81 protein-coding genes, 2 pseudogenes and 1 riboswitch (1 of these 84 only partly in view) are annotated in these 84,920 nt (G+C 47.0%); of the genes and pseudogenes, 61 read left to right on the plus strand and 22 right to left on the minus strand.

The genetic code is table 11. From position 1 onward, the window contains the following. Both E0698_RS15140 and E0698_RS15145 read left to right on the plus strand, forming a co-directional pair. Positions 1-761: the 3' portion of an MATE family efflux transporter gene (locus tag E0698_RS15140; RefSeq protein ID WP_192512093.1), read on the plus strand. The gene continues 649 nt to the left of window position 1, outside the view; only the last 761 of its 1,410 coding nucleotides appear in the window; its start codon lies beyond the left edge, outside the window; the stop codon is at positions 759-761. Between the two features lie 204 nt (positions 762-965). Beyond that, positions 966-1,979 carry a LacI family DNA-binding transcriptional regulator gene (locus E0698_RS15145; RefSeq protein WP_134912029.1) on the plus strand — a complete coding sequence of 338 codons (1,014 nt, stop codon included), beginning with the start codon at positions 966-968 and terminating at the stop codon, positions 1,977-1,979. 185 nt (positions 1,980-2,164) lie between these two features. Here E0698_RS15145 and E0698_RS15150 read toward each other — a convergent pair whose 3' ends face one another. Continuing rightward, positions 2,165-3,121, minus strand: coding sequence for a sugar kinase (locus tag E0698_RS15150; protein ID WP_192512094.1), 957 nt, complete (start codon positions 3,119-3,121; stop codon positions 2,165-2,167). 340 nt (positions 3,122-3,461) lie between these two features. Here E0698_RS15150 and kduI point away from each other — a divergent pair, with 340 nt between their 5' ends. From kduI to E0698_RS15190, 8 genes are all read left to right on the plus strand, one after another. Further along, entirely contained in the window at positions 3,462-4,292 is an 831-nt protein-coding gene (gene kduI, locus E0698_RS15155) for a 5-dehydro-4-deoxy-D-glucuronate isomerase (protein ID WP_044644318.1), read from the plus strand. Between the two features lie 75 nt (positions 4,293-4,367). Then, a complete protein-coding gene (locus E0698_RS15160; protein WP_192512095.1) occupies positions 4,368-5,012 on the plus strand; it encodes a bifunctional 2-keto-4-hydroxyglutarate aldolase/2-keto-3-deoxy-6-phosphogluconate aldolase in 645 nt (214 codons plus the stop codon). Between the two features lie 50 nt (positions 5,013-5,062). Next, positions 5,063-5,839: a 2-dehydro-3-deoxy-D-gluconate 5-dehydrogenase KduD gene (kduD, locus tag E0698_RS15165; RefSeq protein ID WP_192512096.1), complete on the plus strand. Its 777-nt coding sequence runs from the start codon at positions 5,063-5,065 to the stop codon at positions 5,837-5,839. Positions 5,840-6,092: 253 nt separating this feature from the next. After that, the gene (locus E0698_RS15170) at positions 6,093-7,331 is read left to right on the plus strand and encodes a CynX/NimT family MFS transporter (RefSeq protein ID WP_192512097.1); all 1,239 of its coding nucleotides are present in this window, start codon (positions 6,093-6,095) and stop codon (positions 7,329-7,331) included. Next, entirely contained in the window at positions 7,312-8,463 is a 1,152-nt protein-coding gene (locus E0698_RS15175) for a winged helix-turn-helix domain-containing protein (RefSeq protein WP_192512098.1), read from the plus strand. Before E0698_RS15170 ends, E0698_RS15175 begins: the two co-directional genes overlap by 20 nt. Positions 8,464-8,554: 91 nt before the next feature. Continuing rightward, on the plus strand, positions 8,555-9,919 hold the full coding sequence (locus E0698_RS15180) for an MFS transporter (RefSeq protein WP_192512099.1): 1,365 nt from the start codon (positions 8,555-8,557) through the stop codon (positions 9,917-9,919). Positions 9,920-9,968: 49 nt separating this feature from the next. Then, a complete protein-coding gene (locus tag E0698_RS15185; RefSeq protein ID WP_192512100.1) occupies positions 9,969-10,556 on the plus strand; it encodes a GNAT family N-acetyltransferase in 588 nt (195 codons plus the stop codon). Between the two features lie 275 nt (positions 10,557-10,831). After that, entirely contained in the window at positions 10,832-12,007 is a 1,176-nt protein-coding gene (locus E0698_RS15190; RefSeq protein ID WP_192512101.1) for a cation:proton antiporter, read from the plus strand. A 158-nt stretch (positions 12,008-12,165) separates the two neighbouring features. On the opposite strand, the gene E0698_RS15195 is transcribed toward E0698_RS15190, so the two are convergent. Further along, positions 12,166-12,801 carry an NAD(P)-dependent oxidoreductase gene (locus E0698_RS15195; RefSeq protein WP_044644324.1) on the minus strand — a complete coding sequence of 212 codons (636 nt, stop codon included), beginning with the start codon at positions 12,799-12,801 and terminating at the stop codon, positions 12,166-12,168. A gap of 256 nt (positions 12,802-13,057) precedes the next feature. Between E0698_RS15195 and E0698_RS15200 the strand changes: the two genes are divergently transcribed. The 3 genes from E0698_RS15200 (at position 13,058) to E0698_RS15210 (ending at position 16,674) form a co-directional block, all read left to right on the plus strand. Next, positions 13,058-14,011 carry an alpha/beta hydrolase gene (locus E0698_RS15200; protein ID WP_192512102.1) on the plus strand — a complete coding sequence of 318 codons (954 nt, stop codon included), beginning with the start codon at positions 13,058-13,060 and terminating at the stop codon, positions 14,009-14,011. A gap of 211 nt (positions 14,012-14,222) precedes the next feature. Beyond that, the gene (locus E0698_RS15205; protein ID WP_134912039.1) at positions 14,223-14,780 is read left to right on the plus strand and encodes a glycerol-3-phosphate responsive antiterminator; all 558 of its coding nucleotides are present in this window, start codon (positions 14,223-14,225) and stop codon (positions 14,778-14,780) included. Positions 14,781-14,970: 190 nt separating this feature from the next. Continuing rightward, complete coding sequence (locus tag E0698_RS15210; RefSeq protein ID WP_192512103.1) at positions 14,971-16,674, plus strand: glycerol-3-phosphate dehydrogenase/oxidase; 1,704 nt, start codon at positions 14,971-14,973, stop codon at positions 16,672-16,674. A gap of 99 nt (positions 16,675-16,773) precedes the next feature. On the opposite strand, the gene E0698_RS15215 is transcribed toward E0698_RS15210, so the two are convergent. Beyond that, the gene (locus tag E0698_RS15215) at positions 16,774-17,451 is read right to left on the minus strand and encodes a CidB/LrgB family autolysis modulator (protein ID WP_149094243.1); all 678 of its coding nucleotides are present in this window, start codon (positions 17,449-17,451) and stop codon (positions 16,774-16,776) included. Continuing rightward, positions 17,448-17,819: a CidA/LrgA family protein gene (locus tag E0698_RS15220; RefSeq protein ID WP_025683925.1), complete on the minus strand. Its 372-nt coding sequence runs from the start codon at positions 17,817-17,819 to the stop codon at positions 17,448-17,450. The genes E0698_RS15215 and E0698_RS15220 overlap by 4 nt, the downstream gene beginning before the upstream one ends. Before the next feature lie 131 nt (positions 17,820-17,950). Between E0698_RS15220 and cidR the strand changes: the two genes are divergently transcribed. After that, entirely contained in the window at positions 17,951-18,850 is a 900-nt protein-coding gene (gene cidR, locus E0698_RS15225; RefSeq protein ID WP_149094241.1) for a cidABC operon transcriptional activator CidR, read from the plus strand. 95 nt (positions 18,851-18,945) lie between these two features. On the opposite strand, the gene E0698_RS15230 is transcribed toward cidR, so the two are convergent. Beyond that, positions 18,946-19,128, minus strand: a complete 183-nt coding sequence (locus E0698_RS15230; protein ID WP_134912041.1) for an aspartyl-phosphate phosphatase Spo0E family protein — start codon at positions 19,126-19,128, stop codon at positions 18,946-18,948. 134 nt (positions 19,129-19,262) lie between these two features. After that, positions 19,263-20,252, minus strand: coding sequence for a diguanylate cyclase (locus E0698_RS15235; protein WP_238354008.1), 990 nt, complete (start codon positions 20,250-20,252; stop codon positions 19,263-19,265). 259 nt (positions 20,253-20,511) lie between these two features. Here E0698_RS15235 and E0698_RS15240 point away from each other — a divergent pair, with 259 nt between their 5' ends. The 3 genes from E0698_RS15240 to E0698_RS15250 are packed head-to-tail and all read left to right on the plus strand — an operon-like array spanning position 20,512 to position 24,022. Further along, a complete protein-coding gene (locus E0698_RS15240) occupies positions 20,512-22,878 on the plus strand; it encodes an ATP-dependent DNA helicase (protein ID WP_192512104.1) in 2,367 nt (788 codons plus the stop codon). Further along, entirely contained in the window at positions 22,868-23,377 is a 510-nt protein-coding gene (locus E0698_RS15245) for a MarR family winged helix-turn-helix transcriptional regulator (protein ID WP_134912044.1), read from the plus strand. Before E0698_RS15240 ends, E0698_RS15245 begins: the two co-directional genes overlap by 11 nt. Before the next feature lie 36 nt (positions 23,378-23,413). Further along, a complete protein-coding gene (locus E0698_RS15250) occupies positions 23,414-24,022 on the plus strand; it encodes a pentapeptide repeat-containing protein (RefSeq protein WP_192512105.1) in 609 nt (202 codons plus the stop codon). Positions 24,023-24,107: 85 nt separating this feature from the next. Here E0698_RS15250 and E0698_RS15255 read toward each other — a convergent pair whose 3' ends face one another. Next, the gene (locus E0698_RS15255) at positions 24,108-24,716 is read right to left on the minus strand and encodes a hypothetical protein (protein WP_134912046.1); all 609 of its coding nucleotides are present in this window, start codon (positions 24,714-24,716) and stop codon (positions 24,108-24,110) included. A gap of 215 nt (positions 24,717-24,931) precedes the next feature. Continuing rightward, positions 24,932-25,108, minus strand: coding sequence for an aspartyl-phosphate phosphatase Spo0E family protein (locus E0698_RS15260; protein WP_134914548.1), 177 nt, complete (start codon positions 25,106-25,108; stop codon positions 24,932-24,934). Between the two features lie 206 nt (positions 25,109-25,314). Here E0698_RS15260 and E0698_RS15265 point away from each other — a divergent pair, with 206 nt between their 5' ends. The 11 genes and pseudogenes from E0698_RS15265 (at position 25,315) to E0698_RS15315 (ending at position 39,486) form a co-directional block, all read left to right on the plus strand. Continuing rightward, positions 25,315-26,271, plus strand: a complete 957-nt coding sequence (locus tag E0698_RS15265) for a nucleoside hydrolase (RefSeq protein WP_192512106.1) — start codon at positions 25,315-25,317, stop codon at positions 26,269-26,271. Between the two features lie 415 nt (positions 26,272-26,686). After that, entirely contained in the window at positions 26,687-26,956 is a 270-nt protein-coding gene (locus E0698_RS26900; RefSeq protein WP_238354009.1) for a hypothetical protein, read from the plus strand. A gap of 102 nt (positions 26,957-27,058) precedes the next feature. Beyond that, on the plus strand, positions 27,059-27,292 hold the full coding sequence (locus E0698_RS26905; RefSeq protein WP_238354010.1) for a hypothetical protein: 234 nt from the start codon (positions 27,059-27,061) through the stop codon (positions 27,290-27,292). After that, positions 27,264-28,166, plus strand: a complete 903-nt coding sequence (locus tag E0698_RS26910; protein WP_238354011.1) for a DUF4280 domain-containing protein — start codon at positions 27,264-27,266, stop codon at positions 28,164-28,166. The genes E0698_RS26905 and E0698_RS26910 overlap by 29 nt, the downstream gene beginning before the upstream one ends. Positions 28,167-28,216: 50 nt before the next feature. Then, positions 28,217-31,062 (plus strand): annotated as a pseudogene (locus E0698_RS27495) (contractile injection system protein, VgrG/Pvc8 family). A 2-nt stretch (positions 31,063-31,064) separates the two neighbouring features. Further along, positions 31,065-32,507: a discoidin domain-containing protein gene (locus E0698_RS15290; RefSeq protein WP_202894923.1), complete on the plus strand. Its 1,443-nt coding sequence runs from the start codon at positions 31,065-31,067 to the stop codon at positions 32,505-32,507. A 25-nt stretch (positions 32,508-32,532) separates the two neighbouring features. Further along, entirely contained in the window at positions 32,533-33,717 is a 1,185-nt protein-coding gene (locus E0698_RS15295; RefSeq protein WP_192512108.1) for a hypothetical protein, read from the plus strand. 24 nt (positions 33,718-33,741) lie between these two features. Continuing rightward, complete coding sequence (locus E0698_RS15300) at positions 33,742-34,887, plus strand: hypothetical protein (protein WP_192512109.1); 1,146 nt, start codon at positions 33,742-33,744, stop codon at positions 34,885-34,887. Continuing rightward, a complete protein-coding gene (locus E0698_RS15305) occupies positions 34,884-36,026 on the plus strand; it encodes a hypothetical protein (RefSeq protein ID WP_238354014.1) in 1,143 nt (380 codons plus the stop codon). Before E0698_RS15300 ends, E0698_RS15305 begins: the two co-directional genes overlap by 4 nt. Before the next feature lie 17 nt (positions 36,027-36,043). Continuing rightward, complete coding sequence (locus E0698_RS15310) at positions 36,044-38,071, plus strand: DUF4163 domain-containing protein (RefSeq protein WP_192512110.1); 2,028 nt, start codon at positions 36,044-36,046, stop codon at positions 38,069-38,071. Between the two features lie 20 nt (positions 38,072-38,091). Continuing rightward, a complete protein-coding gene (locus tag E0698_RS15315; RefSeq protein ID WP_192512111.1) occupies positions 38,092-39,486 on the plus strand; it encodes a hypothetical protein in 1,395 nt (464 codons plus the stop codon). Positions 39,487-40,039: 553 nt separating this feature from the next. Here E0698_RS15315 and E0698_RS15320 read toward each other — a convergent pair. Further along, positions 40,040-40,387, minus strand: coding sequence for a hypothetical protein (locus tag E0698_RS15320; RefSeq protein ID WP_149094231.1), 348 nt, complete (start codon positions 40,385-40,387; stop codon positions 40,040-40,042). A 79-nt stretch (positions 40,388-40,466) separates the two neighbouring features. Here E0698_RS15320 and E0698_RS15325 point away from each other — a divergent pair, with 79 nt between their 5' ends. The 10 genes from E0698_RS15325 (at position 40,467) to E0698_RS15370 (ending at position 49,990) form a co-directional block, all read left to right on the plus strand. After that, positions 40,467-41,927: a lipase family protein gene (locus E0698_RS15325; RefSeq protein WP_192512112.1), complete on the plus strand. Its 1,461-nt coding sequence runs from the start codon at positions 40,467-40,469 to the stop codon at positions 41,925-41,927. Positions 41,928-41,965: 38 nt separating this feature from the next. Further along, entirely contained in the window at positions 41,966-42,262 is a 297-nt protein-coding gene (locus E0698_RS15330; RefSeq protein WP_014278615.1) for a WXG100 family type VII secretion target, read from the plus strand. Positions 42,263-42,294: 32 nt separating this feature from the next. Further along, positions 42,295-42,606, plus strand: coding sequence for a hypothetical protein (locus tag E0698_RS15335; RefSeq protein ID WP_028540768.1), 312 nt, complete (start codon positions 42,295-42,297; stop codon positions 42,604-42,606). Between the two features lie 386 nt (positions 42,607-42,992). Continuing rightward, the gene (locus E0698_RS15340; RefSeq protein WP_014278613.1) at positions 42,993-43,337 is read left to right on the plus strand and encodes a hypothetical protein; all 345 of its coding nucleotides are present in this window, start codon (positions 42,993-42,995) and stop codon (positions 43,335-43,337) included. A 175-nt stretch (positions 43,338-43,512) separates the two neighbouring features. After that, positions 43,513-44,586, plus strand: a complete 1,074-nt coding sequence (locus tag E0698_RS15345; RefSeq protein WP_134912050.1) for an ABC transporter substrate-binding protein — start codon at positions 43,513-43,515, stop codon at positions 44,584-44,586. Continuing rightward, positions 44,586-45,515 carry a nucleoside hydrolase gene (locus E0698_RS15350; RefSeq protein WP_192512113.1) on the plus strand — a complete coding sequence of 310 codons (930 nt, stop codon included), beginning with the start codon at positions 44,586-44,588 and terminating at the stop codon, positions 45,513-45,515. The genes E0698_RS15345 and E0698_RS15350 overlap by 1 nt, the downstream gene beginning before the upstream one ends. 27 nt (positions 45,516-45,542) lie before the next feature. After that, positions 45,543-46,364, plus strand: coding sequence for an ABC transporter permease (locus E0698_RS15355; protein WP_192512114.1), 822 nt, complete (start codon positions 45,543-45,545; stop codon positions 46,362-46,364). A 6-nt stretch (positions 46,365-46,370) separates the two neighbouring features. Further along, complete coding sequence (locus E0698_RS15360) at positions 46,371-47,159, plus strand: ABC transporter permease (RefSeq protein WP_192512115.1); 789 nt, start codon at positions 46,371-46,373, stop codon at positions 47,157-47,159. A gap of 16 nt (positions 47,160-47,175) precedes the next feature. Beyond that, entirely contained in the window at positions 47,176-48,234 is a 1,059-nt protein-coding gene (locus E0698_RS15365) for an ABC transporter ATP-binding protein (protein WP_192512116.1), read from the plus strand. A gap of 28 nt (positions 48,235-48,262) precedes the next feature. Then, the gene (locus E0698_RS15370) at positions 48,263-49,990 is read left to right on the plus strand and encodes an adenine deaminase C-terminal domain-containing protein (protein WP_192512117.1); all 1,728 of its coding nucleotides are present in this window, start codon (positions 48,263-48,265) and stop codon (positions 49,988-49,990) included. A 49-nt stretch (positions 49,991-50,039) separates the two neighbouring features. On the opposite strand, the gene E0698_RS15375 is transcribed toward E0698_RS15370, so the two are convergent. Then, complete coding sequence (locus E0698_RS15375; RefSeq protein WP_192512118.1) at positions 50,040-50,909, minus strand: Rpn family recombination-promoting nuclease/putative transposase; 870 nt, start codon at positions 50,907-50,909, stop codon at positions 50,040-50,042. A 274-nt stretch (positions 50,910-51,183) separates the two neighbouring features. On the opposite strand from E0698_RS15375, the gene E0698_RS15380 reads away from it, so the two are divergent. From E0698_RS15380 to E0698_RS15395, 4 genes are all read left to right on the plus strand, one after another. Then, a complete protein-coding gene (locus E0698_RS15380; protein ID WP_192512119.1) occupies positions 51,184-52,413 on the plus strand; it encodes a M20 metallopeptidase family protein in 1,230 nt (409 codons plus the stop codon). Positions 52,414-52,647: 234 nt separating this feature from the next. Beyond that, on the plus strand, positions 52,648-53,127 hold the full coding sequence (locus E0698_RS15385; protein WP_192512120.1) for a Dps family protein: 480 nt from the start codon (positions 52,648-52,650) through the stop codon (positions 53,125-53,127). Between the two features lie 149 nt (positions 53,128-53,276). Further along, positions 53,277-54,401, plus strand: coding sequence for a nitric oxide synthase oxygenase (locus E0698_RS15390; protein ID WP_192512137.1), 1,125 nt, complete (start codon positions 53,277-53,279; stop codon positions 54,399-54,401). A gap of 174 nt (positions 54,402-54,575) precedes the next feature. Then, on the plus strand, positions 54,576-55,034 hold the full coding sequence (locus E0698_RS15395) for a hypothetical protein (protein WP_192512121.1): 459 nt from the start codon (positions 54,576-54,578) through the stop codon (positions 55,032-55,034). Positions 55,035-55,102: 68 nt separating this feature from the next. Here E0698_RS15395 and E0698_RS15400 read toward each other — a convergent pair whose 3' ends face one another. From E0698_RS15400 to E0698_RS15420, 5 genes are all read right to left on the minus strand, one after another. After that, positions 55,103-55,540, minus strand: a complete 438-nt coding sequence (locus tag E0698_RS15400; RefSeq protein ID WP_149094223.1) for an AbrB/MazE/SpoVT family DNA-binding domain-containing protein — start codon at positions 55,538-55,540, stop codon at positions 55,103-55,105. A 192-nt stretch (positions 55,541-55,732) separates the two neighbouring features. Continuing rightward, entirely contained in the window at positions 55,733-56,452 is a 720-nt protein-coding gene (locus E0698_RS15405) for a 3-ketoacyl-ACP reductase (RefSeq protein ID WP_149094222.1), read from the minus strand. Positions 56,453-56,613: 161 nt separating this feature from the next. Next, complete coding sequence (locus E0698_RS15410; RefSeq protein WP_192512122.1) at positions 56,614-57,465, minus strand: DUF4097 family beta strand repeat-containing protein; 852 nt, start codon at positions 57,463-57,465, stop codon at positions 56,614-56,616. Between the two features lies 1 nt (position 57,466). Beyond that, positions 57,467-58,024, minus strand: a complete 558-nt coding sequence (locus E0698_RS15415) for a DUF1700 domain-containing protein (RefSeq protein ID WP_149094220.1) — start codon at positions 58,022-58,024, stop codon at positions 57,467-57,469. Next, a complete protein-coding gene (locus E0698_RS15420) occupies positions 58,017-58,346 on the minus strand; it encodes a PadR family transcriptional regulator (RefSeq protein ID WP_014278596.1) in 330 nt (109 codons plus the stop codon). Before E0698_RS15420 ends, E0698_RS15415 begins: the two co-directional genes overlap by 8 nt. 390 nt (positions 58,347-58,736) lie before the next feature. Between E0698_RS15420 and E0698_RS15425 the strand changes: the two genes are divergently transcribed. Further along, positions 58,737-59,270: a DUF6985 domain-containing protein gene (locus E0698_RS15425; RefSeq protein WP_192512123.1), complete on the plus strand. Its 534-nt coding sequence runs from the start codon at positions 58,737-58,739 to the stop codon at positions 59,268-59,270. A 56-nt stretch (positions 59,271-59,326) separates the two neighbouring features. Here E0698_RS15425 and metE read toward each other — a convergent pair whose 3' ends face one another. The 4 genes from metE to E0698_RS15445 all read right to left on the minus strand — a co-directional run bounded on the left by metE (position 59,327) and on the right by E0698_RS15445 (position 65,477). Continuing rightward, entirely contained in the window at positions 59,327-61,645 is a 2,319-nt protein-coding gene (metE, locus tag E0698_RS15430) for a 5-methyltetrahydropteroyltriglutamate--homocysteine S-methyltransferase (protein WP_192512124.1), read from the minus strand. Between the two features lie 158 nt (positions 61,646-61,803). Further along, positions 61,804-61,999: riboswitch (cobalamin riboswitch) on the minus strand. 268 nt (positions 62,000-62,267) lie between these two features. Further along, positions 62,268-62,765, minus strand: coding sequence for an anaerobic ribonucleoside-triphosphate reductase activating protein (gene nrdG / locus E0698_RS15435; protein ID WP_192512125.1), 498 nt, complete (start codon positions 62,763-62,765; stop codon positions 62,268-62,270). Further along, entirely contained in the window at positions 62,762-64,711 is a 1,950-nt protein-coding gene (locus E0698_RS15440) for an anaerobic ribonucleoside triphosphate reductase (protein ID WP_192512126.1), read from the minus strand. The genes nrdG and E0698_RS15440 overlap by 4 nt, the downstream gene beginning before the upstream one ends. Positions 64,712-65,006: 295 nt before the next feature. Beyond that, positions 65,007-65,477 (minus strand): AbrB/MazE/SpoVT family DNA-binding domain-containing protein, encoded by a 471-nt coding sequence (locus E0698_RS15445; RefSeq protein ID WP_134912066.1) that lies wholly within the window; start codon positions 65,475-65,477, stop codon positions 65,007-65,009. Positions 65,478-65,765: 288 nt separating this feature from the next. Here E0698_RS15445 and E0698_RS15450 point away from each other — a divergent pair, with 288 nt between their 5' ends. The 3 genes from E0698_RS15450 to E0698_RS15460 all read left to right on the plus strand — a co-directional run bounded on the left by E0698_RS15450 (position 65,766) and on the right by E0698_RS15460 (position 70,464). Beyond that, entirely contained in the window at positions 65,766-66,776 is a 1,011-nt protein-coding gene (locus tag E0698_RS15450; RefSeq protein WP_134912067.1) for a LacI family DNA-binding transcriptional regulator, read from the plus strand. 145 nt (positions 66,777-66,921) lie between these two features. Beyond that, the gene (locus tag E0698_RS15455; protein WP_192512127.1) at positions 66,922-69,903 is read left to right on the plus strand and encodes a glycoside hydrolase family 3 C-terminal domain-containing protein; all 2,982 of its coding nucleotides are present in this window, start codon (positions 66,922-66,924) and stop codon (positions 69,901-69,903) included. A 66-nt stretch (positions 69,904-69,969) separates the two neighbouring features. Continuing rightward, the gene (locus E0698_RS15460; protein WP_134912069.1) at positions 69,970-70,464 is read left to right on the plus strand and encodes an Rrf2 family transcriptional regulator; all 495 of its coding nucleotides are present in this window, start codon (positions 69,970-69,972) and stop codon (positions 70,462-70,464) included. Positions 70,465-70,539: 75 nt separating this feature from the next. Here the strand turns inward: E0698_RS15460 and E0698_RS15465 are convergent, their stop codons facing one another. Further along, positions 70,540-71,631 (minus strand): diguanylate cyclase, encoded by a 1,092-nt coding sequence (locus E0698_RS15465; RefSeq protein ID WP_192512128.1) that lies wholly within the window; start codon positions 71,629-71,631, stop codon positions 70,540-70,542. Positions 71,632-72,019: 388 nt separating this feature from the next. Here E0698_RS15465 and E0698_RS26925 point away from each other — a divergent pair. Together E0698_RS26925 and E0698_RS26930 are read left to right on the plus strand one after the other, a co-directional pair. After that, positions 72,020-72,586 (plus strand): annotated as a pseudogene (locus E0698_RS26925) (spore germination protein); the annotation flags it as partial. 100 nt (positions 72,587-72,686) lie between these two features. Continuing rightward, on the plus strand, positions 72,687-73,016 hold the full coding sequence (locus tag E0698_RS26930) for a GerAB/ArcD/ProY family transporter (protein WP_337916290.1): 330 nt from the start codon (positions 72,687-72,689) through the stop codon (positions 73,014-73,016). Between the two features lie 178 nt (positions 73,017-73,194). On the opposite strand, the gene E0698_RS15480 is transcribed toward E0698_RS26930, so the two are convergent. Beyond that, complete coding sequence (locus tag E0698_RS15480; protein ID WP_238354015.1) at positions 73,195-73,494, minus strand: hypothetical protein; 300 nt, start codon at positions 73,492-73,494, stop codon at positions 73,195-73,197. A 185-nt stretch (positions 73,495-73,679) separates the two neighbouring features. On the opposite strand from E0698_RS15480, the gene E0698_RS15485 reads away from it, so the two are divergent. The 6 genes from E0698_RS15485 to E0698_RS15510 all read left to right on the plus strand — a co-directional run bounded on the left by E0698_RS15485 (position 73,680) and on the right by E0698_RS15510 (position 78,988). Beyond that, positions 73,680-74,075 (plus strand): Fur family transcriptional regulator, encoded by a 396-nt coding sequence (locus E0698_RS15485; RefSeq protein ID WP_149094214.1) that lies wholly within the window; start codon positions 73,680-73,682, stop codon positions 74,073-74,075. After that, complete coding sequence (locus E0698_RS15490; protein ID WP_192512131.1) at positions 74,051-74,890, plus strand: winged helix-turn-helix transcriptional regulator; 840 nt, start codon at positions 74,051-74,053, stop codon at positions 74,888-74,890. The genes E0698_RS15485 and E0698_RS15490 overlap by 25 nt, the downstream gene beginning before the upstream one ends. A 145-nt stretch (positions 74,891-75,035) precedes the next feature. Beyond that, entirely contained in the window at positions 75,036-75,449 is a 414-nt protein-coding gene (locus E0698_RS15495; RefSeq protein ID WP_014278583.1) for a BlaI/MecI/CopY family transcriptional regulator, read from the plus strand. Positions 75,450-75,452: 3 nt separating this feature from the next. Beyond that, entirely contained in the window at positions 75,453-76,313 is an 861-nt protein-coding gene (locus tag E0698_RS15500; protein WP_192512132.1) for a M56 family metallopeptidase, read from the plus strand. Between the two features lie 119 nt (positions 76,314-76,432). Continuing rightward, positions 76,433-76,840, plus strand: coding sequence for a DoxX family protein (locus E0698_RS15505; RefSeq protein WP_149094211.1), 408 nt, complete (start codon positions 76,433-76,435; stop codon positions 76,838-76,840). A gap of 156 nt (positions 76,841-76,996) precedes the next feature. After that, a complete protein-coding gene (locus tag E0698_RS15510; RefSeq protein ID WP_134912078.1) occupies positions 76,997-78,988 on the plus strand; it encodes a methyl-accepting chemotaxis protein in 1,992 nt (663 codons plus the stop codon). A 95-nt stretch (positions 78,989-79,083) separates the two neighbouring features. Here the strand turns inward: E0698_RS15510 and E0698_RS15515 are convergent, their stop codons facing one another. Then, positions 79,084-80,064 carry a DMT family transporter gene (locus E0698_RS15515; protein WP_189338160.1) on the minus strand — a complete coding sequence of 327 codons (981 nt, stop codon included), beginning with the start codon at positions 80,062-80,064 and terminating at the stop codon, positions 79,084-79,086. 179 nt (positions 80,065-80,243) lie between these two features. On the opposite strand from E0698_RS15515, the gene E0698_RS15520 reads away from it, so the two are divergent. From E0698_RS15520 to E0698_RS15545, 7 genes are all read left to right on the plus strand, one after another. Continuing rightward, positions 80,244-81,101 carry a LysR family transcriptional regulator gene (locus E0698_RS15520; RefSeq protein WP_134912080.1) on the plus strand — a complete coding sequence of 286 codons (858 nt, stop codon included), beginning with the start codon at positions 80,244-80,246 and terminating at the stop codon, positions 81,099-81,101. 69 nt (positions 81,102-81,170) lie between these two features. Beyond that, positions 81,171-81,884 carry a pirin family protein gene (locus E0698_RS15525; RefSeq protein WP_192512133.1) on the plus strand — a complete coding sequence of 238 codons (714 nt, stop codon included), beginning with the start codon at positions 81,171-81,173 and terminating at the stop codon, positions 81,882-81,884. 15 nt (positions 81,885-81,899) lie between these two features. Beyond that, positions 81,900-82,235, plus strand: a complete 336-nt coding sequence (locus E0698_RS15530; RefSeq protein ID WP_134912082.1) for a hypothetical protein — start codon at positions 81,900-81,902, stop codon at positions 82,233-82,235. Between the two features lie 936 nt (positions 82,236-83,171). Continuing rightward, entirely contained in the window at positions 83,172-83,537 is a 366-nt protein-coding gene (locus tag E0698_RS27690; RefSeq protein WP_443146914.1) for a hypothetical protein, read from the plus strand. After that, positions 83,537-83,881, plus strand: coding sequence for a transposase (locus tag E0698_RS27695; RefSeq protein ID WP_443146915.1), 345 nt, complete (start codon positions 83,537-83,539; stop codon positions 83,879-83,881). Before E0698_RS27690 ends, E0698_RS27695 begins: the two co-directional genes overlap by 1 nt. Positions 83,882-84,115: 234 nt before the next feature. Beyond that, a complete protein-coding gene (locus E0698_RS15540; RefSeq protein ID WP_134912083.1) occupies positions 84,116-84,556 on the plus strand; it encodes a hypothetical protein in 441 nt (146 codons plus the stop codon). A gap of 24 nt (positions 84,557-84,580) precedes the next feature. Continuing rightward, a complete protein-coding gene (locus tag E0698_RS15545; RefSeq protein ID WP_134912084.1) occupies positions 84,581-84,760 on the plus strand; it encodes a hypothetical protein in 180 nt (59 codons plus the stop codon). The last annotated feature ends 160 nt before the right edge of the window (positions 84,761-84,920 follow it).

An 84,920-nucleotide genomic window follows, 5' to 3' on the forward strand; every position in this document is an offset into this window, starting at 1 on the left:
TCTTCTGGCTGATGTACCGCGTAACCGAGGTGCGTGTCGAGTGGAAATATTATGTTCAATTGTCCAAAAAGTTTATCGCTAAAATTTTGCGGATTGGTGTACCCTCCGCGCTGGAGTCCATCATGTATCAATCGTGTCAGCTCATTTTCACACTGTACGTGACCTATCTGGGCGCAGAAGCGATGGCAACCCGTCAATATGCCAATAACATTTCGAGCTATATCTACTTGTTCAGTATGGCGGTCGGCATGGGTACGGCCATCGTGGTCGGAAGACTGGTCGGAGCGAGACAGAAGGATACAGCCTACAAACGTGTAATGAGTAGTGTAAAATGGGCGCTCCTCGTGACCGTTGTTATTGATGTGGTGGTTATCTTTTTCCGTGTGCCTTTGCTTGGTCTGTTCACCGAAAACCCTGAAATTATCCGTTTGGGAGCACAAGTCATTTTACTTAGCATCCTGTTGGAAACCGGCCGGACGACGAATATCGTCATTATTAACTCCTTGCGTGCCGCAGGAGATGCCAAGTTCCCGGTCTTCATGGGATTGATCTCCATGGTCTGCATGAGCTTGCCACTCGGTTATCTGCTCGTGTTCAAGCTGGATATGGGGCTGGCAGGTGTGTGGCTGGCGATTGCTGCTGATGAATGGACACGTGCAGTCATTATGTATGTCCGCTGGAAAAGCCGTTTGTGGGAAAAACATGCGCTGATTGAGCACGATGCACCAGATCAGCCTGCAACCCCGATTCCGGTACACTGATTCGAGGATCATTTATGATTATGTAGAGGTAGTTCAAGAGAGCATCTTGATCTGCCTCTTTTTGCTGTGCGGAGGGAAAATAGTAGTTAATCATGGTATTCATAAATAGAAGTATGGTAAATTTACTAAAAAAAAGATATACTTTTGTTGCACTAATGCAGTGCATGCAGTGCATGCAGTACATGAAGGACAAGGAGCGTATCCATGAAGAAACCGACGATTGAAGATGTTGCCCAGAAGGCGGGAGTGTCTAAAAGCACAGTCTCGCAGTTTCTGAACAAACGATATAAATACATGAGTGACCAGACCAGAGACCGGATTTCCGAGGTCATTCAAGAACTAAATTATCAACCTAACGGACTGGCTCGCAGCTTGAAGCAGAACCGGACGTTTATGGTGGGTGTCATTGTAGCCAACATTGATTACACGCTGTCGATCCAGTCCATTCGGGCTATTGAGGAGGAATTGCAGCGTTTTGGCATTCAGGTCATCATCTGTAACGCCGACGAGAACCCGGACAAGGAGAGTCAGTATATTGAAATGCTTAAGGCCCGTCAGGTGGACGGCTTGATTATTTTCCCGACAGGCAAGCATGCGGATATTTATAACCAGCTCATCCGTGAAAAGTATCCGCTGGTGTTTTTGGATCGTCTGGTAGATGGTGTGAACACGCGCAGTCTGCTGCTGGATAACGAAATGGCGGTCAAGCTGGCGATTCAGGAGCTGGTGGCCCATAAGCATGAACGGATCGCGCTGATTACCCTGCCGCTTGGACTGAACCGGATTACTCCGAGGGTAGAGCGGTTGAGCGGGTACAAAAAGGCGCTGGAGGAGCGTGGCCTCCCTTTCCGTGAAGAGTACATGCGCAGCGTGCCGAAGGAGGATATCCAGCAGACGCTGGAGGAGCTGTTTCAGTTGCCGGAGTCGCCGACTGCGCTGCTGGCCGGGAACGATATCGTGCTGGCAGAGGTGCTGAAATATGTGAATGCCCGCCGTATACGCATTCCGGCCGAGCTGTCCATTATCGGAATTGACGATGCGGAGTTTGCCCATATTTACAATCCGCCGATTACGACCATTACGCAGCCGATTGCGGATATGGGGAAGCAGGCGGCAAAAACGTTGCTGTCCAGCATCGAGGAGGGCGGCGAATCGGTTCCGATCATTTACCGCTTTGTACCTGATTTAAATCGGGGCGAATCCGTCAAAACGTTGTAGAGCATCATCAGGCATCACGTTATAAAAGTAGCCCGTATTCCTTTCTGCGTCCCAAGCCTGTACGTACTGCTTGGCCGCGCATAAGTGACTACGGGCTATTTGAGTTATCTTCGAAGATTCCTGATTCATCCTTGCGGAGCTTGCGAATCCGGCCGTGAAGAAAAAGGCAGGGGAATAAACCCTGCCTAATTCGTGCTGGCGCTGAGTAAAAAAGACTCCAGCTCGGATCGCGTAGGATAGCCGTCCATGTCCCCGGCTGACATGACAGCCAGTGCGCCGAGGGCGTTGCCGCGTTTGACCGCTTCGGCCAGGGACAAGCCCTCCAGCAGCGCGCTGATGACGCCTGCGGCAAAGCCGTCACCCGCCCCGACGGTATCGACGACATGCTCCACGCGGAAACGTTTGACATATCCTTCTGCATCGGCGGATTTATAATACGCGCCTTCCGTTCCCAGCTTGATGATGACTAGCGAAGTACCACGGTCAAGGTAGAAGGAAGCGATATCCTCTGGTGAGGTGTAGCCTGTCAATATTTTACCTTCATGAATGCCCGGCAGAAGCCAGTCGCAACCCTCAGATGCCTCGTTAATTGCCTCCACCATCGTTTGCGTATCAGGCCATAACTTGGGTCTGAGGTTCGGATCAAAGGATACGGTTTTCCCTGCCTTTTTCATAAACTGCCGCGCATGTCGGGCGAAGTCACGACACTCAGGGGAAAGGGCGACAGAAATACCTGTAAAGTGCAGATGGCGTGCCCCGGCAAAGTATGCCTCGTTAAAATCGGCGATGCTTAATGTGGAAGCGGCAGAGTGTCTGCGAAAATATTCGACCTCCGGGTCTCCGCTTGTGACTTTGGATTTAATCAGCATCCCGGTGGAGTGGTTTTTGGTAAACATGACGTTCTGGGTGTCGATCCCCTCTTGACGCAGCGCCCCGGCAATGAACCTGCCGAATGCATCCTCGCCTAGTTTGGTCACGAGTCCCGCCCGCAGTCCCAACCGCGCCAAACCGGACGAAACATTCGTCTCTGCCCCGGCCAGCGCTTTGGTGAACGAACGCACCTCATCCAGAGAGCCTGCCTCATTGGCATAAAACATGGCCATCGGTTCTCCGAAGGTAACAGCATCCAATGTTGCGGTCATTCTAAATTCCTCCTTTGTTTAGTAAACTAAATCTGTAAGCGTATGCACCAACTGAATAAATTGAAATTATCACATAAATCGGTTTTTCACAATGAGGAAGTTGATATATTTGTTAAAAACTTTTTGGATAATGTAGATAAAAAAATATGATTTTGTTTATCAAAAGGTAAAAAGAGTGTAAAAGTTCGTGAATATTAAGGATTTTTCAAGGAATAGTGAAGATTTGGGTTGACACCCTCTTAGATAATAATTACAATTCTAGCTAAGAAGTAGAGTTAGAAATCGCTTTTATAACGATTCCGTTGATAAAAAAGTTTACCTAAACAGGAGGAATGTTTTTATGGAAATGCGTTATTCAACTCATCCCGAACATGCCAAACATTTTACGACTGAAGAACTGCGTCAGCACTATTTGATACAGGAACTGTTTGTGCCTGAGGAAGTTAAGCTGGTTTATACGCATGAAGATCGTGTCATTATCGGGGGCATTCATCCCGTGAATAAATCCGTTGCGCTGGAAGGCAGCGATCAAATCAAGGCGGAAACCTTTTTGGAGCGCCGGGAACTGGGTATTTTTAATGTTGGCGGCAGCGGTACTGTAAAGGTAGACGGTGAAACCTACGAGTTGAACACGAAAGACTGTCTCTACGTAGGCAGAGGGGGCAAGGAGTTGATCTTTGAAAGCGATTCCAGCTCGAAACCTGCAAAATTTTACATTGTGTCGGCGCTGGCTCATACCACGTATCCGACAACGAAGCAGTCTTTTGCCGATGTGCCGTCTGAAAGTCTGGGCGCGCAGGAAACAGCCAATAACCGCACCTTGCGCCGTTTTATCCATGATGAAGGCATTCAGAGCTGTCAGCTGGTTATGGGGATGACGACACTGGAAAACGGAAGCGTATGGAACTCCATGCCGACACATGTCCATGATCGTCGTATGGAAGTGTATTTCTACTTTGAGCTGGATGAGAACGCCAGAATGTTCCACATGATGGGTGAGCCGAACGAGACGCGCCATCTGGTGATGAAGAATGATGAAGCGGTTATTTCGCCACCTTGGTCTATTCACTGTGGTGCGGCTACTGGCAGCTACACCTTCATTTGGGGCATGGCCGGTGAAAATAAAACGTACAAAGACATGGATCAGGTAGCCATGAGTGAGTTGCGTTAATCCGGCATATTGGAGCGGGGTACTTGCAAGCGGCTACTGGAACATAGCCATCCCATCGTGGAAAGGATCAGGAAAATGACGAAAAAGAAAGTTTTGGAGCATATCACTTCGGTTGGGGTTGTCGCGGTCATTCGGGGAAACACAGCGGAGGAAGCATACCAAATGTCCAAAGCCTGTATTGAAGGCGGTTTGGACAATATTGAGCTTACGTTTACCACGCCGGATGCGGATCAGGTGATTCGCAGATTGAGAGATGAATTTAAGGACCGGGCAGTGATTGGTGCAGGAACCGTACTAGAAGCGCTGACAGCCAGAATTGCTATTTTGGCTGGAGCGGAGTTCGTGGTGAGCCCTTCTTTTGAAGAAGAAACGGCGAAACTGTGTAATTTGTACGCGATTCCCTATATGCCAGGTTGCATGACGCTGAATGAGATCAAGGAAGCGATGAAGCTGGGCAGTGATATTGTGAAGCTGTTCCCCGGCAGTGCAATGGGTGCGGATTTTGTTAAGGCGGTCAAAGGGCCAATGCCTCATGTGCAGATTATGCCAACGGGCGGCGTGGATCTGGATAATATGGAAACATGGCTGCGCAACGGAAGTGTCGCGGTGGGTATCGGGGGCAACCTGACGGCTCCGGCCAAGGATGGCCGCTACGATCTGATCACAGAGAACGCTGCGCGTTATGTGGCTAAATATAAGGAAGTTCGTGCAGCGCTGTAGGATTCAGTAGAGGTATATATTTTAAACTAAAATATGATGGAGGCGTAAGTATGGGTCTGGATACTTTTTCATTGGATTTTTTCAGCCTGAAAGGCAAAACAGCGATTGTAACGGGTGGCAACAGCGGCTTGGGTCAGGGATATTCAGTAGCTTTGGCTAAAGCGGGCGCGGATCTGTTCATTGTAGCCAACAATGATGATTATGAAGAAACAAGACGTTTGCTTGAACCTACAGGTGTGAAGGTTGTCTTTCATGAGGCGGATCTGACGCAAAGAGAATCTATTACAAAGATTGTAGAAGAAGGCGTCAAGGCATTCGGTAAAATCGATATTCTCGTAAATAACGCAGGTACGATTCGTCGCGCTCCTTTGCTGGAGTACAAAGATGAGGATTGGGACGCTGTAATGGAAATCAACTTGAATGCCGTCTATCACCTGAGTCAGGAAGTGGCAAAGGTGATGGTTGAGCAAAAAAGTGGGAAAATTATCAATGTTGCTTCCATGCTTGCTTTTCAGGGTGGAAAGTTCGTTCCGCCGTATACAGCAAGTAAGCACGCAGTCGCTGGCTTGACCAAGGCGTTTGCCAACGAGCTGGCGGTTCATAACGTTCAGATTAATGCGATTGCCCCTGGTTATATTGCTACGGCGAACACAGCTCCAATCCGTGCGGATGAGAGCCGCAATCAGGAAATCTTGTCGCGTATTCCTGCGGGACGCTGGGGTGATCCGTCCGATTTGATGGGAGTAGTTGTTTTCCTCGCAAGTCAGGGCTCCGATTATATGAACGGTCATATTTTGGCAGTGGATGGCGGCTGGCTGGTACGTTAAGCAGCACTGAATGCATCTAAGTCATGGACCGAAAGCTGCCTCAAAAGGAAAGCATCCTTTTGGGCAGCTTTTGTTTGTTTGGCTGTAGCTGTGGTTATACGCTGAATTGAAGATTTGGAGTGCTACGCTTATCCGTCCTATGCATATGGCATAAATGCCATTATAATTTAATGAGATAGAAATTGCTCAGGCTCCAGCCGTACACTCGGTTGGAGCCTTTGAGCATAACACAGATAGATTGGAGAATGGAGAGATGAGTTCACAGCAACACCAACGAGCTTTGGTATACAAATCCTTGTGGCATGCCGGTCCTTGGGTGCTTGCCGCAGGGATCATTCTGGTAGGTGCCAATCTGCGCGCCTCGATTACCTCGGTAGGACCTCTTATCGGTTTGATTAAGGATTCTTTGCATATTTCGAATACACTGAGTGGTCTATTAACGACATTGCCGCTGCTGGCTTTTGCTCTGTTGTCGCCTTTTGTAGCCAAACTGTCGCGCCGCTTCGGGTCGCCTCTTATTATTTTTGCAGCCTTGCTGCTGTTGACCGCAGGTATTGTGGTGCGCTCAACGCTGGGGGTGACCGCATTATTTGCTGGGACAGCCATGCTGGGACTGGCTATTGCCGTGTGTAATGTTTTGCTGCCCAGTTTGATCAAAGAGGAGTTTCCTCGCAACAGTGGACTGATGACCGGTGTATATTCAGTATCCATGAATGTAGTCGCTGCAACAGCATCCGGTCTGAGTATACCGCTGGCTCTGAACGGAGGTCTGGGCTGGCGCGGTTCTTTGGGGATATGGAGTATTGTGGGTGTAGTAGGTATTCTACTGTGGGTTCCCCAGCTTCTCAAGACGCGCAAAACAGTCAATAAGGCGGCGGTGTCCGCCCGAACCGTGAATGTGTATACATCGTCTTTGGCCTGGAAGGTGACGCTGTTTATGGGGTTGCAATCTGCCCTGTTCTACGTCCCTGCCGCATGGTTTCCCGAGATGATGGTTGGACAGGGTATGGATTCGGAGACTGCGGGATGGATGCTGTCCGTTATGCAATTTTCGCAAATGCCGTTTACTTTTATTGTGCCTATTTTGGCTGCACGGGTGAAAGATCAGCGGGTATTGGTTCTGATTATGGCTGCGCTGTATTTTATCGGTCTGGGTGGATTTCTGCTGGGGGCTACGCAGTGGAGTGTGATTTGGGTCATTTGTATCGGTATAGCGGGTGGTTTTGCTTTCCCGTTGGTGATGATGTTCTTTAATTTGCGGACGCGGACACCGCAGCAGGCAGCAGAGTTGTCCGGTATGGCCCAGTCCTTTGGCTACTTGCTGGCGGCGACAGGGCCGACGCTGTTCGGCTATTTGCATGATGCTACACAGGGCTGGACCATTCCGCTGCTGCTGCTGTTGTGCCTGAGTGTATTGCTTCTGTTTACAGGGCTGGGAGCGGCGAAGAAACGATATGTCGGAGGCGAAGTGGATGATCAGGCTGCAATTTGATGCAGACGGCTATAGTGTAATCTGTGGCACGGATCGTGTCATACTGCTGGCTAAGGAGTATGCGCTATTGCGATTTTTGTACGATAACCGCAATCAGGTGTTTACCCGGGAACAACTGCTGGATCGTGTGTGGCCGCTGGAATATCCGGTGGAGCGCACGGTGGACGATCATATCTATAGATTGCGCAAAAAGCTCAAGCCATGGAATGCTCTTCTTATTCATACGGTCCGGGGGTATGGCTACAGCTTGACCCTTACTGGCGTGCAACGACAGAATCATCCGTCCCTGCGCGATCAGGAGGTACAAGACGCTGTCAACGGACTGTTACGGAAATACCAATTGCTGGGACAGGGGAATTCCATCGTGGCGCTGGCTGCTCAGCAGGAGCAGATGGGGTTCGAACTGTCTCCTTTTTATCAGATGTATACCCGGTTTGTGCAGGCCGATATATTGTGGTTTTTGGAACGGGAGGACTTTGCTCCTAAAGATCGACTGTACTGGATGTTACTGCTATATATAGGTACAGCAGGGGTGACGGATCAGAAGCTTGCTCTATGTGAGCGGGCGCTTTCCAGTGGATTACTATCCGCCGAGCAGGAGCGGGAATTGCGTATTCTCAACATCCTGGAGGCTTATGTGGAGAATGGACAACCTGAACGCGCACTGGAGAGACTTCCGCTGGCTTTTGCAGTGATGGAGCGGGATGAGCTGGACAAATTTGTGATGCCTGTTGCGCTGATGGAGATGTACATGCATCTGACCGCCAACCGTATGGAGGAGGCTAGGGTACTATCCGTTCGATTGGAAGAGATGCTATCTGAGGCTCCGTATTTGCGGGAGTTGGGGCGTTATCGGATGATGCAGGGATTCATGCTCCTGCTTACCGGGGGAGTGAACGAGGCCGAGCGGTTACTGGATGAGGGGCTGAACACGCTTGATATGGCTAAACAGGAGCTGCTTAAAATCAAGGCAGTCTGTCAAATCCGCGGCTTTTTGAAGCGTTATGGTGCTTTTCCTGCGTTGGAAGAGAAATATGCTACTCAATATGAACGACTTGATCGGGACAATGGCTTAACGATGCATCGTTTGGCACTAAGGCGTTGGTTGGAGCAAACACTTTCTGCGATCTGATGTTTTTCGCTGTCTGATTTTCCTCTGATATAGGCCCGCTAGAATGTTTTTATTGCTACTAATGTAGAAAATGAAAGCAGGGTGAATAGAAATGAAGGAAAAGAAAGAATCAGAATCCACGCCTAGCATTTGGCGCAACGGCCGTTTTCGGCGGATGTTTGCGGCGCACACGGCTGCTTCCTTTGGCGATTGGTTTGATGCCATCGCCATTCAGGTGCTCGTCGCTTACCGCTGGGAAGCCGATCCCATGCTAATTGCGCTGATTCCGGTAGTGATGGCGCTGCCGGGTCTGCTGCTCGGCTCTATCGCAGGCACGTTAGCCGACCGGGTGCATAAGGCCCGGCTGATGATCGTCTGCGATGCAGCTATTGCCTTGCTGACGCTGGCGATTCTCGCTGTTCCGGGCCCGGCGTGGCTGTTGCCTCTGCTGGGTTTGCGCGCGGCGGCTGGCGTATTCCAAATGCCCTCACAGCAGGGCTTGACCCGCACTGTAGTCGCCAGCGGCGACCTGTTTCAGGCGACCTCGCTGAATGGGCTGGTCAATCAGGCTTCCAAAGTGGCAGGGCCATTATTGGGCGCCATGACCTTGGCTGTGCTGTCGCCCCAAGCCTGCATTATCCTCAATGCGCTGCTGCGCCTGTGCTCAGGCCTGGTTCTGTGGCCGCTACGAGGAATCGGCCCCGCCCTCGACAGCGTAGAGCAGCATGCGACTACTGCTGTGAAACAAGGAAAGCTGGATTCGCCAAGCGAGGCTGAGGCTGATGAAGCCGAGCATCGGAAGGGACGCGTCGGCGCATCCCGTTTTTTCAGCCAATGGCGCGAGGGCTGGGCGTTTCTGTGGCGCAGCCGGATGCTTTTGCATACGCTTGTGTTCGGACTTTTCGGCATGATCGCCATTCTCATGATTGACTACCAGTTTCCGACGTTGCTGCGAGTGCTCGCTCCGGGTAACGAATCGCTGCTCGGCTGGCTGGTTTCAGCCATAGGCGCTGGTGCCGTCGGATGCATGCTTGTGCTTAATCGCTTGAATCGCATAAGCGCAGGCTGGGGGCTTGGTGGAGGTTATGTGCTGGTTGGTGGAGCTATTGCTGCTTTAGGCTGGGCGCAACCGGGGACAGGATTACCCGTACTGCTTATGATTGGGGCCATGCTAGGCGTGGGAAACGGCCTGTACATCATCACCCAGAATTACATATTGCAAGCCGGAACACCGGCCGATATGGTGGGGCGCGTCTTCGGTATCCAAAGTACCGTGACCGGAGCGATCATGATCGTCTCACCGCTTATCGGGGGTGTAATGATTCGTATGGCCGGACCAGGCACTACCTTTGTCTGGATTGGAGTGACGATTGGGGCTTTGGGTTTAGTCGGACTCATGCTTCAATCCGTCATTTGGCGCGAGTCACTTGCTGATTTCAACAATTCTGCTGTGAAAAATGCCGACCCTGCACAGTAGTTGGTTTCCAAATTTCGTAACTGAACATTTTTAGAATAGGAGGATGATTATGACTCAAAAATCTTCGTCCACAACGTCTGTGGCGCGGTTACTGGAGGGATCGCGGGTGTATCTGCGTCCGATTCACGTGGAGGACACCGAACTGTACTATAATACGTTGTTTGATCAGGACGTGAGGAGGATGACGGGTACGCAGCGCAGCTTTACCAAGGATCAAATTGGGCGTTATATTGAATCCAAAGGGCAGGATACCTCCAGCCTCCTGCTACTCATTGCCCTTCAGGAAGATGATCGTATCATCGGTGACATTGCTCTTCAGGATATGGACAGCCTGAACCGCAGTGCCAACATCCGCATTGCCATTAATGAACAGGAGAATCAGGGAAAAGGCTACGGCACTGAGGCGCTTGTGCTAATGCTGGATCACGGATTCGGTATCTGTAATCTGCATCGAATTGAGCTGAACGTGTATGATTTTAATGAACGGGCTATCCGTTGCTATGAAAAAATAGGCTTCCAACGTGAAGGCGTGCAACGGGATGCTTTATTTTATAATCATCAATACCATGACTCCATTCTGATGAGTATGCTGTCCTCTGAATACCGTGTCCGCTATGTAGAAAAAGCAGAGAACTGATTCAAAACGTTTACAGCGGTTTAATGAAAAGGTATAATAAAGGCATATATGCGCGAACCTATGTAGGTTACTGAATGACAACATAAAATGACAATGAATTACCGGAGGAGCCTGTCACCAAGGCTCCTCTTTGTCTTTTTTAAGGGGATCTGTAGCTGCACAGGTTCCTTTTTTTGTTGTGTTCAGGGCACGTCAGCACATATTTTGCGCAAAGTTTTAGCATTTTATCAATACTAGATGTCTACCATTTGATGATTAAAGGAGGTATATGAGCCATGCAATTTATATTGTATCTTTTGCTGATTCTGCTGTTTACTAAAGTGGCTGGTGATCTGTCGGTAAGGCTTGGTCAGCCTTCGGTGCTAGGGAAGCTGATTGCTGGTATTGTACTCGGTCCGGCGGTATTGGGGTGGGTTCAGAACAACACACTTATTCATGATATGTCTGAAATCGGAGTGCTGCTGCTGATGTTCATTGCCGGGTTGGAGACGGATCTGGATCAGCTTCGGCGTAACTGGAAACCTGCGGTAGCCGTAGCAGTTGGGGGGATTATTCTTCCGTTGATCTGCGGTTTTGGAGTCGGGGAAGCCTTCGGATTTTCCGTGCATGAAGGATGGTTTCTCGGTGTTGTCCTGAGCGCCACTTCCGTCAGTATTACGGTCCAGGTGCTAAAGGATATGAACAAGCTTAACACCCGGGAAGGCTCGACGATTTTGGGTGCGGCCGTGCTGGATGATGTGCTGGTGGTGGTGTTGCTTGCAGTGATGATGAGTGTATTCGGGGTAGGAGGGGGAACATCTCTGGGACTTCTCGTCGGCAAAAAGCTTCTTTTCTTTGTCGTCGCTATATTCGGAGGTTGGTTTGTGGTTCCCTGGATTATGAAAATACTGGCTCCGCTCAAGGTGACAGAGGCCACCATTACCGCTGCTTTGATCATCTGCTTCGGGTTTGCGTATTTTGCAGATATGTTGGGTATGGCGGGCATTATCGGAGCCTTTGCTGCCGGGATTGCCATTTCGCAAACGAGCTTTAAGCATGTCGTAGAAGAAAAAGTGGAGCCTATCGCTTATTCCATCTTTGTCCCTGTGTTTTTTGTCAGCATTGGATTAAATGTTTCTTTCGAGGGAGTAGGGCAGCAGATCGGATTTGTCGTTGCGTTAACACTGGTTGCAATGGTGACAAAGTTGATCGGTGGCGGAATCGGGGCACGTCTGACAGGCTTTAATAACCGTTCTTCGCTCGCGATTGGCTCCGGTATGATATCTCGCGGCGAAGTCGCGCTTATTATTGCAGCAACCGGGCTGCAAACGGGTCTGCTGGCACAGCAATATTTTACATCCGTCATTATTGCTGTCATTCTGACGACTTTGGCTGCACCTCCGATCCTCAAGCTATGCTTTAGCGAAAAGAAGTCTCCCGGCCGTGAGCAGAAGAAGGAAGCTGAGGCCTGACAAGCATAGCTAAGTCATATCTAAAAGACCCTCCGGGTTCATATTCTCACAGTGTGTATGGAAAGTCCGATTTGTAGCAAAACCGGACTTTCGATGACATATGGGACATGACCGAAGGGTCTTTTTATCATACGTATATGTCGGATTAAGTGCAGGAATTAGGACTCGGATACCACGGTGAAGCGTTGGTTCAGATGCTGTGGTTTCTCGATTTCGTCAATTACAGCCACCGCATAATCTTCATAGCTGACATAGCTTGCGCCTTTGGAATTGACTTGCAGCACATCTTTGCCAATTTTATAAGAGCCGGTGCGTTTGCCAAGAGCAAATTCAGCAGAAGGACTAATGAAAGTCCAGTTCAGATCGCTGGTTCCACGCAAAATTTCCAGGTTCTTTCCTTGATTATTAGCCGTTGGGTATACGAAATCCGGGAAACCAGGCGTGTCTTTTACCAACAAGGTTTGGGACTCATCTGTGAACAGGCTGCCTGCGCCGCCCACAACAATCAGGCGAGTACCGGACACATTACGCAGTGCTTCAATCAGAACGTTACCTGCATCTACATGCAGATGCTCTTGACCGAGTGGAGCAGCAAAAGCGTTAACGACAACGTCAAAGCCTTTCAGATCGTCTGTTTTCAGATCGAAAACGTCTTTTTGTACCACAGTCGCACGGCTGTCTGTTACTTTGGCAGAGTCGCGAACGATCGCCGTTACCTCATGCCCTCTGTCCAATGCCTCTTTAACAATATTGCCTCCTGCTTTACCACCTGCACCAATAACTGCAATTTTCATAATGAATAACCTCCTATAAATGTTATTTAGATTACTAGTTTGATCATGGGTTTGCCACGTTCATTCACGAACTCGGATATGTAACTATTATAGTTACAAAATATAATGAAAGTCAAGCCCTTGTGTTGGGCATCCTAAAGCCATCCGATTAAAAAGAAATGATCTCGTTTAAGTATATAAGGTGAAGCTGAATGAGCCTAGATAAGCAACTTTGGATAGATAAAAACAACAGACAGGAAAGGAAGAGTGAACCGATATGAGTAAAAAGGTACAGCTTGAACCCACAGCGCAGAAGTTCGCAGACGATAACGCCAAGCCTCCGTTTCTGTACGATTTGGGCCCTGAAAAGGGACGTGAAACGGTCAATGAGGTCCAATCCGGTCCAGCAGACAAGCCTGCCGCAGACGTGGAAGACTTGTCTATTTCCGGCGGCCCAAGCGGGGAGGTCAAGGTCCGGATTGTTCGTCCACAACAGGTGACAGGGAACCTCCCGGTTATTGTATACATCCACGGGGCAGGATGGGTATTCGGTAATGCCCATACGCATGATCGTCTGATCCGTGAACTGGCCGTGGGTGCGCAGGCAGCGGTTGTATTCCCGGAATACAGCTTGTCACCTGAAGCCAAATATCCAACGGCAATTGAGGAAATCTACGCGGTCGTTCAGTGGGTGGCTCAGCATGGACGCGAGCATGGGCTGAAGCATGATACGCTGACGGTAGCTGGAGACAGCGTCGGTGGTAACATGACCGCAGCCGTAACGCTGCTTGCCAAGGAACGCAGCGGCCCTGCTATCCGACAGCAGTTGTTGTTCTATCCGGTGACAGACGCTTCTTTTGACACGGAATCGTATCATGAATTCGCCACAGGGTATTTCCTGAGCCGAGAAGGGATGCAATGGTTCTGGGATCAATACACGACAGATCCCAATGAACGGGCACAGATTACGGCATCTCCGCTGCGGGCAACGACCGAACAGCTCAAGGGGCTGCCGCCAGCATTGGTCATCACAGGCGAGGCTGACGTGCTGCGGGATGAAGGGGAAGCTTACGCGAACAAGCTGCGTGAGGCTGGGGTGGATGTGACCGCAGCCCGCTTTCAGGGCATCATTCACGATTTCGTAATGCTGAACCCGTTATCGGAAACCGCAGCTAAGCGCGGGGCGATTGCGCTGGCTACCTCATGGCTGCGCCAAGGGTTTGAGGGCTAGTGCAATATAAAGCTTTTCAAAGGCACTGACATATGATGTGGTCTATTTCTGTTAAGGACTGAGGCTGTTTTCCCGAAGGATTTACTTTCGGGAGGACAGCTTTTTATATATGCCTAAAATGAAACCGCTTCACGTTCGTTGAACAGAGTGATAATATAAAATTTGAAAGATTTGACCGACATTTTAGCCTAGGGATTTAAGGGGGATATCCATGCCATTTCAGGGACAACGCATTTTGCCTGCTGCCAAGCACATGAAGCAATTGGAGGGCATTTTGGACAGCTCCTATGAGTACGCGGTTTTTCTGGATACGCATGTAGCGCAGCTACGCAGCCTGTATCAGTTGGCACGGAGCCGCAACAAGCAGATGCTTTTGCATGCCGATCTGGTACAGGGCTTGAAGAATGATGAATATGCCGCTGAATATTTGTGTCAGGAGATTAAGCCGTTCGGTATTATTTCGACTCGATCCGGCGTGATTGCGACCGCCAAAAAGAAGGGGATTCTCGCTGTGCAACGGGTATTTATGCTGGATACGATTGCGCTGGAGAAAAGCTACGCACTGGTGGAAAAAACGCGACCCGATTATATCGAGGTGCTGCCTGGCGTTGTTCCCCCCATGATTACAGAGGTCAGTGAACGCACGGGTATTCCCATTTTGGCAGGAGGGCTGATTCGTACCCCGGAGGATGTGGAAGCGGCTCTCGCCGCGGGAGCTACAGCAGTTACAACATCCAATAAACAGCTTTTTGAGCATTATAGGCAATAGCTAATAACCCCTTTTCATCGTGTACGGTGTGTGCTACGATATGGATAAGTTAATACTCGTCAGGAGATTTGGAGAGACCATGAACCGCTCGGCATACGCCGCAGCGATGTTCGTGGTCTTTTTTTGTATCTTTTGATGACTGGGTTGGCAGATCGCATCGTGAATATATACAAAGCTGGAGGGATAGATGATGGGAGAACAAGGATTTGCTGCGCAGGAGAGAACGGCTGTTTTGGAACGTATGGAGAGAGAGCATTTTGATATTTTAATTATTGGCGGCGGCATTACTGGAGCCGGAATTGCACTGGATGCCGCGGATCGCGGTTTGAAGACGGCGCTGGTGGAAATGCAGGATTTTGCAGCAGGCACGTCCAGTCGCTCTACCAAGCTGGTGCATGGTGGTCTTCGATATTTGAAGCAGTTTGAGGTTAAGATGGTAGCCGAGGTCGGGAAGGAGCGAGCGATTGTATTCGAAAACGGCCCGCATGTGACCACGCCGGAACGTATGCTGCTTCCATTTCACAAGGGGGGCACGTTCAACGCGTTTACCACTTCTGTCGGACTGCTGGTGTATGATTTTCTCGCCGGGGTTAAGCATAGCGAACGCCGCCGAATGCTGGATATTCGGGCTACGCTGGAGCGGGAGCCTTTGTTGAAGAGGGAAGGACTGAAGGGGAGCGGCAGCTATGTGGAGTACCGTACGGATGATGCTCGCCTGACGATTGAGGTCATGAAGGAGGCTGTTGCACGAGGGGCTATAGCTGTAAACTACGCCAAGGCTGACAAGCTGCTGTATGAAGACGGACGAATCAGCGGCACAAGCGTAACGGATCGGGTAACGGGGCAGTCTCACGAAATCCGGGCTTCGCTGGTTATTAACGCCGCCGGACCGTGGGTGGATACGCTGCGGGAGATGGATCGGTCCAAAGAAGGCAAGGTGCTTCGCCTGACCAAAGGTGTCCATCTGGTGTTCGATGCCAAGCGGTTCCCGCTCAGACAGGCCGTTTATTTTGATACGCCGGATGGACGGATGGTATTCGCCATTCCCCGTGACGGGAAAACATACGCAGGTACGACCGACACGGTATATGAAGGGGATACAGCTCATCCCCGAATGACCACCGATGACCGGACCTATGTACTTCAAGCGATCAACGGCATGTTCCCTGAGGTGAAGCTGTCCGTCAAGGATGTGGAATCGAGCTGGGCTGGTGTGCGGCCACTCATTTATGAGGATGGCAAAAGCCCTTCGGAAATTTCACGCAAGGATGAAATTTGGGAATCCCGATCGGGCCTGATCACGATTGCGGGCGGCAAGCTGACAGGCTACCGGAAAATGTCCGAGCTGGTTGTAGACCGCGCGGTACGGGAGCTGGGCCGCTTGCATGGACAGAGCTTCCGGGCATGCCGCACCAGGCACATCCCGATCTCGGGCGGCAACGTAGGCGGCTCCGCCGATTGGGAAGCCTTCGTGAGCGGGCAAGCGGTAGCGGGTGCTGCGCTCGGGTTGCCGCCAGAAACCGCAAGGGCGTGGGCCACCCGATACGGCTCCAATGCGGAGCGGCTGTTTGCCATAGCGGCACGCGGCATGAAGGAGGCCAGCGAGACGGAAGCCGCGCTGCCCGTGGAAGTGCGTGTCCCGCTCCTGTATGCCATGGAGCAGGAAATGACGGTGACACCGTCTGATTTTTTCATACGCCGAACCGGGGCGTTGTTCTTTCAGATTGACGGGGTGAAGCGCTGGAAGCAGCCTGTCATTGCGCTAATGTCTGAGCAAGCAGGCTGGAGCGCCGCGCAAGAGCGCCAATATGCAGCAGAGCTGGACGCTTATTTACGTGAAGCTGTGACACCTGTTGAGGCAGATGAGAAATCCGGCGCTGTTAAAGCGATTTGATTGCATGAAAGATGAGGGGGCCTTGCTCCCGAATAGGCGAAGAACCCCCGTCCCACTACAGCTAGTGGAACGGAGGTTCTTTGTTTGTATATGAAGAACTCACAGCATCAAGTGGAACAGGAACGGCGCAGCCGCCAAGGTAAAGAGAGCGGCGAGCACCATAGAGATGCTGGAAATAGTGCCCGTCAGCGAACTGAACTCGAACGCTTTGGAAGTACCCGTACCATGAGCCCCGGTACCGAGCAAGACACCGCGCGAAACTTCATTTTCGATACGGAACAGCTTAACGATCATCGGACCGATAATGAGACCGCTTAATCCGGTCAAAATAACGAACACAGCCGTGACTGTCGGATTACCGCCAATCGTTTGTGAAACATTCATGGCAATCGGTGTCGTAATGGAGCGAGGAATCAGGCTGCTCATCAGCGAGGAATCCAGATGCATCCATTTGGCGAGTACCATGGAGGATACTACTGCTACGACTGAACCGGACAGCACGCTAAGCACGATTTGGGTCGCATGTTTTTTCAGCACAGGGAAATATCGATATAAAGGGACGGCAAATGCAATCGTCGCTGGTTGGAGCAGCATGGAGAGCAAATGGGCACCCGAGTTATAGGAACGGTAATTTACACCCGAAAGCGTTAAAATTAAAATAATAATGATCGGTGTAATGAGTAGTGGAGACATATACACCTTGGGCAGTGTGCGGTACATGCGTTTGGCCATCCAGTAAATAGCGAGCGTCAACACAATACATAGAAGACCGGTCATGATGATTTGTGCTCCTTTCGTTTGCCGAGCAGACTGGCGATCATGCCCGTACAGGCCATCACGAGAAAGGTACCGAGCAGTACGACCAGCATAATGCTCATACCATCGTGCTCCAGCATCGGCCAATAATTCATAACGCCGACAGCGGAGGGAATAAAGAATAATAGCAGCTCGGCCAGCAGCCAGTTTGCGCCGATCTCAATCCAGCTTAGGCGGATCACGCCCGTTTGCAGCAGAATAAAGAGAATCAGCATGCCGATAATGCTACCGGGTACAGGCAGGTGGAGCCAGGAGACCATCGCGTTCAGGATGAGCGAAAAGGCCATCAGGACGGCGATCTGGAGGACACCGCGTATGAAGCTTTTCATATATAATGGCTCCTATCTATGAGTTTCGTTATTTTCAAACTGTAATGAAATTTTACATCACATGCTTTCATGAGTAAAATGCATATAAAGAATAAGATGTATTCCGTTTATCTATGGAAGAAGGTGATAGGATGGATATTCGACATTTGCAGTATTTTTTGGAGGTCGCGCGCTTGCGCAGCTTTACGAAGGCGGCCCAGAGCCTGTTTATTACACAGCCGACGATCAGCAAAACGATTAAAAGTCTGGAGGATGAATTGGGTGTCGCTTTGTTTGACCGGATCGGCAAAAGAATCGAGCTGACGGACGCGGGCAAGGTAATTGAGCTTCAGGCGCAAGCGATTGTGAAGTCCTTCCAGAGCTTGTCCTCCGAGCTGAGTGACTTGATGAACCTGAAAAAAGGGCACATCCGTATCGGTCTGCCCCCCATGGTCGGATCGAGCTTTTTTCCGCGTGTCATTGGGGAATTTCACAAGGCATATCCCGATGTGACCATTCAGCTATTTGAGGATGGGGCGAAAAAAGTAGAGCAGGACGTAGGCGCGGGTGCATTGGATATCGGCGTAATTGTGTTGCCGCCGAGTGGGGACATATTCGAGACGTTTCTGTTCGTGGAGGAAAAGCTGAATTTGCTGGTTCACCCTACGCATGTACTGGCAGAGCGTACAGAGGTACCGCTGGCAGCGCTGGCGGAGGAATCGTTTGTGCTATTCCGCGAGGATTTTACACTGCATGACCGTATTATTGCAGAGTGTGTCCGGGCTGGCTTCCAGCCGCGAGTCGTCTATGAAAGCTCACAATGGGATCTGATCAGCGAAATGGTTGCTGCGAACCTGGGGATAGCGCTGCTGCCGGAAGCGATTTGCCGTGACCTTGATTCCGAACGATTGCGTGTTATTCCACTCGTTGATCCCGTCATTCCCTGGCATCTAGGGATGATCTGGCGAAAGGATCGGTATCTGTCCTTTGCCGCCAGAGAATGGATTACGTTTACGCAGGAACTACTGCGGACGCAGTACGGAAGAAAGTAGTGTCCTACCGGAAAGTTAACGTGTACAGGTATGGGAATGGGATACGACGCTATGTACAAAAAAGCTGCCCTTACGGGCAGCGGTGTAGCTTTCTTCTATGAATGTGCCTGATTGCTACCATTTACCGCACGCTTGGTGTGGAGATACTTGTCCATAATTCGGTCAAGCCGAGAGGACTTGTCCAATACACGTTCATCCCTTAATCCATGTAAGGTTGCCATACGATTTAGTTCGCGGCGTTCTTTTTCCATGAGTTTTTCCAATTGTTCGAGGTTCAAAAAGCCCACCCCCCATGTAGATTGTAAGGCATGTCTCCTCTAGCGGCAGAAGGTTTTCTAATACGATTCTTATTTCCATTTTACCACTTTTTATTAACAATAATCCAGCTTTCCTGACATTTAGCGACTTATAATTATCGTTTTGCTATTTCTACCCGATTGCGTCCTGAATGTTTAGCTTCATAAAGAGCGTCGTCCACCTTCTCCAATAATTTATCCGCTGCAATGGTAGGAAAGCTGCCTGCTCCGATAGATACCGTCAGAGGAACGATGGTTCCGTCATTTAGTTGAAAGGGACCGTTTTCCACAGCCTTTCGAATCTTTTCGGCAAAGCTTGCTGCTTTCTGGCTGTCGCAATCTCCAATCAGAATGGCAAATTCTTCTCCACCTTTACGGGAGGGGTATGTCCTCCTTGTAGACTCCCGGTTTAACAAAATTCCCAATTGGTTTAAGACGGTGTCACCGTTCAAATGACCATACGTATCATTAATATTTTTAAAGTGGTCAATATCCAGCATCACGACCCCAAAAGGTTGCTTTGTAGCCTTGGAAGTATGAAAGACCTCTTCAAATAGCGCATCAAAAGCACGCGGACTGTATAATCCGGTTAAATGGTCCCGATTCGCAGCCTCTTCGAGTAGATGAATGGCCCGTTCTGTTTTTTTGATATGGGACACCATAAAATAAGTGAACAGGCCGCCAAGCAACTTAACGGTTGTGACTATTATAATAGTTTCATTATTAGGAGGATTAACCACATAGAAAGTAGATAACAGCGACACAACAGCAGCTCCAAGCACGGCTGACATCCATTTGCGGAGGGTTAGGCTTTTTTCTCGAATGAAGGTAAGTGAAATGCCTAGTGTCATGAAGCAATTGACAGTAGCAGTCAGAGAAACATCTGTCCAACCACCGGTGATGTAAATACGGTACAGGCTTATGATCAGGGTGGTCAACAGACCGGATATCGTTCCTCCCATATAAACAGATATGATAATAGCCAATTGGCGCAGATCGACCACAAAATGCCCGCGGACCCATACACCTGTCATCATCAACAGAATACCGAACATCCCCAGCATCAAACCGTTTAGCACCCGATAAAGCCATACATGCTTTTCCATATAACGCTCGTATTTTCGGAAAAATAAGTTCCCAAAGAATAAGAAACTCGTTAATAACGCAAAATTGTTGATTAGTTCTTTTAACATATCCCTATCCCTTATGATTGTAATGTGAGTTGTAGTATCGTTAAGAAGTGAAAGCTAAAAGCCCTATTTCTATATTTCGGAAAAAAGAGGTCATGAGTGAATACCAGTTAGATGACAAACAATCCTTTTGCCTCTTACGTTTCGTCTGTCTACGTGGTACAGTGAAAGGACTATGACCGGAACGGGTGATCGTATGAAGGAACCAATTAACATATCGGTGCGACCCCTTGTGGAATATGTGCATCGGAGCGGCAGCATTCACGGTGGTTTCCGCACGAACAGCAGCATGCTGGAAGGAACACGCGTGCATCAGCTTATCCAAAAAAGCTATAAGGAGCATGACCGCAAAGAGGTACATCTGCGCACAGAAATTTTATATGAGGATGCCCTATTTATCGTTGAGGGCCGCTGTGATGGACTGATTGAGCTGGACGGCATATGGACGGTTGATGAAATCAAATCGGTTTCCATTCCTCTCGAAGATATTCCGGGGGATGGTCAACCTGTGCATTGGGCGCAAGCATTTCTGTACGCCTATATGATTGCCCGCGAAGAGCAGCGCAATTCCATGCAGGCCCAGCTTACTTATGTACAGGCACACAGCGGAGAAATTCAGCGATTCAGACGGGAGTTATCCTTTGCAGAGCTGGAGACCTTTGCGCTGAGGATGGTCGAGGGTTATGCGCCGTATGCTTTCCTGTTAAGAGCGCATGCGGAGAAACGGGATGCCAGTATTGCAACACTGGCCTTTCCCTTTGACACATATCGTTCAGGCCAGCGGCCTCTGGCGGGTTCGGTATACAAGACAATTGCAGAAGGTGTCAATCTGTTTGCGAAAGCGCCTACGGGTATCGGTAAAACGGTATCCACCCTGTTTCCTGCGATCAAGGCCATCGGTGAAGGGCTGGCTAGCCGTGTGTATTATGTGACTGCCCGCACCACGACCCGCGCAGCAGCAGAAGAAGCGTATGCCAAGATGCAGGCCCAAGGGCTGCATATGCATGTAGTAACCTTGACGGCGAAGGATAAAATCTGCTTCAAGGATGAAAATGATTGCGATGCCGGATCATGCAGCATGTGCGAGGGATATTACGACCGGATCAACGGCGCGGTGTCCGATATTTTGGCGAACGAGACGTTAATGACCCGAGCGGTGATCGAGTATTATGCACGTAAGCACAGGGTATGTCCCTTTGAATTTTCGCTGGATGTGGCGTATGCCTCGGATGGTATAATCAGTGATTATAATTATGTTTTTGATCCGCGTATTTCCTTGAAAAGACTCTTGGAGGAGCACAAGCGAAAAGGTGTTGTGCTGGTGGATGAAGCGCATAATCTGGTGGAACGCGGCCGAGATATGTTTTCGGCGGAAATGTTGAAATCGTCTTTTTTGGAATTGAAAAAAGAGTTCAAGCTGCTAAGCCCGGAGATTGCCGGGGCGGCCAGTGCAGTTAACGCGCATATGATTGCGTTGCGCAAGCTGTACGCGGATACGGGAAAAGCAGTGAATACGGAGGCGCCGCATGAGGTGCTGGGGCTGCTGGCACCTTTTGTAGAGGCAGCCGAACGTGAGCTGTTAACTGGCGCCGGTAGTACGAGCAGCTCAGGAGCGGCCTATACATTGCTGTTGGATACGTATTTTGCCGCTCAAAATATGCTGCGGATTGCAGCTTTGTACGATGAACGCTACGTTACCTATATCGAGGCGGGACGCAGTGAAGTGCGGGTCAAGCTGTTCTGCCTGGATCCTTCGCATTTGCTGGGTCAGGCTGTGAAGGGCTATCGCTCGGCCATTTATTTTTCTGCGACGTTGACGCCGCTTGCGTATTACCGGGACATGCTGGGAGCGAGGGAAGAAGATTACACGTTGCAGGTTCCTTCCCCTTTTCATCAGGAGCAATGGGATGTACGCCTGCTGCCGCTCTCTATTCGTTATCGGGATCGTGAACGCTCGAAGGGGGCGATTGCAGATATGCTGGCGGGATTGGCTGAGGAGCGTAAAGGGAATATGCTCGTGTTTTTCCCTTCCTATCCGTATCTGCGAGAGGTTTATGAGGAATTTACGGCCCGGGGCGTGTCTGCAGATACGCTGGTACAAAGTCCAGGCATGACCGAACCGGAGCGGGATCACTTTCTGGAGGCTTTTCAGCCGGGGCAAGAGCGTACCCTGCTTGGTTTTGCCGTACTGGGGGGCGTGTTTGCCGAAGGAGTTGATCTGCCGGGTGATCGCTTAAATGGGGTAGTGGTCGTCGGCGTTGGCTTGCCGCAAATTGGAGCAGAGCGGGATGTGCTGCGGGATTATTTTTCGGAGCAGGGACGGAATGGCTTCAACTATGCGTATGTATATCCGGGGATGAACAAGGTTCTTCAGGCAGGTGGCAGACTCATTCGCACAGAGCACGACGAAGGCTTGCTGGTCCTGGTAGATGATCGTTTTGCCAAGGAACCGTATGCATCTTTGCTGCCAGAAGAATGGAGAAGCTACCGTTTGACGGAACAAGCGGGATTAAGGAAGGAATGGATAGACTATGAATTTTAATTTTCATAATGACTCCATACGCGGGGTGCTGCGTAGCTTTGGACATGAGGATGCCGAAGTGGAAAATATAGAGACTTTTGTGACATTTGCGCGCTTGGCTAACGGTATTTTCAGAGAAATGGATACGGATCTAACCAAGTTGGGGGCTTCTCAGGGCCGGATCATCGTCCTTAGCCTGTTGCATTGCCATGCGCCGCATCGCATGACACCATCAGAGTTGGCGGAAAAAGCCGATGTCACGCGTGGAACCATGACTGGGCTGATCGACGGGTTAGAGCGAGAAGGCATGATTGAACGTGTGGCTCACGAGAGTGACGGACGGATGGTGACCGTGGGATTAAAGGAGGCAGGAGGAGAACTGTTAAGCAAGATAGTCCCTTATTACACGAAGCTGATCCGATCGTGTATGTCTGAGTTTACGGCACAGGATCATAAGATGATGAAGGGTTTGCTGGGGAAAATGAAAAGCGGTTTTGAGCATTCCTTGCCGAAAAGCTGAGTTCCTGATCTTAGGGATAAGGGATAGGGGGAGAACATGTTTTTTTATACAGATGAGGTCTATGAAGCCCGTGATTTTGGTTCGATGGATGCCCGGGAAGGTGAGTGGAGAAATTGTGAGTTTATCCGCTGTCGCTTTCGGGGTATGGAGATGAATGAATCTCTTGTTGAAGACTGTACTTTTGTAGATTGTGATTTTACGGGGGCCACGCTGAATGCATCACATTACAAGGAGTCTGCTTTTACCAATTGCCTGTTTACCAGCGCAAATCTGTTTGTGGCCCGGTTCGATAACTGCAAGCTGGTAGGCTCAGATTTCGCAGGGGCGAATATGGATGGTATCACGATTACAGGCGGAGATTGGTCTTATACGAACTTGCGTCATGCAGATTTAAGAAAACAGGATTTGCGAAAAATACGATTCAAGGAAGCTGACTTATCCGAATGTAATCTGGAAAAGACAGATTTGCGGGAAGCGGATCTTACCCGGGTAAGGCTGCACCGGGCGCAGCTTCAAGGAACGGATCTGCGTGGTGCGAAGATGGATGGTGTGAATTTCAAAGATTTGAATATCACCGGAGCCAGGCTCGATATCCAGCAGGCGGTAGCCGTGGCCCGATCCTATCGAGCCAAGGTGGAAGAGTAAAAAGCACGGAGATTCGCAGGAGCTGGCGGCTTGCCCCGGGATATCCCCATGCTGGTTTAGGTTGAAAGTGATGTAGCTGTCGGGACTAGGATTTGGGTTCCTGATCTTTATCGGAAGCGGGCAGCAGTGGGATCGCTGCTTCCAGGTTCCGGCCGGGCAATAGTTCAATTCCCGCAGGGTCTAAAGGCTGCTGCGGTACGGTCCAATTGCGGGCAATATCCGCCGAAGCCTGCTGCTCCAGCAAACGCTTGGCTACTTCATAGCACTGTTCGACATGCCGATTGCCAATGGTGCGCATCGCGGTAAAGCCAATCGCGGCAGCCAGTCCTTGCCCCAGTAAGGGCACAAATTTGCTAACCTGCTTGGTGGCGATGCGAACGCCCATCTTTTGCAAAATTTGCACGATCACCTCGCGGGTAATGATTCGACCGATCAGCTTGCTACCGATCGAGGTGATAAAGCCATACACCATGGATTTTGTTTCCGCATCCAGACCGTTTAACTGTTTTTCGGATAATCCGAATTTCCCGTTAATGGCAGGCAGCAACTGCATCAGAATGCCAACATCGGCCAGAACGTCAGCCCCTGGAACTGGAACCAATACTGCTCCGCCCGAAGCCGCAGCCCTTTTCGTCACCATGGATCTGCACTCCTTGCGAATTTGCTCCAACTCTTCTATTGTTCGGGCTGTCATATGCATCTCTCCTTAGTACGCTTCCGAATAAACTCATGCTTCTACTCTGTTATTACACACATTTGTACCTTTCTTAAGCACGAAGTAAACAAAAAAATCCCTGCTCCAGCGGCAGAACCTGAGGATCAGGACCGGGACCGGACAGGGAAATGGGTACTTTATATGTTGAACTGACCCGAGAGGGGAAGGATTGTATGGTGGGGACCAAGGGGGCATTAGTTTCTCTTCTTTCTTTGCTGGGCAAGGACTACATAATGATCCAGACGCTGACTTAGCTCTACTATGGAGGGGTCGGTAAAGGCGGCATGCTGTGCCTTTGTAATAAGCTCTCTGCGCAATTCTTCAATGATGGCAAGCAAACCATCCCCGGATGCATTCAGATTGGATACCATAGGCTGCACCTACTTCCCTGCTGCTCGTAAGAGTATAAAAGCAATTGCATAAAAATTGAATTATACATTAATGGTAAATATAGGGCTTTTTTTCTTGATGTAAAGTAGTATAGCACATTTACTCCCGTGAAGCGATCAGTCATAATGAAAGATGATTGCCGATGAGAACATGCCTGTTACGCGGGGATAGAGGAAGGAAGAGACAGATGAGTCAGACAAACGTTTATTTTAATCATGATGGTGGAGTGGATGATCTGGTATCCCTGTTTATGCTGCTTCAGATGGAGCAAGTTCATTTGACGGGAGTATCAGTTATTCCAGCAGACGGTTACCTGGAGCCTGCGACGGATGCCAGCCGTAAAATTATTGATCGTTTTGGTAAAAATAAAGGATCTGTGGAAGTTGCGAAGTCTAATTCACGCGGTAAAAATCCATTTCCTGCTGCTTGGCGTTTACATTCCTTCTATGTAGATGCACTACCTGTACTGAATGAATCGGGACAAATGGAAGCGCCGCTTTCCGCTCTGCCGGCTCATCAGCATCTGATCGAAAAGGTACGTGGAGCCGAAGGCAAAACACTGCTCCTGTTCACTGGACCGCTGACCGATCTGGCACGCGCGCTGGATGAAGCACCGGATATTGAAGCGAAAATTGACAAGCTGGTATGGATGGGCGGTACCTTTGAAAAAGGTAATGTAGAGGAGCCTGAGCATGACGGCACAGCAGAATGGAATGTGTTCTGGGACCCGGAAGCAGCATATCGGGTATGGCAAAGCGGCATTACCATTGATCTGGTGGCACTGGAAAGCACAAGCAAAGTGCCATTAACGCCAGCCGTACGCAATCGTTGGGCTGCCGAGCGCTGCTATGAGGGCGTGGATTTCCTGGGCAACTGCTACGCAGGGTGTCCGCCGCTCGTCTACAGCGAGACGAACTCGACCTACTACCTGTGGGATGTGCTGACCACCGCATCGGTGGGACGTCCGGATATTGTAAAGAAAAAGACGGTACATTGCAGCGTCATCGCAGATGGTCCAAGTCAGGGCAGAACCGTGGAACAGGCGGAAGGCCGCCCTGTTAATCTGGTATATGACACGGATCCGGAAGCCTTTTTTACGTACATGGCGGATTTGGCCAAGCTGGCTGCTCCCAAGCGTTATTAGGTGACATGACTACCTATTAGCAAACATCCATGACATGAAAACCCGCGACGATATTCGTCACGGGTTTTTGTTACCCTTTTTAGGCCATGTATGAGTAGAATCCAGCCTCTGCTTTAAGCAAATTCCTGATATGTTTTTCAATGTCAGATGGAGCGTAATCTCAGTCCCGCTACCGGGCTTTCTACTCCAATTTACCTATTCGCTTGCGCAAACCTTCATTAAATAGGTCTGATACGGTCGTTTCTTCGAGAGTATTTGGCTAATTATTACGCATTTATGAAGTGAAATAATTATTTTCATTCATTTTCATAAATCCATATGTATTCTCACGATATGAAAATAGTGTAATAAAATAGGAGAATAGAACCAGTAATATCATGTAAATATTCTATATAGTAGGTTCAGAGGTGGGATTATGAATAGACTGGAAGCCCTAGAACACTTCCATAAGACCTATGTGAAAGATGTGCTGAGCCAGAAATTACACCAAGTAGCGTCTTTGTATGAGCAAAGAAAACAAGAGTTAATGTTATCCTTCATTCAATCCTTTCAGCGGACTTGCCTGCAAGCCAGTCATATAGACACGGCAAAAGCAAGGATCGGATACATTACCTATTCAATGAGGCGTACATACCTGGTGGATCGCAACTATAACTATGTCATCGAAGCCTACGACAAAAGCTGATTCTTCGATCCCCAGCCATGTCAGGGATTCTATGATGCAGGATGGGCCTTTAGCTTTCTGGGAGAACTGGAGGATGAATTGAACCAACTTCGAAAACCCTATATGAATAAAATTATTGAGCCTGATGTCGAGCGTTTCGTACTTCAAGCTGCGGAACAATTCCATGCTTACATTGTGAAGCTGGCTAAGGATGCTATTCCATTGGCTATACAAACACCGGAATTCAGGGCTTTGAGGTGCGAAGATGATTTGGAAGTAAGAATAGGGGAGTATAAAGGAATCAGTGAGGCGGTGTATTCAGCAGCATATGGAATATTACATGATTCAACAGGATAACCGTATTACAGAGTATATGCATTCCGAAGAGATGAATCGTAGGCAGCTCTTGGAGTGGGCAGCCAGCGCGGAGGATTCCATTTTACAATTTTATGTTTCAGGTGATGCAGACTATATCGATTTTATTGAGCATCCGGTATCCATAGTTTCAGAGCAGTTAAAGGAAATCTTTGATATATATCAAGCCGGATTAAGCTGGAAGTTGGTAGTTTTTGCCGATATTCAGCGGATGCAGCAAACGAGGTATTGGCTGGCTAGTCCGCCTAGCCTTACGTGTTTATCATCACGTAGTGAATATCATAGAGACGGTACACTGAGGAAAATCATTTTAGATGAATATGCAGTGGAGAATCATAAGATATTCAGGATTCAGAATGCCAATCATCATATCATTGTGGATCTTGATGTGGCTGAATGTATTTTAAAGTTCAACTTGGCAGGCTTGAAATTACAAAAGGTCGATACAGAGGGGCCATCTACAAAGGAGAGTCCAAGAATGAGTGAGAGCTATGTAGTGGATGGAGCACAGATACAGTGTAACTATGGAAGTCATTCAGGAAGATTTAGTGTTTCAGCTAACAGGGGGATTAGCATTGGTGATAAATTACAGGGGAATATTCAAGATTTTCACCCACAGACTCATATCCCTTCATTCGGAGTGTGCCGCAGTATGCATAATCCTGCAGTTTCTTCTGCTAACAAAGGTAATTCCGGAAAAATCATTCCGCAGCCCTGCAAACCGAGCGTATCTATGCCTTGGTTGAATGGAAAGAAGGATGTATACGTAGATCAATCTCCGGCTCTTATGAGCTGCTCCACAAATTTATGCATGTGGTGTGGAAAAATTTCATTCACGACAGACGGGCAGGAATAGCTACAGATTGCAGGAAGCTACATCATGGAAAGACAAATGGAGGGAGTAAGATGGGACTGGCAGGAACTGTGCTGACGTATGGAAATATTAGAGTGAATGCACCGTATGAAATTGTCCGGCTGCTGGACTTTGAATTGACGCAGAAGGTGAATGAGCACGGCAAGGTGTACATCACTGCTCTCATACCGGATGAGGATCATGCTAAGTATGATGGTTTAGCACATGATGAGGATGTGCTGGAGGTATATGAGACGGATGAAGATCGAGGGACGGTTAGTATTTTTAAAGGAATAGTCACCAATATTAGCATTGGATTCAAAAATGGCGTATATCACATGTACATAGAGGCTGCCTCTTTTACATATTTGATGGATCAACAACGAAAAAATCGTTCGTTTCAAAACAGCAGCTTGACGTATTACCAATTGTTCCGCGAACTCATAGATGCTTATCCACACGGGGATTTTATTGACATGACTGACAGCGATAAAAAGCTGGACGGCTTTACTATTCAGTATGGGGAGAGTGATTGGGAGTTTCTAAAAAGAATGGCCTCTCATCTGCAAACTGGACTGATTGCCGAGATTACATCCATGTTCCCGAGACTATGGTTAGGCACCTCAAAAGAACAGGTGAAAGGTGAACTGCGTAGCATTAACTTTTCCCTCCAAAAAACAAAGTCAGGTCCCCAGTATACATATGCTGAAGTGGAGGATACGAAACGTTTTGAACTTGGAGATGTCGTCGTGTTTCAACGAAAGCATTGGGTTATCGATCAAATTCATGCAGAGATGAAGCAAGGTATCATGACATACGACTATACTCTCGTTCCGGAAGCAGGCATTCCGAGGGAGGTTATATATAATCACCTCATACAAGGTGCCTCCATTGAAGGGAAAGTAATTGATTTAGATGGTGAAGGAGAGTCGGTTAAACTTCACTTGTCCGTGGATTCTTTGCAGTCCAAAGCTGGGGGTTGCTGGTTTTCTTACCCCACCTTGTATACCGGTGGTGGAATCGGTTGGCACTGCATGCCCGAGCTTGGGGATCATGTCCATTTATATTTTCCGTCCAACAAAGAGCAGGAAGCTCGCGTGGTTCAATCTCTCCGTAAGAGAGACTACAAAGGAGATGAAATCAGCAAGCCAGCAAGAAAGCTGTTCCATACCAAAACTCAAAAAGTGGCGAGATTCGATGATAAAGAAGTAGCTCTCTCCACCCAGAAAGAAAAGATACTTGTACGCTTAAATCCTGCATCCGGTATTCACGTGTATAGTCATCATGACATTACCTTTCAAGCAGATACAGACTTGGTGCTTCACGGCAAAAAGGTACAGATGACTGCTACTCGCGAAATATCTCTGACTTGCAAGACCAGCTACATCAGAACCGATGGAACGCTTCATATCAAGGCTGGTAAGTTCATGAAAAATCAGGTGCCTGATGCGGAACTGAAGGCCTATAAATCCCTGATTCATGAATTGAAGGGCAAGGGATATCCGCAATGGGTGCAAGATTTGCTGCTTCAATTTAAAAAGGACTATTACAAAGCCGTGGCAGCAGGTGACAAAAAGGTGCTAAGGAAGCAGCAGCCAAGGCCAAGCAATTGCGCCAGCAGGTGGCAGAAATAGATCGTATGCCTGCCTGGGCAAGAGCGCAAATGCATGAATACACGTCCCAGTGGTGGGAAGCGTACGGCGCAAATGACAAGGCCAAGCAAAAGCAGATGCATCTTTTCGCGAACCAACTGCGTGACAATGTGCTAATCAACGAGCTGATTCGTGGGCATTCTGCCAACTCCTATCTCGATGCGAACCGGTTGGAGGAGCTGTCTGGACAGTACGCAGATGCGGCTCATAAGCTGACCGTTGCTGATCAAAAGGCCATAGCCAAGGAAGCAGCCGCTCTGCGGAGTAAGTATGGCGTGAACAGCCTGCTTGCCAGAGAGAATTTGAACAAGCTTGCCAAGAAGTATCCAGACAGCTTCTCGTACAGGCTGCCAACTACAGGCGATTGGGATAAGGAGCTTAACGCGGCACTGCATGATTTTGCGAAAAAGTACGGTCTGGACAATAAGGGCTATGGTCGTGATGTGCTCGCCGTATACCTGCATCAAGTAGCCAACGGCATTCTTCCATGGCCTAAGGTTAATAAGGCTGCAACGCCGACTGTTCCAACAACGAAAACGGAACCGGGCAAGAAGACGCCGACTACCCCTGAAAAGCCAACGAAAGAAGAAACGAAGCCATTAAATCCTGAGGATTATAAAGATGGATTGGTAGCGGTGAAAAAGATTGAAAATTATATAAGTAATAAAGGAATAAAAGGTAATCAAGCTCAAGCTCTGTATAGAATAAATGATTACACCAATAACAGTATTATTCAAAAGAAACTGTCTTCGAACCGTAAAGCACCACTCGTGTTTTTCTTTGAAGGAGACGGCTCATATAGTTATAAACAAGAAGATCACCCGGAAGGTCGATATGGAGCTATGGCAATTGTGGTGATAGACGGCGAAATTAAGTATACAAGCAAAAACGCCAGCACACTTCCTGATTATGAGAGCAAGGATAAAACTGTTAAAGATGGAGTGTATGAGTTTGTAGGGGGGTTGCATCGGGGCTCTTATCCTGCTTTGCGTATTCGGGATGGTGCAGCAGTTCCAGCAACCAAAGGAAGCCAAAAAAAGGATACCACAGCAGAAGGCGTAAATATACACAAGGGCTACAATAATGATACTAAAGGTAGGCCGACTTCAACAGCTTGTATTACAGTCCATAAAGACGAGTATGTAAGATTTTTGAGTTCAGTAGGTGTGGTGAAGAATTCATTGGATGAAAGACCTAATCCTGTAAAAGGGCTAGCTATTCTTGATCGGAAGGATAGATCAAAGTGAAGATGATCAGAAACATATTAATCATTCTTTTTTTAATCGTGTTGTCAGCATGTAATGCTTCTCAAAAAGCCCCTACTTCCTTTTCTTCGAAAACGGTGGATATGGCTTCAGAAGTGGTGGAATCATCTAATAAAAATAATAAAACGGAGCTTGTTAAAGAGAATAGCAAGAAAGAATGGGCTTTAACAGTAGAAGAAGGCACAGAAGATCCAGCAGAATTTTTGGTTCAGCTGGAAGGGTCAAAAGTTGAACGGTTCTTAAGTGCCGAGAAACTGATTAGTCTCCTACAGTCGAAGGAGGATAAAGAGAAATATCGAGATTCTTATGTAGATGTAGGGAGAATCCAAGAAGATGGGAGTCAAATCGCATTCGTATTAGATTTATTTAAAGAAGCGAGATTAATAATACAAATTTATGATTTGGATTCGGGTAAAAAAGTAAATGAATTTATGCTGCCTTATAACCACCCAGTAATTTCTTCTGATTTAACGAAGTATTTATATGAGGATAAAGATAAAGCGTATATATATGACCCGTCAACTAATCAATCAACAGCTATTCAATTAGATGGAGATTCTATAGATGTAGATGACATTCATCAAGGAAAATTTTCTCCAGACAGTACCCAGTTTTGTTTTACTGACAGCCAGCAGAATATTGTCGTATTTGATGTATCAACTCATAAAATCATTAAGAAAATCCATATAGATTCTGGTATGGCGATAGTCAACCAATGGATTCAGAAAGATAAAATAATCTATTCTATTGACTCCATGTCTGTAAATAAAACGTACTTGTTAAATTTAAATAATGGAGAGGAGCACCTTTTAGGCAAAGGGATGGAACGACCTTTAATGTCTCGTGATGGGTCGGAGTTATGGTTTGAGAAGTTAGACTCACCGTCTAATTATAAACTAAATATAAATACAGGTTTGGAAAGTAAAGCCGCATCTATCACTACAATTAATGGGAATACGGCAACACCTGTGCAGTGGTTTTATACTGCTAATGATTTTTCTAAATATGATAGTGAAATAAAAGTGCATCAAATTAAAGCTTCATCCACTCTGCCAAGTAAAGGCACGCAGACTTATGATGCCAAAAATCTGGTGGATGGAGATACATCTACTGCATGGTGTGAAGGTGTGAAAGGCAACGGGGAAGGGGAAACTATACTGTTAGATCTGGGATCATCACAGAAGGTAAAGGGTATCGAAGTGATTAACGGATATGCTAAATCTGAAAAAAGTTATCGGGAGAACAACAGAGTTCAAAAACTAAAACTGGAATTCTCAGATGGTTCCTCTCTAGAAATGAATGATTTTAACACACGTAAGAAATTTAAAGAGCCTATTAATACCTCATTTATTAAACTTACTATTTTATCAGTTGAACGTGGAACGAAATATCAGGATACATGTATATCCGATGTACGGCTTTTCTAGCATTTTTAAAAGAAGGAGATAGCCTATGAAGTGGAAAGAGCCAACGTTTGGTGCAACACCTATGTTGAAAGCTTTAACAACAGCTAATGCGCACAGGAAGGCGAAGGCATTTGATTTGGTGGCAGAACAGAAAAAACAAAAACTGAATTATCCTGACTGGGCCCAGTCGTGGATGCGTAAATACAAAGAGGATTGGTATATCGCTCAAGCAAACGGTGACGAGGTCGGCATGCGTAAAGCACAAAAGCTGGCGGAAGGACTTCGAAGCAAGCTCCGAGAAATGGCGACATTCCCCAAGTGGGCCCAAGAGCAAATGCAAAAAGAAACAATCCGCTGGATGGCTGCTGAGGCAAGCGGGAATATCAGGGAAAAGTTAGCTGCTGAGAAAGCGGGGCGAGCCATTCGCGAGAAGCTGGGTCTGATCGATACGAGCACTAAAGAACCACCAAAAGAACCAGTTACCAACGAATCGAAGGATGAACCTACAAAAAATGTAAAGACCCCGGCTGGAAAATGGATACCTGCTGAATTCCAGTATAATGGTAACTCTAAAGCAGAGAAACTTTTCAAAAAGTATTCATTAAAATTCACAAAATTAAAATGGAATCAGGAAAAGCTGCATAGTTTGTGGGAAGCTACAAAAAAGATACAAGAAGCATATGATATTCAGATTGATCCACGGCTTTTGTTAGCTATTATTATTCAGGAAGGAACAGGAAGCTTCAATACTAGCAGTTCAAATCGAGCAGCAGATGGACAGCATGGTGCTGAAACTGATTATGCCAAAGATTTAATGAAAGCCAACAGTTTAATATTCGGAAAACTACTGGGATATATTTACTATGGCGAGGATTTTAGAAAAGCCGTAGCTAAAAATAATAAATTACCTGGAATCACTTGTAAAGGAAATTTATTTCAATATTGCAACTGGAAAACCCCAATCGTCAGAATGAACCGAAAAGTAGTAGAACTCGGTCCATATGCTGGAAATGGCACGTGGGGAACGAGTGTAGAGAAACTATATAATAAACTTAGTAATAATGAAGCCAATAATTATGAACTGTATATATCAAGCATTAATAAAAGTACGGCTCAAGAAATTGTCAGATCGGAAGGTATAAAGCTACCTGTTTATACATTTAAGGCTCAACGCAATGCGCAAGATTCGAGAGGCGTTTCTAATGGAGAATGGACAGTAACAGGCAACTGATAGTTTTTGAAATGAGGAAAAGAAATGCGCAAGCTAATTGTAATATTTATAATCATTTTCTGGCTAGCAGCGTGTAGCTCTGCAGTTGTTAAAACCGACAATCATGAAGCACCCACTCAAGCTAAGTCAAGACAGGAAATAGCTGAGAATATTGCACCTGTTGGTCCGAAGCCCCTTCAGGAAGAGGACTTTGAAATTTCATATCGATTACACAAAATTGATAAAAAAACAGATATTAAAGAACTTATTCATAAGTGGGGTTATGGTGAGGGGTACGATAGTTCCAATAAAGGATATATTAGTGGGAACGGGACTTACAGAAGGTGGAACTTATCTTATCCTAACTATGAGGATCCAGAAATAAGATTTGTAGTCTTATCTAAGATTGAGCTTGAAGGTGAGGAACTGGTGGATGGTGAAAGCTATCTTGTAGGTGTGAGCTTGGAAAATTCCAAGCTTAAAACGAAAAGAGGATTGAAGACTGGTGATACACTTGGCAAAGTACTGCAGCTCTACGGCCAACCGAGTATCATAACAAATGGGAGTCTGCTCTACTCCAAAAACGGCTTGCATTTGAGGGTTCAGTGGGATACTAAAACGGAAAAAGTAAATAATATTTTCATTGAATATAACATGGAGAAATCCATAAAACAGCAACGCAGCGCTGATTATGTAGATGAAGATGCTCAACCCGACCCTGATCTGGAACCATATACTATACAAAAAGAACAATCTTTTATTACTACTCTTAATGGATGGGGAAAAGTAAAGTTTATATCCACTTTAAAAGATGAGGATACAAATGATCTGATACAAGCAAAGTTTTTTTTGGAAGTTAACAGCCAAAAGTATGCGGATAACAAGATTTTATACGAGTTCCCCGAATTTTATGGTAACAACGGTAGGATGATTGACAGGATTAAAGCAGTAAGCTTTAAGGATTTAAATCAGGATGGGCGTACTGATATTGTCATAATTGCAGATTATATCACAGGGATTAATGCACACGGAGTAGAAACGCTTCCTGTCGCGGGGATTTACTTTCAGAAAAAGGACAATACGTACACTACCCTACCTGAATTGGATAAGAATATCAATCAAACAGGCCACAATCGAACGCTTCAAAATATCATTCAATACGTAAGCAAACAACGTATAAACGTGGAATGAATAATGTAAGAGGGGAGTTTTTTGAAATCAACTTTATAAAACAAAATAGAATACTATTTTTAATATTGTTATTTAGCCTGCTATTGAATGGATGTTCGGAAAAACACACGAACGAGAAGCAACAGGTAGCTGAGCCCATCAAACCTAGCACTCAAGTGATAGAGCAAAAAGCTGTGACTGAACCAGAGCCTGCTGCTCAAGAACAAGATCGAAATAGCAATATTGTTACTCCAATAAATAAAAGAAGTAGTGCTCGCGCTACAGATTCTGACACATTGGATCAGTTTATAAAGAAAATTCAACCCAAGGATGAGCATCTTCAAAAAATATTAAAAGAAGATTTGGACCGTGATGGAAAGCCGGAATACGTGCTTGCTTTTGGGCTGGAAAAAGAGGAAATTGACAGCATATTTGTAATCCGGGAGGATGCTGGTTATCACATCATTGATAAATTAGAGGACCCAGTTATGGTTGTGCATCTTAATAAAGATGTGAAGATCATGAAGTTGGATCAAACAGAACAAAAATTTATCGTGGTATATTCCACTAGCGAAGTGGATGATGCAAAAGGACTCTCTATATTTGCTTTGGACGATAACCAAATTAACAACGTGAATTACAATTATCCAGAAGCAACAGGGCAAGGAAGCAGGAAGCTAGAGGACATTAATAAAGATGGTGTTTTTGAGGATGTGAGTTACTACCGTTTTCAGGATACTCAACAACATACAATAATGACTTATCAGAAATTTGATAGGACTGGACCAGAAAAATCAAAAGTACTATATGAGAACAAAAATAAAAAGTTTGTATACCCCACGATTCCTAAAGATATTATTCAAAATTATTTAGAGGATCATTATCTTATGAATCGCTTCTTGATACACTTGCCTGAAATGGCGGAATTCACAGCTTTGTCAGCAAGCCCAAAAAATAATTTTGAAGATATCATAGATTTTTCCGCTATGGACTATACCGGATTAGAGCTAGATATAAAAGAGATTGCTAATGAGGGTAACCAGAAGACGTTTTTAGTAAGAAGTAATTCAGAAGAAACAAACGAAGGACTTGTGTTTACATTAGAAAAGCAGTCGGGCAAGTGGAAGATTATGAATATAGAGATAAACGATAAATTGTAGAGAGCGTGATATCCAGCATGAATCACTTCAAGGGCGGTCGTATATGTTGCGTCCTGTTATTGTTATTTTCCTTCGTGGTACTGAGCGGATGTACGAAGGAGAATAGTTCTTTAAAAGTAGAAGCAGATCGTGTACCTCGTCTCCAAAATAAAGCTGAAGCGATTGCCTATTCGAATAAGCTGGATGCGTTAGTACAAACACTCCGGATCGTCGACGATGAGGAGGTGGACACTGATGTCAGAGAAAGTAAGCTTCAGGACTTCACACAGGATCTTAATTTGTTGCTAAACGAACCAGAAAGTGTAGAGATGAAGGACGGAGAATTTGCAAAAAAGTTTGATAACAAACTTACTTTGTTGTCGAAATCGTTTCGATTAAAAAATGAGCAGCTAAATGTGAGGATCGTGAATTTTAGAGCATCTAATACGCTAACAGGTACGATCGGAGGTAAATATACATTTGTTCAGTGGTGGAGTGCGAAGCAGCTTGTGCACGCCCAGATGCTTAACGATGATGGGCCAGAATTAACTACGGATTTTGTGGTTCGAGATTCAGACCACGGAATACAGTTGTTGTTAGGGGGACATGTTTCAATATATCATCCATATCCCGTATTTGTTGCTTTGTGGGAGTTGTCTGGGCAAAAGTGGACGCAGAAAAAAATAGTAATAGATAAGGTGACGCTCTCGGATTTGTGGTATTTGAACAAGGATGTGAATGAGCCTATTATTTTCGAGAATCGACAACATGATAGCATGAGTATCGAAGTTTTAGACCACGGCGATGGTTTCTTAATAAACAGGGATGATTCTGAACAGAACATAATCATTGAGTTCTCTAAAAGTGGAGAAGTCCGTATTGATTCTGAACATAGCATCACCTCAAATACTCATATTGAACAGCAAAATTATAAACTTATTCAAGCGAAATATTCGGAAAATGGGATCTTGATTAAATATCCTCAAATTACAAAACTCAAGGATACTGTAAAGCAAAAATCTTTAAACCAAATTCTTAAGACCGAAGCTTTAAAAGGATTACGTGAATATGCCGATTCCGATACTGAGGTTCATGTCGAAATTGATTTTGAAATTAAACGGCAAAGTGAGCGGTTCTTGAGTGTTCAATATACGGGTATTCGTTATGTGAAAGATGCAGCCTATCCTAATCATATTTTTTATACGAGCAACTTGGATATGAAGCAGGCTTCAAGATTAAGATTAAGTGATCTGGTAAAGATCGAAAAACCTTTTTTAGAGCTTTTAAAAAGCGGGAAATTCTCAGCTATAGAGCCAGAACAAAAAGACTTACTCGGTAATTTTACACAAGATGATTTAATTCAGTGGTTAACAAGTGTAGACTTACTAAAAGGTTCAGCTGAGGAGTCAGGATTAGATACGTTTAGTTATCTCACAAGTGATTCATTAGGAGTTAGTATACCCGTGGCTCATGCAGTAGGGGATCATGCAGAGTATGAAATTCGTCTTGCACAAATTCCAAATGATATGAAGCGAAATAAGGAATTATGGCAAGAACTAAGCCCTGTTGTTGATCAGCCAGCTACCGTTGTAAATGAAGGTAAATTGGATACCGACCAGTATGAAGTCGAAGAGTCGCAGTCTTTTCAAACTACTCTTGAAGGCTTTGGGAAAGTACGGTTTGTATCCACATATGGATATCCGGAAGGTCTTCGTAAATTCTTTTTCTTTCTATTAGATGATCAAGGACATATTTTATATCGATTCCCAGAGTTCTACGGGAACCATGAGTGGGTAGCGCGTTATGGAGGCGTAGAAGCGGTGGCCTTCAAGGATGTAAATAGGGATGGGTTGAAGGATGTTATCATCATTGCCAATGTTGATAACGGGATTCATGGACCTGGTAGAGTTGATGAATTCCCTATGGCAGGCATTTATTTTCAGAAGAAAAATAAAACCTTTACCACAATTCCTGCACTGGATCAGGCTCTCAACGATCAGGGGCATAATCAAACCATTAAAGATGTCATTCAATACGTAAGCAAACAACGGATGGACGTAAACTAGCTGACAAAAGGAGCAGATACATGGGATATCCAATCATAAAGTATAACGGAACTGTTCTATCTCTTAAAAATCCGAAAGTTAAAGTTGTACAGAAAATGAATGAGCATGTGAAAGTCTTTTTAACGGGTGTGTTAACCGGCACTCAAATGGAAGAGTATACGGATCATATGGAGGCAGGAGCTAAGTTGGTTGTTTCTTACCTGAATGATGATCAGAAACAGATTGTGTTGTTCCGGGGATTAGTCACGCAGTTCAGAATCAAGTTGGTGTCCAATGTAGCTTATTTAGTCGCCGAAGCCCTATCCTATACTAGCCAGCTGGATGAAGTGCCTCATAGACAATCCTTTCAAAATGTAAAAATGAGGCTACAGGCTTTGCTTGAACATGTCCTCAAATCATATCCTAAAGCCAATTGTACCAGTCGCTTAAAGGATCAGCTTTTACAGGAATTTACGATGCAATTCGATGAGACGGACTGGTCGTTTCTGAAACGTATAGCGTCTCGGCTTGGTTGGGGACTGATACCTGATTCGATAGGAGAGAACCCTCAGTTTTATTTTGGATTACCTGATGGTGTCCATAAAGGTGAGCTGAAACAGTATAACTACTCCATGACCAGAAAAACCAAACCAGGGGCAAGCAAAGACGACAATCTTTTGTATTTTAAAGTGCAAACAACGGAGGCAAAAGATGTCCTCCTACAAATTGGGGCTGAGGTTAAATTCAAAGGGAAGTCTTTATACGTCTTGCAGTCTGTTGCGTTTATACGGCATAGTGCCTTGTGGCATGAATATGTGCTAACTACCTCTGATGGAATGAAGCAGGAATTGATCCTAAACGAGAACATTCGGGGCATGTCATTGAAGTCGAAGGTGATTGGAATTGAAGAGGATCATGTGAAGGTGTTTTTTTATGAAATGGATAAGGTCAAGCCGAACGTTAAGGAAACCTTTGCTTTTCCAACTGCTACATTTTATACATCGGAAGGGAATACGGGATGGTACTGCATGCCGGAGCTTTTTGACTTTGTAGATATCTACTTTCCGACCCATAACGAAAAAGACGCTATTGTAACCCACTCGATCCGAAAGAGATCTAAAGGGGGAGACTTTATTAAGGACCCGTCAACGAAAATATTTATGACCAAGTACCGCAAAGCTATTATATTTGAGAAAAATGAAATTTTAATCACGGGGAATGACGATGAAGTGGTGATTCGACTGCTGGATAACCATGGAATCGAACTGCGGAGTAAAAAGGACATCCGTGTTAAGGCTGACGGCAACTTAGTATTCAATGCGGGTAACACAATACAAGTCACAGCGAAGGATGCCATCGGTTTAAAATGTAAAACGAGTCTGGTAGAAATGGATGGTAACATCAAAATGACCGGAGAAAAGATAAAGACGCAATAACTAAATCCATTGTGAGAGGGTAAAAAGTATGGCTAAAGTAACTACTTGAGCAATCGTGAATGAGAAACCCCCTACCCAAGAAGATATGATCCAAGAATGGAAACGTAAAATAAGCAAAGGTGAATATCCTTTTATTCATGTAACTAAGCATTAAGTGAAGAGTATTAAATATGTTTAGCGACAAGTAAATAAGGCTCCTAAGGAGCCTTATTTGAGTTTGATGATCTATACCCTTTTAGCACTGTTATGTAGCCGTAAAGGTGAATTTTATTAACTACATTTGTCATTGCATACTCTTTAGTACAACAAATTTAAAATGGTGTTCATCTATACAATTTTCCCCTAACATACAGTTACAAAGACCTATTCTACATAACTATGTACTATGACCAGATATACTGTATCCAATGACTTTATACTTATTTTTCCTCTCGGCTATATCGCTCGCAAAAAGGATGCACTATAATTATACTACTTCTTAATTTGGGAAAAATTAGACTTTAACATAGATTACAAATATGTTGAAAGTGAAATGCTCGATAAGTATCCCTTCTCAGGAAGAAGGGGTCTTGTATTTGGGAACTTCACTGTCGATAAACCAATCTGGCCCAGAGACGTCGATCACTTCTTTGGTTTTATAATTATAGTAGATGGTAATTTTGTTGTCTTCGTGGCCTTTAATGTACCCATACAGATAGAGCCTGGAGTGGACAGCAGGATCATCCACAGCATAATCCTTTAATATGAAATCGGCATTATAGTGTTCTTTAATAAAGTCCACGCCGATGGGAGTGGCGACGTCTACTAATTCTTGTTTCTCTTTGTCGGACAAGTTGGAACAACCTCCTAAATACATAACAATTAAAATAAGTGCCAGAATCAGTGGGATTTTTCTGTTCAAGTTACAATTCTCCTTTTCTGGTAATCACCTTTTTCATAACTCTATAATATATTTACACAATAGACAAGGTGGGAATAACTTGACCTACATTAACGATAAAACATACTGGACCATTGCGGATAAAGTTTATGACCGAGAGTTGACTGCCAAAGATTCTAAAAGCAGAATTCTTCCTGACTGGAAGATTGTTGAGCCTGAAGGAGCTAAGCTGCATGATACGAACGGTTCTGGATTCGATGCGACTGTATTCCTTAACGAGAAGACCAATCAGGTGATCATCGGTTATAGGGGTACAGAACCTCCAGATCGCCCCAAATGGAGCGTGGCGATGGACTGGGGAACGGATATCAGCGATGTCGTCGGAGGGCGCGCGAAAACGTTGGAAGAAGTCCATCAATATTATGAAAATAATAAGGCAGAGGTGGTTAAACTCCCACCACAAGTGCAAAGTGCATTTCTTCAATATGAGGAAAAGTATCAGAATAATCAATTTACACAAGCTGAGAATCTATATGATGTCGTAAAAAAACAGTATCCCTCTGCTGAAATAACGACCACAGGCCATTCTCTAGGAGGAGCGGAGGCAGAATATGTGGCGGTGCGGAACGGACTGACATCAGTCGCTTATAATCCACCAAGTATTGTACATCTGTTACCGGATGATCTTCAAAAGAAGGTGGAAAATGGCGATTTTCGAAAGACGAATGTCGCTTATGTCAATCCGAAAGATACTATCGGTTCGGGAGCTAATGATGCACAGCCACATGTGGGTACAACCTACTTTATAGACAATGATTATAAGACGGCTAATAAAGCCAAAATCACTATTCCTGTTTCATTACCAGTCGAAAGAGAAAATAAGTGGGCTAACTTTTTTGGGGGGCCCAAATGGTCTCCCATTGTGTATGTCCCGATCACGTTGCCTATGATGCAGCAAGATCCTATTACAAAGTTCTATAATTCGGTAATGGGAGAAGCAACACATAGCATGGATCATTTCACATTTGATGAAAACGGCAATATAATCAATCCACTGTACACGATGGACGGTCAATTGGTGGAAGGCAATCCACGGGTGCAGGCGTACGAGCAAATGCTGGCTGCCCGAGCAGAACTCAAGGAAGTCATGGGCGATCTGGTTGAACGCTACGGTGGACAAATGGGTGCTTTCGGGCAGTTTGCTGCTACTGCACTGGGAGTGAATATCCTGGGAGTAGGACAACAGCATGGTCGCTCCAATGGCGGTGCATATTTTGTGGGCAACAAAAATGGAGGCACAATTCAATTAACAACCGAAGAGCTAAAGCATGCGGCTAATCAGATGCGTTCCAGCTTGCACGGATTTTCTAGTGATACCCGTGCATCCATTCAGTTATTTCAGGCTCATATCGGAACAAGTGAAAGTCAGTCTTTGACCCCGCTTGCGCATAGTGCAACGGCAACACTGGATCGGATCAATCGCTGGTATCAGGAATCGATTACAGAGATAGCAGAGTATATAGATCGCAAGGGCCAGGAATTTACGATGGTGGATCAATAAAAAGAGCAGCTGGAAGAACACAACGGGAGGCAAAAGAGATGAGTAGAATATCTTTGAGCCTGGGGGATCTGCGTAGGGCTGTACAGCAGTGCGAGCAGCTAAAGCAAAGACTTCAGCATCAGGAGCAGCAGATGAGAAATATATATGGTCGTCTGCAAGACTGGAGGGGCGAATCGGCTGCTGAATTAACACGTAAAATGGAGACGTTTCTCCAAGGCACAACTGTACGAATACAGGAATTGGACGATCATAAAGAGCAGTTGAAACGTTATATTCGGAAAATGGAAGAAGCTGATCGGCGTGAGGAGAGACGCAAACGGGCTGCACAATGGTGATACAGGCGGACTGCAATAGTTAGGAGAACATCATGAAAGATCAAAATGCATTTGTCATTTTACTTATATTGAATATCGTTTATGGCTTAACGTTATTTGCCTATCCGGTCATGCTGATGGTGGTCGCATTTTCTTTCGATGCACCAACAGCTGGAGATTATCTCATCAGTTATATTTTTGCCTATGTCATAATGAGCTACCCGATAGGAGTATTTATTTCATGGAGCTGTTGGTATTTTTATCATCGTTATGCTTTTAAGAAGGCGTACATCATAGCTAACTTTATGCTGCTGTGGCCAGCTACTCTTGTAGTGTCCTCGTGGATTCAATCGGCTTTTTCTTGAAGGGGTTCCCATCTGGCCCAGTCAGCTACATAACATAAAAAAAACCGTACAATCGCTAGGGGACTCCCGCGGGGTACGGTTAAATGCGTTTAAATAAAAACTACATATATAGTAGAAGAAAAAAATATTCTCCCAGAGTGGTGACGATAACGCCTTTGTAGTCTGCTTTAATTTTCCTGCGGGGAATATAGTATCGTTCGAAAGCTTAAGGGTTAGACGAAAAAAGTGTAAAAATGTTGAAAAGCTACAAAGTTCGACATATTGTTCGCTTTTTCGCATCATATGTTATTGCATTAGGGATTTTGTTTGCTATTTATCATATATTTATGTATAATCTATCGTGTTGAAAGGTTGATTGTACGTAATATGCTGATGAGGGTGGGTTCATGACGCTGCTCGACAGTAATGAAAGCAAGAAGCGGATGTGCCAGATTTACAACGAAATTTCAAAGGAACTGTTCGGCTTCGGGACCACGCTACTGCGGGCCACCGTTGAGAACAACATTGTTACCTTTGTGGCGAAGCACCGGCGTTCTCCACGCTCGGCGGCATTGGAAGTGGAAGCCCCCGGCTTGAAGCTGGAAGTGGATTTCCGAATGTCCATGCTGTATAAGAAGAGACTTCGCGAGAAGCTGATTGAGGATATGGGGCTCGATATTGAAGCTCTGCTGCGCGACTATGATTCAGCAACGCAGTGGGCAATCACGAACATCATACTGAAGGAATCCTAATACAATTGGATATTCGGCTTTTCGCTTCGGATCTATCTGAGGGGAGAACCTGTTATAACGCGCAGCGGGATCAACTTATTCTTTGTTTACGAAGAAAAGTATTCTTGTTTTACAAGAGTACTTTTCTTTTTTGTGTTATCAGGTTCGCAGAATGAATAAATAGGGGGAGTTTCAAATGAAAAAATGGTTTAAAGGGTTCATGGCTTTGACCTTGGCATCTGTTGTGCTTGCAGGTTGCGGCAGCAATGCTACCGGAGGTCAGGAAGATGGAAAAAGCAACTCGGCTGATGGCAAGAAGAAGCTAATCATTTCCACATGGGGCTTCTCCGAAGACTTCTTTAACAAAGAAGTGTACGAGCCTTTTGAGAAGGAACATAACGTTGATATTGTAGTAGAGATTGGGAATAACGCAGAACGTTTGAACAAAATTAGTCAAGGAAGCACAGACGTCGATCTGATTTATCTGTCTGATTATTATGCTCAACAGGGGATTCAACAAGGTTTGTTTGAAAAGCTGGATCGTAGCAAGGTGCCGAACCTGAATCAAATTTATGATATTGCCAAAGCGCCGCTGGGTGAGGAATATGGCCCTGCTTATACGATTGGGCGCCTCGGTATTGCTTACAACCCGGAGCTGGTTAAAAAGAATGTGACTTCTTGGGCTGACCTGTGGGGCAGTGAGTTCAAAGGAAACGTGACTCTGCCGAACATTACGGCTACGGCTGGACCGATGGTTGTTGATGCGGCTTCCAAGGTAGCGGGTAGTAAGGAATTTAATGAGGATCAGGCATTCGGGAAACTGAAAGAGCTGAGTCCGAATATCGTTAAGTTTTATAGCAAAACCTCCGAATTCGTCAACATGTTCAGTCAGCAGGAAATCGCGGGCGGACCGATTATGGAGATGTATTTCAAAGATTTGCAAGCAGCTGTGCCTGGAGCCAAATTTGTAGCGCCGAGTGAAGGGGCTTATGCAGTAATGAACACGATCAACGTGGTTAAAGGCTCCGACCAAAAAGAACTGGCTGAGGAATTTATCAACTGGCAGCTGAGCAAGGAAGTTCAAGAGAAGTCTGCCAAGGCAAAGGTTGATTCTCCGGTGAATACGCAGGTGGTGCTGTCCGGTGCGGACACAGAAGGAATTACGTATGGTGCAGATGTGGTAAACAAGCTGACCAAGCTGGATATGAAATTCGTCAATGACCATATCAAGGAATGGACGGACCGCTGGAACCGGGAAGTTGCCCAATAATGAAAAAAGTCATATTGGATGTAGATACAGGTATTGATGATGCGTTAGGTATTTTATTAGCGGCCAAAAGCGGCCAGTTGGATGTTACAGCTATTACTACCGTGTGCGGTAATGTATCGCTTAAACAGGCAACATTGAACACATGCAAAATCCTCGACCTTTTGGATAGACCGGATATTCCGGTCTATCGGGGGGCCGATGCTCCCTTGATCCGTAAAGGATTGCATGAGCATCGTATTCATGGAGAAGACGGCATCGGCGGCGCATTGAGTGGGGTTGTCCCTGCTATTTCTGCATCCGAAGGCTTTGCGCCGGACATCATCATTGATACAGTCATGGCTCATCCGGGAGAACTGACGCTGGTTTGCACCGGGCCGCTCACGAATCTGGCGTTGGCGCTTCTGAAATGTCCGGAGTTGACGCAATACGTCAATGAGGTCATTTTTATGGGCGGTGTTATTCACGAGTGCGGCAATATTACGCCTGTAGCGGAATATAACATGTATGCTGACCCGGAAGCGGCGCGGATCGTATTTCATGCCGGATTTGGGCGCTTGATACAGGTGGGACTGGATGTAACACGGAAGGCACTGCTGACAGCGGACCATATTGCCCGTCTCACCGATCCGGCGATTCGCGGCTATGTGGCTGATAGCACCGCCATCTATACCAAGCGCTATGAGGAACGCAACGGGGTAAAAGCGTGTGCGCTTCATGATCCGCTTGCTGTAGGCGTTGCTCTGAATTCGAGTCTGGTAGAAACTTCGCCCATGTATGTCGATGTGGAAACCTCCAGTCGGATATGTGACGGACAAACGGTGGGCGATGTGCAGAATCGTCTCAATCATAGTCCAAACATGAACGTGTGTGAACAGGTGGACAGCGAGGCATTTCTGGAGCTATTTATTCAGGTGCTGAACAAGGAATAACATTTTGATAACCGCAAGGAGCTACCCATGAAGAAAACATACTTGTATTGGCTGCTGCTGCCAGGTCTGCTCTTTCTGGCGGTGTTCATGGTCATTCCGATTGTGTTGACGATCGGCTCGACCTTCGTACAGAACAGCTCATTCACCCTAGAAGGCTATCTCCATTTCTTCAAGGACCCTTATTTTCTGAAAATATTGCTGACTACGCTGGAAGTCAGTGTCGTTACGACGCTCGTATGCGTACTGCTCGGCTTCCCGACAGCTTATTATATTTCGCAAAAGGCCCCGCGCCGTAAAGGGGTTTTGCTGGCCTTGGCTATCTTTCCCTTACTGACCAGTCCGGTGGTGCGGTCATTTAGCTGGATGGTCATTTTGGGTCGTAAAGGGCTGTTGAATAATGTGCTCATCAATTTAGGACTCGTTGATGAGCCGCTGAATATTTTGTATACTCCGGCGGCAATGATTATTGGTTTGGTTCATTTGTTTCTACCACTGATGATTATTTCACTGATTGGTGTACTCGAAAATATCGACGGTGATCTTGTCCATGCGGCTCAAAGTCTCGGTGCATCACGTTTCAGTGCATTCCGTAAAATTGTGTTTCCGCTGTCTGTACCGGGTCTGATTATCGGAAGCATTCTCGTTTTCGTGGGCAGCCTGACGGCTTATACGACACCAGCACTACTTGGAGGAAAACAGCGCGTCATTGCTACATTTTTGTATCAAAATGCGATGACGCTGAATGACTGGTTTCTCGCCTCCGTTATTGCAACGATTATGATTGTCATTACATTTATCGTGGTCGGTCTCTTAAATAAGGCGGCCCATAAACTCAATCCGAAGGGGTAGGTGGATATGCGGGAGAAACATTACGGACTAGGCTTCTTTAGCCTGCTGGTCTTCATCTTTCTGCTCGGTCCGCTGTTGATCATATCGGTCACTTCTTTCGAGCCGGGCACGGTATTAAAATTTCCTCCGCAGGGTTTTTCCTTGCGCTGGTATCAAAATATTTTTGAAGTAGACCTGTTTATGTCCACGTTCAAAACGTCGATTGTCGTCTCTCTGCTGGGTAACATTTTGGCGCTGCTGATCGGCATGCCTGCCGCTTATGCGCTTAGTCGTTTTTCGTTTCACGGGAAGGATGCGCTGAATGCCTTGTTCCTCTCCCCGCTGCTCATACCGGGTATTGTGCTGGGCTTTACACTGCTGCGTTATCTGATCATTGTTTATCATTTGCCGGTATACGCAGGACTGTTGATCGGACATACGGTGATTATGCTGCCGTTCATTATAAGGGTCATTGCGTCCAGCTTGTCCAACTTTGATTTTGCGATTGAGGAAGCAGCGCTCAGCTTGGGAGCTGGACGGCTGGAAACCTTTTTCAAGGTGGTTCTGCCCAACATCCGCTCAGGTATTATTGCGGCTATCCTGATTGCCTTTCTGGAATCATTCAACAATGTCGACATTTCCGTCTTCATGACAGGACCGGGCTTCAGCACCCTGCCCATTCAAATGCTGACCTACGTCGAAAATTATTTTGACCCGACGATTGCAGCGATTTCGGTAATGCTGATGATATTGACCGGTATTCTGATGTTCTTGATTGAACGACTGATGGGATTGTCTTACTTCACTAAAAGGTAATGGAGGCTTCAACGATATGGCACTGCTTACTCTGGATCGCGTATCGGTCGCTTATGACAATCAACTGATCTTGCAGGATTTCGATTTGCAGCTCGAACGGGGGCAATTGCTCTCGCTGCTCGGACCGAGTGGATGTGGCAAAACGACCACGCTTCGTCTGATTGCAGGATTTCTCGAAGCTAAACAAGGAACATTTTTGTTTGGCGATAAGGATTACACTCGGGTTCCGGTGAATAAACGGAATTTCGGTTTTGTATTCCAAAGCTATGCGCTTTTCCCGCATTTGTCCGTTTTTGATAATGTTGCCTTTGGCCTGCGGTTGCGCAAGGTGAAGGAAGATGATGTAAAACGCCGTGTTATGGCTATGCTGGATACGGTCAGTCTTGGGGGCTTTGAAAAGCGGTTCCCCGGTGAATTGTCCGGTGGACAGCGTCAGCGTGTTGCGATTGCGCGGGCACTTGTGATTGAACCCGACCTGCTGTTGTTCGATGAACCGCTGAGCAATCTGGATGCGAACCTGCGTGTGAATATGCGTGTGGAAATTCGCCGTATTCAACAGGAATTGGGGATTACCACCGTATACGTATCGCATGATCAGGAGGAATGTTTTTCGATTTCTGACCGGGTTGCGATTATGAACAAGGGGAATATCGAGCAGTTGGATGCGCCATCGACGATTTTTAAATATCCAACCACCGAATTTGTCGCCCGTTTTATTGGATTCAATAATTTCCTGTCCTTTGACGAGCGTGCTGAGGAGGGGGAACGAATTCGTCTGAGTACAAGCGATCTTTCGTTCAGTGTGGCCCGTAATCAGGGTACAGTCCAGCCGGGTGCCCGTCAGGGGGCTATTCGTCCGGATGATTTGGTTATTCGCACAGAAGGCAATGAGACGGGGGGAAATGAGCTTCCCGGCATCATTAAAGTGAGCACTTACCTGGGACGTAGCTATCAGTATGTGATAGAAACGGCGAAAGGAAGCTTCACCGCCAATCAGGAGATGGACACGCCGTACCTGAGCGGTCAACGGGTTACGCTGCATTTTCCGGCAGATAAAATGGTGCTGGTTCAATAATCAGCGGGTTCAATGAAGGAGATACATCATGCGTGCAGACAAAATGATTTTACAAGTAAAAGTGTATAACAGCTATTACAAGACGTTCGAGGAAGGCAATGTTGCTATACTTGACGGAAAGTTTATGTATATCGGTCAGCGTGGCCTGGAGTCGTTTGAAGTGAATGAAATTGTGGAAGGGCACGGGAAATATATGATTCCCGGCCTGATCGACATTCATCTGCATATCGAGAGTACAATGGTGACACCGGCAACCTTTTCCTATGGGCTCATTTGCAACGGTGTAACGACGATTGTACCGGAACCGCACGAAATGGCGAATGTTTTCGGATTGGAAGGCATCCAGGAAATGATGACGGCCAGCAAGGAGTGCGTAGCTGATATGTTCTATGGCATTCCAAGCTCTGTCCCGGCAACACCTCTGGAGACCTCGGGTGGGGAGATTGATATTCCTGAGATTGATGCACTGTTGCAAACCGGTGAGATGATCTGCCTAGGTGAAATTATGAACTATGTGGATGTGATTCGTGACCCGGAGAGCAAGACCAATCGCATTTTACGCCATGTTCGTGAGCATTACCCGGAGCTGATCATTGAAGGGCATACGCCGCAGTTGCTTGATCTGGACCTGCATCAGTTGATCTACGCGGGAATTGGCTCGGACCATACCCACCAAAGCATTGAAGGCATGAAGGCGCGTATGGCTGCGGGGATGTTCATCGAGATTCAGGAAAAATCCATGACCCCTGAAGTGATGGAGTATTTGATTCAGGAAGACGTGGCGCAGCATTTTTGCTTCGTAACAGACGATGTGATGCCGGATTCCTTCGTAGAGCGTGGGCATCTGAACCATATTGTAAGCAAAGCAATCGGGATGGGCATGAAGCCTGAGGATGCGATCTATGCAGCTACGTTCACGCCTGCGACACGGATGCGTATGCACGACCGGGGCACGATAGCGCCGGGGAAAATAGCTGATTTTGTATTGTTGTCCGACCTGAATCATTTTGAAGTGGAACGGGTGTACAAGGATGGGCAAAAGGTATTCGATAAATTTGAGGAGTATCATCAAGAGTCGTTAAGCTGCCGCTTTCCACCTCATTTTTACCAAAGTGTAAAGCTGAAGCCACTCACGGAGCAGGATTTTACTGTAGAGCTGGATGTAGCGGATGGTACGCATCATTGCCGTATTATGATGGTGAAGGACGGATCGACCTTTACGAGCGAACGAATTGCACCTGAGCAAGTGGCGAATGGTGAGCTGATGTGGGAACAGAGTGAACACGGGCTTATCGCTACTTTTGAGCGGTATGGCAAGAATGGTAACCGGGCCTATGGTTTGATCGGGGGAGACACGATTAAGCGCGGGGCGGTGGCAACCACGTATTCGCACGATAACCATAACTTGCTGGTCGTGGGGCATGGCAAGCAGGATATGATATTGGCGGCGAATACGGTTCTTTCCAGTCAAGGCGGCTTTTGCGTAGTTGAAAATGGCAAGGTGCTGTCCCATCTGCCGTTAACCGTAGGCGGGATTTTAACAGAAGGACCGCTGGAAATGGTAGCGGCCCACGTGAAGGAGCTGCGTTCTGCCTTGCTGTCGCTCGGCTACCGCCATTACAATCCAATCATGTCGCTGAGCACTCATTCTTTGCCAGTCAGCCCGGCTTTGAAAATTACGGATCACGGCCTGATTGATGTAAACGCAGGCAAGGTTGTACCCTTGATTGTGGACCCTTCGGAGATAAAAGAATAATAGTAGAGCCGACCCTCTTACGGGCCGGCTCTTTTTTGAGTGGTTAGGGTTATGGTTGAAGTGATTTTACTTCAGCTACTGATAACCCGGATGCTTTAGTGATAATATCTATATCTACGCCCAAACGGAGCATATTTCGTGCAATTTCAGCCTGGCTTTCGGCTTTCCCTTCGGCTTTGCCTTCGGCTTTGCCTTCCGCCTTACCTTCTTCTTTTGCTCCTTCAATCATGGATGCCTCATCGTGTAAATATCGTTGTCTTGCTTCATATTGAAGACGGGATTCCCGATCCTGGCTTAGAAATTCCAAGGTGTTCATCGCTTTTTTCAGTACAGGCTCGTTCATGGTCAGCACCTCCCATTGTGATGGATTCGCTCCTTTTAGAAACAAAAGCCAGTTTACCAATCCGCCGCCCTCCATCGGTACAGTACGATGGTCAAGCTTTGGTAACTCCAAAAAGTGTAGCTCAATATCATCGCTAAGTGAAATGCCTGTTCGGTCTTCACGGAGATGATATACATTATGATATTGATCATTCGGCAAAAAAGAGTAGTTCAGAATATTAATCGTCACACATTTTCGAAGCAGTTTGTAGGACTGTCCTTCCTGCAACTGACCAGCATACTGCTTGCTCCAGTAAAATAAAGTTCTTTTATCGGTGTCGTATTTATTGAATAACTGCATCTCCACATTAATAAGTTCACCCTCGGAGGTTCTGGCCCGAATGTCCAGAATGGATTGCTTATCACGAGGCGCATCTTTATCCGTATAAGGATTAAGTAAAATAATTTCAGTCAGTTGCGGTTTACCTGCTTCGGCAAACGTGTGATTCAAGAAAGTTAGCAACACATCCCGATTTTCATCGCTTCCAAAGATACGTTTAAACAAAAAATCATTTCGAGGATCAAGTAGCTCTGTCATGTACATCAACCCCATTTTATATCCTATTATACCACGTAAGCCATAACTCATATACATATACGACTGTGAACAAGGTAGTGATACTGACGACTCTTTAACAGACAAAATTAACATCTTCTATACTCGTATTGATGTAACCTATGTATAATGCGTTGACGGCATGCAGGGATAAAGACTACATTTAGGCTGATATATACTATAAATATTCCGATAAGATTTTTTGGTTTTAATTTTATGCAGCCTGTAGTTAACAAAGCAAAGGAGAGTGTTCATAATGACTCGTGCTTTTGATGATCTTGTAGTGCCGGACGCGTTGGAAACGGATTTAATTACATTTCGACGGGAATTGCATCGTTACCCGGAAGTTTTGTTTGAGGTGGAACGGACGGCTGCGTACATAGTGGAGCTTCTCCAAAGCTGGGGGCTGGAGGTGCAGACAGGAGTCGGGAAGCATTTTGGTAAGGGAGTTGTCGGTATATTGCGCGGGACACAGGCCGGGGATACGGTGCTACTGCGTGCGGATATAGATGCTTTGCCTGTAACAGAGCAAAACACCGCCGATTATATCTCCATGATCCCCGGAGTCATGCACGCGTGCGGGCATGATGCACATACGGCGATGCTGTTGGGAGCCGCTCAGGTGCTTAGTCATAATCGAGATCAGGTTCGAGGTGCGATTAAGTTTGTTTTTCAGCCAGCAGAGGAGGGGGCGTTGGTGTCTCCCCTGGATGGCAGGCTGATTAGTGGAGGAAGGGATATGATCGAGGATGGTGTCCTGGAGGATGTAAAGACAGTGTTTGCCATGCACGTATGGCCTGATTTCCCTGTAGGAACGATTGGATTTCATCCGCACACGGCTATGGCCGCTTCTTCTCATTTTACAATCCGGTTTGCCGGACTTTCGGGACATCACAGCACGCCCCATCTTTCCTCAGATGCTATAATTATGGTCGCTCAATTTATCACGGATATTAAAATATTTATGTCCACCGCCATCGACCCGCAGGAAGCGGCTGTCCTATCTTTCGGTACACTGCAAGCAGGCAGCGCCAAAAATGTCATCGCAGGGCACAGCGAAGTTACTGGAACCTTCCGGGCTTTTCGCACTGAGACGGTTGAACGGATCACCCAAGCGATTGCGGATCGCGCGAACAGCATTGCATCTTTACATGGCGGCTCCGCACATATTACGCAACGAACCGGAACGGTTCTTCACAACGACCCTGTGGTCGTACAAGCAGCGGTGCGCGCGGCAGAGAAAGTCTTTGGAGCGGAAAGTACGAAGCTGCTGGATACTCCCTTTTTGGCCGGGGAAGATTTTGCGCTGTACACACAGCATATTCCCGGCGTATTTGGTTTTATAGGGATAAGCACGCCAGATACACAGCAAGCATATCCGCTGCACCATCCCCAATTCGATATCGACGAACGAGCCTTGATTTTGGGTACACGAATGCATATAGAGTTTGCGTTGCAGGCATTGAACGAAGTGAAGGATAACTAAATTTTCAAAGGCTCTGACACTTCACGTAATCTTCATGATTAAGACCTGATAAGCTCTTGAAAATAACTGAGTTAGTGTTATAATTAAAACAGGATTTAGATTAAGTCTAAATTAACTACTGAGTATTTATTGGGATCACGCATGGGATTTACAGGTTAATCAAACACTAATGTCAACGGGCATTCAGGCTTCACTCCAACTATACTAATGATGATCATGAGAGGGGAATTACACATGAGTACATTAAATCACACGAACGTTCAACCTACACAAGAGGCTATTCAAGAATTGCATAAGGCTTTGAACCGTCAGGTAGCTACCTGGTCGGTGTTGTACACGAAGCTGCATTATTTCCACTGGTACGTAAAAGGACCTCATTTCTTCACACTGCATGCTAAATTTGAGGAGCTTTATAATGAAGCGACAGCTAATCTGGACACTATTGCTGAACGTTTGCTGGCTATTGGCGGCCGTCCGGCTGCTACCTTGAAGGAGCACTTACAACTGTCAGCTATTCAGGAATCTGCAGGTGAGCAGGCAGCCGAAGATATGGTAAAATCCGTGGTTGCGGATTTCAAAACCATCACGACTGAGCTGGCTAACGGCATGGAAGCAGCGAATGCGGCACATGACAAAGCGACAGAGGATCTTCTTAATGGTCTGAGAGAAACGGTGGATAAACATATCTGGATGCTTAGCGCATATTTGGGATAAGCTTCAGGAGGGATTCCCACGGATATGAAGATCAGGTGAACAAGACACTCATCCCGTTGGTTCCAGATCGCCACTGGAGTATAATGACGGATAGGCGTGAAAGACAACGGGCTCATAAGTATGGAGAACTGCCGGGATGGGGTGTACGTATGGAAGTAAAGCAACAGCTTTTGCGTGAAGCAGAACAGTTTATATATACATGTTATGAGGAGCTGGGCCGAAGCCGCGATGAAGCGGAGGCCCGGCTTCTTGATATTCGTCATGACATTGAAACTACGGGAACGTATGATCATACCTATGATGAGCTGGAACATGGGGCGCAGATGGCTTGGCGTAACAGCAATCGTTGTATCGGTCGTTTGTTTTGGGACAAGCTTCTGGTAAGGGATGCCCGCGAGGCTTCCAGTATGGCAGAAGTCGTCCATGAGCTGTGGGAACATATACGCATAGGCACAAATGACGGTAAAATCAAGCCGACGCTTACCGTGTTTCGCTCGTCCAAGCCGGGCCAACCGGATATTCGCATTTGGAATCATCAATTGATTCGATATGCTGGCTATGAGGCCGCTGAAGGGGTGATCGGGGACCCGATCTCGGTTGAATTCACAAATGCGTGCCGCCGCATGGGCTGGCAAGGAGCGATGACTCCCTTTGATGTATTGCCGCTGGTTGTGGAAGCAGGTGGACAGCCTCCTGAGCTGTTTGATATTCCCAAACATCTGGTATATGAGGTACCTATTGAACACCCGGAGCTACCAGGTTTGGCTTCGCTGGGTTTGCGTTGGTACGCCGTGCCTATGATTTCGGACATGACGCTGGAAATTGGCGGTATTATCTACACGGCAGCTCCTTTTAATGGCTGGTATATGGGAACAGAGATTGGAGCGCGTAATTTTGCCGATACCTTCCGTTATAATATGCTACCGCAGGTAGCTGAACTGATGGGGCTGGATACTACCAGCGAAACGACATTATGGCGTGATCGGGCGCTGGTGGAGCTGAACAGTGCGGTGCTCTATTCTTTTAAAAAAGCGGGAGTCAGTATTGTCGATCACCATACGGCAGCTACACAATTCCAGCTGTTTGAGGAACGGGAAGCCCAGGCGGGGCGTGCGCTCACAGGCGATTGGACATGGCTGATCCCGCCGTTATCTCCGGCGACCACGCATATTTTTCACAGTTCCTACGATAATCGGCTTGTAAAGCCGAATTTTGGAGTACAAGAGAAGCCGTATATGCCGAAGAAGCCCCAAGGCTGCCCTTTTCATTCTTAATCATGGAAAGCTTTAAGCATCGGAATCAGGTTCCAGCTTATCCCATGCAACGATAAATAGGGTAGCTAATGGTGTATAATATCTTACTGTGTAATACATGAATACATTCATTATTCTATATGATTAGAGTACATTCAGCTTTTTCATATCATAAGTTTGAGGAGCGAATCGGAGTTGGAAAGAAATCAGGCAGAGTACATCGTCGCTGAGCTTTTGCAACGGGCTGATATAGGTGTGACGGTCAAGCTGGAGAAACGGTTTCCCGGAGGGCGGCTGATTGGGGGCAAATATGCCATGAATGCTCATGCCATTACGATGTATACAGACACGATTGAAACACAATGTATACAGATGTTCGGTAGCGTTGAACGAGTCGAGGAGTATTTTATGGTTGTGCTTGCGCATGAGATTGGGCACTCCGCTGATTCTGAGCTGCTTGACCTTTCCGATGCATTGGAGCAGGAGAGCGGGTTAGGGGCTCGACAACGGCTTGCGCTGCAAATTGAAGAAAACGCATGGAACTATGCGCTCAAATTGGTGCCGGAGATTGAGGCAACATTTATTTCCGCCGTTATTGAAGAGTCTTTGGTGGCCTATCGGGTCCCGGTTATGGAGCAGTCTGACATTGCATAAGGATGATGGTCCGAGAGCCGACAGGCTCTTTTTTTGTGGCTAGATTAAACGCTTATAATTGGAACGATTCAAAGCAGCAGTTTTTTAAGCTGTGACACGCGTCCCTGAGACAGTTCGAGCATCTCGGCCAATTCTTTTTGTGAAACATTAGGATGCTCTTCCATGAGCTTTTTTAGTTTATACAGGAGTTCAGTTTGATTTCTGTAATTCCGTCTTTTCTTGGGCTGAGCAGGACGTGTTTCGCTTAAATGACTGGAAGGATTATCGCTCTTTAGCTTCTCAATACAATCACTGCATATCAGATGATCTCTGAAGTAGCTCAGGTTATCTACGGCACCGCAAAAATAACAAGATACCCCTGTGTATTTACGGATCATCAGGCCCTCGGGTGTAATAAAAAAATCAAGGGCGTCTCCAATATTGATATTCATAGAATTGCGCAGCTCCTTGGGTAGCACGATGCGGCCCAGATGGTCTAATGGTCGTGTCATTCCTGTATTTTTCATTATTCATTTCCCCTTCCATAAATGCGCTTATCGGTGCAAAAATCGTAGGTTATGTATGTTGTAAAGTACAAAGCGCGTATATTGTAGTTTGAATTGTATTAGCTATGAACAAAAAAAGAAGCTCCAGCATGACGAATAATGACGTCTGCCGGAGCGTGGTACAGCCCAATGAATCTAAGATGTCGAGTCAAATTATTGTGGGTTGGTTGTCCAAATACCGGCTACTTTTAATTGAACCCGCGAAGGCAGCTTCAATGCTGCCAATGTCAGATCGGCCATATCTTGTGGCTGAAGCATGCGATCCTCGTCGCCAATCGGCAAACCTGCATTTGCCGCCAGTTCGGTATTGACCGTGCTTGGAGTCAGCGCAGTGACGCGAATGTTGGATTTGCGAACTTCCTGCATCAGCGCCTCCGTGAAGCCCATCAAAGCAAACTTCGAGGCGCAATACGCCGAGCCTGTCGCAAAGCCCCGTTCCCCTGCTGTGGAGGACACATTAATAATGTTGCCGCTCTGCTGAGCAAGCATGCTTGGAAGAACCGCGTGTGTGACATAATAGGTTCCCAGCAGATTCACGCGAATAATGCGTTCCCACTCTTCGGGGTCCATGTCTGCGACTGTGCCAAACGTAGCGATTCCTGCATTGTTGATCAAAATATCGACAGCGCCCAGCTCATGCTCCAGCGAGGCTACAGCCGCAGCGGCCTGTGCGCGATCAGATATATCCGCGACAGCGCTAACCACCTTCACGCCGTATGTACTCCCCAGTGAATCTTGCAGCTTTTGCAGGTCAGGTAGTGTGCGTGAGATTAGTCCCAGGTTGACGCCTTCCTTGGCCAAGGCCTCGGCAATGGCTTTACCAATGCCTTTGGTAGCGCCTGTAATAATGGCTGTTTTATTTTTAAGTTCCATCCAGTCTCCTCCTTATGGTTACATATCATAGTTGTGCATTTAGGCACATGGTTATATTATACTGATTTCATTTCCCTGAACCAAACTTCAACTCCAACCAGGTCACTTATTTCGCTTTGCTGCGACCTGGAGTGGAAGACTTCTGACCATAGTTAGATGGTCTATTTGGAAATAAGAATATCGCCTGAAGTTGTTTCGACCTTCATAACGTTCACACTGCCGGGAACGGATTCGGGAGTATCTATACTTCCAGAGTCTGAGCGGACATTATAAATACCTTTAAAATCAGGAGCCTGCTTAATCCTCACATCACCAGAGTCTGAATCGACCTTCAAGTTGGCTGTGGTACGTTGTGTGATATTCGTAATACCGGAGGTCAGGGAAACTTGACCATTGCCGCTATAATCGCGAATTTTGGCATCCCCTGAAGTGAGGTGCAATTCCATATCTGCTGTAACCTGACTAGCCGTAAAATTGCCGGATGTTAACTTGGCGACCAAGCGGGTACTTTGGAGGTTTGAAATCTCGGCATTGCCTGAAGTGGCTGTGATGCTTGTATTTTGAATGGAGGCATCCTGTAGTTTTAAGTTCCCCGAATGTACATCTGCCTGTAGCCCTTTCAGAGTTTCATCAGCGGGCATTTCTACCGTGATCGTTTGTTTCAACCAAGGAGAGATAGAGAAGAATGCCAAGGAAAGGGGGGGCTCAGATTGAATGGAAAGCTTACCGTTCTCAATACGGGCATTATGAATCTGGTTGGCTACTTGCGTCTGAACTTCTCCACTCATGCGTATCGTGCCCTGCTCGCTGGAGCCGGGAGTAAACACAATAGATACATCATCGGAGCTATTCACTTTAAGATCCTGCAGCTGTCCACGTGTGAACGTCCATTTTTTATCAATAGCTGTTATTTCCCGCATCGCTTGTTGATTCCATGGAGCACCGTAGGCCACCATCCCGGCCACACCGATGATGATACATAGACCCGCTGCAATAAACCATTTTTTATTCATGTTACTCGTTAGCTCCCCTCAGGGTAGTCTGATTCCATTTCGAGTATCGAACCGTACCTCTGACCAGAAGGTTCAGAAGGTAGCGTATTCCAGGCAACAGGAATAGGCCAATCCCGGTCAACGTGATGGCGAAAAAGAATTTAGCGGGATAAAAGTTGCCGTTCAGCGCATAGTCTGCGACAGCGAGAAGGGGGGCCGCGATGAAGCTGGCCGCTGCTACGGCCAACGAAACCCATACTGCCCATAAAGAGGCTAAGACAGGAATGGAGATTAACAAATTAAGAAATAGCAGCCCAAAAAAAGTAAATAGATTGCGTGCGAAGCTTCCTTGGCGAAGCGGAGGAGGGGAAGTATTCCAGAATGCGTTAGGATCATCCAGCGCTTCGCGAGCGATATCCTCGGGGTTGCCCAGTTCATTGGCAATTTCGGCCTCGCTTTTTCCATTCACCAACCCATAGTCAAAATGCTGACTTAAATCACCAAGCAGCTCATTACGTTCCTCTGCGGGAAGAGGGGAGAGACGTTGCTCCACCTCTGTAAGAAACTGTTTTCTATTCATCGGGATTTCCTTCCTCCAGTAGGCTTGCGACATGATGGACAAATTCATTCCATTCCCGTGTAAGTATTCTTGTGTAATTGCTGCCTGCATCAGTCAACCGATAATATTTACGCGGGGGTCCCTCAGTCGATTCCTGTAAATAAGTTGTACAGTATCCCTCTGATACCAGACGGCGAAGCAGCGGATATAAAGCTCCTTCGGCTACTTCGATATGACGGGAGACGGCCTGAGCCAATTCGTAGCCGTAACGGTCCCTGCGCCCAATTAAAACAAGAACGCACAGTTCCAGCACCCCTTTTTTGAATTGGATGTTCACATTCACGAGCGGTGCTCCCTTCCTGGATGTTATCATTGCTTCATAGGTGTCGTTTGGAGTATCGGGAAGAAATGTGTGCTTGAGCATAAATTAGTTCAGGTACTAATCATAAATCAGTAGTCAGGTATAATTTAACATCATGTACTGATTAATGCAAGGTACTAAAATTTTAAAAAATAAATCTACGGGCTCATTTCAGGAGTTTTCTTTTGCTTTTAGAGTCAATGAGATAGCGAATGCTGTTGAAAAAAGTAGTTTTATTTAGAAATACGCCGAATCCTGGGGGGATTTGCGGAAAGGGGCCCGCTTTAATTTCATCCATTAGGATGTTAAATTGTAAAATAAAAGGATCCATAGAGTTGAAGATCATTTCTTATGAAAAGGATGGGGCAAAGGATGAATTGGGAACGCTGGTATATGGAGCTGGATCAGGATGATGAGACTTGGGATGTATCGGAGGAAATCGTGCTACGGGGCGCGATGCAGCTCCATTTTTGCGGACAGAAGTCGGAGGTGGAGATAGAGTTTATGGTGTCCGCCGATTCTGAGGAAGAAGCGCAGGCCATAAGAGAGCCTAAGCAGGATCAAAAAAAGACATGGGAGCAATATATGGCACATGGGTCCGACATTCACCCTCATGTGATGGAAGCGATACATCATTACTATGCAGGTATAGTAGAAAAGTACCGGAACGCTTATATCTCGTGGGGAGAAAATCCGGATGAATATGCGCCCTGCGTGAAGGATTCGGCACAATTACTGGAACGGCTACAGCTCGTGTCTATACTGGTTCCTGACTCATCAGAAGAGGATGAGCTGTACTTGAATTTTAGCTGTTCATGGGATAGAGAGCATGGCTTGGGTGTGCATCTGAAGCAGGGACAACCCGAGCATATTCAAGGAGCTTATACATTATATGATTTGGAATAGAATCCCCTTCCGGCTTGCAGGGATAAAAGGGGCCAGGAAGGGGACAGGTATAGAAATTAGCTGGATACAGTCAACGAATCTCTGGCAGCTTGAGCGGCCAGCACCATTTGCCGCAATGCAGCTACAGATTCATCCTTGGTGCGGGTTTTCAGGCCGCAGTCTGGATTGACCCAAAATAAATCGGAAGGCAGTACGCGCAGGGCACGCTGGATCATACTCAGCATTTCCGATACATCGGGAATGCGCGGACTGTGGATATCGTATACGCCCAGACCAATGCCTTTGTCATACACCTGATCCTCAAAGCTGACAATCAGTTCTCCGTGGCTTCGCGAGGTTTCAATAGAAATAACGTCGGCATCCATATCGGAGATGGATTGGATCATATCCTGAAATTCGGAATAGCACATATGCGTATGGATTTGGGTGGCGGGTTCGACAGTGGCAGTGGTCACAAGGAAGGCTTGAACCGCCCACTCCAGATAGGCCTGCTGCTGTTCCTTTTTCAGCGGAAGCCCTTCACGGATCGCCGGTTCATCCACCTGAATCATGCCAATCCCCGCTTGTTCCAGTGCTTCTACCTCAGCCCGCAGAGCCAGTGCTAACTGTAAAGCGACCTGACTGCGAGGAATATCATTCCGTTCGAAGGACCAGTTTAAAATCGTCACCGGACCTGTCAGCATCCCTTTGACTGGCTTGGAGGTCAACGATTGGGCGAAGGCCGTTTCTTCCACGGTCATCGGTTGATCGAACGACACGTCTCCGTATATAATCGGTGGCTTGACACAACGGGAGCCGTAGGACTGCACCCACCCGTTTTGTGTAAAGGCAAAGCCTTTCAGCTTTTCGCCAAAAAATTCAACCATGTCTGTCCGCTCAAATTCCCCGTGTACGAGCACATCAATGCCAATGTCCTCCTGAATATCAATCCATTCTTTGATTTGCTGCTGAATGAATGTCCGGTACTGCTCGGCAGACCATTCCCCTCTGCGATAGTGCAGGCGGGCTTTGCGAACCTCAGCCGTTTGCGGGAAACTGCCAATCGTCGTCGTAGGCAGTGGGGGCAGCTTCAGCTTGTCCTGCTGAATCACACGACGCTCAGCGAAGGGAACGCTGCGTGACTGCGGCTCTTTCGCCAGTAGAGCAGCCATATCGGCCGCGGTCTGTACTCGTGCCGCCGAGCTGTTGAAGCGAGCTACCGCGTCCGCACTCTGCCCAAGTTTGGCAAGTGCCGAGGGTTCGCGTTTGCCAAGCGCAGCGGTCAAAGCTGCGATTTCTTCCAGCTTTTCATCGGCAAAGGCCAGCGCTTGCACCAGGTCTGGGTCCAGCTTATGCTCTGCTTCCAGACTGACCGGCACATGCAGCAGACTGCATGATGGCTGTACGATGAGCTGGGCGGCGGTTGTCTGTTTCGCCAGCTGTCCAAGCAGCACAGCTACGTCGTTCAGATCGGAGCGCCATATATTGCGCCCGTCAATAACACCAGCGGCCAGCGTTTTGCCTGCGGGGAAGCCATGCCGGAGCACATGTTGAAGGTTTTTGCCATCATCATGTACAAAGTCCATACCTAATCCCTGTACCGGGAGCGTGGATAGGTGCTCATAATGATCCAGACTGCCAAAGTAGGTTTGCAGCACGATATTTAAGGATGGAGCAGCCTCGGCCAAAGCTTCATAAGCCTCCTGAATAATGTCCAAATCCTCTGCCGGGAATGAGGTGGTCAGGACAGGCTCATCCACCTGCACCCACTGAACGCCTTCCGCAGCCAACTCAGACAGGACGCGGGCGTACAGTGGCAGGAAGCTTCGTACAATGGCGGCCAAATCCTTACGATCATAGCCTTTGGACAGAGCAACGAACGAATAAGGACCGATCATGACGGGTTTACCTTCAATGCCCAACTCCTGTTTCGCTTCACGATAAGCCTGCAACGGCTTATTCTCGGTGAACACCGGGGTTGCATTCGCCAATTCCGGTACGATGTAATGGTAATTGGTATTCAGCCATTTGGTCATTTCACTGGCGGTGGCACCCTTTTGTCCACGGGCTATCCCGAAATAGACGGATAGGGGAACAGGCCCATCGGGACGGTAGTTGAACCGTTCCGGCACCAGACCGAACATCACGGATGTATCCAGCATGTGATCGTAATAGGAAAAGTCTCCGACTGGAATTCGATCAATTCCCTTGTCACGCTGCTTGCTCAGATGCTCCAACCGCAATCGTTTCATCTCGATATGCAGTTCACTTTCATCCATGCTGCCTTTCCAGAAGCGTTCCAGTGCTTTCTTCCATTCCCGGTTCCCGCCGATACGCGGATATCCCAGGTTACTGCTGATCAAGCCGGGCAATTCAGGCAATTCGGTTAATGACATGTACTTTTCCTCCCAGGCTGGTAGCCAGTTTATTTTTGCGTACAAAAAAAGACATTCCTCCCCGGGGTAAAAATGAATAGGGGAAAAAATGCCTCCGTTATTTAAAAATAAAAATTCGGCGACGGCTCTTAACACCTCCCTATCTCCCGTAGGTACTTGCGATGTTGTTGAAATAGGCAGGTCTCCTGACTTACGAATCATGACTTTCAGCGCTCCTTCCCGGTCTGTGGACCAGTGGGTGTATCAACAGCTGAAAATTCCCCGTTTACAGTGGCGGGACCGCGCCGGACTTGCACCGGCTTCCCTTTTAAGCCTGAACTGAATAGAACAGACACCTATCTCCAAGCTATGCGATTATGGTATGACGAATAATTATGCACTCGTATACTTGTTCACCATCATAAGTGAAACTTGCGGGATGCGCAATAGAAACTCCGTTTAAACCGCAATGAAACGATTAAGTTCATGGAAGCACATTCAAGTTTATTAAAAGCGTTCTGCTCATCAGTACGCTATCCCGTGTTCCCGATCTGAAGCACCTTGAAGCACCGCCCTTGTCAATTACACGCAAAAAAAGACAAGTCCTCCCATAGGGAAAGGACTTGTCTTAAGGCATAACAACTCAGGCTAATGTAACGGTAGATCCTGCCAGAATGCTGGCCTTCACATCAACCAGTCGCTGATTGCGGCTGCCTCGGAAGGGAAGGGTCAGATCCTTTTGCTGTTCTACAAAGGGACCGTCCACAACCACATCGCACAGCAGTGCCAACTCCCGCCGGGCCTGATCCGTAAGAAGTTCTTCGTAGACGAAGCCCGTATAGGCCCACACGGTTCGGTCAGGGCAGGCTGCGCGGAAGTCGCGCACAAACTGCGAGCATTCCGCTGCCGAGAAAAAGGGGTCTCCGCCGCAAAGGGTTAACCCGTCCAGCAATGGATTATCGGCGATGTCACGGATAACCTCCTGCTGCCGCTCCGGTGTGAACGGTTCGCCTGTACGGAAGCTCCAGGATGCCGGATTGAAGCAGCCGGGGCAGGCATGGCGGCAACCGCTAATGAACACAACGGTGCGCAGACCGTGTCCTTCGTTCAGAGATTCCGGAATGTAGCCGCATAAATTCACCGATGCTTCACCCGGTCACGTACCTCGGCTTGTTTTGCGGCGTTGAACCGGACGGTATAATCACCTGTCAGATATCCGGTTACCCGGCGCAAGCGCTGAAAATGCGTATGTTCCTCATCAGCACCGCAATGGGGACAGCTTGTCCCGATAATGCCCTCGTAGCCGCATTCCGGGCAGCGATCTACGGGATGATTAATGGAGAAGTACCCAATGTTTTGATGAAGCGCATATTGTACAATTTTAAGAAACGCCTCCGGGTTATTCCGCGCATTGCCATCCAGCTCAATGTACGAAATCGCGCCAGCGTTGCACAGGTTATGAAATGGGGCTTCGAGGCTGATTTTACGGGCAGCCGGAAGCGTGTAATACACAGGAATGTGAAAAGAATTCGTGTAATATTCACGATCATTCACACCGGGAATGACACCGAAATCCCGCTGATCCAGCAACGTGAATTTACCGGATAGACCCTCGGCAGGCGTAGCGAACAGCGTAATGTTCAGGTTATGCAATTCACTCATCCGATCGCAGTAGACACGCATGGAAGCTATGATTCGCTGCGCCTCGCGGTATACAGCGTCATCCTCCCCGTGGTGTTTGCCGTACAGTGCCTTCATGCACTCAGCTAACCCGATAAATCCGATGGAAAGCGTACCGTGCTTGAGTACGCTACCTACCTGTTCATCCGGCTCCAGCTTTTCTCCGCCTTCCCATACCCCTTCGCGCATCATAAAGTCTGAGGCCTTGGCCGGCTGGCTGGTCTGTATATGATAGCGATGGATCAGTCCGTCCACGGCAATACGCAAAACCTCTTCCAGTCTGGTATCAAAGCCATCCCGGTCAGGTGCCTTGCGCTTGCCTGTGCAAATGCCGTATTCAATGCCAAGACGCACCAGATTAATCGTATTGAATGAGAGATTACCCTTGCCGCTCTGACAGTTTCTGCCGAAACGGTCAGCAATGGTGCGGGTGCGGCAGCCCATCGTCGCAATAATGGTATCCGGATCATCTGCGCGGTAATAGGGCAGGTTGAAGGTAGCATCCACATTGACAAAATTGGGATACATACGTTTGCTGGAGCATTCTACTGCCCGCAGGAACAAGTCATAGTTGATATCGCCTTCGGCCTGATTGATTCCTTTTTTGCATTGGAAAATATGCTGTGGAAAAATAGGGGTTTCTCCACTGCCCAAGCCACGGATCGTGGCCTCCAGCAATGATTGTGTAACAAGCCGCCCCTCAGCAGAAGTACACATCCCGTAATTCAGTGAGGTGAACGGAATTTGTCCGCCTGCCCGACTGCTCATGGTATTCAGGTTATGAATAAGGGATTCAGCGGCCTGGCGGGTCTCCGTCTCCGTTTCTTCACGTGCGAATGCGTATGAACGGGGGCAGACCTCATGTAATAGGCTGTTGGCTATATGTAATTCGTCATCAGGCAGAGCGGGCTCTATTTCTTCTCCGAACAGGCGGAGTCCCTTACGCAGATGCTTGCGGAAAGACCGGGCCACGAATGGAGCGAGATCCCAATCTATTTTATTAGCAGAAACGCCTCCAAATTGGCTGTTTTGCTGAGACTGGAATATGATTGCCACCAGTGCCATAGCAGACATAATGGTTTGCGGTGTGCGCACAGAGCCGTTGCCTGTATTAAAACCGTCTTGCAACAAGCGACCAAAAGGAATAAAGATACAGTTCGTAGTCCCGAGCGCATATTGGTCCAAATCGTGAACATATACATATCCACGGTCAATCGCGTCCGTCAGTTCAGGCGGAAGCACACGCAGGCGTGCATACCACTTGGCGTACTCGGAACCGAGCTTGCTCATTTTGCCGCTGAACGATTCTCCATTCAAATTTGCATTCTCCCGTAGCATGTCCAAATCCTGTGCCCCAATGACCCGTTCGCCGATGTCATATAATTGATGTTCCTCCAACACCTTCATCGCAAAACCCTCCATATAGTAAAATATATATTATTCTCCCAAAAACAATATATTGACGATATCGTGTACTAACCAATTGTTTAAGTCTATATATTGTATATATGGATGGATGGAGCGTATGTGATTATTGTCACGCTGATAGGGAGGAGAACGCACAAAAAAGTCAGGTGAAAGTTAGGAACACATCAACAAATACGCTCCTTATTCTACACCTGACGATCGAATATTTGACAGAAAACAATAGGATGGCAATCCATTGGATCTGAGTATGTTTTGTAATAAATTACTGAATAATTTAAAGCAGCTTTTTCAGTTGGGACACCCGGCCTTGTGAGATATCGAGCATTTCGGCATATACCTTTTGCGGCAGGTTGGGATGTTCCTGAATCAGCTTTCGGAGCTTTTTTACCATTTCTCCTTGCTGGACTCTGGCTTGTTTAGGCTGCCAGGTTGTATGGTTACGAACCGGCTTGGTATGTTCTTGAGCCTGGATGGCTTCGGTGCTGGTGGGATGTACATTTTCCTCTGTCTTTAATACCTGAATGCAATCGGCGCAAATAAAGCTATCACGAAAATAAGTCAAATGATCAACTGCGCCGCAAAATTTGCAGGATACACCTGTATATTTTCTTAATACAAATCCTTCTTCATTCACGAAAAATTCGAGCGAATCACCAATATTGATATCCATCGTGGTGCGCATTTCCTTGGGAAGCACGATTCGCCCTAATTGATCCAGAGGCCGTGTCATTCCGGTATTTTTCATAAACCTTTCCTCCTTCGATTGTATATCCTGATTATACCAAAAAATATTATTTTTTGCTTTGTTTATTGAAGAAAATATACAATTTTTTTTATGCATTTATCATATACCTTCACACGTATTGCCGGGGGCAGAAGATGGTTTATAATATAAATATCGACTGTTGGAGTAAGAGGCTGCGAAGTATCGTGGCCTCTCCCTAATCCGGTAAGTGCTTTACCGCCTACAGTTGAACATTTTTCAGGGTTTTAGGATTCTTTGAAATGATCTCAACTTGTAAGGAAGATGACTATGAAAAGCAACAAAATCTCAATGAAGGAAATTGCACAATTAAGTGGAGTTTCTGTAGCAACCGTTTCCAGGGTCATCAATGAGAACGGGCGTTATTCGGATGAAACCCGTCAAAGAGTGATGGACATTATAAGTAAGTATCAATACGAGACAAACAGTATTGCGAAAAGCTTGCGTATGAACAAATCACAGACAATCGGTGTGCTGGTGCCCGACATTAACAACGAATTCTTTTCGGTGATCGTACAGGAAATTGAAAGATTTTTTTTCGATCTGGGCTATTCGACGATTATTTGCAACACAGCCAAGAGCGCCGAAAAAGAAAAAGAATATTTGAAAATATTGGACAGTAAAATGGTCGATGGTCTGGTTTGTATATCTGGTCAGGAGGAAGTGCTGACAGATGTATTAAAACGGAAGATACCTATTGTATGTATTGACCGCCGTCCAAAGATTGACTCTAATGTTGCTTTTATAGCATCTGATCATTATGCTGGCGGGTTTATGGCAACCGAAGAGCTCATTCAAAAAGGGTGTCGTCGCATTTTGGTACTCACTAAACAGCAAAACCTTTCATCCGTGAATGAACGTTTGAACGGGTTTAGTGATGCGATGTTAAAGCACAATCTCATGCTAGGTAAAGAGCAATATGTTGCTATTCATAGCGATCATAACAACCTGGATGCAGCTAAACAAAAGGTGCAGCAGTTGATTGAAAACAAGATGAAGTTTGACGGTATTTTTGCTACCAATGACTGGCTGGGACTGGGCGCCTTGCTTGCTTTGCAGGAAAACGGGATACAAGTTCCCGACGAGGTTAAAATTGTGGGCTTTGACAATGACACGATTTCCAAGTACTGCAATCCTCCTTTGACGACCATCAATCAGGATAAGGCTGCTTTGGCAGATAAGGCCTGCGGCATTTTGCTGGAGATGATTGAAGGGAAGACGCCAAGTGGTGAGCAGCAGCAATTGTTGCCGGTTAGTTTGGTGGAAAGACAGACAACTTAATGGAGATCAAGATCAAGTAATGACATGAGTGATAGAAGGAGTGCTTCGGCGTTGTTGCCGGGGTTCTCCTTTTTCGTTATGATATATTAAAACGCTTTCATACACCTTTTCATCATATTTTGATTGGGATAAGGAGATGACGGATATGAGTCATGAAACAACGGATTTAGAATATCTCTTTCAAAATCCGAAGATTCATCTGGACGAACGTGTACGGGATTTGGTATCCCGGCTAACCTTGGAGGAAAAGATTGAATCCATGCTGCAATATCAGCCTGCCATTGAACGATTGGGGGTCGCCGCCTACAAGCATGGTACGGAAGCAGCACATGGTATAGCCTGGTTGGGAGAGGCGACTTCATTTCCGCAACCTGTGGGGTTGGCTTGCACGTGGGATACGGAGCTGATGCGACAAGTCGGCTCGGTCATTTCGGATGAAGCGCGTGTCTACTACCGCCGTGACCCGGCGCTAAATGGACTGACGTTGTGGGCACCAACCGTAGATATGGAGCGTGATCCGCGCTGGGGGCGTAATGAGGAAGCGTATGGAGAAGACCCGTATTTGACGGGAGAGCTGGCAAAGGAATTGGTCAAAGGGATACAGGGCGATCATCCGGTATATTTGAAAGCGGTTGCGACATTAAAGCATTTCCTCGGTAACAATAACGAGGTGGACCGGGGAAGTGATTCCTCCAGCATAGACCCGCGAAACCTGCGTGAATACTATCTGAAAGCCTTCGAAAAGCCTTTTACAGAAGGCAAAGCCCAGTCCATGATGACCTCTTATAACCTGATTAATGGGACACCTGCTACGTTGTATCACGGTGTTAACGATATTGTCAGGGACGAATGGGGAATGGACGGCTTTGTGGTCAGTGATGCCGGTGATGTGATGGGGATCGTAAAGGATCATCAGTATTATGACACCCACACGCCGGGTGTGGCTGAATCTATTCACGCGGGGATCGACAGCATTACGGATGATGCGGATTTGTCCAAGCAGGCCATTCGTGATGCTTTGGCGCAAGGAACGCTGCAAGAAACGGATCTGGATCAGGCGTTGTTCCATACATTTCGTGTTCGCTTTCGTCTGGGGGAATTTGATCCGGCGACAGACAATCCCTATGCCTTGATCGGGGAAGAGGCCCTGATGACAGAGCAAGCCCGTGAACTGTCCTTGCGTGCAGCGAGGGAGCAGATCGTATTACTGAAAAATGAGCACAAGCTCCTGCCGCTGGACCCTATGGGGTGCGGCAAGGTGGCGGTGATCGGGGCACTCGGCAATGAGGTATACCGCGACTGGTATTCCGGTACTCTTCCATATCGGGTGACACCGTTGGAAGCGATTCGCGCCAAGCTGGAAAGCGAAGGCGGGCAGGAGCGCGTCGTATACCGCGATGCCAAGGATCGTGTGACCTTCGCGGCGGTGACTGACGGAGCGAAGCTTACGGTCAATTCTTCCGGTGATATGCGGCTGTCCCTTGATGCCGAGCCGACGATTTTGACCGTGAGCGATTGGGGCTACGGCAGCGTCACGTTGACCGACGAGCGTTTGGGCACCTATGTGACGAGCGATGAGGAGACGCTTCGTGTGACGGCTAAGGAAGCGTATGGCTGGTATGTCAAAGAAGTCTTCGGGGTGACTCCTGCCCAAAACGGAGGTAGTCTGTGGACGACCTGGAACGGCAAGCCTGTGATCACAGGGCCAGAGGGCACATTGAAGGTAGCCGAGGCTGCGAGTTCCGCGCCTAACGCAGTAACGGGCAACGGGACGATGGCTTCGATAGCCCCGGAAGTAGATACAGCTTTCCGGGTAGATACAGTGTCAGATGGTGTAGCGGAAGCGATAGCCGCCGCCCAAGCGGCAGATACGGCAATCGTATTCGTCGGCAATCACCCGCTGATTAACGGCAAGGAAGAGAATGACCGTCCGGGTCTTGAACTGGCAGCATCCCAACAGCGGCTCATTGAGGAAGTGTATCGGGTAAACCCAAATACCATTGTGGTTCTGACGGGCAGCTATCCGTTTGCCATCCCTTGGGTGCAGGAGCATATTCCTGCTATCGTATACACGTCTCATGCCGGGCAGGAGCATGGCACAGCAATTGCAGATGTGTTGTTTGGGGATTATGCGCCAGCGGGCCGTTTGAATATGACATGGTATCAAGCGGAGGATCAATTAGGTGATATCAAGGATTATGATATTATTCGCGGCGGACGTACCTACCAATATTTTGAAGGTGAACCCTTGTACGCATTCGGCCACGGTTTGACGTATTCTCCATTTGAGTACAGCCATGTGCGTACAGATGCCCAAGCGCCCGATACGAACGATAGCTCTGTCACTGAAGGTAGCGTCAACTCTCTTGCTACACTTGATGCCTCGGATACTCTGAAAGTGTGGGTGGATGTGACCAATCAGGGCATAACCGCCGGGGAAGAGGTTGTACAATTATATGTGCGGTCCGGGGCCTCGCGGGTCAAGCGACCGTTGAAGACGCTTTGCGGATTCCAGCGTATTCGTCTGGAGCCGGGCGAGACGCGAACGATTACATTTACGGTGCGGGTAAAGGACTGGGCAATTTGGGATGTCACACGGGATCGCTATTGTGTTGAATCAGGCGAATATACATTGCTGGCAGGCGCTTCTTCAGCGGATATCCGGCTGGAACACCGGGTTCGCGTTCGAGGCGAAGCTATTCCACCTCGCCAAGTCGGACAAAGCATCCGCGCTGAAAACTTTGATGATTGCTCTGGTATTCTGCTGGATGAAAGCAAGGAGCATAAGGAGGCCTGTGTTCGTCCGCGCTCACCTCAGCGTCCCGGCTGGATTGCCCTTCACGGCGTCGAGTTGGGAACGGCGGGTGTGACCCAACTTCAGTGCCGCGTGTCAGGCAATCGCAGTGATGCGGCGCTGGAGCTGCGCTTGGATGCACCGGATGGCGAAGCTGTAGCACGTATGAACGTCGGTGATACGGGAGAGGCACAGGCATGGGTTACGCTTTCCGAAGCACTGGGTACAGCTTCAGGTACACGTGATTTGTACTTGTGGTTGAGTGGTGAAGTACGACTGAGTCACTTTACTTTACGCGCTTCGATTACAGCGGATTCCGGCCTTCAGGCTTGAACTTGCTTCTGACTTCACGTACAATGCATTCAACGAAGTTTCTACAGCTTAGGGGTGTCATTTCATTTGAATAGTGAGAAAAGACTACGCACCGCAACGCCCAAATGGCTTGGAATCGCGGTCAAGGCGCTTGTCTATTTGGAAAAGCATGGAGAGCTCTGTGCCAGCGGTTCCATTGCCCGCTCCATTGACTGCGAAGTAACCTTGGTGCGCAGGGTGCTGACGCGACTTGTACAGGCAGATTTAATTGCGGCACGCGAAGGCCGTGAGGGCGGCTATGTGCTTACCCGCTCGGCAGATCATATTACACTCGCCGATATATACCACGCCATTGAAATATGCGATCCGATTTTTCCCGGCATGATGCATGAGCCGCAGAGCAGCCCTTTTTGCGAGGATTTGGCGACAGCCATATCGGAAATTGTAGCCGAGAGCGAACGCCGGATGCTGGAAGTATGGGAATCCCATACCCTGGCTTCGCTTGCCAAGCGTACCACGCTGGTGGTGGGCGGTTGTCATCGTGAAGGAAAGGATGCCAAGGCTTCTTCCAAAGGGGATTAACACATTTTTTTTCAAAACGGATAATAGCCGATACGACTCTTCCGAGAGAGGGTTGTATCGGCTATTTCTGTAGGGTTATACCTGATAGGAGCAGACCCGATTACGCCCTGCATTTTTAGCTTCGTATAGTGCTTTATCCGCCTGTTCCAGCAAAGCAGCCCCGGACATATCCCCCCCGGTATCGGGAAAGGTCGTTACACCGATAGACACCGTGACTTTGAGTACAAGCCCGTCCGACAAAACGAACTCGTACTGATCTACCCCACCAAGGATCTGATTCGCTATGCGTAACGCTTGCCGGAAAGCACAATTCGGCAGAAGTACGGTGAATTCCTCCCCGCCGCTGCGGGTTACCACATCAGAGGAGCGACATTTGTCTATCAAAATCTGACCTAGCTGACGCAGCACCGCATCCCCGGCCGCATGACCGTAGGTATCGTTCACTTCCTTAAAATGATCAATATCCAATACAAGTACAGATAGATGCTCATGACGTTGACGAGCTTGAGGAAGCTGCTCTTCCAATGAAAATTCGAGCTGTCTTCTGTTGCTTAAATTGGTGAGATGATCTGTATAGGAGGTATGCTCCAGACGAAGTAACAGCTCATTGGAGGTATTGATGGACTCAGCAATGAGATACAGAAGAAATCCGCCTGCCATAGAAACAACAAAATGGAGTGGATAAACGTCCAGAACATCATTAATATCATTCAAATTAATTGTGAGAGAGCAGAAAATAATGCCCAAAGCGAAAACGTTCATCATCATCATCTTCGTTAAACGTGACCAGGACAGATGTGACAGTAAAGCGCAACCCAGGCCCACGAGCATCATAAAAAAAGCCCCCACAATGGCTTGAGTGGTGATACCAAACAGCATTAATCTGCCTAAGCATATAAATAGGGTAGCCATGAGTGTTGCCGGTCCGCCAATGTAAGCTGCCGTAGCTACGATGGCCAGATGACGAAGATCGGCAATTGTATTAAAACCCACTGGGAACGAATAGTACATCAAGATAATGCCATAGCATCCAAATAGAGCGCCACCGATCCAATGAGCCTTGCGTTTTAAATTTTGGAGACGTATTTTATATCTTTGCGATATGAGACCGGTTATATACAGAAAGGTGACAAGAATACAGGTATTTACAAAAAACGTACTAAACAAGATGCTAACCCTCCCGAGAGGCATATTACTTCATTTTATCAAAAAAAATGTCACTAAGCTTGAAAATGAAGAACTTTATTGAAATTTAATACGTTAGCGTGGATTATAGCGTTTCAGGCATAGGGCCAGTGCATAACTGGGAATAGATTGAGCATACTCCAAACATACAAGAATAAGGAAAAATAGGGGGTGTCTATCGCTGCCTTTCTGGAGATGAGGTTTGCTCATGATTCGCTATCCCTATCGCAAACATAGCAAAAAGTCGGGTGCGGACAAGAAAATTGGAAACTCGAATAGTGGAAGTTCTTCGCGTTCTTTAAAGATTGAAACTAATGTGGAAACCAACTTACAGCAGATTAAGGAATTGACCTCAGACAGTCCTGATTTTATGGTCCGCCACTTTGCTTTGGGTCTAAAGGCGAACGTGCCTGCCGCGGTTGTCTTTCTGGATAGTATGGTCAAAACGGATACAGTGAATGAACTCGTCATGAAGTCGTTGCTTAGCCGCCCTTTCGCCGAGGTAGCTGCGGAGGAAGAAAGCGCAGACGGGCTGTACAAACGGATACAGGGACATGCGCTTTCGCTGGGTGAGGTGAAGGACTGCGATGATTGGAATACCATGATGGAGCATCTCCTTATGGGAGACACGATCATTTTACTGGAAGGCTGTGAAAAAGCCATCTCGTGCGGTACACATGGAGGAGAGGTGCGGGCGGTCAACGAGCCAACCACACAGTCTGTCGTCAGGGGATCGAAGGATGGGTTTGTGGAATCCCTGTTCACCAATGTATCGCTGGTCCGCAGGAGGATTAAAAGCTCGGATCTTACACTGGAAATATTCAAGGTAGGAAGCACCTCCTTAACAAACGTCGCTATGCTGTATATGAAGGATATTGCGGATCAAAGCGTTGTGAAAGAGGTTCGCAGACGGGTGGAATCCATCAATATTGACGCGATATTCGAATCCGGCATGGTGGAAGAGATGATACAGGACCATAATCCTTCTTCCTTCGTTAAAAAAAGATTATCGTGCCAATGTTGTGGGTATTACTTCTGTGCTGCTGGGAGGCATAGCCTTTTCCTTGATTGCGTTGATAAATGTGCTGGTTCTAGGAGAAGATTTGTTCCAGCGAGCAACATACCCGCTGCTCACGATGATCGGCAAGGTGGAAATAACGGATTTTATCGACAGGCTGAATGTGATTGGCGTTATGACCGTTATCATTGTCGACTTTTTTAAAATTTTTATTTTCTTTTATGCGGCGGTTAAAGCAGGAAGCGATGTACTGCGTGTTCCTCCCGACAGATTGTTGTTGCCATTTGGACTGATTATGCTTACCTCCTCCTTGCTAATGGCCCAAAGCATCAAGAGCATATTGCCATAGGTCAGTTTGTGCTTAAGTGGATGTTTCCGACATTTTCAGTGATATTTCCTCTTTTGCTGCTTATCGTGTCAGGATTCCGAAAAAAAGGTAGCAGTAAAGGAAAAGGGAATGCTTCATAAGACACTATCTTAATGTTGAACGACACGTCAGTATCATTTACTTGCCCCGTTATTTGTTGTTACCTCTTTTGCCTTGTTGCTCTTTTGTAATGGAAGCAGAGGTGGGAGGCGGGAACACTCAGAAATCGTGACCATCGAGAGAAAAGAAAGCGAAATGTGTATCCAATTTGCTTTTTACCTACGGTAACCAAGAGCAGCAGTGGCATTCCTGCCAAGACGATATATTCGGATGGTCGCGTGGTGCGAAAAGCCAATAACATAGGCTCCCAGGGATTATGAATACCGAATAGCCAATTCACCAGCAGATTGGTTCCGAGAATGAGTACCATAAAGAGTGTGAATATCCAGAGTATTTTCATCAAATATCCCCCTCGTGTGTATGAGTTGAACGTATATCTTGTATACATTGTGATGCAAAGTGGCTCAATTTATCCGATCCCATTGACTTGAAATGAATTAGGATTTATACTTATTCTAAATTAATTTTTGTTGTGATTATAAGTTGAGAATAAATATAATCTGCGTTCGTTAAGGGAGATGCGGTATGAGAACTTTGAATTTAACTTCGCAGCGTCAAGCAGTGTACGATGTGGTCCGTGAGGCCCACGATCATCCCACTGCGGCTGACGTTATGAACCGGTTGATGGAGCGCGGATACAATCTTGCCTATGGAACGGTCTATAATTCACTGCGTTATTTGACGGATAAGGAATTAATCCGCGAATTGAAGCTGGGTGAGGCCGCCAGCCGTTATGACGGACGGATGGACGACCACCAGCATATTATCTGTCAGGTGTGTGGACAGGTAGATGAAGTGATGAGCGAGGTTCCACATGATTGGATTGAGACGGTTGCGCATGAAACGGGGTACACTATTGCCCATGCCCATGTCGTATTCGGAGGAGTGTGTAAGGAATGCCAAAGCAAGCGAATCAGGTAACGAATCAGCTCAAAGCGGCAGATATGCCGAGACGGGTGAAGGGCATCTGGACCTCCATGCTGTCAGCTCCCTCTGTTCCTGCGTTCCAGGCGGTTCCTTCCAATGAGCCGTTGTACTGTCCAACGACGCGTCGCATCGTTCTGATCAGCTCGGTTCCAGGTGTAGTTCACGGCTTGGTGCGTACGCTGTCAGATGCATGCTTTGACGTGATGGTGTTCCACCGCTGGGAGCCTGAAGTACAACGTCATCTGGGAAGCGATCTGTTGATTTACGATTTGACCGCTACGGATACACGGAGTGAATTACTGGATATCCGTAATCGTCTTGAGGCGGAACAGATGAAAGACACACCTGTCATGTATGTGATTCAGGATCGGATGGCTGTACGTGCGCATGAGCTGCTTCCTTCGGAAGAAGTTCTGGTATGGCCGCTGGCTTCCAATCATATGGTGCATGATATTGAACGGATGATTGTACGTCATCCGGCAGCTTCCCGGCAGGCAGTGCAAGGCAGCCGTCGTACGGTGTTCAAGGACATCTGGATTGACCGTGATAAAATGTTAGTATATAAAGAAGGGAATCAATTGAATCTGACCAAAACGGAATACGACTTGCTATTGAAGCTGATGGATGCTCAAGGCAAAGTCATTTCTCGTGAGCAGATGATGCACGATATCTGGGAGACGGATTTTGTAGGCGGCAGCAATGTCGTGGATGTGCATGTCAAAAGCTTGCGCAAGAAGCTGGGCGACCGGCCTGCGGAGCCTGAATATATAGCAACGGTAAGAGGTGTAGGCTACAGATTGGCGGATTGAACGGAAGCTGATCAGGCTATGAATTGCCGCCGGATGGAGACATTCGGCGGATGTATATAAGTCCCTTTGAAGAAACTGACATTAGGTGTGACGGTTGACTTTATCAGGATATATACACTACAATCGGTAGTGCGAGGTGCTTCTTATGAAACGACTGAATTTTAAAACTGGCGAAACCGGACTCAACCGTTTTTTTGGACCTCTGGAAGCCAAAATTATGGATATTTTATGGTCCACTTCGGATCGGAGCATTAAAGAAGTGCAGACCGCGTTGGAGGGGGATCGGGACTTTAATTTCAATACGGTGATGACCGTGATGAACCGTCTGGTGGAAAAGGGGATACTGAGCAAGAGTATACGCGGGAGAACGTCTTTGTATCGACCGGTTTTGAGCAGGGAAGAATTCAGGGATGAACAGTCCAAGGAGTTAAGCCACGAACTGGTGGATGAATTCGGCCCACTCGCTGTAAATCATATGATTGATGCTCTGGAGGTGGCCGATCCTATGCTGATCGAACGTCTGGAACAAAAAATTAAACAATGGAAAAAGGATATATAGACGATGTGGAAAACACGTTCTAAATTACTGTTTACAGCAGGCGCCTTTATTTCGGGTTTCGCCCTTATACAGATGGGTATGTACGCCGGGCAGCATATTTTCGGCTGGAAATTGGATTTTAACGTGTTTCAGATTTGTAGAAGTCTGTTGCAGAACTACGGAATTGGCTACATGGTGGATGCGCTCAGTGGACTCGTCTTTCTCACCTTTGGGATTGCCGGGGTAGAAGCGATACGACAGTGTATGGCCACAAGGGCGGCTTTCCGCAGACTGCACCGGATGCGTGATTCGGTGCTTACGGAGGCTCTGGGTACACGATATCGCGACCTTGGAGCTGACCGGATTTGGGTCATTAATTACGCCAAGCCTGCCGCATTCACCATGGGCTTGTGGAAGCCTCGTATTGTGCTGTCCTCCGCATTGCTGTCAGTACTGGACAAGCATGAGGAGGAGGCAGTTGTATACCATGAGGCGTATCATATGAAGCATTATGATCCGTTGAAGACCTGGCTGCTGCAAATGTGTGCTACATTGCTGTTTTATTTGCCTGTGCTGCGTCATATTACCAAGCTTTACAAGACAGCCCGCGAAATTTTGGCTGACAATGCAGCCATTAACCGAACAGGTTCACCGATGGGAATTGGAAGTGCATTGCTCAAACTGCTAAGTATGACGCCCGCCAATGCCCATCTGGTGAATTCCGCCGCTTGTTCCTCTTTTGCAGAAACGTCCATTAATTATCGGATATCACGTATTTTGGACCCTCAGCAAGAGCCGGTAATCCAACTGCCCTGGCGTTCGATTATGTTTTCCGGTTATGTGCTGGTGATGCTGACGCTTATGTTTGGACTGGCGTTAATGTAGTTTGGCAAGTTATATCCTAATGGGTGGCGCTTTACGCGCTACCGATTATTGATATGTAATACACTACACATTGTAGTGTTATTACCTAATCTGTACACAACCTAAAAGGAGATGAGCATATGAATCAAACACTTACGAATATTGGATTACTGTTGGTACGAATCTTTACAGGAGTCATTTTCAGTGTTCATGGATTACAAAAATTTCAGGGACTGGACGGAACCTCCGGCTTCTTCCAAAGTATCGGACTTCCTGGTTGGTTGGCTCCTGTGGTCGCTGCGGTTGAACTGGTTGGCGGTATTGCACTGGTACTGGGTATTGGAACACGACTTGCCGGAGCAGCATTGACCATCGTTATGATCGGTGTATTGCTGACTGCTAAAAAAGGACAGCCCTTTGGCTCAATTGAATTTGATCTGCTGGTTCTGTTCACTAGCCTTCAGCAAGCACTTGTTGGTGGACGTTTTCTGGCGGTGGATCAGTTGTTTGGCCGTAAAAAGCCTGAAAGCAGCAACGTACAGGTCTAAATGATCATATAACCGCGTCCTTAGTCTCAGGGCGCGGTTTTTTTGTTTTGCTCATTTACGAAAATTGGATGTAATTCATTTGCTTTATTTAACCGATATAACTTCCATCGAGTGTAATTTCAAAAACATAGCTTTTCAAGTAAAGGGGAAAAACACATGGAAAAAATGCAAAAGAGAAAAACCATTTGGACACTCAGGAACAAGCTGATTTTAGGATTTTTACTTGTTTTGTTGGTCCCGAGCTTAAGTATATCTATCGCGACTTATAATTCATCGTTTAATGCTATGGAGAAGCAGCTCTACAGCAGTGCAAATCAGGGAGTAGCGACGGCTAATTCGGTTATTGATTATGCACTTGCCAGTAAAATCAAAGATGTGGGTTATTTAGCTAAGGGACTCGACAGCTCCATGATTGATGGTCGAAACAGCCCGTTGATTCAGCCCAAGCTGATTCAATACATAGGTCTGCACGAGGATGCGACCGATATTTTTGTCGGTACAACAGAGGGCTTGATGATCCGCGGCGTACCCAAGGAGAACGAAGGTACATTTGATCCCCGCAAACGACCATGGTACATCGAAGCGATGAAGCAGCCCGGTAAGGTGATGATCACCCCTGTCATCATCAATTCTTCGGGTATTCCTGTTGTCGTGGTATCTCAAACGCTCCCCGATCAGTCTGGTGTTATCGGGATCTCTCTGAATCTGGAAAGTGTACGTAAACTGGCTTCCATCAAAGTGGGGCAAGAGGGATATATCATTATTTTGGATCATACGAAAAAATTTGTGGTCCACCCTACGGCTAAGCCGGGTACATCTCTTGATGCAAGCTTTATTAATGATATGTACGCTGCGCCGAGCGGGCAGTATACATATGTATATGAAGGTCAAGAGAAGTATCTGAACTATGCAACGAATAAGGAAACCGGCTGGAAAATTGCAGGAACCTTCTATCAATCCGAGATTAGCGCTGCCACCGCTGCCATGCGTTACGTAACCATTTTCGTGCTGGCAGCCTCGTTGGTGCTTGCACTTATTGCGATTTTCCTGATTACCCGTTCTGTCCTGGTGCCGATCCGCAGACTGCAAAAATCGGCAGAGCAGATCAGTGAAGGAGATTTGACAGGCGATTTGGAAACAGGAAAAACTGATGAGGTTGGTCAGTTGTCTTCCCACTTTCAAACGATGGTAGACAGCTTGCGCACGATGATTCGAAGCGTACACGAAACAACAGATCGGGTAAGTTCCTCGGCAGAGGAGCTGGCTGCGGGTGCAGATCAGACGACCAAAGCCATCGAGCATGTCACCATTGCTATTCAGGATGTAGCCGTAGGCAGCGAACACCAGGTCCAGAGTGTAAAATATGGCTCGGGGCGTATGGAGGAGCTTGCCCGGCAGGCTGAGAATGTGTCTGAGCGTATGATGGGCGTATCTGAGAATGTGAAGCGAAATGCCGAGTCAGCTCAAGAGGGCAGCAAGGCAGCTACGCAAGCTGTACAGAAGATGCATGACATCGACGAGACGGTTAATGATCTGGGACAGGCGATGGATTCTCTTAGCGAGCGCTCCGGTGAAATTGTGAATATTATCAGCGTTATATCCGGAATTGCTAAACAGACGAATCTGCTGGCACTGAACGCGTCCATTGAGGCGGCACGCGCCGGGGATCATGGTAAAGGATTTGCTGTGGTTGCGACAGAGGTACGTAAGCTGGCCGAGGAATCGGCCAAATCGGCTACCTTGATTTCGCAGCGTATTGATGCGATGCAGGTGGATATGAACCATGCTTTGGCAGCTATGCATCAAGCACGGACACGGGTTACGGAAGGAATTGATTCGGTAAGCACGTCGGAGCAATCCTTTGCAGAAATTAGCCATGCCGTGGAACGAGCGATGGAGCATATCAAAGATATTACCGGAGTGACACAGGAGATGGCTCGGGGAGCAGTAGGTGTCGTTGGAATTATGAGCGACATTTCCCAGATTTCGAACGAGGCAGCGGGCAACACGGAGTCGATCTCAGCCGCCGCTGAGCAGCAGCTCGCCTCTATTGAGGAAATTGCTTCTTCCTCAGCGGACCTGAGCCAAATGGCAGAGGAACTGCGTGAACTGGTCGGACGTTTCCAAGTGGAAGGAAAAGATCAATAAAACGATAAAAGCGCCCAGATACATGAGTTTATCTCATGTCCGGGCGCTTTTTTTGCATGCATTTTGCCACAACTTCTTTGTCGTAGATTTAAAGACTATCTTTGGAATGACTTGCGACGATCCAGCCGAAAACGCATGCGGCGCGGACTGTCGGAAGTGCGTAGAGAACTTCTCTGAACCATATTGTTGAGCAGCAACGCGAAAATGACCAGCAATGTCCCGTACAGCTCAAAATGACTGATGGTATAGCCTTGGAAATACATAAGCACCAGTGTGGTAATCGGTACAAAGTTAATAAACAAAATTCCGTTCAGTGGTGACAGCATTCGGATTCCGGCATTCCAGCTCAGTAAGGCTGCAAGTCCTGGAAGCAGGATCATAAAGCTCATTTCATATTTGACCGACCATACATGCTGCCAGTCTGGTACCGCAACCCAGTTGAAAGCGGAGGCGGTTGCGACGACTACAAAGGAAACCAGAGTTCCGAGCAGGCAGGTTAAGGTAGAGTATCGAAGAGTGGACCACCCTGCAAAATGGCTGCCTCCCATGGAATACACGACCCATCCAATCACCCCTGCGAAAATGAGCAGCAGCGGCAGCAAATGCTGTCCGGCGAGTGTGAAAAAGGCCCATTTTCCGTTCGTAATCACGAGTATAGCTCCAGCCAGTGCGATCATCATACTGATCAGTGTGTATTTTGGCGGCATTTTACGGGTCATGACCCATATCATCGCAATCGAAATCATCGGCATCAGCACTTCCATAATAGAAGCTACAATGGTACCTGCTGCACCCATCGCGTGCTGTCCCTGGAAAACGGCCATATTATAAATGGTAAATCCCATCGTACCAAAGAACAGCAATGTCTTGCCCTTGCCCTCAAAGCGAAAAGCAGCCCGTCCCTCTTTGAGCCACAACAGCACAATTAATATGAGCGTAACCGAAAAATAACGTAAAAATGAAAAGTACAGCGGATTGACTTGTTGCAATGCAATGTGCGAAACCGGAAACATGGCCCCCCAGGACATACTAGCGATCAGGCACAATAAAGATCCGGTCATGATTTGTCTATTCATGGTGAAAAAAAGCTCCTCCTTGCCGGCCTCAGCGGACATATCTTATGGACACATCATAATGGACAGGGAGCTGTTGGTAAAATGATTGAAAATAAACGTTAACATCATTTAAAATGATAATAAGTGACAAGGCCCGTCAATTTTGATGGTCTTGTCCTTCACGATAAGGGGGAGCAGTAGTGGATCTGAACGACTTAAACATTTTCCAGACGGTGGCTGCTCATGGCAGTGTCAGCAAGGCGGCAGCCGAGCTTAGCTATGTCCAGTCCAATGTAACGGCCAGAATCAAGCTACTGGAAAAGGAGCTGCAAACGCCTTTATTTTATAGACATAAGCGGGGCATGATCCTCAACGCAGAGGGCAAGCGTCTGTTGCAATATACGAAAAGCATTTTGTCGCAATTCGAGGAAATGAAACATGCGTTTCAGAGTACCTCAGCGCCTTCGGGGGTGTTGGAGATAGGGATCGTGGAGACGGTGATCGCTCTCCCGGCGATTTTACATGCTTACTATAGCAAGCACCCGGATGTCGAGCTGTCCCTCAAGGCAGGGGTTACGGAGCACCTGGTACAGGAGGTTGCGGAGATGAGGCTGGATGGTGCCTTTGTGACCGGACCGGTGAAGCATCCCCTCATTGAACAGTTGGATGTGTTTCAGGAAAAGCTGGTCCTTGTTTCCCAAGGAGATGACTTTTCCGTTGAGGATGTAACGACCCGTCCGCTCCTTTTATATAAAAAAGGCTGCGGCTACCGTGGGCGGCTGGAAACCTGGCTCAAGATGGAGGGCATTATTCCCAAGCAGATTATGGAGTTTGGAACATTCGAGACGATTATCGGCAGTGTGGCGGCTGGCATCGGAATGACGGTTTTTCCTGAATCCTCCATCAGCGGGCTGGCTGCTCAGGGTCTGGTGCATTGTCATGCAATGCCCGAGCCGTACAACGAAGTGACAACAGTATTTATCCGTCGTAAGGAAGCCTATGTGACCAGTACCTTGCAGTCTTTTATGGATGAAATTATCGCCCAGACGGGGGCATAGCTTTATCGTTGGGGCTCAGGTACAATGAAAAAGATTTGATCTCATTTTTCTTCCTGAAGGAGGGCTACTATGTTCACAATATATCCGGCTGCTTCCCGATTCAGCTTCGATAAGGGATGGCTGCGGGGCAGTCACAGCTTTTCATTCGCGGAATATCAGGATGAGAACAATACAGAGTTTGGCCCCATGCGTGTCTGTAATGACGACGTGATTGCACCGGGACGGGGCTTTGGGGCGCATCCGCACAGTGACATGGAGATTGTCTCCATCGTACTCTATGGAGAGCTGCGCCATGAGGACAACCGTGGACATGTGGCGGTGACCCGTTTTGGAGGCATTCAGCGAATGTCGGCGGGCCGCGGCATCGTCCATACGGAGCACAACGCTTCGCAAACAGAGGATGTCAGTCTGCTGCAATTGTGGTTTAGCCCGCTTACGAGAGGACTGGAACCGTCGTATGAAGCTACTGCGTTCAACCCTGAGCGATTGCACGGTCAGCTTTTGCCTGTCGTTGCCGGGAAGCGTGTTCCAGGCACAGATGGCGAAATAGCTGCGATTAATCAGGATTTGACGATTTATTTAAGCAAGCTTCAGACCGGAGAGCGTGTGGAATTCACACAGTCCGAGGGGCGACGCGTGTTCTTGTTTGTTATCGAAGGCTCACTGCGTGTGAACGGTGAACATATGCTGAACGGGCGCGATTCGGCCCGCATTGAGCAGGAGCCGAAGCTGTCACTGGAGGCACAGGAGCCTGTCTTTTACATGCTGATAGATTTGCCCTAAAAGGAGGTGCGCGCAATGGCGCAGCAGGAAACATGGCTGATCAAGCATGCCGTCACGGGTCGCAGCTTTGCTGACAGCCGCAAGCAGGTATTCGATTGCCATCTGGAATCGGTGGACGGCGTGTTTCGCTTCACGCTTCAAGAGCTGCCGCGTGAGGCGGCGGAGGTGATTGTGCGTTATAGCGGGGAACTGAATGTATTCCGTTTTGTAACGCCGGAGAACGGAGCCGTTGTGAAGCATTGGTATTACGTTAACCCGGAAAACGTGAAATATAATGATCAGACAGGCGAGCTTACACTCGAAGCTGATTCTAAGATTGAATATCATCCCGAGGAGTATTGGGGAGATTAACACCATTTTATATTGAATTTTTGAAGTGGCTGTCCAAGTAAGGTGCGAATGTGAAGCTCACATAAAAAACCCGGGTCCTTCGCACCTCGAATTTGTCGATAAAGGCTTGGAAAGGGTGTTGGCGATAAAAGTCAACGCTTGATTCAACTCTTATCGGCATCGTTTATTACGGAAATGTGAGAGATTGATACCATTGGGGTATGAATCTCTCCATACCGTAACGTCGCACTACCCCACATATCTACATTTGCTTCTTCAAAAACATTCAAGAAGATTCCCCCCTTTAACACAAGGACGTGGCCTCAAACAAAACTGTTTTATACCATCCCATCTACCCCATACACAACCTTTGCATTTTTTCGTCTGTTTTGGTGGTCCTTTCATGTGTAGCAAAATTCCTTTCGTCTGCTTCTTCTTCAAAACCTTTTCAACCTTTCATGGCAATAAAAAAGCCACCCAAATGAGTGACTTGTATCTGCCTATGTATTTATAGCACCAAAGTAACACAGGCGCTTATTAAAACCCGAAAAAATAAACAGCGATAAAACCTATTCCCGCAAGCGGGGTGCAAAACGCTGCGCTGTTGCATAAAAGCATTTGTACTTAGTTACTAGAGAGGAATGACAAGACCATTTTACTGATCACCGAGGCTCGAAAGCTGTGGTGTGTTCCTTATTTGATTTTCCATGATACAAATTTACCACATCAAAAGTCTAACGAACGGCCATCATTCGGTCATAAATTGTTCAATAAACAGTCACTTTTCATAGGCTATAATAACCATCATCGGGTTATTCACAAGTGTAGCCGAGAAACACGCCGAAAACTTACGTTTCCCAAAGAGTTACTCCTCATCGATTCGACTACCATGACGGTGGGAAAAAACACGACTACCCTGGGCTCCTTATCACGGGGAGCGTGCAGGTATTAAACTTCATGTCGCTTTACGAGTCCAAAATGGGCAACCCCTTCGGGTGGTCGAAACGCTCCAAACATGATGGCCCCGTGAGTGAAGCGTTGGCTCAACCGGACTACATTGTGGTGATGGACCGTGCTTATGGGAAACTGGAGCGTCTGGACGACTTCAAAATCCAAGGACAATCTTTTGTCATTCGGCTTCGCGAAAACGTCAAATTTGGAGAAACCTCATGCACTTTCCCGTCTCAAGAAGGCAGATTCATCCGTCATTCGGGATATCACTTGCCGGTTGGGGACACCGCAGTGTCGTTCCGAGCAACGTCATCGTGTGGTGATATTTCGGGGATTTTGAAGGTCGAGAAATCCGAGTCGTTACCGATTTAATGCAGGTCACGGCGGAACAAATCGCACAGATGTATAAAGCTCGATGGCAGATTGAGGTCTTTTTCCGTTGGATCAAGCAACATTTGAATATTCCAACGCTGTTTGGCACGACCGAAAATGCGGTTTATGGGCAACTCTTTTGCGCGCTCATCGTTTATGTCCTGCTTAAATGGTTATTTGATGCCGCTCAAGGGACGTGGCCCAAACATTCCATTCTTTCTTTTGCTCGATTTTCTCGTCTTTTTCTTCTGCAAAATCTACCGGTGGAATGGCTGATCCAGATTCAGCATGTTCTTCTTAAGCGTGTCTCTGCTTCTATGAATCAAATTACTTATTCTGGTTAATCAACAGACGTGCTACTATATCCCTCTATTTTACAAAAACATATAATTCATGTTAGTATACTGATTAATATACCAAATTTATGAAGATAGGATTGATTTTATGCAAAAGTTTAAGCAATTGGGTATTGCGTCATTATCAGCTCTTATGTTGTCATCGTTTACATTCCTGCTTTCGCCAATGCTCAAGCTGCAAACAACGTAGAATCTTCTATAACTTCAGAGACTAAGATTGACTTGGAAAATGGAATTGTTGATGAAAGAGTAGAGCAAGAATTAAGACAAGTTGATTATGATGACCTTTTCAAAACTGTAGGCACTAATCTTGGACTGGTCGATACTCAACGTCCATCTGGAGAAGTAAGTACACAAGGCTGGAGATCAAAGTTCGCAAAAGAAGTAGCGTTAGAATTAATTTCTAAACTAAAGAATATTGGATCACGTGCTTGGAATGAACAGATAAAAATTTATGTAGATAAGATACCGCTTTTGACCGACGGTGCAAAAGAAACTTTGAAATATTATCTTGGCTATCAAGTAATAATGCAAGCTTTGGATATCATGGTAGATTTCACAGGCACAGCAGAGGATGGTCTTGCTTACGCCTTAAAATATGTTGGATTGCCTGCATGGTTGGCCGAACCCGCATCGAGAGCAATTGTCTTCTTCCTGCTGTAAAACCGAACAAAAGGGGGACTAAACGTGTACATACTCGCATTGATTATACTTATTACTACAGGTTTGGTATCCATTGCTGATATTCTGTTCGATATAAAAGATTCAGGTGAAGGAATCAGGTTGATGGTTAAAACTTCACAGGCTCTATTTTTCTTATCATTGTTGTTTTTTGTAGTAAAAAGCGGTACCAAGAAAAAAGACTGAAATCATCAAACATAGAAAAAAGACTGAAATCATCAAACATAGAAAAAGGGTGGAGTTGATAAAATATATCACTCCACCCTTGTTATTGGAATAGGTAAGGGTTTGATATGATCTCCGCCTTTTCCCCTCCTCCACACCGTGCATGCAGCTTTCACCGCAC

The organism is Paenibacillus sp. 23TSA30-6 (assembly GCF_014858585.1).
GTDB lineage: Bacteria > Bacillota > Bacilli > Paenibacillales > Paenibacillaceae > Paenibacillus.

Excerpts from the sequence above, each read along its gene's own strand:
- E0698_RS15235 (WP_238354008.1), bottom strand. The coding sequence starts at position 20,252 with ATGGAAAAGCATGTATGGCTTTATCGGGTGCTAAACGGTTTGATGCTG.
- E0698_RS26905 (WP_238354010.1), top strand. The coding sequence starts at position 27,059 with ATGAATAAAATTATTGAGCCTGATGTCGAGCGTTTCGTACTTCAAGCT.
- E0698_RS15300 (WP_192512109.1), top strand. The coding sequence starts at position 33,742 with ATGCGCAAGCTAATTGTAATATTTATAATCATTTTCTGGCTAGCAGCG.
- E0698_RS15170 (WP_192512097.1), top strand. The coding sequence starts at position 6,093 with ATGAGTTCACAGCAACACCAACGAGCTTTGGTATACAAATCCTTGTGG.
- E0698_RS15495 (WP_014278583.1), top strand. The coding sequence starts at position 75,036 with ATGAAACGACTGAATTTTAAAACTGGCGAAACCGGACTCAACCGTTTT.
- E0698_RS15415 (WP_149094220.1), bottom strand. The coding sequence starts at position 58,024 with ATGAATAGAAAACAGTTTCTTACAGAGGTGGAGCAACGTCTCTCCCCT.
- E0698_RS15215 (WP_149094243.1), bottom strand. The coding sequence starts at position 17,451 with ATGACCGGTCTTCTATGTATTGTGTTGACGCTCGCTATTTACTGGATG.
- E0698_RS15210 (WP_192512103.1), top strand. The coding sequence starts at position 14,971 with ATGGGAGAACAAGGATTTGCTGCGCAGGAGAGAACGGCTGTTTTGGAA.
- E0698_RS15365 (WP_192512116.1), top strand. The coding sequence starts at position 47,176 with ATGGCACTGCTTACTCTGGATCGCGTATCGGTCGCTTATGACAATCAA.
- E0698_RS15355 (WP_192512114.1), top strand. The coding sequence starts at position 45,543 with ATGAAGAAAACATACTTGTATTGGCTGCTGCTGCCAGGTCTGCTCTTT.
- E0698_RS15305 (WP_238354014.1), top strand. The coding sequence starts at position 34,884 with ATGAATAATGTAAGAGGGGAGTTTTTTGAAATCAACTTTATAAAACAA.
- E0698_RS15190 (WP_192512101.1), top strand. The coding sequence starts at position 10,832 with ATGCAATTTATATTGTATCTTTTGCTGATTCTGCTGTTTACTAAAGTG.
- E0698_RS15390 (WP_192512137.1), top strand. The coding sequence starts at position 53,277 with ATGGAAGTAAAGCAACAGCTTTTGCGTGAAGCAGAACAGTTTATATAT.
- E0698_RS15525 (WP_192512133.1), top strand. The coding sequence starts at position 81,171 with ATGTTCACAATATATCCGGCTGCTTCCCGATTCAGCTTCGATAAGGGA.
- kduD (WP_192512096.1), top strand. The coding sequence starts at position 5,063 with ATGGGTCTGGATACTTTTTCATTGGATTTTTTCAGCCTGAAAGGCAAA.
- E0698_RS15310 (WP_192512110.1), top strand. The coding sequence starts at position 36,044 with ATGAATCACTTCAAGGGCGGTCGTATATGTTGCGTCCTGTTATTGTTA.
- metE (WP_192512124.1), bottom strand. The coding sequence starts at position 61,645 with ATGTCATTAACCGAATTGCCTGAATTGCCCGGCTTGATCAGCAGTAAC.
- E0698_RS15500 (WP_192512132.1), top strand. The coding sequence starts at position 75,453 with ATGTGGAAAACACGTTCTAAATTACTGTTTACAGCAGGCGCCTTTATT.
- E0698_RS15330 (WP_014278615.1), top strand. The coding sequence starts at position 41,966 with ATGAGTAGAATATCTTTGAGCCTGGGGGATCTGCGTAGGGCTGTACAG.
- E0698_RS15480 (WP_238354015.1), bottom strand. The coding sequence starts at position 73,494 with ATGAAAATACTCTGGATATTCACACTCTTTATGGTACTCATTCTCGGA.
- E0698_RS15340 (WP_014278613.1), top strand. The coding sequence starts at position 42,993 with ATGACGCTGCTCGACAGTAATGAAAGCAAGAAGCGGATGTGCCAGATT.
- E0698_RS15490 (WP_192512131.1), top strand. The coding sequence starts at position 74,051 with ATGCCAAAGCAAGCGAATCAGGTAACGAATCAGCTCAAAGCGGCAGAT.
- E0698_RS15145 (WP_134912029.1), top strand. The coding sequence starts at position 966 with ATGAAGAAACCGACGATTGAAGATGTTGCCCAGAAGGCGGGAGTGTCT.
- E0698_RS15380 (WP_192512119.1), top strand. The coding sequence starts at position 51,184 with ATGACTCGTGCTTTTGATGATCTTGTAGTGCCGGACGCGTTGGAAACG.
- E0698_RS15510 (WP_134912078.1), top strand. The coding sequence starts at position 76,997 with ATGGAAAAAATGCAAAAGAGAAAAACCATTTGGACACTCAGGAACAAG.
- E0698_RS27695 (WP_443146915.1), top strand. The coding sequence starts at position 83,537 with ATGCAGGTCACGGCGGAACAAATCGCACAGATGTATAAAGCTCGATGG.
- E0698_RS15185 (WP_192512100.1), top strand. The coding sequence starts at position 9,969 with ATGACTCAAAAATCTTCGTCCACAACGTCTGTGGCGCGGTTACTGGAG.
- E0698_RS15295 (WP_192512108.1), top strand. The coding sequence starts at position 32,533 with ATGAAGTGGAAAGAGCCAACGTTTGGTGCAACACCTATGTTGAAAGCT.
- E0698_RS15290 (WP_202894923.1), top strand. The coding sequence starts at position 31,065 with ATGATCAGAAACATATTAATCATTCTTTTTTTAATCGTGTTGTCAGCA.
- E0698_RS15450 (WP_134912067.1), top strand. The coding sequence starts at position 65,766 with ATGAAAAGCAACAAAATCTCAATGAAGGAAATTGCACAATTAAGTGGA.
- E0698_RS15345 (WP_134912050.1), top strand. The coding sequence starts at position 43,513 with ATGAAAAAATGGTTTAAAGGGTTCATGGCTTTGACCTTGGCATCTGTT.
- E0698_RS15265 (WP_192512106.1), top strand. The coding sequence starts at position 25,315 with ATGAGTCAGACAAACGTTTATTTTAATCATGATGGTGGAGTGGATGAT.
- E0698_RS15410 (WP_192512122.1), bottom strand. The coding sequence starts at position 57,465 with ATGAATAAAAAATGGTTTATTGCAGCGGGTCTATGTATCATCATCGGT.
- E0698_RS15445 (WP_134912066.1), bottom strand. The coding sequence starts at position 65,477 with ATGAAAAATACCGGAATGACACGGCCTCTGGATCAATTAGGGCGAATC.
- E0698_RS26900 (WP_238354009.1), top strand. The coding sequence starts at position 26,687 with ATGAATAGACTGGAAGCCCTAGAACACTTCCATAAGACCTATGTGAAA.
- E0698_RS15260 (WP_134914548.1), bottom strand. The coding sequence starts at position 25,108 with ATGGTATCCAATCTGAATGCATCCGGGGATGGTTTGCTTGCCATCATT.
- E0698_RS15425 (WP_192512123.1), top strand. The coding sequence starts at position 58,737 with ATGAATTGGGAACGCTGGTATATGGAGCTGGATCAGGATGATGAGACT.
- E0698_RS15315 (WP_192512111.1), top strand. The coding sequence starts at position 38,092 with ATGGGATATCCAATCATAAAGTATAACGGAACTGTTCTATCTCTTAAA.
- E0698_RS15360 (WP_192512115.1), top strand. The coding sequence starts at position 46,371 with ATGCGGGAGAAACATTACGGACTAGGCTTCTTTAGCCTGCTGGTCTTC.
- E0698_RS15150 (WP_192512094.1), bottom strand. The coding sequence starts at position 3,121 with ATGACCGCAACATTGGATGCTGTTACCTTCGGAGAACCGATGGCCATG.
- E0698_RS15455 (WP_192512127.1), top strand. The coding sequence starts at position 66,922 with ATGAGTCATGAAACAACGGATTTAGAATATCTCTTTCAAAATCCGAAG.
- E0698_RS15485 (WP_149094214.1), top strand. The coding sequence starts at position 73,680 with ATGAGAACTTTGAATTTAACTTCGCAGCGTCAAGCAGTGTACGATGTG.
- E0698_RS15440 (WP_192512126.1), bottom strand. The coding sequence starts at position 64,711 with ATGAAGGTGTTGGAGGAACATCAATTATATGACATCGGCGAACGGGTC.
- E0698_RS15400 (WP_149094223.1), bottom strand. The coding sequence starts at position 55,540 with ATGAAAAATACAGGAATGACACGACCATTAGACCATCTGGGCCGCATC.
- E0698_RS15370 (WP_192512117.1), top strand. The coding sequence starts at position 48,263 with ATGCGTGCAGACAAAATGATTTTACAAGTAAAAGTGTATAACAGCTAT.
- E0698_RS15350 (WP_192512113.1), top strand. The coding sequence starts at position 44,586 with ATGAAAAAAGTCATATTGGATGTAGATACAGGTATTGATGATGCGTTA.
- E0698_RS27690 (WP_443146914.1), top strand. The coding sequence starts at position 83,172 with ATGTCGCTTTACGAGTCCAAAATGGGCAACCCCTTCGGGTGGTCGAAA.
- kduI (WP_044644318.1), top strand. The coding sequence starts at position 3,462 with ATGGAAATGCGTTATTCAACTCATCCCGAACATGCCAAACATTTTACG.
- E0698_RS15255 (WP_134912046.1), bottom strand. The coding sequence starts at position 24,716 with ATGACAGCCCGAACAATAGAAGAGTTGGAGCAAATTCGCAAGGAGTGC.
- E0698_RS15515 (WP_189338160.1), bottom strand. The coding sequence starts at position 80,064 with ATGAATAGACAAATCATGACCGGATCTTTATTGTGCCTGATCGCTAGT.
- cidR (WP_149094241.1), top strand. The coding sequence starts at position 17,951 with ATGGATATTCGACATTTGCAGTATTTTTTGGAGGTCGCGCGCTTGCGC.
- E0698_RS15385 (WP_192512120.1), top strand. The coding sequence starts at position 52,648 with ATGAGTACATTAAATCACACGAACGTTCAACCTACACAAGAGGCTATT.
- E0698_RS15530 (WP_134912082.1), top strand. The coding sequence starts at position 81,900 with ATGGCGCAGCAGGAAACATGGCTGATCAAGCATGCCGTCACGGGTCGC.
- E0698_RS15405 (WP_149094222.1), bottom strand. The coding sequence starts at position 56,452 with ATGGAACTTAAAAATAAAACAGCCATTATTACAGGCGCTACCAAAGGC.
- E0698_RS15250 (WP_192512105.1), top strand. The coding sequence starts at position 23,414 with ATGTTTTTTTATACAGATGAGGTCTATGAAGCCCGTGATTTTGGTTCG.
- E0698_RS15240 (WP_192512104.1), top strand. The coding sequence starts at position 20,512 with ATGACCGGAACGGGTGATCGTATGAAGGAACCAATTAACATATCGGTG.
- E0698_RS15505 (WP_149094211.1), top strand. The coding sequence starts at position 76,433 with ATGAATCAAACACTTACGAATATTGGATTACTGTTGGTACGAATCTTT.
- E0698_RS15220 (WP_025683925.1), bottom strand. The coding sequence starts at position 17,819 with ATGAAAAGCTTCATACGCGGTGTCCTCCAGATCGCCGTCCTGATGGCC.
- E0698_RS15205 (WP_134912039.1), top strand. The coding sequence starts at position 14,223 with ATGCCATTTCAGGGACAACGCATTTTGCCTGCTGCCAAGCACATGAAG.
- E0698_RS15180 (WP_192512099.1), top strand. The coding sequence starts at position 8,555 with ATGAAGGAAAAGAAAGAATCAGAATCCACGCCTAGCATTTGGCGCAAC.
- E0698_RS15245 (WP_134912044.1), top strand. The coding sequence starts at position 22,868 with ATGAATTTTAATTTTCATAATGACTCCATACGCGGGGTGCTGCGTAGC.
- E0698_RS26910 (WP_238354011.1), top strand. The coding sequence starts at position 27,264 with ATGGAATATTACATGATTCAACAGGATAACCGTATTACAGAGTATATG.
- E0698_RS15160 (WP_192512095.1), top strand. The coding sequence starts at position 4,368 with ATGACGAAAAAGAAAGTTTTGGAGCATATCACTTCGGTTGGGGTTGTC.
- E0698_RS15375 (WP_192512118.1), bottom strand. The coding sequence starts at position 50,909 with ATGACAGAGCTACTTGATCCTCGAAATGATTTTTTGTTTAAACGTATC.
- E0698_RS15335 (WP_028540768.1), top strand. The coding sequence starts at position 42,295 with ATGAAAGATCAAAATGCATTTGTCATTTTACTTATATTGAATATCGTT.
- E0698_RS15200 (WP_192512102.1), top strand. The coding sequence starts at position 13,058 with ATGAGTAAAAAGGTACAGCTTGAACCCACAGCGCAGAAGTTCGCAGAC.
- E0698_RS15195 (WP_044644324.1), bottom strand. The coding sequence starts at position 12,801 with ATGAAAATTGCAGTTATTGGTGCAGGTGGTAAAGCAGGAGGCAATATT.
- E0698_RS15175 (WP_192512098.1), top strand. The coding sequence starts at position 7,312 with ATGATCAGGCTGCAATTTGATGCAGACGGCTATAGTGTAATCTGTGGC.